Origin of the sequence: Candidatus Accumulibacter sp. ACC005 (assembly GCF_907163215.1) — a bacterium.
Taxonomy (GTDB): Bacteria; Pseudomonadota; Gammaproteobacteria; order Burkholderiales; family Rhodocyclaceae; genus Accumulibacter; species Accumulibacter regalis.
On the sequence record NZ_CAJQUB010000006.1, the window covers coordinates 287117 to 402459 of the forward strand.

89 protein-coding genes, 2 tRNA genes and 4 pseudogenes (2 of these 95 running past the window's edge) are annotated in these 115343 nt (G+C 65.2%); 43 read left to right on the plus strand and 52 right to left on the minus strand.

From position 1 onward, the window contains the following. The 3 genes from QZ613_RS08445 to QZ613_RS08455 form a co-directional block, all read left to right on the plus strand. A protein-coding gene (locus tag QZ613_RS08445) for a DEAD/DEAH box helicase (protein ID WP_291982019.1) crosses the window boundary here: on the plus strand, positions 1–454 show its final stretch. Its footprint begins 3155 nt before the window's first position; the window shows 454 of its 3609 coding nt (coding positions 3156–3609); its start codon lies off the left edge, out of view; its stop codon occupies positions 452–454. 102 nt (positions 455–556) lie between these two features. Then, the gene (sulP, locus tag QZ613_RS08450; protein WP_291982021.1) at positions 557–2230 is read left to right on the plus strand and encodes a sulfate permease; all 1674 of its coding nucleotides are present in this window, start codon (positions 557–559) and stop codon (positions 2228–2230) included. Further along, on the plus strand, positions 2230–3390 hold the full coding sequence (locus QZ613_RS08455; protein ID WP_291867718.1) for a toll/interleukin-1 receptor domain-containing protein: 1161 nt from the start codon (positions 2230–2232) through the stop codon (positions 3388–3390). Before sulP ends, QZ613_RS08455 begins: the two co-directional genes overlap by 1 nt. A 478-nt stretch (positions 3391–3868) precedes the next feature. Here the strand turns inward: QZ613_RS08455 and QZ613_RS08460 are convergent, their stop codons facing one another. The 3 genes from QZ613_RS08460 to QZ613_RS08470 form a co-directional block, all read right to left on the minus strand. Next, positions 3869–4156 (minus strand): addiction module antidote protein, encoded by a 288-nt coding sequence (locus tag QZ613_RS08460; protein ID WP_043570594.1) that lies wholly within the window; start codon positions 4154–4156, stop codon positions 3869–3871. Between the two features lie 2 nt (positions 4157–4158). Continuing rightward, positions 4159–4458 carry a type II toxin-antitoxin system RelE/ParE family toxin gene (locus QZ613_RS08465; protein WP_291867702.1) on the minus strand — a complete coding sequence of 100 codons (300 nt, stop codon included), beginning with the start codon at positions 4456–4458 and terminating at the stop codon, positions 4159–4161. A 295-nt stretch (positions 4459–4753) separates the two neighbouring features. Next, positions 4754–5710 carry a zinc-dependent alcohol dehydrogenase family protein gene (locus tag QZ613_RS08470; RefSeq protein ID WP_291982133.1) on the minus strand — a complete coding sequence of 319 codons (957 nt, stop codon included), beginning with the start codon at positions 5708–5710 and terminating at the stop codon, positions 4754–4756. Between QZ613_RS08470 and QZ613_RS08475 the strand changes: the two genes are divergently transcribed. From QZ613_RS08475 to QZ613_RS08490, 4 genes are all read left to right on the plus strand, one after another. Further along, positions 5619–6182 carry a substrate binding domain-containing protein gene (locus QZ613_RS08475; protein WP_291867705.1) on the plus strand — a complete coding sequence of 188 codons (564 nt, stop codon included), beginning with the start codon at positions 5619–5621 and terminating at the stop codon, positions 6180–6182. The two genes, QZ613_RS08470 and QZ613_RS08475, sit on opposite strands and share 92 nt — an antisense overlap. A gap of 544 nt (positions 6183–6726) precedes the next feature. After that, a complete protein-coding gene (locus tag QZ613_RS08480; protein ID WP_291922376.1) occupies positions 6727–12225 on the plus strand; it encodes a DUF4157 domain-containing protein in 5499 nt (1832 codons plus the stop codon). A gap of 78 nt (positions 12226–12303) precedes the next feature. Continuing rightward, entirely contained in the window at positions 12304–13203 is a 900-nt protein-coding gene (locus QZ613_RS08485) for a hypothetical protein (protein ID WP_291922374.1), read from the plus strand. A 122-nt stretch (positions 13204–13325) separates the two neighbouring features. Then, on the plus strand, positions 13326–13964 hold the full coding sequence (locus QZ613_RS08490) for a class I SAM-dependent methyltransferase (protein ID WP_043570931.1): 639 nt from the start codon (positions 13326–13328) through the stop codon (positions 13962–13964). A gap of 630 nt (positions 13965–14594) precedes the next feature. Here the strand turns inward: QZ613_RS08490 and QZ613_RS08495 are convergent. The 5 genes from QZ613_RS08495 to QZ613_RS08515 all read right to left on the minus strand — a co-directional run bounded on the left by QZ613_RS08495 (position 14595) and on the right by QZ613_RS08515 (position 18553). Continuing rightward, complete coding sequence (locus tag QZ613_RS08495; protein WP_291922372.1) at positions 14595–15317, minus strand: hypothetical protein; 723 nt, start codon at positions 15315–15317, stop codon at positions 14595–14597. An 86-nt stretch (positions 15318–15403) separates the two neighbouring features. After that, entirely contained in the window at positions 15404–16030 is a 627-nt protein-coding gene (locus QZ613_RS08500) for a hypothetical protein (RefSeq protein WP_291922370.1), read from the minus strand. A gap of 420 nt (positions 16031–16450) precedes the next feature. Beyond that, positions 16451–17140 (minus strand): hypothetical protein, encoded by a 690-nt coding sequence (locus tag QZ613_RS08505; RefSeq protein WP_291922369.1) that lies wholly within the window; start codon positions 17138–17140, stop codon positions 16451–16453. Between the two features lie 92 nt (positions 17141–17232). Then, positions 17233–17751, minus strand: a complete 519-nt coding sequence (locus QZ613_RS08510) for a hypothetical protein (protein WP_291982023.1) — start codon at positions 17749–17751, stop codon at positions 17233–17235. Between the two features lie 277 nt (positions 17752–18028). Next, the gene (locus QZ613_RS08515) at positions 18029–18553 is read right to left on the minus strand and encodes a hypothetical protein (RefSeq protein WP_291922365.1); all 525 of its coding nucleotides are present in this window, start codon (positions 18551–18553) and stop codon (positions 18029–18031) included. Between the two features lie 172 nt (positions 18554–18725). Between QZ613_RS08515 and QZ613_RS08520 the strand changes: the two are divergent. Next, positions 18726–20206: pseudogene (locus QZ613_RS08520) on the plus strand (IS3 family transposase). Between the two features lie 20 nt (positions 20207–20226). Here QZ613_RS08520 and QZ613_RS21105 read toward each other — a convergent pair. From QZ613_RS21105 to QZ613_RS08535, 4 genes are all read right to left on the minus strand, one after another. Next, positions 20227–20802, minus strand: a complete 576-nt coding sequence (locus tag QZ613_RS21105) for an HNH endonuclease (RefSeq protein WP_366144437.1) — start codon at positions 20800–20802, stop codon at positions 20227–20229. Positions 20803–21111: 309 nt separating this feature from the next. Next, positions 21112–22119: a catalase family peroxidase gene (locus tag QZ613_RS08525; protein ID WP_043567262.1), complete on the minus strand. Its 1008-nt coding sequence runs from the start codon at positions 22117–22119 to the stop codon at positions 21112–21114. Positions 22120–23392: 1273 nt separating this feature from the next. Beyond that, positions 23393–24646, minus strand: coding sequence for an ISL3 family transposase (locus QZ613_RS08530; RefSeq protein WP_291982026.1), 1254 nt, complete (start codon positions 24644–24646; stop codon positions 23393–23395). Then, positions 24639–25328, minus strand: coding sequence for a class I SAM-dependent methyltransferase (locus QZ613_RS08535; protein WP_291982029.1), 690 nt, complete (start codon positions 25326–25328; stop codon positions 24639–24641). Before QZ613_RS08535 ends, QZ613_RS08530 begins: the two co-directional genes overlap by 8 nt. Positions 25329–25806: 478 nt before the next feature. Here QZ613_RS08535 and QZ613_RS08540 point away from each other — a divergent pair, with 478 nt between their 5' ends. Further along, positions 25807–27759: a malonate decarboxylase subunit alpha gene (locus QZ613_RS08540; protein WP_043567257.1), complete on the plus strand. Its 1953-nt coding sequence runs from the start codon at positions 25807–25809 to the stop codon at positions 27757–27759. 109 nt (positions 27760–27868) lie between these two features. Then, entirely contained in the window at positions 27869–28354 is a 486-nt protein-coding gene (locus tag QZ613_RS08545) for a DUF2501 domain-containing protein (RefSeq protein WP_043567255.1), read from the plus strand. 42 nt (positions 28355–28396) lie between these two features. Here the strand turns inward: QZ613_RS08545 and QZ613_RS08550 are convergent, their stop codons facing one another. The 15 genes from QZ613_RS08550 to QZ613_RS08620 all read right to left on the minus strand — a co-directional run bounded on the left by QZ613_RS08550 (position 28397) and on the right by QZ613_RS08620 (position 47721). Then, positions 28397–30298 carry a diguanylate cyclase gene (locus QZ613_RS08550; RefSeq protein ID WP_291903879.1) on the minus strand — a complete coding sequence of 634 codons (1902 nt, stop codon included), beginning with the start codon at positions 30296–30298 and terminating at the stop codon, positions 28397–28399. Between the two features lie 132 nt (positions 30299–30430). Beyond that, positions 30431–31882 (minus strand): patatin-like phospholipase family protein, encoded by a 1452-nt coding sequence (locus QZ613_RS08555; protein WP_043567252.1) that lies wholly within the window; start codon positions 31880–31882, stop codon positions 30431–30433. A 101-nt stretch (positions 31883–31983) separates the two neighbouring features. After that, entirely contained in the window at positions 31984–32823 is an 840-nt protein-coding gene (locus QZ613_RS08560; RefSeq protein WP_291864218.1) for a transporter, read from the minus strand. Between the two features lie 173 nt (positions 32824–32996). Next, positions 32997–35759 (minus strand): mechanosensitive ion channel domain-containing protein, encoded by a 2763-nt coding sequence (locus tag QZ613_RS08565; protein ID WP_043567249.1) that lies wholly within the window; start codon positions 35757–35759, stop codon positions 32997–32999. After that, positions 35756–36343 carry a PqiC family protein gene (locus QZ613_RS08570; protein ID WP_043567248.1) on the minus strand — a complete coding sequence of 196 codons (588 nt, stop codon included), beginning with the start codon at positions 36341–36343 and terminating at the stop codon, positions 35756–35758. The genes QZ613_RS08565 and QZ613_RS08570 overlap by 4 nt, the downstream gene beginning before the upstream one ends. Before the next feature lie 18 nt (positions 36344–36361). Beyond that, positions 36362–38023 carry an MlaD family protein gene (locus QZ613_RS08575; RefSeq protein ID WP_043567247.1) on the minus strand — a complete coding sequence of 554 codons (1662 nt, stop codon included), beginning with the start codon at positions 38021–38023 and terminating at the stop codon, positions 36362–36364. Then, the gene (locus QZ613_RS08580; protein WP_043567245.1) at positions 38016–38669 is read right to left on the minus strand and encodes a paraquat-inducible protein A; all 654 of its coding nucleotides are present in this window, start codon (positions 38667–38669) and stop codon (positions 38016–38018) included. Before QZ613_RS08580 ends, QZ613_RS08575 begins: the two co-directional genes overlap by 8 nt. After that, on the minus strand, positions 38666–39361 hold the full coding sequence (locus tag QZ613_RS08585) for a paraquat-inducible protein A (RefSeq protein ID WP_291864205.1): 696 nt from the start codon (positions 39359–39361) through the stop codon (positions 38666–38668). Before QZ613_RS08585 ends, QZ613_RS08580 begins: the two co-directional genes overlap by 4 nt. Positions 39362–39428: 67 nt before the next feature. Then, positions 39429–40760, minus strand: coding sequence for an outer membrane protein transport protein (locus QZ613_RS08590; protein WP_291864202.1), 1332 nt, complete (start codon positions 40758–40760; stop codon positions 39429–39431). A 99-nt stretch (positions 40761–40859) separates the two neighbouring features. After that, entirely contained in the window at positions 40860–41369 is a 510-nt protein-coding gene (locus tag QZ613_RS08595) for a hypothetical protein (protein ID WP_291864231.1), read from the minus strand. Positions 41370–41497: 128 nt separating this feature from the next. Next, positions 41498–41902, minus strand: a complete 405-nt coding sequence (locus QZ613_RS08600; RefSeq protein WP_291864199.1) for an SHOCT domain-containing protein — start codon at positions 41900–41902, stop codon at positions 41498–41500. Between the two features lie 28 nt (positions 41903–41930). After that, entirely contained in the window at positions 41931–42557 is a 627-nt protein-coding gene (locus tag QZ613_RS08605) for a DUF1579 family protein (protein ID WP_291864196.1), read from the minus strand. A gap of 81 nt (positions 42558–42638) precedes the next feature. Then, positions 42639–43049 carry a hypothetical protein gene (locus tag QZ613_RS08610; protein WP_291903876.1) on the minus strand — a complete coding sequence of 137 codons (411 nt, stop codon included), beginning with the start codon at positions 43047–43049 and terminating at the stop codon, positions 42639–42641. Positions 43050–43139: 90 nt separating this feature from the next. After that, positions 43140–44780, minus strand: coding sequence for a hypothetical protein (locus QZ613_RS08615; protein WP_291903875.1), 1641 nt, complete (start codon positions 44778–44780; stop codon positions 43140–43142). Positions 44781–44889: 109 nt separating this feature from the next. Next, entirely contained in the window at positions 44890–47721 is a 2832-nt protein-coding gene (locus QZ613_RS08620) for a DUF1254 domain-containing protein (protein ID WP_291864187.1), read from the minus strand. A 173-nt stretch (positions 47722–47894) separates the two neighbouring features. Here QZ613_RS08620 and QZ613_RS08625 point away from each other — a divergent pair, with 173 nt between their 5' ends. From QZ613_RS08625 to QZ613_RS08635, 3 genes are read left to right on the plus strand one after another with little or no spacing between them, the layout of a single operon-like run. Further along, positions 47895–48965, plus strand: a complete 1071-nt coding sequence (locus tag QZ613_RS08625; RefSeq protein WP_291903869.1) for an AraC family transcriptional regulator — start codon at positions 47895–47897, stop codon at positions 48963–48965. Positions 48966–49024: 59 nt separating this feature from the next. Next, positions 49025–49834, plus strand: a complete 810-nt coding sequence (locus QZ613_RS08630; RefSeq protein WP_043565645.1) for a DUF2092 domain-containing protein — start codon at positions 49025–49027, stop codon at positions 49832–49834. Further along, positions 49831–50043, plus strand: coding sequence for a hypothetical protein (locus QZ613_RS08635; protein ID WP_043565644.1), 213 nt, complete (start codon positions 49831–49833; stop codon positions 50041–50043). The genes QZ613_RS08630 and QZ613_RS08635 overlap by 4 nt, the downstream gene beginning before the upstream one ends. Before the next feature lie 50 nt (positions 50044–50093). Here QZ613_RS08635 and QZ613_RS08640 read toward each other — a convergent pair whose 3' ends face one another. Next, on the minus strand, positions 50094–50600 hold the full coding sequence (locus tag QZ613_RS08640; protein WP_291982032.1) for a hypothetical protein: 507 nt from the start codon (positions 50598–50600) through the stop codon (positions 50094–50096). Between the two features lie 238 nt (positions 50601–50838). Between QZ613_RS08640 and QZ613_RS08645 the strand changes: the two genes are divergently transcribed. Further along, positions 50839–52539: a methyl-accepting chemotaxis protein gene (locus QZ613_RS08645; RefSeq protein WP_043565642.1), complete on the plus strand. Its 1701-nt coding sequence runs from the start codon at positions 50839–50841 to the stop codon at positions 52537–52539. A gap of 27 nt (positions 52540–52566) precedes the next feature. On the opposite strand, the gene QZ613_RS08650 is transcribed toward QZ613_RS08645, so the two are convergent. From QZ613_RS08650 to QZ613_RS08660, 3 genes are read right to left on the minus strand one after another with little or no spacing between them, the layout of a single operon-like run. After that, entirely contained in the window at positions 52567–53355 is a 789-nt protein-coding gene (locus QZ613_RS08650; protein WP_043565641.1) for an arginyltransferase, read from the minus strand. Between the two features lie 4 nt (positions 53356–53359). Beyond that, complete coding sequence (aat, locus tag QZ613_RS08655) at positions 53360–54067, minus strand: leucyl/phenylalanyl-tRNA--protein transferase (RefSeq protein WP_043565638.1); 708 nt, start codon at positions 54065–54067, stop codon at positions 53360–53362. Further along, positions 54064–55173 carry an ABC transporter ATP-binding protein gene (locus tag QZ613_RS08660; RefSeq protein WP_043565637.1) on the minus strand — a complete coding sequence of 370 codons (1110 nt, stop codon included), beginning with the start codon at positions 55171–55173 and terminating at the stop codon, positions 54064–54066. The genes aat and QZ613_RS08660 overlap by 4 nt, the downstream gene beginning before the upstream one ends. A gap of 127 nt (positions 55174–55300) precedes the next feature. Between QZ613_RS08660 and QZ613_RS08665 the strand changes: the two are divergent. After that, a pseudogene (locus QZ613_RS08665) lies at positions 55301–56936 on the plus strand (iron ABC transporter permease). 52 nt (positions 56937–56988) lie between these two features. Here QZ613_RS08665 and QZ613_RS08670 read toward each other — a convergent pair. Both QZ613_RS08670 and QZ613_RS08675 read right to left on the minus strand, forming a co-directional pair. After that, on the minus strand, positions 56989–57912 hold the full coding sequence (locus tag QZ613_RS08670) for an extracellular solute-binding protein (protein ID WP_291982034.1): 924 nt from the start codon (positions 57910–57912) through the stop codon (positions 56989–56991). 481 nt (positions 57913–58393) lie between these two features. Then, positions 58394–58690 (minus strand): annotated as a pseudogene (locus QZ613_RS08675) (NlpC/P60 family protein); the annotation flags it as partial. 357 nt (positions 58691–59047) lie between these two features. Between QZ613_RS08675 and QZ613_RS08680 the strand changes: the two are divergent. The 7 genes and pseudogenes from QZ613_RS08680 to QZ613_RS08710 all read left to right on the plus strand — a co-directional run bounded on the left by QZ613_RS08680 (position 59048) and on the right by QZ613_RS08710 (position 70625). Then, positions 59048–60044: pseudogene (locus QZ613_RS08680) on the plus strand (oxidoreductase). Between the two features lie 30 nt (positions 60045–60074). Further along, the gene (locus QZ613_RS08685; protein ID WP_291982036.1) at positions 60075–61199 is read left to right on the plus strand and encodes a diguanylate cyclase; all 1125 of its coding nucleotides are present in this window, start codon (positions 60075–60077) and stop codon (positions 61197–61199) included. Between the two features lie 67 nt (positions 61200–61266). After that, positions 61267–63168, plus strand: a complete 1902-nt coding sequence (locus QZ613_RS08690; RefSeq protein WP_291864162.1) for a propionate--CoA ligase — start codon at positions 61267–61269, stop codon at positions 63166–63168. Positions 63169–63361: 193 nt separating this feature from the next. Then, the gene (locus QZ613_RS08695) at positions 63362–65422 is read left to right on the plus strand and encodes a TonB-dependent receptor (RefSeq protein ID WP_291864159.1); all 2061 of its coding nucleotides are present in this window, start codon (positions 63362–63364) and stop codon (positions 65420–65422) included. A 22-nt stretch (positions 65423–65444) separates the two neighbouring features. Further along, positions 65445–66017: a YfiR family protein gene (locus QZ613_RS08700; protein WP_291864156.1), complete on the plus strand. Its 573-nt coding sequence runs from the start codon at positions 65445–65447 to the stop codon at positions 66015–66017. A gap of 1 nt (position 66018) precedes the next feature. Continuing rightward, positions 66019–68466, plus strand: a complete 2448-nt coding sequence (locus tag QZ613_RS08705) for a response regulator (RefSeq protein WP_291864152.1) — start codon at positions 66019–66021, stop codon at positions 68464–68466. Next, positions 68466–70625, plus strand: a complete 2160-nt coding sequence (locus QZ613_RS08710; protein WP_291864150.1) for an EAL domain-containing protein — start codon at positions 68466–68468, stop codon at positions 70623–70625. Before QZ613_RS08705 ends, QZ613_RS08710 begins: the two co-directional genes overlap by 1 nt. 74 nt (positions 70626–70699) lie before the next feature. On the opposite strand, the gene menD is transcribed toward QZ613_RS08710, so the two are convergent. The 3 genes from menD to QZ613_RS08725 are packed head-to-tail and all read right to left on the minus strand — an operon-like array spanning position 70700 to position 75329. Beyond that, positions 70700–72433 carry a 2-succinyl-5-enolpyruvyl-6-hydroxy-3-cyclohexene-1-carboxylic-acid synthase gene (gene menD / locus QZ613_RS08715; RefSeq protein ID WP_291864147.1) on the minus strand — a complete coding sequence of 578 codons (1734 nt, stop codon included), beginning with the start codon at positions 72431–72433 and terminating at the stop codon, positions 70700–70702. Next, positions 72430–73923: an isochorismate synthase gene (locus QZ613_RS08720; protein ID WP_291864144.1), complete on the minus strand. Its 1494-nt coding sequence runs from the start codon at positions 73921–73923 to the stop codon at positions 72430–72432. The genes menD and QZ613_RS08720 overlap by 4 nt, the downstream gene beginning before the upstream one ends. Then, positions 73920–75329, minus strand: a complete 1410-nt coding sequence (locus QZ613_RS08725; RefSeq protein ID WP_291903469.1) for a fatty acid--CoA ligase family protein — start codon at positions 75327–75329, stop codon at positions 73920–73922. Before QZ613_RS08725 ends, QZ613_RS08720 begins: the two co-directional genes overlap by 4 nt. Positions 75330–75620: 291 nt before the next feature. On the opposite strand from QZ613_RS08725, the gene QZ613_RS08730 reads away from it, so the two are divergent. The 3 genes from QZ613_RS08730 (at position 75621) to QZ613_RS08740 (ending at position 78746) form a co-directional block, all read left to right on the plus strand. Next, a complete protein-coding gene (locus QZ613_RS08730) occupies positions 75621–76307 on the plus strand; it encodes an SOS response-associated peptidase (protein WP_291864138.1) in 687 nt (228 codons plus the stop codon). Then, positions 76304–76660, plus strand: coding sequence for a cupin domain-containing protein (locus QZ613_RS08735; protein WP_291864135.1), 357 nt, complete (start codon positions 76304–76306; stop codon positions 76658–76660). Before QZ613_RS08730 ends, QZ613_RS08735 begins: the two co-directional genes overlap by 4 nt. A gap of 166 nt (positions 76661–76826) precedes the next feature. Then, positions 76827–78746, plus strand: a complete 1920-nt coding sequence (locus QZ613_RS08740) for a diguanylate cyclase (protein ID WP_291982038.1) — start codon at positions 76827–76829, stop codon at positions 78744–78746. 172 nt (positions 78747–78918) lie between these two features. On the opposite strand, the gene fghA is transcribed toward QZ613_RS08740, so the two are convergent. From fghA to QZ613_RS08785, 9 genes are all read right to left on the minus strand, one after another. Then, positions 78919–79773, minus strand: a complete 855-nt coding sequence (gene fghA / locus QZ613_RS08745) for an S-formylglutathione hydrolase (protein ID WP_291864127.1) — start codon at positions 79771–79773, stop codon at positions 78919–78921. Between the two features lie 8 nt (positions 79774–79781). Then, on the minus strand, positions 79782–80894 hold the full coding sequence (locus QZ613_RS08750) for an S-(hydroxymethyl)glutathione dehydrogenase/class III alcohol dehydrogenase (protein WP_291982040.1): 1113 nt from the start codon (positions 80892–80894) through the stop codon (positions 79782–79784). Between the two features lie 91 nt (positions 80895–80985). Further along, positions 80986–81465: a DUF1178 family protein gene (locus tag QZ613_RS08755; RefSeq protein ID WP_291864121.1), complete on the minus strand. Its 480-nt coding sequence runs from the start codon at positions 81463–81465 to the stop codon at positions 80986–80988. A 37-nt stretch (positions 81466–81502) separates the two neighbouring features. Next, positions 81503–81586: transfer RNA gene (locus QZ613_RS08760), tRNA-Leu, on the minus strand. A gap of 71 nt (positions 81587–81657) precedes the next feature. Beyond that, positions 81658–81733: transfer RNA gene (locus tag QZ613_RS08765), tRNA-Gly, on the minus strand. A gap of 157 nt (positions 81734–81890) precedes the next feature. Further along, entirely contained in the window at positions 81891–82265 is a 375-nt protein-coding gene (locus tag QZ613_RS08770) for a biopolymer transporter ExbD (protein ID WP_366144439.1), read from the minus strand. A 57-nt stretch (positions 82266–82322) separates the two neighbouring features. After that, on the minus strand, positions 82323–83057 hold the full coding sequence (locus QZ613_RS08775) for a MotA/TolQ/ExbB proton channel family protein (protein ID WP_291982045.1): 735 nt from the start codon (positions 83055–83057) through the stop codon (positions 82323–82325). A 14-nt stretch (positions 83058–83071) separates the two neighbouring features. Further along, a complete protein-coding gene (locus tag QZ613_RS08780) occupies positions 83072–83848 on the minus strand; it encodes an energy transducer TonB (protein WP_291922552.1) in 777 nt (258 codons plus the stop codon). Between the two features lie 197 nt (positions 83849–84045). After that, on the minus strand, positions 84046–84450 hold the full coding sequence (locus QZ613_RS08785) for a DUF4332 domain-containing protein (protein WP_291903489.1): 405 nt from the start codon (positions 84448–84450) through the stop codon (positions 84046–84048). A 390-nt stretch (positions 84451–84840) separates the two neighbouring features. Between QZ613_RS08785 and QZ613_RS08790 the strand changes: the two genes are divergently transcribed. Further along, positions 84841–88275, plus strand: a complete 3435-nt coding sequence (locus tag QZ613_RS08790; RefSeq protein ID WP_291982046.1) for a neutral/alkaline non-lysosomal ceramidase N-terminal domain-containing protein — start codon at positions 84841–84843, stop codon at positions 88273–88275. 19 nt (positions 88276–88294) lie between these two features. Here QZ613_RS08790 and QZ613_RS08795 read toward each other — a convergent pair whose 3' ends face one another. Both QZ613_RS08795 and QZ613_RS08800 read right to left on the minus strand, forming a co-directional pair. Next, positions 88295–91066, minus strand: coding sequence for a patatin-like phospholipase family protein (locus tag QZ613_RS08795; RefSeq protein ID WP_291864105.1), 2772 nt, complete (start codon positions 91064–91066; stop codon positions 88295–88297). A 130-nt stretch (positions 91067–91196) separates the two neighbouring features. After that, positions 91197–91895 (minus strand): aspartate/glutamate racemase family protein, encoded by a 699-nt coding sequence (locus tag QZ613_RS08800; RefSeq protein ID WP_291864102.1) that lies wholly within the window; start codon positions 91893–91895, stop codon positions 91197–91199. Positions 91896–92168: 273 nt separating this feature from the next. On the opposite strand from QZ613_RS08800, the gene QZ613_RS08805 reads away from it, so the two are divergent. The 3 genes from QZ613_RS08805 to QZ613_RS08815 all read left to right on the plus strand — a co-directional run bounded on the left by QZ613_RS08805 (position 92169) and on the right by QZ613_RS08815 (position 93838). Beyond that, positions 92169–92750 (plus strand): SCO family protein, encoded by a 582-nt coding sequence (locus QZ613_RS08805; protein ID WP_291864100.1) that lies wholly within the window; start codon positions 92169–92171, stop codon positions 92748–92750. A gap of 18 nt (positions 92751–92768) precedes the next feature. Further along, entirely contained in the window at positions 92769–93197 is a 429-nt protein-coding gene (locus QZ613_RS08810; RefSeq protein WP_043564529.1) for a DUF1318 domain-containing protein, read from the plus strand. A gap of 191 nt (positions 93198–93388) precedes the next feature. Beyond that, complete coding sequence (locus tag QZ613_RS08815; protein WP_043564528.1) at positions 93389–93838, plus strand: copper chaperone PCu(A)C; 450 nt, start codon at positions 93389–93391, stop codon at positions 93836–93838. A 22-nt stretch (positions 93839–93860) separates the two neighbouring features. Here the strand turns inward: QZ613_RS08815 and QZ613_RS08820 are convergent, their stop codons facing one another. Both QZ613_RS08820 and QZ613_RS08825 read right to left on the minus strand, forming a co-directional pair. Beyond that, a complete protein-coding gene (locus QZ613_RS08820; RefSeq protein WP_291864097.1) occupies positions 93861–94853 on the minus strand; it encodes a COX15/CtaA family protein in 993 nt (330 codons plus the stop codon). Next, on the minus strand, positions 94802–95851 hold the full coding sequence (locus tag QZ613_RS08825) for a heme A synthase (RefSeq protein ID WP_043564524.1): 1050 nt from the start codon (positions 95849–95851) through the stop codon (positions 94802–94804). The genes QZ613_RS08820 and QZ613_RS08825 overlap by 52 nt, the downstream gene beginning before the upstream one ends. 294 nt (positions 95852–96145) lie before the next feature. On the opposite strand from QZ613_RS08825, the gene QZ613_RS08830 reads away from it, so the two are divergent. From QZ613_RS08830 to QZ613_RS08880, 11 genes are all read left to right on the plus strand, one after another. Continuing rightward, on the plus strand, positions 96146–96295 hold the full coding sequence (locus QZ613_RS08830; RefSeq protein WP_291864094.1) for a hypothetical protein: 150 nt from the start codon (positions 96146–96148) through the stop codon (positions 96293–96295). A gap of 30 nt (positions 96296–96325) precedes the next feature. Beyond that, the gene (locus tag QZ613_RS08835) at positions 96326–96865 is read left to right on the plus strand and encodes a cytochrome c oxidase subunit II (RefSeq protein ID WP_043564523.1); all 540 of its coding nucleotides are present in this window, start codon (positions 96326–96328) and stop codon (positions 96863–96865) included. A gap of 14 nt (positions 96866–96879) precedes the next feature. Then, a complete protein-coding gene (locus tag QZ613_RS08840) occupies positions 96880–98574 on the plus strand; it encodes a cbb3-type cytochrome c oxidase subunit I (protein WP_291903503.1) in 1695 nt (564 codons plus the stop codon). A gap of 156 nt (positions 98575–98730) precedes the next feature. Then, positions 98731–99627: a heme o synthase gene (cyoE, locus tag QZ613_RS08845; protein WP_043564521.1), complete on the plus strand. Its 897-nt coding sequence runs from the start codon at positions 98731–98733 to the stop codon at positions 99625–99627. Positions 99628–99671: 44 nt separating this feature from the next. Beyond that, a complete protein-coding gene (locus QZ613_RS08850; protein ID WP_291864090.1) occupies positions 99672–100556 on the plus strand; it encodes an SCO family protein in 885 nt (294 codons plus the stop codon). Then, positions 100553–101017 carry a tRNA (cytidine(34)-2'-O)-methyltransferase gene (locus QZ613_RS08855; protein WP_043564519.1) on the plus strand — a complete coding sequence of 155 codons (465 nt, stop codon included), beginning with the start codon at positions 100553–100555 and terminating at the stop codon, positions 101015–101017. Before QZ613_RS08850 ends, QZ613_RS08855 begins: the two co-directional genes overlap by 4 nt. A gap of 187 nt (positions 101018–101204) precedes the next feature. Next, the gene (locus QZ613_RS08860) at positions 101205–102776 is read left to right on the plus strand and encodes a hydrogenase iron-sulfur subunit (protein WP_291864088.1); all 1572 of its coding nucleotides are present in this window, start codon (positions 101205–101207) and stop codon (positions 102774–102776) included. Next, the gene (locus QZ613_RS08865) at positions 102769–103266 is read left to right on the plus strand and encodes a hypothetical protein (RefSeq protein WP_043564518.1); all 498 of its coding nucleotides are present in this window, start codon (positions 102769–102771) and stop codon (positions 103264–103266) included. The genes QZ613_RS08860 and QZ613_RS08865 overlap by 8 nt, the downstream gene beginning before the upstream one ends. Positions 103267–103367: 101 nt before the next feature. Further along, positions 103368–105287, plus strand: coding sequence for an FAD-binding oxidoreductase (locus QZ613_RS08870; protein WP_043564516.1), 1920 nt, complete (start codon positions 103368–103370; stop codon positions 105285–105287). A gap of 183 nt (positions 105288–105470) precedes the next feature. After that, on the plus strand, positions 105471–105782 hold the full coding sequence (locus QZ613_RS08875) for a YdhR family protein (RefSeq protein ID WP_043564514.1): 312 nt from the start codon (positions 105471–105473) through the stop codon (positions 105780–105782). A 63-nt stretch (positions 105783–105845) separates the two neighbouring features. Then, positions 105846–106322, plus strand: coding sequence for a PaaI family thioesterase (locus QZ613_RS08880; protein WP_043564513.1), 477 nt, complete (start codon positions 105846–105848; stop codon positions 106320–106322). Positions 106323–106841: 519 nt separating this feature from the next. Here the strand turns inward: QZ613_RS08880 and QZ613_RS08885 are convergent. Continuing rightward, positions 106842–108011, minus strand: coding sequence for a Fic family protein (locus tag QZ613_RS08885; protein WP_291982049.1), 1170 nt, complete (start codon positions 108009–108011; stop codon positions 106842–106844). Between the two features lie 454 nt (positions 108012–108465). Further along, a complete protein-coding gene (locus QZ613_RS08890) occupies positions 108466–109311 on the minus strand; it encodes a SapC family protein (RefSeq protein WP_291864075.1) in 846 nt (281 codons plus the stop codon). A 344-nt stretch (positions 109312–109655) separates the two neighbouring features. Between QZ613_RS08890 and mutS the strand changes: the two genes are divergently transcribed. From mutS to QZ613_RS08905, 3 genes are all read left to right on the plus strand, one after another. Next, the gene (mutS, locus tag QZ613_RS08895) at positions 109656–112235 is read left to right on the plus strand and encodes a DNA mismatch repair protein MutS (protein WP_291982051.1); all 2580 of its coding nucleotides are present in this window, start codon (positions 109656–109658) and stop codon (positions 112233–112235) included. Next, positions 112232–113188: a metallophosphoesterase family protein gene (locus QZ613_RS08900; protein ID WP_291982053.1), complete on the plus strand. Its 957-nt coding sequence runs from the start codon at positions 112232–112234 to the stop codon at positions 113186–113188. The genes mutS and QZ613_RS08900 overlap by 4 nt, the downstream gene beginning before the upstream one ends. A gap of 86 nt (positions 113189–113274) precedes the next feature. Continuing rightward, the gene (locus tag QZ613_RS08905) at positions 113275–114417 is read left to right on the plus strand and encodes an ABC transporter substrate-binding protein (protein ID WP_043569423.1); all 1143 of its coding nucleotides are present in this window, start codon (positions 113275–113277) and stop codon (positions 114415–114417) included. 42 nt (positions 114418–114459) lie between these two features. Here the strand turns inward: QZ613_RS08905 and QZ613_RS08910 are convergent, their stop codons facing one another. Further along, positions 114460–115343 carry the 3' end of a FeoB small GTPase domain-containing protein gene (locus tag QZ613_RS08910; protein ID WP_291982055.1) on the minus strand. 1165 nt of this gene lie beyond the right edge of the window, so only the last 884 of its 2049 coding nucleotides appear in the window; its start codon lies beyond the right edge, outside the window; its stop codon occupies positions 114460–114462.

The following is a 115343-nucleotide window of genomic DNA, read 5'->3' on the forward strand; positions in this document are numbered from 1 at the left end:
CTTCACCCAGTTTCGCGAAATGGGCGAACTGCTCGCCGGCTGGCTGCGCCAACGCTACGCGCGCGAGCCGCTGTTCCTGCACGGGGGGCTGGCGCGCGGCCGCCGCGACGCGCTCGTCGAGCGTTTCCAGAACGATCGCACCGAGCAGGTCTTCCTGCTCTCGCTGAAGGCCGGCGGCACCGGTCTCAACCTCACCGCCGCGTCGAGCGTGATTCACTACGACCTGTGGTGGAACCCGGCCGTCGAGGCGCAGGCGACCGACCGCGCCTACCGCATCGGCCAGCAAAAGAACGTGCAGGTGCATCGCCTGATCACGCGGGCGACCTTCGAGGAACGCATCAACGACATGATCCGCGCCAAGCGCGAGCTCGCCGAGCTGACCGTCGGCAGCGGCGAACAGTGGATCGGCCATCTTGGCCGGGACGAGCTGGCGGCGCTGTTCACGCTGCACTGAGCAGCGGCGAGCGGCGGCGAGCGACGGCCCGCAGCGCAGCACACGCGGTAAGATGGGCGCAGCGCCCGCGGGCGCGTGGCGGACAAGGAGAAAACGGCAACGATGCTGATCTGGCTGCGGCACTATCGACGCGACATGCTCGCCGGCGATATCGGCGCCGGCGTCATCGTCACGCTGATGCTGATTCCGCAGAGCATGGCCTACGCGCTGGTCGCCGGCCTGCCGCCGGTCACCGGCCTTTACGCCAGCATCCTGCCACCGCTCGCCTACGCGCTGTTCGGCAGCAGCATGGTGCAGTCGGTGGGGCCGATGGCCATCACCTCGCTGATGATCGGAACATCGCTGGCAGGCCTGGCACCACCGGGATCGGCGCTGAGCATGGTTCTCGCCGGTCAGATGGCGCTGATCGCTGGCGCGATCCTCCTGCTGAGCGGCGTTTTCCGCCTCGGTTTCGTCGCCGGCTTCCTCAGCCGGCCAGTGATGAGCGGTTTTACCAGCGGCGCCGCGCTGCTCATCGCCAGCGGTCAGGTCGAATCGCTGCTCGGCGGGCCACTGGCGAGCATCCATCTGCCGAGTGCGAGCATCGGTCTGGCTTCGCTGCTCGCCCTGTGGCTGGCGAAGGTCTTTCTGGCACGCGCGCTGAAGGCCCTTGGCGCGTCGCCGAAAGCGGCGGAAATCCTCGCCAAGCTGGCGCCGGTGCTGGTCCTGGTCGCGGCCACGGCCGCCGTCGCCCTCCTCGACCTGGCGCAGGCCGGGGTCAGGGTCGTCGGCGAGATTCCCTCCGGACTGCCGGCGATCGCGCTGGCCGTGTCGGCCGAGCATTGGCAACCCCTGCTCAGGCCCGCGCTGCTGATCGCCTTCATGATCTTCCTGTCCAGCCAGTCGGCTGCGCAGTCGCTGGCGCACCGGCGCGGCGAAAGAATCATCAGCAACCGCGAGTTGCTCGGACTCGGCGCCGCCAACCTGGCCAGCGCGGTGTCCGGCGGCTTCGCGGTCACCGGCAGCATTTCGCGCTCGGCGGTCAACTACGCCGCCGGCGCCAACACGCCGCTGGCCAGCGTGATTTCCGCCGCCCTGATCGTCCTCGCGCTGCTCGTGCCGACGACCTGGATATCGTGGCTGCCCTTGCCGGCGCTGGCGGCGACGATCATTCTTGCCGTCCTCGGGATGATCGACCTGGCGACCTTGCGCGTCGCCTGGCGCCATGACCGCAGCGACGCCGCGGCGCTGCTGGCGACCGCCGCCGGCGTGCTGCTGCTGGGTGTCGAGGAAGGCGTCATTCTCGGCGTCGTCCTGTCGCTGGCGACGGTCATCTGGCGCGCCAGCCGGCCGCATATCGCGGTCATCGGCCGCATCCCCGGCAGCGAGCACTTTCGCAACGTCGAACGACACCGGGTCGAGACGCTGCCCGAGCTGCTCATGTTGCGTATCGACGCCGACCTCTTCTTCGGCAATGTCGATGCCATCGTCGACCACCTCGAACACCTGCTCAAGGAGCGCGCGGCAAAGGGGCAATCGACGCGCGACGTGCTGCTGGTGATGTCGGCGGTGAGCAGTATCGATACCACCGGCCTCTACGTCCTCAACGAGATCAACCGCAGCCTGCACGAACAGTCGATCAAGCTGCATCTGAGCGAAGTCAAGGGGCCGGTCATGGACCGCCTGCAACGCAGCGAGCTGCTCAAACGGCGACTCGGCGGGCGGGTGTTCCTGAGCACGGCCGAAGCCTTCAAGCACTTCAGCGAGCAGGCGGCGCGGGAGACCTGGTGCATTTGATGCCGGCCCACGTGACCGCTACGGCCCAGCCGACGAGCGGTCGTCAGCGGCCATCCGTCCTGGTCATCGGCACCGGCTGGACCAACGCCGCCAAACGCCGCGTCGCGCGCATGATCGGCGCGACGCTGGCCGACGCCGGCCTGGGGCTCGTCGCCGGGAATTCCACGGGCGTCGACCATTGGGTTGCCGACGCCTTCTGCGCAGCGCTCAGGGAACGCGGCGAAACGCCACAGGGTGCGTTCTGGCAGATCTCGCTGGGCTGGAGCCGGCTCTTCGAGCGCGGCGGTTTGCCGCTGCCGGGCTACGCCGCCGACGACGAATGCATCGTTGCCGTGGCCGACGTCGAGGCCTGGAAGCGCGAAGCGATCAGCCGCTGTTCTGCCGCCGTGATGGTCGGCGGCGGGCGTGGCGCGCTGGACATCGCGCGGCGCATCATCGATCAGGGAAAACCCGTCTTTCCCCTGCCCTTCATGGGCGGACTCACCGGCAACTCGGACTCCGTCTTCCAGGAAATCCTCAAGACCTGGGAAGGCCACCCGGTCCCCGGGGTGAGCCGCGCGCAGTTTCTCCAGCTCGCCGAGCCATGGGTGAGCGGCACCGGCCAGCTGGGCAATCTGCTGCGCGGCACCCTCGCCGCGACGCCCGACGTCTTCATTTCCTACCGCCGCAGCGATGCGCCGGCGGCGGCCGGACGCATTGCCAACGACCTCTCCGAGCATTTCGGCGGGCGGCGGGTTTTCCTCGACATCAGCGACATTGCGCCCAGCCATGCCTGGGATGACTCGATCGACGACGCGCTGCAGGCGTGCAAGGCCGGTGTCGTGGTCATCGGCCGATCGTGGCTGCTGGCCGGCGCCGACGGCCGCACGCCACGCCTGCACGAAACCGGCGACGTCGTCTGCAAGGAGATTGCGGACCTGATCAGGCAGGGCAAGGCCATCTTTCCGCTGCTCGTCGAGGGTGCCCGCCTGCCGGAGGCGGCGGAACTTCCGCAGGAGTTGCGCGCCCTCCTGCGCTTCCAGGCGACGACGATCGACAACCCCGGCTGGGGAACGACGATGCAGTTGCTGATCCGCGAGATCGAAGCGGTCGTTCGTCAGCAGCAGAACGCTGGCGGCCAGCCCGCGGGTCGAACAACGGGGTCAAGCGTGGACACCTGAAGACGCCCCACCCGCCCGCACGCCCGTCATTGCGAGGAGGCGACGCCGACGCGGCAATCCAGAGGTCTTGCTTTTTCGCCTGGCTGATGTGGCGGACAAGCAGTCAGAGAATGGAACTGGATTGCCGCGTCGGCTGCGCCTCCTCGCAATGACGGTGGCGGGGGGATGGTTGCCCGGACTTGGCGACACGGGCAGCGCTACGCCGCGGGCGAAATCGAGCCGCCGCAAACAAGGCCCTCGTCGAATGCCCTTCGATCAGTTGGCTTGCGTGTGCCCTGCGAGAGAAATGGCGAGGTCGGGCGCAGCGGAACGCAAAAAACCGCGTCAAGTCTGGATCGAGTGCCGATCTCGGTTTCCCCACCCGCCAAGCTCGCGAAAAGCGCTAGATCTTTCGATCAGGCGCGGCCGAGCGAAGCTAGGGAACCACAAGCGCAGCTTGTGGCTGTCCCCTGGCTCCGTAGCGTTCGGCGTCCGGAATTCATGGGTGAGCAGGCGAAGCAGAAAGCTTGACGCCGAGAGCATGCAGAAGCTTGAGCATGGTGTCGTAGCGTGGCTTGGCGCCCGGTGTGAGAGCCTTGTAAAGGCTCTCGCGGCCCAGGCCTGCATCTTTAGCCAGTTGGGTCATGCCCTTTGCTCGTGCGACGTCCCTCACTGCAGTGAGAAAAACATCGGGGTCCGGGTCTTCAAGCGCCGCAGTCAGGTACTCGGCGATGGTTTCTTCATCGTCGAGATAGTCAGCAGCATCGAAATGGGCGTACTTGGTCATGATTACTCCTTCTCAATGGCTCGCGCCATTTCAATCGCGCGCTTGATGTCGCGCTTTTGGGAGGATTTATTTCCTCCCAGCAAGAGCAGATAGAGCACATCGCCTCGACGAGCGAAGTACACGCGATAGCCCGGCCCGAAATGGACACGCATTTCGGAAACGCCTTCGCCGACAGGCTTACAGTCACCGAAGTTCCCGTGTTCCGCTGCGCGGATGCGGTGAATGATCCGGGCACGACCGATCTTGTCCTGTAGCGACGCGAGCCACGCGTCAAACTCATCCGAACGAAGAAAAGTATTCATCAGCTCAGTGTATCCGTATGGATACGCATGTCAACCTGGGCGGCTACTTGAAGGAAGACGTCGAACGTTAGAGGTAACGGGCTGCGGCGCAAACGCCTTCTTTGGGGTCACAGCACTTCGGCAGCCAGACCTTGCACGGTGGCTTCGCTGTCGGCGCGGTTCAGGCGCAGGTCGGCGCGGTTCAGGCGCAGGTCGGCGCGGTTCAGGCGCAGGTCGGCGCGGTTCAGGCGCAGGTCCGCGCGCGTTCTGGCGGCAGCAAAGCCCCCGCCAACGCTAGCCCAGACCTGCCGATCCGCTAGATTTCGACGACCACCTTGCCAATTGCCTCACCGCTGCTCAGGCGCGCGTAGGCCTTACCGACGGCGTCCAGGCCAAAGCGCGTTTCATCGAGCAAGGGCGTGAGTGCGCCCGTATCCACGATTTCAGCCAGCTTCGCTAGAATGGCGCCATGCTGCTCGCGCTGCTGGTTGTACAGCATCGGGATAAGCATGAAGACAACGTGCAGCGACAGCCCTTTGAAGTGAGCCGGCGTCAGATCCAGTTCCAGCAAGGAGACCGTCGTGGCGACCTGTCCATTCAATGCGGCGGCGGCAAAGGAAGCCGTCAAATTGGCCCCGCCAACGGAGTCGAAAACGACATCGAAACCGGTCCCGCCGGTATGCCTCGCCACATAATCGGCGACCTTGTCGGTGTGATAGTTAATGGCGGTGGCACCATAGCTGGCGATGATATTCATCTGCTTCTCGCCACTGCAGGTGGCATAGACGTCGGTGCCGAAGGGCTTGGCCAACTGCACGGCAACATGCCCCACGCCGCCGGCACCCCCGTGAACCAGAACTTTCTGCCCGCCCCGAGCGCCGGCCCTTTGCAAGCCTTCGTAGGCGGTAATGCCCACCAGTGGCAACGCTGCCGCCTCGCGCATCGAAATGTTTTTCGGATTGTAGGCAATCAGCCGCGCGTCGGCCAGCATCGTCTCGGCAAGCGCGCCTTGCAGATCGGCAAGCCCGCCGGCGCAACCGTACACTTCGTCGCCCGGCGCGAAACCGGTGACGCCCTCGCCGACCGCTTCAACGGTGCCGGCAAAGTCCATTCCAAGCACCGCCGGCAAGTCGGGCGACAGGGGCAGATCCTTGCCCATCTGCCGGATCATGGTGTCGACCGTGTTCACGCTCGTGGCGGCGACACGCACGAGCACATGCCCGGCTTTTGCGCAGGATCTGATCGAAGGAAGCTTCGACCTTGCCCTGCGCAGCGCGGCACTGGCCGACAGCAGTCTCAAGTGTCGAAAACTGGCTGATGACCGACGGGTTTTGTGTGCCTCGCCCGGCTACCTCGATCAGCGCGGCATACCCCTGCACCCGGATCACCTGGCTGGACATCAGTTGATCGGGTTCAGGGACGCCTCGCCGAAAGAGCTCATCGGTCGTGACGGGCAAACAGGACTGTTTCATCCGGGTCAGGCAGGGGGGCGACTGGTTCTGGATGACGGTTTGAGTCAGAAGGTCGCGACGCTTGCGGGGGCGGGAATTTCGATGAACTCGCTATGGAGCGTTTACCGCGAGCTTGCCGATGGCACGCTGGTTCGTGTCCTTCCGGAACATGAGATCAACGACCAGTCGTCCCTGTGGCTCGTCTATCCGAAATCAAATGTATTGACCGCAAAAGTCAGAATCCTTATCGACTTTTTGTTGGAGAAGATCGCCACATCTCCCGTCTGGGCCTAGTCTCCACGGTTTGGCGGAGTCTGCAGAGGTCTTTTTCCTCACCTCGGTGAGGTGGCGGACGGACCGTCAAGGAATGGAGCTGGATTGTCGCGTCGGCTTCGCCTCCTCGCAATGACGGTGGCGGCGATGCCGCCGTTCGACCGGGTTCGCGGAAAAGGTCTGCGCCGGCGACGCCGGGCGGGGGAAGCGTCGGCTGTCCCGGATTTCCCTCCGGGTTTCCTGCTCCGGGAGCATCGAGCCGTGCCCCGGGGTGCCATTGCGCAGGGCTCGCCTGCGCATGGTGACGCCTGCCGGCCCAAGATCGGCGATTGACGGCCGCAAGCGGCGTCAGCCATACTTCTCCGAGGCCGGTTGGATTCCCTGTCCCTTACGCGGCCACCGGGCCTGCGCAGACACCATGACGCCATGCCGCAGGGCGTTTGTCCGACAACGCCATGCGCGCCTCTCGCGAGAACGCCAAGAGGCGCGCCGGCCGCCAAATCGCCGCGCCGTGTTCTCTGGTCCGGTTCATGGCGGCGAGGCACCGACAGTGACGGGAGACGAAATGAGCAAGCTTGCTCTCTCTCGCAGGCGCGTCTCCGACGGAGTTGCCAGGTCGGCGCACGCCGCGCGCCCGGCGACGACGGCGACGACGCCGGGCATGCCGCGCTACCTGGAAGGTCCCCCTGACGCAGTGGCCCAACCGACCGACGCAAGCGCAGTGGCGAGCGCTGCGATCGCCGATCGCGTGATGTCGAATGCATCGTGCCCCGCGTGCGCGGCAGGTGTGCCATGCGCGGCTTGCGGCAAGGGGATCGAGCGCTCCGAAGGAAAGCCCGCGCCGCCGAGTGGCGGCCGTCGCCCTGAGAGCGGCGCTCCCGCGCCGGGCCTGGGGGCAGGCGCGCCTGCCTCGGCTTTTCCGCACGCCGGCGAATCCGCGCCGCCCCGCTCCCAAGGCAACGAGACGCGCGCGGCGGCGTTCGCGCTGCACGGCGTGCGGGCAAAGCTCAGCGTCAGTCGCCCGCACGATCCGGACGAGGAGGAAGCCGACCGCTGGGCGGACCGGGTCATGGGTATGCCGACCGCCGGGCCGCCCGCGACGTCTCCATTCGTACACACGACCGCCGCGCGGGCGTCGGCGAAGGCGCAGCGCGACACGCGAAGCCCTTCCCTATCGCGAAAGCCGACAGCGTCGGGCCCGGCACCCGCTGCCTCCTTCGCCGTCCCGAGCCGGAACGGCGGCCGGGCGTTGAACGCGAGCGCGCGTGACTTCTTCGAGCCACGCTTCGGTCGTGATCTCGGTGACGTCCGCATCCACGACGACGCGGCGGCCGCCGATTCGGCGCGCCGGATCGGCGCGCGTGCCTATGCCTACGGTGATCAGGTCGTCTTCGGCGCCGGCGAGTTCGCGCCCGACAGCGACGCCGGGCGCCACCTGCTCGCCCACGAGCTGACCCACGTCCTCCAGGCAAGCGGGGGTGAACAGCGTATCCGCCGCGCGCCCGAGGATGCCACGCGACTGAACCAGCTTCCCTTGTCGGCACACCGATCCCGGCCGCATTTCACCATCGCCTTCTACTCGGTGTACGCGGAGGCGACGGGAGATCTGCCGGATTTCAAGGCACGCATCAAGTCGGCCTGCGCCGAGAGCAGCGAGGGGCTGAATCTGGACGCGGGGAATCAGGGCTCGGTCAACGCGGCGGCGGACGAGATGGCAGAGTTGACCGACGGCCTTACCGTCGGTGGAGCCTACCAGTCCCTTGATCTCGCCGGGGCGGTGAAGAAGGTCTACGAACTGATGCCCTCGCTACCGGGCGACATCCAGGTCACCAGCTTCGGCTTCGAGTACATCTACGGGCGGCTGGTCTCGCATTCGGCGGATTTCGTGGCCCTGAGCCTGCAGGAGCACGCGCACGGCGCCGACATCGACGCCGACCCCGATCTCAGCGCGATGGCCGGCAGCAGCGACACAGCCTTCGTGCAACTCTCGCAGGACCTCGCGCGCATCGTCGCCGCGCTCAGCGACGGCAAGAGCCTGCTGATGCTGGAGCTCGAGGGTTTGGTCGCCACGCTCGTCGATCTCCGCAACCAGTTCGATCCGCGCGCAGCGCGAGACGAGCAAGCGGAGAACTACCGGATGCGCAGCGAGCTGGCGCGTCGGGCGCTGCTGGTCAACGACAAGCTGATGAAGATGACCGACGATCCGACGGCGCCCACAGCGCTGGACACCAGCGTGGAAAAGACGCTCTCGGAAATCCGCAAGACGGCGAGGAGCGAGGAAGACACGCGCACCGCGCTCGGTGACACGAAATCGCTGCTCGCGGCACAGCCGCTCAACATGGCCGCGCGGGTGGACGATCCCTTCTTCGCGGAAAGCGGGCTGAACGACGAGGCCGAAGCGGCGGAGATCAAGCCGCAAGTGGCGTTTCCGAAGACGACGGAGGGCTTCGCGGCCGCGGCGCAGCACGACCTCGCGGATCGGATCAACCGGCAAAGCGAGGGCCTGCAGGGGCAGCTGGCCAAGATCGTCCCGCCGCACGAGGAAGCGAAATACAACCTGCCCGAGTTTGCGAAAGTACACCAGCACTGGTTCAGCCTCTTCGGCATCGAGGCGGAGAAGACCGTGATCCAGCAGGCCGGCGCGCTGGACCTGTGGCACGGCATCCACCAGGCGACCGCCATCGGCACGCTCTCGGTAAGCGGCGACACGATGACGGCGTGGCTGCGCTACGAAACCATGAAGCAGACCATGGGCCTGCTCGGACTCTTCGTCGGCACCGGGGTCGAGCGCGAGTTTGGCAGCGTGATCGCGCAGCAGGCCATGCGCCGCAAACAGGTGCTTTCCGGAACCGGCGCCAGCGATGCGCAATACGAGTTCGCGGAGCTCTACGGCAGCGCGTCCTCCCTGACCGCGGCTGGCGAGGAGGCCTCCCGCAGCAAGGTCGCCGCAGAAGGCGCCGAGACCAGTTCGGCCCGGTTCTCGCGCGCCGCCAGCGTGCCGCCGTTCCTGCAGACGGAGGCTGCCCACCAGCAGGGGCTTACCCCGGCAGCGCTGCCGGTGCTGGGACTGCGCAAGGTCGAGGCCAAGGAAGGCTGGAGCTATCTGGTCGAAGTTCCCGATTACTTGTCGGGAAAAACCATCGCCTACGAGCAGAAGACGGCGACGCCCGAGGTGGCGGAATTCCTATTGGCGCAGCGCCAGCACGCCGCGACGCTCAAGACCACGCATTCGGCATTGGTGGCGGTGCCCTCCCCCGGCAAATTCAGCAATGCCAGGACACTGCGGCACGTGGGGCCGACACCCGCGCTGGAGGGCGCCCAGACCTCGCAGACTTCCAGCCTCGAGCGCGCCGACCGGGGCGCGCGCAAGGCCATCGGCATGCCCGGACGTGGCAGCAGCACGACGTCCCCGACGGGTACCGAACTGCTGCAAGGCGCGATGCTCGACTATCTCAACTTCTTCTTCAAGGAGGGCGATTCGGCGCTGCGCGTCGCGGCGATCATCCATGTGATGAATGTCGAGCACGGCATCGGCAAGGTGTTCGCCAAGATGCTCGAGCCAGCGGAAATCGCCAAGGTGCTGACAAAGGCTTTCGGCCTCGGCTTCGGGCTCGGCGTGCTGGGCAGCCTGGGGCCGATCGGCAGAATATTGTCCTTGGGGATCGGCAAGGCGATGAAAGTCGCCGGCGGAAGCGACATCACGGCCGCGCTCACCGTGGCGGCGTTCCTCAAGGAAGCGGCCGAAACCGGAGACTTCTTCACGGCGCGGATGATGGGCTATCTCGGCGTTCCCATCGTCGAGGACATCAAGCAGCTCTTCGAGTCGGTGATTTCCGCGCCGGCGGCGATGGCCGGCGCGAAGGCAGCGGATGCCAGCGTCAAGGCGGTGCTGGACAAGATCAACCAGAAGCCGCCGGCAAACATCGCCGAGGCGGCGGATCTCGCGCGCGAGCTGGCGAACGCCTCGCCGGAAGCGCGCGCGGACATGCTGGCCGCCATGGACAGCCATATCGCCGACATGGAAGCGCAGGGATTCGGCAAGACGCGGTCCAGCCAGGACTACGACTTCATGATCGCGTTCCGCAACGCCTTCCACCAGCAGAGCACGCGCAACCAGATGCTCGATCCGTTCACGACCAGGCTCGAAACCAAGGTGCCCGACGAGGCGAAGACGCCGTTCGGCGGCGAGCCGTTCCGCCTGAAGACTCCGGGTGAGCGCGCCAAGCTGCTGGCGGCGATGGGCGACCTCGCCGGCAAGGTGATGCTGTTCCAGGACCCGACGCTGCGTGGCGACGACGCGGCGACAGTGCAGGTCCATTACGACAACGGCAAGGTGCGGATCCATCACGGCAGCGAGGCGAGCGCACGCGACATCGAGCTGCACATGCCGACGGTGCGCACGCTGCGCAAGTACGAGGGCTTCAGCGGGTCGGTACGCAGCCTGCTCGCGCGCGCGATTTCCCTGCTCGGCTTTACGCAGACGCCGCAGTACGGCAGCAAGGGCTTCGAGGCCGAGCTGGAAATCAAGAAGCTGACCGAAATCCGCGACGATCTCTTCGCCCGGCAGGAAGCGATCGATCTCAACGCGCGGCGCCTGGTCGACAAGGAAATCGACAACGCGATCATCGACCGGCACATCGCCGACATCGACAAGCAGATCCTGCAGCACATGCGCGATCTCGACTCGCTGGAGGCCGGCCAGGGTTTCATCGCCGCCCGGAAGAAATCGGCTGGACTCGTGCGGGCAGAGACGCTCGGGCTGGACCAGGCGACTCCGACGGGGCACTACTGGCGAGAGCGCGAGGGGCAGCTCGAATTGGTGTGGCAAAACGAGAAGGCAGCGGGGTACTTCCTCAATCAGGATACCCTGCGAGCGGAGATCGCCAAGGGCAAGGCGGGCGATCCGAAGCTCGCCATTCGCCCGATCGCCGAGAACGCGTCCGCAGGTGCCCTGAAAGCGACTTCGATCGGTTTGGGAGATGCGCCGAAAGGACATCATTGGCGCGAGGACACGACCGGCGGGCTCAAGCTCGTACGCACGGACGAGAAGGCGCCGCACTTCTGGTTCGACCACGACGCCTACAGCAAGGCTGCCGACAAATCGAAACCCGCGAAATTCATCCGCCCGATCGCGGAGAAAGCTGACAGCGATTCGGCGTCATTCGACGCCAAGACCTGGGACGAAGCCTACGGCGAGCTCGGTGGCGGCGAGGCGAAGTCATCGTTCGGCAAGTTCACCAAAGCGATCGGCGAGCTCGGCGTCGACAAGGTCGCGATCATCGACAAGATGAAGCAGACGGAAGGCGGCGATTCGCGAGGCGATTCCCCGAACGGACTCACGATCAGAACGATTCGGCACACGACCAAGCAGCACTTCATCAATGAAGTCATCCTGCCCCACCTGACCGATCCCAAGTCCCTGGCGGATTCGCCGCGCTACCAGGCGTTGATCGATCAGGGCATTGATCCGCGCGAGGCCCAGATCGCCGCCAGCCACGAGCGTCTGCTCAGCATCACGCGCCAGCTCGACAGCGCCGACATCGGAAGCCTGGGCGAAAAGTGGCACACCCACTGGTTCGCACAAGCCGGCGACAAGACGCAGTTCAGCGTCAGCCAGAAGGATATCTCCGACCGCTACAAGGGCGCCGACCTCGGTCAGGATCGCAATCTCGACCTGCTCAAGCTCGTGGGCGACGAACAGGCCGATCTGGTGGAAATCAAGAACGTGTCCTCGCCGGTCGGCGAGCGCGAAAGGGGCGAACTCGACGCGCACCTCGCGCTGCAGGGCAAGGATGTCATGCTGCCGGGCGCGGCAGGGGCCAAGGCGACGCCGCGAACGATTCGCAAGGTCGTGTGGGTGATCCTTAATCCCGACTTCCTGACCTCGAATGCGAACGTCGTGTTCGTGACGGATCGGCTGAAGGAGAACGCGTCCCTGGAGTTCCGCATCTACGACGAGAACGGGAAGATGGTCCCGGTCACGGGCGCGAACTATAGGACGGTGCTGGCCGGGCTGACCGCCGCAGCGAAGAAGTCGAAGGCTGCGCGCGAGGCGGTGCCTTGAGCCGCCGCGAGCGAAGACCATGGTGCGCTTGGCAACAGCGCTTAAGATTGCTGCAGAATGGAGACGAGGGCGACAAACGTGATTGAACTGAGCTTGTCCGGAAAAGACATCAATGCGCTGGCAAGAAAAATCAGCGAGCAGTCGTACTTCCACGAGTCGCTGCCGGAAACGCTGGAAACCGATTACGCCGCGCAAGCGATCGCGCCCGGGTGGCCCGATCGGATCGGTGACGCCTCCAAGTGCTTCGAGGCGGTGTGGGACGAACAGCGGCGCCTCGCCGTCTACCCCGGCCTGACGGTGGAGGTCACGCTGCCGCTGCCGCCGGACCCCGAAACGATCATCGCTTGGCTGGGGGAGCTCGATTTCGAGCTCGCATCCTTCTCCACGCTGTATCGCGAGTGGCAAGCCATCGATCCCGATTACATCCCGCCGGGCTTCACCAACCGTCATCGCCTGCACGGCGCCTTTGCAGCGATCAAGGGCGCAGGCCACCGGCGGCTGGTATCGGATCGGTGGCTCGACTACTGCCCGATCAAGCTGACGCGCCGGGGCGATCTTTCCTTTGTCCAGTTTCACGACCTGAAGGCCGATGCCGCCACCAGCCTGCAGCAAGCCAAGCCCGGTCACATCGCGCTCAGCAGCGAACCACAGGGCGGCTTCATCAAGGATGGCTATCTGCTGCGGCATGACTTCAACGGGGTTCTCGAAGAACGCAGGGGCGTGCTGAAAGTCACCGTGCTCGGGCGTGCCGTCTCGCCGCGGGAAATGCTCGACGCCTGCGTGGTGCGCGGCGAGGTCAAGGGCAAAAGGGTCAACAATGTGGGCTTCGTCTTCCTTGACGAGACCGAGATCGGAGATCATCTTCACCAGTTGTGGTTGCGCGGGCTCGAATGCTGGACGATCCGCGACGGACGCGAGCTTCGCCTGGACGACGCCTATGCCCCGCCGCCGCCCACGCCGCCTGCCTGGGCGCGATAGGCGCAGGAACGAAAGGCGAGCGATGAACGGATCGAGCGTTCACTCACGCCCCGGCACGGCGGCGATGCCGCGCCCTTGCGGCCGCTCGCGATTGCACTTCGATGAGCAGGGAGGGATCGATCATGATGCAGCGTTCCTGGTTCTGGGATCGGCTGGCCAAGCGCTACGCGAGGATGCCGATTATCGATCAGGCGTCCTATGAAACCAAGATGGAGAAGACCCGGGCCCTGCTAAGGCCGGATAGCCGCATACTGGAGTTCGGTTGCGGCACGGGTTCGACGGCCATCTTGCATGCTCCGCATGTGGCGCATATCCTTGCCATCGACTATTCCGCCCGCATGCTCGACATCGCCCGCGAGAAGGCTCGGGCGGCCGGAGCGAGCAACGTGAGCTTTGCACAGGGCACCCTTGCCGAGCTTGAAAGCCCTGCGGGCAGCTGGGACGTGATCCTGGCGATGAACATCGTCCACCTCTTGCCCGATCGGGCGCAGACCCTGACCCGGGTGAAGGAATTGCTCAAGCCGGGCGGCCTGTTCATCTCCAGTACCATCTGCATCGGGGATGGCTCTTGGCAGATGCGTGCTGTGGCGGCGCTGTTTCGCGCATTGCCGTTGCTGCCCAGCGTTTTTTCGCTCACGCTGAGCCAGTTGACGGCGGAGCTGAAACACGCCGAACTCGAGATCGAGCATTGCTGGTCGCCAGGCGAAAACAAGGCCGTCTTCATCGTGGCGAGAAAGCGAGTCTCCGAGACATCGCCCTGAAGGTGGCACCGCCCCAAGGTTGGGGGCGCCGATATCGCGTTGAGGAGACGGGCAGGTCGATTCCATCGGTGTGGCGGGCGCGCGGGAAACCGCTCTCGAAAACCCCTGCCGCATTTTCGCCAGCGCCTCAGTGCTCCGGTTAGGCCGGTGTGCCCGAAGGTGTAGGCGCCACTTCCAAAATTCGTCAATCTCTGGCCGATCGTCGGCAGTTCGGCCGGATCTGCCAAGCCAGAAATCCAGAGAGCCGTTCCGATAGCAGTTTTGTGAGAAAGCGCGTAAAGGGTTGGATTGATTTGTACTCTAACGAGTAAGGTTTATCGGTCGCCCCGCGGGGGAGCGCTGGGCTCAATCGCTGGCCGCTCGCGGCAGATAAACCTTGTTGGGCTGAACCGCCGCGATGGCCGTCGCTATGGGGATTGTAAGGCTGCGGCCAAGCGGGGCAGACCACGGCTACCCTACGAGTAGTTGCCATCGCCATGGCCGCTTCGGCCGCTCGGCAATTGGTGCTATCGACCCAGAGCCGACCTTCGTCTTGCCCGGGAGCAGTCGTTCAACGCAGAGCTTCCCGGCGCTGCAAGGCCTTGTCGCGCAGCGTCAGGCGACCAAAATGGAGCGAGCCTGAGCGCCGCGTTAGGGGCCTTCTGGCGCGGACAGATTGAATGCATGTTCTATGAGGCAACCACTGTCGATGCCAAATTGAATGACGGCTGGGAATGAGACATTGTTCCGCAGATGTTCTGCAATCTGAACCCTGTGATTTTTGTGGTAGGTCATTGCGAAGTCGTCAAAATTTACGATGATAAATACTAACCCATTCTCCCCCTTGGCTTGAATTTGTTGTTGGCCATTCTTAACGGCGTGATCAAGCTTCTTGAAAAAAGTGGGATGCAAACTTAAGTACCTGGACGAATCTCGGAATTTCACATCGTGCCGGGCACGAAGTTCCACATCCGATGGTGCGATTGTCTTTACGTCGCAGTAGAGTTGCTTGCCGAAATGACGGAACTCAATGTCGGGACACTTTTGGCCTTTCTTTGGACTTGTTGGCTCTGGCATTATAGAAACCGCCGTGAAGCCACGACTGACAAGCCATTTGTAGGCAAATGCATCGTTGAGCTGATCAAAGAATGGTCCTTTGCCCTGGCGGGCGCGGGTTTCGTGCGCATGCCGGAGCGCTTTATCGGAAAGGCTTTTCCAAGAGAGAGCGTCAAGTTCCGCAAATGCACGTTCGTAGGCGTTGTAATAGTTTCGCTTAAGTGGGGAGATGGCGAGACTAGCTTCAAACTGGTCGAAGAAACTGTCACTCGGATGTCTCTCCCGGAACAAGCGAACGAGCTGACTAACGCGATCCATTTGAAGGCGACTAACGCTCGTCTTCAGCCGCGGGCTTGATAGCGGGACGCGGTGGTAAGGGCGTCGGCTGGAAGGTATGGTTCGATTTACTCCGCGACAATGCGCACACCCTTAATGGTCCGCAAACCGAGTGCCGCCAACAAGCGCACAAAAACTTGAGAATAAACAGCGTTGGCGACCGCGAGTGCCTGCTCTCCGTCCGGCGCTGTGGCCTGTTCGCCGCGATGTACAATGGCGTTTCTCAGCTTTTGCAGTGCCGCAATTTCCTCAAGCAAAGGTTTTGGCGCCCCTTCGCGACGCACCGAGGTTAGCTCAATGTCTGCCAAGTGCTTAAATAGCCCTGAAAGTAGCTTTTTATATCGCTCCATGCCGCCATTCTGATCTGTAACTATATCGACGATTAGAGTGGCCAACGATTCCACGTGTATCAGGCCGAAAACGACCGGACGTAGAAGGGCTGCCTTGAGAAACTGCTCAACTGACGTGGCTGCGAATACGACGCAAGCAGACGCGTGACCGTGCTCAAGCAGTGCGCTAGCCTCCTTGAAAGATAAAGCGCCTTTCACCGCGACATCTGGGTTTTGCAGGTAATATGACTGAAGACGCTCTGAGGTGAATTCCTCTATGGCTTGTGCGCGGTGCTCCGGATACAACTCCCGGTACATGGCCTCGTACCCCTCGTCCAACATTGCGTCATGGAGTGTGTAGCTCATCGTGAAAAGTAGATCCAACTTTGTTTTATGGCGACGGGTTTGCTCCGCAACATCGGAGCCTGCTCCGGAAATCAACGTCGCTCGGAACGCTGGAAGTGTTACCGCAGCAGGATCTGTGCCCTCTGTGTGTTGATTCTGTTGAGGACAAGAAATCCTGAAAAGCGGCTCTTCGCAGGCTAGGTCGGTAGCATACACCCAGGCTACTTCAATGGCCGCTTTCGGCAAACTTCTCCACCGTCTCTTAATCGCCGACTCCGGCCTGTCATCGTCGAATCGAGGCTAGTGGCCGCTCTCAGGAATTCCCATCGGCGGCAGCCGACCCATAGCCGACCACCGGCGCGAAGGAAAGCAGACGTTCAACGTTTGACATGAGGGGCACTTAGAGGCCGTAGGCCGGAAAGCGTCCCCTCGATGGAAGGATTAGGCGTCACGGAAGTAAGCAACGAGCCCCTCTTCGAATGCGGAGAAGAAGAGAGGCATGGTGAGCCTCGTGTGCACCGGCTTCTTCTGGCCGAAATGATACGTTGAACCAGATAGCTTCAGAACCAGTTCGGCTTCGTGAACGAACTTGCTCCGAGTGGTGTACAGGAACTCGGCAAGCTTCTTGATGTTCGCCACGGGCTGGCGCTCGATCTCGACTGCGCTGCACAGTTCGGCTTGTCTACCGGCAGACAAGCGGCTGAAGAAGCTCACGCACCTGCGAATTGAGCCGTACGTTGACTTGTACTGGTCGTGGAGCGCATTCAGAGCGGCAGGGTCAGGAATCGGGAAGGCGTTCCTAGGCTTCGCCTGTAGCCAGGAGTGAAAGTCTTGGTACGATTCGTCCGACAGCGACTCGATGATCGCGAAGATGCCAACGGCCTTATAGGAGTTGCTGAAGTAGTCAATGATCGGATTGCAGTCCGGAGCAGTGACAACCCAGTCACCTTGCTTGACCATGTAGTAGTAGAACGACGCAGCACGGAGAAATTGATTCTTTCGCTCCGGTGTCTCGATCCCTTCGTAGAACGCCTGCAAGTCTTCCGGCGAAAGAAACTGATTGGCCAACGCGATCTTGGCCACTGGAAGGTACGAAGTCTCGTTACGAACGTAGCGATAGTCAGCGATCATTGTGTGTGACACCTAACGTGCTAATTCAGCGTCCGCCAAAATGCGCAGTTTTTTGTCCGGACCGCCCCCGGTGGAACGTAAGGGTTTGGATTTCATTTCGCACTCTTGATGTAGGCGTTTAGTTGCATGACAGCCTCTCTCGCATTTGCGATGAGCAGCTTGTATTTCGCACTCGCCTGTTGGAGGAGAGATAGCTCCTCCCTCGAGTTGGGCGTTGGCATTGCGGCAAGTTGTGACAATAAGGAGGCACGTGATGAGAAGGTCTGGTTCAGGGTCAGGAAGGCGGGCTCCAAGACAAAGGAGCCGTTCTCGGCCTGTACATCGGCCACTAACTCCCGAACAGAAACAAGCGTGGCTTCAATATTGCGGATCACTTTTTCCCAGTCATCTTTAGTGGGATGACGTTCAGCAAGATATTGATCGAGGCTTTCCACAACTTGGATATTCTGAGTGACGATCAGATTGGTGGTTCTACGGCTCAGGTCTAACAAGCGATCACGTTCTCTTGTTGCTGCGACATAATTGTACGAGTCTTTTCCTGCGACCACCAAATCCTTGAAGCCAGCAGTTAGCTTTGATATTGCCTCTCCTGCAGCGCCAATCGCATTCACGAGATCCGTAAGGATTGCAATCCTCGCAGCCGCGCCCGCCTGCGCACGGGAAATGAGAGGCGATAGCAGAAGCGAGAGCAAGAAAAAACGTCTATGCACGAAATACCCCCTTGAATGACGCCAAACTTGTAAGTTAACGTCCTGACGATAACCATCGTGGGAAGCTATGTTGGCAATAGGGGGCTGACCCCTATTACCCCTATTACCTCAACGTAGAGGTGAGAGGCGAGGAGCGAGCGGAAACGCCGCTTGCGGCGCGTCCTTCTCGACCGTGATGTTAGACGGCATTCTTGCTGCCGAACAGGATTCTGAGTATCCGCTTATGCGCAGGCCCTGGTAATTGCGGATGGAGTTGAGACCAACGCCTTTGGTCAAATTTCCCAATCGCGTTGACGACTTGGCCTGAATTATTGACAGGCTGTTCATCTCCAAGAACTTTCCCCATACGATTGGCTACGAGGCGAAAACTGTCGAGAATTTGCTCTTGATCGAGTGCGCCATCGTTGTCGACCCTCATGCGCACATAGTCGATTCGAAGGATTTGCTTGGGCTTTCTGTTTTCTAGAGTGTAGATGACAGTCGCAACGTTAATTGCGCATCCAGCAAACCGTTGCAACGACGGTTTCTGTCTCAGATAGAAGTCGTTAAATGATCGCTGTGAGATTTGAATGATCGAGTTGTCTTCATCCACAACGAAAAAGCGGTAGCCCATATTCATGGCGAGGTTCCGGTGCTGTCTACTGTTCAAGCTCAGGGGCTCGGCGTTATTACGCAGCGTCCCTTGGAGCACAGTTTTAGCCATGTTTACGCTCCTTCTTCGTGAGCATTGTCTGAAGCTCTTCGATGCTGTAAGGCTCTCCCCCTGTGCCAATATGACCTGAGACACCTACCCCTGACAAATTAGAGTAGAAAGGTAGGTTCCCATCATGGCAAACGACACGAAGGATCTGATGAACGGACAAGCCGCACTGGCGATGGATGATGCGTTGGAAGGAGCCCGTAGGGCGACTGGAAACGCGTCATCCATCGCGCCGCCGGACCCCGAGGTGGTGGCGACGGCGCGCCGCCGCCAGTTCTCCAGTGCCGACAGGCTGCGCATCCTGACCCTCGCTGACCACTGCACCAAGACGGGTGAAATTGGCGCTCTGTTACGGCGGGAGGGCATCTATTCCTCCCTGCTCGCCACCTGGCGCAAAAGGCGCGCGAGCATCGAACGGGCCGCACTCGAACCGCAAAAGCGTGGGCGCAAGGCCGACCCGGCGCTGGCCGAAGCGCGGCGGCTGGAGCAGCTCACGCGGGAAAACGACCGCCTGCGTCGCCAACTCGCCCAGGCCCACACCATCATCGATGTCCAAAAAAAAGTTTGTATGCTGCTGGGGCAGCTGACGGACGACACGCCGGACGGGAGATCCTGATGCACGCCGTCAATGTCCTGGCGCCAGAGGTTGGGCTGGCACCCGCTTGCGCGGCCTTGCGGATCCCTCGCAGTACGGTCTATCGCGACGACGCGCGCCGGCGGCGCTTGAACGTTTCGCCGCTGACGTCATCGCTGCGACCGGCGCCACCGCTGGCCTTCAGCCCTGCTGAGCGGCAGGCGCTGCGCGACGTGCTGTGCAGCGAGCGCTTTGCCGACTGCGCGCCGCCGAGCATCTACGCCACCCTGCTCGACGAAGGCCGCTACCTGGGCTCGGTGCGCACCATGTACCGCCTGCTGGCCGCCGATGGTCAAGCACGCGAAAGGCGTAATCAGCTTACTCATCCTGCCTACTTCAAACCCGAACTGCTGGCCACCGGACCGAATCAGGTCTGGAGTTGGGACATCACGAAGCTCAAGGGGCCGCTCAAGTGGACTTGCTTCCAGCTGTACGTGATCCTCGACATCTTCAGCCGCTATGTCGTCGGCTGGTTGATCGCGCCGCGTGAGAGCGCCGAACTGGCCAGGCAGTTGATTGCCAAGACCGTCGCCAAACAGGGCGTTGAGCCACGAACGCTCACGGTCCATGCCGACCGCGGGACCAGCATGCGATCCAAGCTTGTGGCAGAACTCCTGGTGGACCTCGATGTGGCCAAGTCCCACAGCCGCCCCTACGTCTCCGACGACAACCCCTTCTCGGAGGCGCAGTTCAAGACCTTGAAGTACCGCCCTGACTTCCCCGAGCGCTTCGGCAGCATCGAAGAAGCCCGCGCTCACTGCCAGCGCTTCTTCCAGTGGTACAACGAACAGCATCGCCATTCCGGCATCGGCTTCATGACTCCGACCGCGGTCCACCATGGCCAGGCTGCACAGCTGTTCGAGCAACGGGCCGACACCCTGAACACTGCCTTCGCTGCTCACCCGAGGCGATTCAAGGGCCACTGCCCGCAACCTCCAACGCTGCCCAGCGCCGCCTGGATCAACCCACCCAAGCAGGAGAACTCGCCGACGAAAACAGACGATCATTGCTCACTAAATTAAGGTGCATCGGTGTCTCAAAGTCATTGACACGTTCCGTCTTGGCGTAGATGAGCGATCGTATGGCAATTGGGGCATAGGGGCCGAAGATCACGAATTGGGTCTAGCTCATACTCGCTTTTCACAGATGCTATTGGCGTGACATGGTGGACGTGGATGCAGTTAGCAGCGACAGTGCCATAAACATCGGACAACTTGATGCCGCAGGCGTGACACACACAACCGTAATGTGCAATGCACTTACTCCTAGCTGTTCGGTCTCGCTCGTACCTGTTGACCGTAACCGTTACGGCTGCGCCTTCAATGTGAGCCACATGTGGAAGCTTTTTCAATAGCTCCTCCGGCAGGCTAACGCGCCACGCGGAAAGCAATTGATACGTCGGAAGCGATGCTATTCGGTGAGGAACATTGGTGCGCTTGGCCACCTTAATTCCGAAGGATTGAAGATCGTTCTCGGAAGTAACGATGACGAATCCATTTTCGTCAAACAACACACAGGGGAAATCGGTGATCGCCCCGTAGAAATTGCCCCACGAACTGTAGAGAGCTTGCTTGCACTCAATTCCAAGTTCTTGCGCGAGATCAGCACCTTTGCTCATATGAAATGGCTAATGAATAGCATTTATCTTCCGCCCAGAAAGCGCCCGGCTCAACCGCTGGCCAAGACCTCCGAAGCTAAAGCGATAGCATACACCCGGACCGCTTCGATGACCGCTTTGGGCAGACTTCCTCACTGTCCGCTCTTGGCCGACAGCGGCTGTTCCGTCGTGATAACGCACAGCGGACATTGACAAACAGCCGCGCTTCTCGAACGGCGATCCGGATTGACCAAGCGACAAGAGATCGCCAATCCAGCGGCACACGATAGCGTGTCCCCCGCTCTGCCCCCTTGCGCGCGTACCGTGTTGCTATTTGCCGTTTAGCCGTTTGCTGAACGAAACCGCATAAGCGGGCGAGCGGAACAGGAGGACAGGATCAGTGGACGGCTCAATGCCGTCAGTCATCACCAGAGGATCGAAGTTGATGTTTTCACATTCCGCGCCTTTTTGCGGTGTTGCCGAAGAAATTGTCAAGGTCCCTATGCTGACCGCCTTCCGGTCGTCGGGCCACGGCAGGGTGGGGTTGTCTTCGTTATCTCCGGGGACCCCTATCGTAAGTACCATCTGCCAGCGCACCGGCCCACCTCTGGTGCGGTCGATCAGCTTCTCCTCTAGAAAGTCTTTCGGCGCGGACTTGAGCTCATCATCGGACAGTTGTTTCTCGCCATCTTCTGGAACGAAGCGCCAACGGACCAGCGTGGTCTTGTTGTCACGATTCACGAATTTGAAGGCGTGAATGCCGAAGTAACTGCTATTCACCCAGCTCGGTGGGGGGTTGTGTTTGGCCAGGAATTCGGCCTGCGGCAGGCTATCCGGATGGGAGGCCTTGAACGCCTTGATCTTCTCCGGATCAGGCTTGCCGGTCGCGGGGTCGGGCGTCTTGGCAACAATGTCATCGAGGAAGGTCTGCGGCGACGCCGCGCCAAACACCGGTGTGTTCAGCATGGTCATGTGCTGAAGACTGCCGTCGGGAAGCCTGAACTCCAAGGCCATCCCGCGCGGAATCCTGGCTGTATCTGGAACCTTGGGATTGCCGCCAGGCATGGAAAAGCGCGCGACTACCGGTACCGGCTTGCCGGAAAAAAGCGCCGAGCGCGAATACACGCGGGCATCCTGTGATCCGACAAACTCGCCGACTGCGCAGGTCCCCTTGGTGTGATTGCGGCGCTCTCCCTGGTGCACTCCAAAAGTCTTCTCCAAGGCGGAGACCACTTGATCTGCTGTCACGTCGTTATCACTCGCCAGGCAAGCGGGTGCGGCGAGAGTCAGCAGTCCGCTCAGCAGCCAGGTTGGGAAATAGTCGCTCTCTGTGCTCATATATCCTCCGTTTGACATTCTGATGTTTGGCAATGCACACGCTTTGTTATCTCAACACCGGGTTCTTGCACGTTTATTCACTCGCCCATTCCCCAACTCGTTGCGCTTCGGAGCGATGCGGCTTGCCCTCCAGCGAGTCTTTTGCGACAGCGACGGCCGCTGCACAGCCCCGGCTACTCGCGGTAACGCGCACTCGGCCAAGCTGGAGGGTAAGCATACACCGGGCGCAGCGGTTTTGCCGGCGTCGTGGGCGCGCTAAAGGGCGGGCGGAGTGCGGCGAAGCGAACCCTTCACGGCGTCAAAAGCGATAGTAAGCTGACGGGCTCGCCACTGGCCTCGACACCGTTGCACAGCAAGCGAGCACAACCCGAAGATGGAGGCGTGAACGGCGCGTGACGAGAACCTCCGCAGAGCTTGCGCGTTCCTGCCGCCCAGCCTACGATCGCCATATCCCTGCCTCACCCGTGGAGACACACTTGCCCGCTGCACAGGCGCGAATCGTCGCATTGAGCTTGGCCGTGAGCGTCGTCGTCGGTGCCTGGCTGCTTTTCGAGTATGGCGAAACGACAAACCAGCGTCAGGCGGCGAGCCCGTACCAAGGGCCGCACACGAGTGCGCCACCGCCGGCCGTCGCCCCGCGATCATCCGGCAGCCCACCACCCGAGGTGACTTCTCCTGCAGACGTTGTTGCACGACCTCCTGCTTCGTTGATCTACCAATGCAAGGGGCCCAACGGTACCGCATTCCGAGACCATCCCTGCGCGAACAATGAAACCGAAGTGCATGTCTCGCCTGCAGGTCCGATATCGAAACCAGGCTACAGTCTTGCGCAGAGCAAAGCGATCGCCGACGAAATGGAAGCCTCAAGGCTGCGCGGGGAGGCGCAACGAAGATGGCGTCTGAGTCAGCTTGAGAAGCCAGCGCAGAAGTCCACGAGAAGCGAGTGCGCAGCGATTGACCAGGCCATCGCTCGTGTCGATTCCCAACTCCGGGAGCTGCACTCCGCTTCGCAGGGTGATCTTTGGACCGCCGAACGCAGGGATCTCATGAATCGGCGCTATTCTCTCCGCTGTTGAGTGGTGAGAGGAGCGCTGCCAGGCAACCATCATCAGGCGCTGCGATCGTGCCGAATGTTTGCACTTCAAACGGTTTGCCGCCTTGGGACACGAGATTCCGTGATTCCAACTGAATGTAACCGCGAGTCTCAACAGAATCTTGAAGCCGAGTCGGCGACACCAAGTGCATCACTTCGCCTACAGGAGAAACCTTGGGTTTAGGTCGTTTCCTGTGGAACGGGCAAGAACGGGGCGAAGGGCGAGGCGGGCAAATGAGTGAGCTTTCCAGCAATAAGATAGGCCATGGCGATGAAGTTCTCGACGCGGCGATAGCCGCGTGCGCGAGCTCTGGCCTCCTGAAGCGCTCGATTCATCGCTTCGACACGGCCATTGTGCTTGCCGGGGTGAAAACCGTTGAGGACGCCAGGAAGATGCTTGCTGATGGTCCGGCCGAGGCGCTTGAAGGGTTCGAGTCGGCAGCGGCTGGCCCAACTGAGCCAGCGCTTGAGCAGGGGGTTGGCCTCGTCAGGTGTCGTGGCGGTGGCGTAGATGGAGCGCAGCGCCTGCTTGATCCGCCAGGCCCGTGCGGTCTTGAGGTTCGAGCGCTGCAACCAGTACATGGTGTCGGTTTGCTTGACGGTCCAGTCGGCGGGTTTCTTGTGCAGGCCCCAGCGGGTGCCTTTGAGTTCGGGCGCGGTCTTGACCTCGGCGCGGCGCACCTCGTCCAGCGCCGTGCTGCTCAGAGCAGCGACGTGAAAGCGATCAAAGCAGACCTCGGCTGCTGGAAAGTGCTCGGCGGCGCCGGCCTGAAACGAGCCGCTCATGTCCATGCTGACATGGGTGATCGCGCTGGGCTGGCCACCATGCTCGGTAAGGTCGCTGGCGAACTTCCCGAGCGTGGCCTTGTCTCGGCCCGGCGTGGCAAACAGCAGACGCTGCGCGTCGAGGTCATAAAAAACAGAGATATACGTCTGGCCGCGTTTACTGGCGGTCTCATCGACGCCGATCGCGCGAACCCTGCCATGACTTTCCTGGGCGCGCGCCCGGCCCACATGATGATTGATCACGCGCCACAGTCTGCGACTGCGCACGCGCAGCAGTCGGCCGGCGGCCAAGACCGACATGGTCGGTGCCAACATCAGCGTCAAGGCCTCGAACAGCAGCGTGAAGCGGCTCCCTTCACGCGCCCAGGGCACAGGAATCTGCGTGACCTTGCCGCAACCGGCACAGGCCACTCGCGGCACCTCGGCATGCAGGTGGGCTTCGTACTGAAAGAAATCCATATGGCGCCAGGAACGCGCCAAGCGGTCATGCAGCGGCTGCGCCGCCGCACCGCAAGCCGGGCAAGCATGAATGGCTGCGCCAAATCTCACCTGAAAGTCGATCCGTCCGGACTCTGGCTTGAAGATGACCTCAGCTACCTGCCAAGGAGCAACGAGACCCAGAGCCTGGGTGAACAGCGTTTCAATCATGAGGAACCGGTCGTGAGAGGAAAGGCCGCCATTGTCCTCCATGCCGAGGGCGGCAGACTGCCTTCCTCGGCCCGGAGCAAGCGTAAGCGAGCGGGCAGCGATGTAAAGGGTTCGGCTGCGCCCGGACTACGTCCGCCCTTGACATCACCGCCCCCTCAAACTGCCAAAACCAGCGCCCGTTCCACAGGAAACGACATAGAGCCGAAACCTTCTTGAACGGCGAAGGCGATACTTGCTGATGGCCGACGCTGGGCAGCTGCAATACCGTGACCATATGTCCACGCGGCGTAAGCATCGAGAGCATTTTCGCGACGACTGGATCGACATCGACGTACTCCAGAACAAGGCCAAGGAATATCAAGTCGACAGGTGAAAATAAAATCTCAGGACTTTGAATGTCACCCGCAATCAACTCCAGATGCTCGATCCGGTCTCTAAATCGAGCCTCAGTCTCGGCGACAAAAAGCGGGTTTAGATCGACCCCAACGACTCGTGAGACAGCGGGCGGAATTCTGTCAAATCCGTTTCCGCCAGCGCAACCAATAACAGCGACGGAGCACGGAGAAAACTTCGCAAGAGCATCCGCGAAGATGTCGGATAGCAATTGAGCTTGCTCGATTCCGGGCAACGCCATGTGTCCCTCGTAGTCAGCAAGTGGAACATCCAGCCAAGGATTTTTCATGACGCCCACCTTTGAATGAAACGACTTGGGTGACCATTGATGTGTGCCATGGCCATCAACGCTGCTCGAATATTCACCATTGTCATATGCTGACGGTTCAATTTTTGATCGCGACAGGAATCATTGCGCCCGCACGGAAAGTATCAATGACTTTGAGACACGGATGCACATTAATTTAGCGTGTATGGATCAGATATTTTTGTCGACTTGTTCTCCTGCTTGGATGGGTTGATCCAGGCGGCGCCAGCCTGCCTTCGCGCTGCCGCGATCGAAGTCCCGCATGAGTGGCCCCAAACGCCGCTGGAGCGACGATCGGGTAGCGTTCAGCCCTGAGACGCCCCACCCGCCCGCACGTCATTGCGAGCAGGACGCGTGCCGGGTAAAGCCACGATCTGCGCTATGATCGAGCAAGCGGCCGGCTCATCAGCCGGTCACGCCTTCGGCTGGACCTGAAGGACATCAGCGAGAGGAAATCAGCATGCGCAGCAAGATCGTCACTGCCGACGAAGCCATCGCCCTGATCCGCGACGGCGATACCCTGGCCAGCACCGGCTTCGTCCAGACCGGCTTCGCCGAAGCCTTGCTGTCGGCGCTGGAGCGCCGCTTCGTCGCCACCGGCTCGCCCAGGAACCTGACCCTGTTCGCCGCTGCCGGCCAGGGCGACGGCAAGACCCTGGGCCTCAACCACCTCGGCCATGCTGGCTTGCTGCGCCGGGTGGTCGCGGGTCACTGGGGGCGCATGCCGAAAGTGGCGCAGCTGGCGCTCGACAACCGCATCCAGGCCTACAACCTGCCGCAGGGCATCATCTGTCAGTTGTTCCGCGATCTCGCCGCCGGCAAGCCGGGGTCGTTTTCCAAGGTCGGCCTGCATACCTTCGTCGACCCCCGCTACGGTGGCAGCCGCATCAATGCCGCGACGACCAAGGACATCGTCAGCCTGGTCACCGTCGATGATGAGGAGTGGCTGTTCTACAAGGTCGGCGAGGTCAATGTCGCTTTCATACGCGGCACCACGTCCGACACCTTCGGCAACATCACCATGGAACGTGAAGCGCTGACGCTGAACAACCTGGCCATGGCCATGGCGGCCAAGAACAGCAACGGCATCGTCATTGCCCAGGTCGAACGCATCGCCGAACGCAGCGGGCTGCCGCCGCGCCAGGTCAAGATTCCGGGGATTCTGGTGGACTGCGTGGTCGTCGCCGAACCGGCCCAGCACATGCAGACGCTGGCCACGCAATACAACGCCGCCTATGCCGGCGAGTTTCGCGTCCCCGCGGCCAGCGTGGTGTCGACGCCGCTCTCCGAGCGCAAGATCATTGCCCGTCGGACGGCCTTCGAACTGCCGCCCAACGGGATCATCAATCTCGGCGTCGGCATGCCCGAAGGGGTCGCGGCGGTGGCCAACGAGGAGCGCATCTCGCACTTGCTGACGCTGACCGTGGAATCCGGCCTGATCGGCGGCATTCCCTCGAGCGGCGGCAACTTCGGCACCGGGGTCAACATGGACGCGGTGATCGACGAGAACCAGCAGTTCGACTTCTACGACGGCGGCGGTCTCGACATGGCGTGTCTCGGCATGGCCGAGTGCGACGCCGCCGGCAACGTCAACGTCAGCCGCTTCGGCGGCCGCCTGACCGGCGCCGGCGGCTTCATCAACATCAGCCAGAACGCGCGTCTGGTGGTCTTCGTCGGCACCTTCACCGGCAAGGGTCTCGAAATCGAGGTCACGGACGGCAAGTTGCGCATCGTCCAGGAGGGCGGGCAGCGGAAGTTCGTCAAGCAGGTCGAGCAGATCACCTTCAATGGCCAGTACGCCTACGATCGCGGCAAGCCGGTTTTCTACATCACCGAACGCTGTGTCTTCCGTCGGGTACGCGGCGGCCTGGCGCTGATCGAGGTGGCGCCGGGCATCGACGTCGATCGCGACATTCTTCCGAACATGGATTTCGAGCCGATCATCGGCGAATACGCGGTGATGGACGCGCGCATCTTCAATGCCAATCCGATGGGTCTGGAAGCCGAGCTGCTCAACCTGTCGCTGCCCGAACGGGTCATCTACGACCCCGAGCGCAACATCCTGTTCCTCAATTTCGAGGGCATGCACGTGCGCGTCGAGGAGGACGTGAAGGCGATCTGGGACATCTGCGAGCTGCGCTGCCGGGCAGCCGGCAAGCCGGTCGGCGTGATCATCAACTACGACCGTTTTCGCATCAACCAGGACATGTACGACGCCTACGCCGAAATGGATCGCTACTTCCTGGCCAATTATTTCAGTCAGATCACCCGCTACGCGACCAGCGCATTTCTGCGCGCCAAGCTCGGCGAGGCGTTCTCGGCACGCAGCATCGCGCCGCACGTCTTCGAGCGCCGGGAGGAAGCGCAAGCTTTCCTGGCCGGCCGCAACGGCGACGCCGGCCAGCCGGGCTGAACGCGAGCAGCGACGCGGCAGGCAAGCGCGAACGATTGGCAGAACGGCAGCAATGCACTACCGTAGAGCCATACACGCTTCCACAACCCGCGAATTGAGAGGCCCACCCATGAACGCACGCAACCGCCGCAGCACAGCCATCGCGGTCCTGATCGCCGCTTTCCTGCCTTTCCATGCCGCGCAGGCACAGCTTGGCGACCTGCTCAAACAGGGCGGCAGCAGCGCATCCGGGGCAACCGGCGGAGTCGGAGGACTCGGCGGAGTCAGCGGAGTCAGCGGCCTCGGTGATCTGGGCGGCGCGCTGTCGGGGCAGTCAGTCACCTCGGGCAGCGCCAGCAACGTCGCCGGTCTGCTCGAGTTCTGCATCAAGAACAATTATCTCGGCGGCGACAAGGCCGCTGCGGTCAAGGATTCCCTGACCAGCAAACTGCCGGGCGGCTCGTCCTCATCCGACGGTGGCTACAAGAGCGGCAAGAATGGCATTCTCAGCAGTGGCGACGGCAGCACCCTGGACCTGAGCGGCGGCGGCATGAAGAAGCAGGTCACCAAGCAGATCTGCGATAAGGTTCTCGATCAGGGCAAGTCGCTGTTGTAAGCGGGCGGCGGCCAAAACGCAACGCGCAGAACCGCCTCTCGCTCAGCGACAGAGGGACTTGCCGTTGGCAAAGAGGGCGACACGGTCCCGGCCCGCGCTCTTGGCCGCGTAAAGCGCCTTGTCCGCAGCGTTGAGCATGTCATCTTCCTTTTGCATGCCGTCTTCGATGCTCGCCACTCCGATGCTCACCGAGGTGTGGATGTCCACGTCGGCGACGCTGATGCGCAGAGCCTTGATCGTCCTGCGCAGACGCTCGGCAGCGAGCAGGGCCGTGCGCGCGTCGGCGTCGTGACAGACGAGCAGGAACTCCTCGCCGCCGATCCGGCTGACGCTATCGTCCTTGCGGGCGGCGCTCTGGATGGCCTTGGCCACGCACTGCAATACGCGATCGCCGACCGCGTGACCGTAGCGGTCGTTGATCGACTTGAAATGGTCGACGTCGATCATCAGCGCCGCCACCGCGCGACCGGTACGCCGGGAGGCGCTCCAGAAGCGGGCGAGCGCCTCCATGCCCGCGCGCCGGTTGGGTAACTCGGTGAGCATATCGGTCATTGCGGTATGTTCGAGGCGGCGGTTGCTGATCGCCAATTCGGCGGCAAACTGCTTGAGTTGCGCTCTGTCGTTCTCCCAGGCCTCGAGCAATTTCACGTAGTGCAGTGCCGCCCGCATGCGCGCACTCAAGGCGCGCACATGCACCGGCTTGGTCAGGTAATCGTCGACCCCGGCCTCGAAGGCCTCGATGATCTTCGCGTCGTCTTCCTCGCCGGTGAGCATGACCACATACATCGACTGGCCCCAGCCGGTCGCACGCAGTGCGCGGCAGAACTCGAGCCCATCCATCACCGGCATGCGCCAGTCGGTGATGACGATCTGCGGCATCACCTCCAGCGCCAGGGCCAGCGCTTCCTTGCCGTTCTCTGCGGTGTGGACCGTACAACCGGGCATGTGCGACAGCAGACCCTGGGTGACCAGGCGTCCGGTCGGGTCATCATCAACCAGCAGAACGACCTTGCGCGTGCGCGCCTCGTCGGCCTCTTCCTCGGGGCGCGGAACCGGCGCGGTGCTCATGGCGCTGAACGACGGCAGTTGACCGGCGGGCACCTTGAGAAGCTCGGCCCAGGAGTGCCATTGGCCGACGACCCGGTCGAAGACCTCTCCCAGGTCAGTCGCATCGAGCCCGATCTTGCCACCGAGCAGCATCAGTTCGGAGATGCTGGTCTGCCGCTCGGCCGCCGGCGAGCGGCCGAGATCGGCCATGCGCCGGGCCTGGAAGAGCAGATGGACCAGTTGGTAAGGCCGCGAACCTTCGGAAAAACCCGAATCGAGTGGAAACTCGTGATAGCAAACGGGTTCGGCCAGAGTCTTTGGGATGCCGCAATCGGCCATGATACCGGCCGTGAATTCAGTGTGATCGACGCCCAGACGCTGGCGCTCCAGTTCGAGAAGCGCCTGCCCTGCCCTCTGCTCGGCGAGCACGGCACCATAATCGGCGGGGTAGACGGTGGCCAGAGCCAGACAACCGATCTGCGCCATGAGACCGCAGGCAAACAGTTCCTCGGGTGGCGCCGCGCGCAACAGCCTGCCCAGTTCCTGGCTGGCCACGGCCATGAACAGGGAATGCGACCAGAAGCCCGGATAGTCGAAGGCCGGGCAGGCGCCATGCAGATACTGATCGACCAGGGAAAAGCCCATCGCCAGCTGGCGCACGGTGGCCATTCCCAGCTGCATCACCGCCTCCCTGATCGACGCCACCGGCCGGCCGCCGCTGGCCGCGGCATTGGCCAGGCGCAGCAGGCGACTCGACAGGGCTGGATCGCTCTGGACGACCTTGGCCACCTCTTCCAGAGTGGCATCGTCGCGCCGACTGATCTCCATGACCGCCAGGGCCACGCCCTTCGGGCTGGGAAGTTGACCACTGATGCGCAACTGATCGATCTTGCTCATGCTTGCCTGTACTTTCCTGCTGACGCTTACGGCGCTTGCCGCCGTCGCGGATGATGAAGAATAACTCACTCGGGGCAGCAGCGGCCAGCCGCCGCACGGCTTGTGTGGCCCGCGCCTCCGTACTCTGGCGACTCAGTGCGCAGCGCCGCCTGCGCCTCCTTGCTTCGCCGCTACGCCGCCACCCATTTCGCGCACTACCGACTGGTACTCGGGCGACTGACGCATCAGCTCCCCGGCAACGTCGCGCAGGCGGTCGATATCCTCTGCCGGGAGATAGAAGCTGGTCGGCAGATTCATGAAGTAGCGCTTGTCGTCGGGGTCACGGATCGCCGCGAAGCTGACGTCGATCACTTCCAGGGTCAGCTCCGGCAGACTCGCCTCGGCCTCGGCTTCGCTCGCCCCGGCGAGGCGCGCGCGGGCGACGTGCAGCTGACGCTGCCAGCCCATGATCGCGGCACGATCCTTCATCGTCTCGATCGTTTCGAACGAGTAATGATCGATGGGCACGCTGGTGGACTGCAGGAGTTGGACGGCCATCCCCGGCGCTTCCTCGCTGCGATCCCAGTGCGTGGTCGGCGAGGACTGGGAATTGACGACGAGCAGAACGATCCGGCGGATGCGGCCGAAACCAATCTCGCCGCGGAAAGCGGCGCTCGCCGCCTGCTCCTCGAGAAATTCCAGGACCCCGCGTACGCCGATGTTGTCGGCAACGCCGCCATCGACCAGGTGAATGAAGGGACGATCCTTGCTGTTCTGGAAACTCTCCATTTCCCGATAGCGCTGCACCGCGCGTGCCGACGGGCGAGCCCGGGTCTCGGGATTGGCGACATCGCGCACCCAGAGGGGGTACTCGAAGCCACAGGTACCGCCATAGTTGTTGAAGGTCACAGGCGAGAGCACCACCGGCACGGCCGACGAAGTGGCCGCCGCACGCGACAGCCGTACCTTGCTCAGATCGGAGCACAGCAGATCGAAATCATTCTGGAAGAAGGCCAGGCGCGAGCCACTCGAAAGGTCGGTGCCGGTGGCCAGGGCGACCGGCCCCTGCTTGTCGAGAAGATCGCCAAAGGTGGCGCCTTCGAAGAGAATTTCGTCGTAGTACTCGGCCGCCAGTTCCGAGCGCCCGGCGCTGCCGCCGACAAACTTCCACCAGTTGACGGGATTCAGCCCACGCGCGATCAGCGCCCCCTGCACGTCGCGCTTGAGGAAGCGCTCTTCGTACTCGGAGAACAGCCGGTCGCCATACAGGGCATACGAGAGTGCCGTGAAGCTGCCCCCCGAAACGCCGGTGATGACATCCACTTCGTCGATCAGGCGACGGCGCTGACCGTCGACCGTCACCTCGGTACGACGCAGTTCCTCGAGCACACCGTAGGAGAACGCCGCCGCACGTGTACCGCCGCCGGAAAACGAGAGCACGAACAAGGTCGATAGCTGATTGTTCTGGCGCTTCGGAATCAGCAGCTGGGGTCGATAGCCGGCCTGCGGATCGACGCGGGTAATCGGCTCGTTGATCGGCCGGTTGGCACAGCCGACGAGCAGCGCCGCGGCGAGAAGGAAAACGAAGATATGATCGCTACGCATTGCTCACCCCTTGAGTTCAGCGGCCGATGGCAGCCAGCGCGCGCGCGGCGAAAAAACACCGCGCCTGGGCACGACGAAGGTCAGGTCCAGCGCCCCGCGCGTCACAGTCCGGCGCCCCAGCGATACTGCCAGGCAATCCCCAGAAGGTCGAAGTTGTTGCCGGTGCGCGCCGAAACGCCGCTGCTGCCGTAGAGCTTGATCGAGTGGTGAATCGTCATCGGGAAAGCGAGTGTCGCACCAAAGCGCCAGTTCTGCTGCAGGTCGCTGCCCTGCGTGCCGTCAAGCGTCGTCCGGCCACCGGTAAAATAATTGGCGTCGAGCGAGCCCCAGATGCCGGCAGCGAAGCTGTAGATGACGTGCCCTTCCAGCGAATAGAGCGGATCCTGCGATCGTCTGTTGCCGTTGAAGAAATCCTTATTGTCGGTGAACAGGGTGGCTGCCGCCGTGCCCTCCAGCGTCCACCTCCCGAGCGCTTGCGAAATCCCCACTTCGGGCTTGAACGACCAGCGGTTGGCGCCGAGGTTGACCGCCTTGCGGTCATCGTACTGACCCAGCGGAGCCGACACGCGCAGGCTCGCGCCGACGATCAGGTCCTGCTCGTAGGCGGCAAATTCGCGCAGCGAGAGCGCCGGCGCGCCGTGAAGGTTGACCGACAACTTGAACACCGGGTCGGCGAAACCGGAGACGTCGCGACGGATCGCTTCCCCTGCGTAATCGGCACTCCCGCTCAGCTCGCTGTAGGGGACGATGATCGTGAGCTTGGCCGACTGGCCGAGAAAATCGAGTACCCGCCCATAGGCGAGAAGCGTACTTGACGTCGTCAGCTGCGGATTGGTCAGCGGCACCGAGCTGTCGAAAGCCAGGCCCCCGCGCGTCTCGCCGTAGCCGGCGACGAGAAAGTTCAGGCCTACCGGCGCGTTGGAATACGAGCGCGGTTCCATTTCCTGCGCGCGCGCGCGGGAAACGCCGACCAACAGCCCGCTGGCGACGAGGATCGAGGAGATTGCTCGGCCGAGTCGAGGGCGGTATCGTCGCCGGGATGGCGACGGTCCGCGCACGCGCATCGGTCGCCATGGCCAGCAAGGTATCTGCGCCGACGGCACGAGCAGCACCGCTACGCACTCGGCGACGCGGAGGGCATCGCCTGCGCCGGAGCCGTTGGCAAGCCGTCGCCCTGACCCTGGACGCTTTCCTGCAGGCCGACGAGCGCGGGCGCCGAGCGTACATGCAGATCGCGTTGCGGGAAGGGAATCTCGACGCCCTGCTCACGGAGCACGGCTTCCATGGCCACGTTCAATTCGTGCTGCACGCGCAGCCGCTTGTCGAACGAGCCGACGAAAGCGCGAATTTCGAAGTCCAGCGAGCTGTCGCCAAAGCCCATGAAGAAGACCGACGGCGACGGATCGGCAAGCACGTCGGCGTTGGCCCTCACCGCCTCCAGGAGCACCCGCTGGACGAGCGCAATGTCGCTCCCGTAGGCGACGCCGACCTTGAGCAACAGCCGCGTGGTCTGGTTGGAGAGCGTCCAGTTGACGACACTCCCGGTAATGAACGCCTTGTTCGGGATGATCACTTCCTTGCCGTCGAAGTCGACGACGGCAGTGGCGCGGGCACGGATGCGCGCGACGGTCCCGGTGACCTCGCCAACGGTCACGATGTCACCGATGCGGATCGGGCGTTCGGCAAGGACGATCAAGCCGGAGACAAAATTGGCAACGATCTCCTGCAGGCCGAAGCCAAGGCCGACCCCCATGGCCGCAATCAGCCAGTGAACGTCGGCCCAGCCGATGCCGACGATGCTTAAGGCGCTGACCATGCCGACGGCAGCGAGCACGTAGCGGGTGATGATCTTGATGGCGTAGGTGGCGTCGGCCTGCACCTCGAAGCGCTGCAGCAGCACGATGTCGAGCAGCGCACCGACATTGCGCACGGCGACCACGGTGACCACGCCGACCACGATGGCCATGAACAGATTGCCGACGGTCAGCGGCAGCGTCGTCGCCGTGCCGTCCACCGTGGCATGGTAGGTCCACAGGACATAGTCGCCGATCACCGACAGCGCCGGCAGGCCGCCCTTCCACACCTCCCAGATGCCGCCGAGCAGCAACAGGGTGATGAACAGATCGAGCAGCGAGCGTGTTTGCTCGCTGATCGCCGCGATGTCGAGCCGTGCGGGTGCCGGCTCGGCGACCTCGCTGCCGTCCTCGCCGGTCTCCGCGGCCGCCTCCCGGGCCTGGCGCAATGCCTCCCGTGCCTGATGACGGCGCAGGCGGCGGCGCTCGACCTGGACCCACAAGGCGATCAGTCCATAGAGGGCCACCGCACCCAGGATCAGGAACAGCGACATCAGCGTGTGACCAAAGAAATAGCCAGCGGCGACAAAGTAGCCCGCCGCGCTGAGGCCTGCAATTGCCAACGGTACCGCGACGGCAGCAGAAAACCACAGCGCGTACAGGCGAACCGCCCAACTGCGCGGCGCGCGCGCGTACAGGCGCTGAATCAGGGGACTCCGACGGCGCAGCAGTCGCACGAGGAAAGCGGCGAATACGAGCATCGCAAAGCTGAAGCTCATCCGGCCGATGCTTTCACGGTTGGCGAACGGCGCGTGGTCCAGTCCGTTCAGCGTCACCACCAGCAACAACGGTACGAAGAGCAGCGAAAAGCGGCGTAGCGCGTGCCTGGTGAAGCCGAGCAAGGACTCGTCCCAGCCGAAGTGGCCGCCGGCGACGCCACGCCGGTCGAGCAACCAGGCCAGGGCAGAGAGCGCCAGAAGCAGCTTGCCGGTTGCCGCCAGGGCAGCGCCGAGCGCCAATGCGAACGGCTCCGCGTCGAGTGACGCCGCCAGCAGCGTCGCCGCCGTCCACATCAGCAGCGGACCGGGAAGGGCCAGCGCAAGAGTGATCGCCAGCGCGGTCACCGTGTAGCCGATCCAGTAGCGATCGGAATTCGCATCCGCCGGCGCGAGCACGACCAACTGCGCCTGCAGGCGGGCGCGGGCAAACAACAGAGTGACCGCCAGCAGCAGCGCCAGCACGGGCCAGAACGGCCGCGACGCCAGCTCCTCGGCAAGCGAGACAGCAGCGGCGCGCCAGTTGGCGAGCGACGTCATCCAGGCCCACGAACGCGAGAATTCGCCGACGGTCTGCAGGCTTGGCCGTGCGGGCACCCAGAACAACAGCCGGGTCAGTTCCGCACGCACCGCCTGGGTTCGCTGCGCCAGCTCGAGAGCAGCAGCGTCGCTCGCCTGCAGCGCTTGCAACAACTGCCCCTGCTGCTCGTCAAGACCGGTGAGCAGGGTCCGCTGCTCACCGAGTAGCGGCCGCGCCGCCGCCTCGAACTGAGGCCACAGGGCATCGGGGAGCGGCGGCTTCGACGCCGCAAAGCGCATCACGGTGGCCGTTTCCATGTCCGCGAGTTCGTCCAGCGCACGCTCGGCACGCAGAGTGGCGTCGCTCGCCGCCTCCAGCCGGTCGAGGCGTTGGCGACGGTCGTTTTCGAAACCCTCGCTGCTGGGCAGGCGGCTCAGTTGCTCGATAACCGCCTGCGCAAACAGCTGGCCCAAGGCGTTCACCTGCGCGTGCCGCTCGATGCGTTGCATGCGTTGGTCGAGTTCGCTCCGACGACTGCGCAGCTGTCTGAGGTCACTGCGCGCCTGCTCGAGTGCAGCCGTCCCGGCGGCAATCTCACGAACCAGGCGAGCGTTCTCCGCGACGATGGCGCGCGTCAGATCGGGCTGCGGGGCGACTTCTGCCCGCACCGGCAGGGCGAGCAGCAAGGCGAGGAAGAAGCGGAACGACACGGCAAATGCCAGGCGCTTGATGCTCTCCCCGAAGCGGCGCTCAGACGCGCCGCGTCGAGCCAGGCAAGGCTCGGTCATGGGGATTCTAGAGCTGAGGCTATATCCCTGCTGACCTGCGCCAACGCTCGGCTGTGTGCCGCAACCAGGGCCTCGACGTCCTTGCCCGCAGTCGCCTCGCGAACCAGCGAGCGGCCGTTCTCCGGAGCACCTCCGGCGACGCGGCGGACCGACCACAGCGCTTCGATGAGCACGCCGTCGCCGAGGGTGGAGACGAATTGCTGGATATCGATGCGCACCTGGTAGTCGGGGGTCGAGCGCGTACCCTGCGCGTACGGCCAGACGCGCGCCGCAGGCAACGCCTGCGCCAGGTTCTTGGCGATCACGCGCGCAATATCTTCGCCGAGTGGCGCCGCCCAGCGGTTGAATTCGTCGAACTGGACCTGGTTGGCACTGGTGCTGACGACGATCTGCGGACGATCGACCAACGCCGGCACCGAGACCGGGCCGACGGCCACCGCAATTCCGGAACGGCTCGCGGCGGCCTCCTCGAGCGGCGCGACCGAGCCGCTCAAGGCGTAGAAGCGGGCGGGCGGTGACGCGCAGGCGCCAAGCATGGCGGCAAGCAGAACGCCAGCCGGTAACAGAGTTTTCAGATCAGGCATCAGCTTTGCTCCTCGATCTCAGTTCTTGCCACGAACCAACGCTTCGGGATGGCGTTCGAGATAATCGGTCAGCACGCGCAGCGAGCGCGCCGCGCGGGCCACTTCACGCAGCGCTTCGCGCAGGTCCTGCTGACCCGGCGCGTCCGGGCCAAGAAGGGTGGCATCGGTATCCCGGATCATCTGGTCGGCGGAAACGGTCGCCCGGCGGAAGTCCTCGAGCGCCTTCTTCAACTCTGGCGTGACATCGGCGTCGATGCGTCTGACCGCCCGATCGGTGTCCTTGAGCAGGCGCTTGAGCGCCACCATCGACTGCCTGAGTTCGTCGCCGATCGCTTCCAGCGGCATGGCGTCGATCTTGGCCATGATGCTGGTGACTCTCTGCTCAAGGTGCGGCAGGGTGCTCGGCGCCACCGGCAGTTCGACCGGATCGCCGCGCCAGTTGACCTTCACCCTGGCCGCTTTCGGAAAGTACTCGAAAGCCACGTAGAGCTGTCCGGTAAGCAGGCTGCCACTGCGCAGCTGGGCGCGCAGGCCGCGCTCCTCGATCATCCGCCGAATCAGCTCCTGTCGCCTGCTCCCGTCCGTGGCAACCGCCTCGTTGGCGACCTTCTGCGCTGCGCTCAGACTGGCGATGAGACGCTCGGGATAGGCCACCACTTCGACGCGACCGCGAAGTTCCAGCGTCTTCGGATCGAGGTCGAGACCGACGTCGGTCACCGAGCCCCCTTCGAGGCCAAGAAGGGTGACCGGCGCGCCGACCGACAGACCGCGCAGCGATTCCTTGAAATAGAGGACGTAACGCGTGGCGACCGATTCCGCCTGCGCCATCGCGGCGAGCTGATCGCCGTAGAGCGTGAACTCGGTATGGGCCGCGGCCGGTTCGGCCTGGGGTGCAAAATGCGGCGTTTCGAAGGCCACACCGCCCGCGATCAGTGCCGCCATCGACTGCGTCCGCACGTCCACTCCGCCGGCACCGATCGAGACGTCCAGACCGCTCGCGTTCCAGAAGCGCGTCCCCGGGCTGACGTATTTGTCGTAGGGCGCATTCACGAAGACCTTGATCTCGACGGCGTTGCCGTCGTCCGACAGGTTGTAGCCGACGACCTGCCCGGCCTGTAAACGACGATAGTAGACCGGCGAACCGATTCCCAGCGAGCCAAGGTGCGGCGCCTTGAGGACGAACGGGCGCCCGAGTTGATCCCGGGTAATGATCGGCGCCACGGCAAGTCCGGTAAAGCTGCGCTCGGAGCTACCCGACTTGCCGGCTTCGAAAGCGATATAGTTTCCCGAGAGCAGGGTGCCAAGGCCGGACACACCGCTCAAGCTTACGCGCGGCTCGACGACCCAGAACTTGGCGTCCTCGACCATCAGGCCAGCCGCGCTCTTGGCGATTTTTGCGGTGACCATGACCCGCGAGTAGTCGTCGGCGAGTTGCACCGCGGTCACCTGGCCGATGTTCACGTCCTTGTACTTGATGAAGGTCTTGCCGGCTTCGATACCTACCGCAGTCTTGAAGACGATGCTGATCGTCGGCCCTTCGCTGAGGTACTGCTGGATGGCGATGCCCACGGCGACGACCGCCGCCAGAATGGGGATGATCCACACCACGGAGATTCTTGTCCGTTTCTTGCGTACGACGCTGGCCTGCGGCAACGCATCGTGGTCGTTGCGGTCAGTCATCTTCATTCTCCAGATTAGCGGCCGAATCCCAGATCAATCGGGGATCAAAGGTCTCGGCCGCGATCATCGTCAGCACCACCACCACCGCGAAAAACAGCACCGCCGGTCCCGGCTGCACGGCCATCAGTGGTTGCAGTTGCACCAGCGCGACGATGAAGGTGACGACGAAGACATCGAGCATCGACCAGCGGCCGATCAGCTCGACCATTCGGTAAAGGCGCGCACGCTGGTGGCACGCACCGGGCATGCCACGCTGCACGCTGAGCAGCAGGTAGATCAGCGCGATCAACTTGCCGAGCGGCACCATCACGCTGGCCACCAGGACGATCAGGGCCAGCGGCCACGACCCCGAGGCAAAAAGGTATACCACCCCACCCATGATGGTATCGGCATGCGATGAGGCGAAGGTCGTGGTGGCCATCATCGGCAGCATGTTGGCCGGTATATAGCAGACCGCCGCGGCGATAACCAGCGCCCAGGTGCGTTGCAGCGAACGACGGCGGCGAAACTCGAGTTCCCCGCCGCAACGCGGACAGTGCCCGGGATCTTCGGGGTGTGCTGGCCGCGCGAGAAGTTTGCACGTCTCGCAGGAGATCAGGCCGCACTGCGCAGCGGTGATTGCCCGCACTGGCTTGAGCGCGCTCATCGCCCGCTGGCGAGAAAATCCGCCTCCTCGACAGCACGCGCCGAGGCCGTGGCCTTGTTCTCGCAGGGCACCAGCTTCCAGATCTCGCGAGCGTCGAAGCTGACCATGATTGCCGGCAGGAGGACCGCCAGAACACCCATCGCGTAGAGCGCAATGCCGGCGTCAACGCTGGCCAGCTGGGCAACCTTGATCAGCGCCACCAGAATCCCCAGCGACATGACGTCGTACATCGACCACGGCTGCATGTGCAGACACCAGCGCAGCACTTCCCCGCCCCAGTGCGGAACCGGCGCCCGCTTCGCCAGCAGCAGCACGGTGAGCATCAGGACAATGAAAAACCCCGGCGCGATGACGGCGCAGAACATGACAATGGCCGCGGTGATCGTCTCGCCCTCCTGCCACAGCTGCCAGGCACCGCCGATGATCGTCGTGCTCGCGTGCCGGCCGACCGCCGACAGCCCGAGCAGCGAAGTGGTGATGGCGACGACGAAGACGATCGCCGCGGTGATCGTCAACGCCAGGGGAATCTGCAGCGGATCGGAAGGCCGCGCGGCGAGCGAGTGCCCACAGCGCGCGCAATGCGCCTCACCGCGAATCGGGAGTGGCGGAATGCGCTGCAGCAGGTCACATTCCTGGCAGGCCATCAGCGGCTGCGAGGAAGCGCCCGGCGCAGCGCCAAGCGGATCAGTCATCGGCCCGAACGGCGCGGGCGCGAGAAATTTGCGGCGCGTTCAGCGCCGTCCCGTGTCCCGGCATCCGCTAGAACTTCCAGTTGTAGTAGGCGGCAACGTAGATCACGCCGGTATTTTCGTAGGAGCCGACGACATCGCCGCGCCCGCCAACCCCCGCTGGCACCGTGCTGTGCAACTTGGTGTCGAGCGTGCCACCGTAGAGGTACTCTCCGGCGATTCCCCAGGAGGCAGACTTGCTCAGCTGCTGCTCGCCGCCGACACCGAAACGCCAGGCCGAGTTGACCGGCAGCAGTGGCGAGACGTCGCCGGATTGCATCGCGGAGTCGTAGGCGACGCCGAAGTTGAGCAGCCAGGGTTCGCTGATGCGGTGCTGGGCGCCCAGCGCGACGTGCCAGGTGTCCTTGAACTTCAGGTTCTGCGTCACGCTGACGGGATTGGCGGTGTCTTCGATACCCAACTGCACCTGTCCGAATTTCGACCACTGCTGCCAGCCAACGCTGCCCAGCAAGGCCCAGCGATCATTCACCTGCGTGAAGATACTGGCCATCGCCTGCTGCGGGACATTGATCCCGACCTTGATGTCCGCGTCGAGCGTGCCACGGTTGCGCAGCACGGTGTTCAGCACGGGAGCGAGATTCGAGAACTTGGCCGAGGACTTGAAGTCCAGATCGATCTGCGAATTCCAGGTCAGCCCCAGGCGCGTGCCCGGGTCGATCTCGTAGAGCAGGCCCAGATTGAGTCCCCAGCCCCAGGTATTGTCGTCGATCTTCAGTCGACCGTCGCCGAAGCCCGGCGCGACGTTGTTGATCGCCACCTGCGTGCTGTAAATCCCGTACATGGCATTGACGCTCGCACCGAGCGAGAGCTGGTTGTTCACCTTATAGGCGATCGACGGCAACAAGGAGATTCCGAGCAGCGTCGTGTCCTGCACGTAGTAGCGCCCGACCCAGTCGTTGTCGTAGCTCAGGGGAGCACCAAAATTGCCGGTCGCCGCGAAACCGAGCTTGAGATCGGGCGAGACACTGTAGCTCAGGAAGCCGCCACCGCCCGGGAACCAGCCGTTCGAACCGACCGCATAGCCACCATTGTCGCTGCCCAGCCCACGGAAATCGGTCCCCGATCCAGCCGAGAACTTGGTGTTGCCCCAGAGCAGCTGCCCCGCCGCCAGGAATTGCGTCCCCTCCAGCCGCGTCATGCCGGCTGGATTGGTGAGCACCGTTGAAGCGTCCTGCGCACGCGCGCCATAACCCGCCGAAGCGAGGCCGACGTCGGCGGTTCCCACCTCGTAGGCGAGCAGTCCACCGGCGCTCGCCTGCCCGGCTGCCAGGGCGCCAGCGCAGACCGCCACCTTCGCCGCGGTACGGCAGCATTCAGCCATCGAAACTTGCCACTTCGTCATCTCACCATCCCTCGTTGAATAGTCGTCAATGTCGCCGGGACGCCAGCTGGTGCCGATTGCTGGTCACTCCCAGGCGGCATGCCCGGGCTCGCCAGGCGCCTACCGCCAGCCGACTCCACGACGCCCGACACCGACGCCGTGGAAGCCGACGCCCACACCGCCGCCGGGACCGATCCAGTCGATGAACAGGGAAGTCGGGCCACCTGCAGTCGGCATCTTTCCTTCGATCAGCTTGTAACTGTACACCAGGTCCTTGCCTTCGACGACCGGCTTGCTGATCTCGATCACGGTCAGCGTGTTGGCCGCCTGCCCCGGTTCGTAGACGGACAGCGTGGCGTTCGGCGGATCCTTGCTGAAATTGTTCGGCCCGGCGGCTGCAGTCCACTCTTCGAGATACGCCGGCAGGGTGATGTGCCCGGCGACGCGCACCGGGCGATCCGAGAAGTAGATCGTCTGTGGCGAGACGTTGACCAGGCGCAGCGTCTTGCCATCCGCTTTCAGGCTGTCGGCGCTTTGCACGAACATCAACTGAACCTTGTCCTCCGCCGCACTCGCCGGATTGAGCAATGCGCCAAGCGGGAGCGCAGCGGCCAAGGCCGCGGCGGCCATGAATTTTCGTCTTGCTTTCATCTTCTTTCCTTTCGTGCGCAGTGAATGAGGTGGAACCTGCCGTCACCCGCGCCTGCAGGCGCGATCGACGAGCTGCCGCGTCAGCGCAGCGGCCACAGCCACCGGCCTTACTGCGTCAGCTGGTTGAGAATTTTCTTCTTCGCCGCCTCGTAGTCGCTGGCGCTGATCAGGCCCTGGTCGTAAAGCGACTGCAGTTCCTTGAGCCGTTGCTGCGGCGTCTTGGTCTGGCTCGCGTTCGCCGCGGCCTGATCGGCGGCCGCCGCCGCCTGCTGCGCCGATGCCGCGGACGCATTGGCGGCCGCCTGCGCCGACGCCGCGGCCGCTGCCTCCTGCGAAGCAGCCGCGCTTTCGCTGGCCACCGCAGCCGTGGTCGCCGCGCCGGCAACGATCACCGTCCGCCTGGCAGCGCGCCGCCAGACGCCAAAGATCGCCCAGGCCGGTTGCGTACAAACCAGCAGCGCCAGACCGCCCAGCAGGCTGCGCCGTGAAATACCCTTGCCCGTTTGCTTCATTTCTTCTCTCCTTTTCCCGTCGGCCCGACTACTTGCTGCGCGTGTAACGCAATTCCATCATCTTGAACATCTTCTTGCCCAGGCCATGGCCCCAGAGCTCCGTGACGTGGCCACCGTCGTCGTTCATCTTCACGCGCAACTCGACGGGCGTCGGCTTACCGGTCAGAGCATCGGGGACCGAGCCCTTCATCGTCGCCGACTTGCCGCTCGCGTCGAAGCCGCCCTTGTACCAGGTCATGCCGGTGCTGCCGCTGTCCATCCACGTGGACTGGTACTGCTTGCCGACGTTGTCGAAACCGATATAGCCGATGCCGTTGAACGGCTGGCCCTGCAGGTCGCCAGCAAGCATCATCTGCACGTAGCGCTCACCGAGGACCCAGGCGCCGACACTGGTTGCCGACGATTCGATCGGCGGCTGCGACGGGTCGACCCAGGTGCGGATGGCGACGTTGAAAGTCCCAATCATCGCCGCGAGCCGTTTCTGACCCTCGCCCGGGGTCATGGCGCTGTCGAGCGCCCTGGCCTGCGCCGAATCCTTCGTCGATTCCTTCGTCGATGCGCTCGCCGCCGCCGTGCCGGCGTCCTTGGCAAATACCGGGTTGGTCAGACAGACGATGGCCGCCAGCAGCCCCCCGACGCGATAGGACATTTTCATTTTTCAAGCCTCCTTTTCGAACAATAATCGGCACCACGAAATCACTTGCCGCACATTTTGGCAGAAGTGGACAACACCGTCTCAGCGATAAGGCCGCGCGCGCCGATTCCCGGCGGCACCAGGGTGGTTGACGCCCGGGTCCCGCCCGACGTTGCCGGCAGCTCCTGGCTGATTGACGCCGGGGTCCCGCCCGGCATTGCCGACGGCCCCGGGCTGGTTGACTCCCGGATCCCGTCCGACGTTACCCACTGCCCCGGGCTGATTGACGCCCGGGTCCCGCCCGACGTTGCCGGCCGCTCCTGGCTGATTGACTCCGGGATCGTGCCCGACGTTGCCGGCTGCACCGGGCTGATTGAATCCGCGATCACGCGCGCTCAGCGTCGCCGGCACGGCGACGATCAGGGCGCCGATGAGCAGCGCCGGCAGCCACGTTGTTCTGCCGCCGAGCGGCGGTTCGCCGGCCTCTTCCTGCACTGTCATTGATGTTTTCATCGTTTTCTCCAAAAGAAATGCAACGGCTCCAGCGCACCTCGAGGCAGGCCTTGTCGCGGCCGACGAGCGCGCCGCACACCCGCCAAACGGCTACTTGCCACCCGGCGACCCGGCCTTCGGCGCCACCTGTAGCACGTAGAAGCCCTTGCCGACCGCCGTCGGGAAGTATACGCGCCCACCGAAGCCCGGCGGCGTCAGCGAGTTGATCGTCAGCGGCTCGAAAAAGTCCGACTCGGCGATGATCTTGCCGGTGGCAGCGTCACGCCAGGTCAGCTGTTCCTTGTAGTTGGCCGTGAACAGCGCGGCCTTCAGCGGCTCCTTTTCGACGTTGCGCTTCATGTTCGTCAGCACCAGCACACGCTCGTCGGGTGGCCCGAAAAGCGGCTGAAAGGTGGTGGTCGTGTCGTCGAGCACGAATACCACTTTCAGTTCACCGCTGACCGGGTCGAGCTTGATGCCGGCGACCTTGCCAACGCCCATGTCGGCCGAATAGATCATGTTGTTCTCGGGGTCGGCGCCGCACTTCGGCGGCGCGAAGCTCCACTCGCCCTTCTTCAGCTCGCCGAAGGGGAAGATGATCTGCTTCCTGCTGGCGTCCTTCAGGTTGGCGACGACGATACTCGATGCCACCTTCTCGCTGCCGGCGCCATTCAACTGGAAGGCGATCCAGTCGCCGACCAGACTGGGGGCGGTGGCGGTTGTCTGGCCTTCCTGCATGGGATAGATGACCCAGGAATCGTCGGCCGAGAGCTTTTTCGTCTCCGCATCCCAGAAGTAACGCCGCGCGCTCTTGTCCATGCCAATGTAGATCGCGATCCGGCCTTCGTACATGCTCACGATGTGCGGCGACGACGCCGGTTCGGGAAGTTGGATGTCATCCAGCACCTCGAGTGTATCGGGGTTGACCGCCACCAGCTGCGAGTTCGGCTGCTTCATGCCTTCCCCGGCCGCGCACTTGATGATCGCCATCGTGCCCTGCAGTGTGCAGCCCTTGGGCCGTGTCTGGTCCTTCATGATCAGCGTGCCATCGGGCGCGATTGTCATGTGCTTGAAGTTGGTGTCCATGGCTGGCGCGTCGCCACTGGGCAGGGTGTTATGCTTGAGAATCGCGCCGGTATCGGCGTCGAGCAGCACGATCTGGTTCGACCAGGAAAAGGCGATCTTGCCGTTGGCCAGGATGTTCAGGTTGGCGTTGCCGATCCAGCGGCCCGACGCGTTCAGGTTGTCCAGATAGGTGCGCCAAAGCTGCTTGCCGGTCGTGGCGTCGGCCTTGGCGACGAAGGGCCCGGCCATGTTCGGGTCTTCGAGCGTCGGGTATTCGCCGCCAACGATATACAGTTCGCCTGGCTTGCGGTTGTTGATGTATGAGATGCCCGGGTAGTCGTCAGCGCTGCGCCAGGCGTAGACCGTGTTCGCGCCGTCGCGCGCGCCGAGGAAGCTGGCGCAGGGGAAGAGGCCGCTGCGTTGGGCATCGGAGATTTCCGCGCCGTTGAGCGACGAATAGTAGCCCGGCGTCGGGATCTTCTGCTGGCATTCCATTTCCTTCGCGTACAGGCCGATATCCCCCGGCAGCGGTCCGTTGGCGGCAATCTGGTTCGGCGTCAGGCCGATCTTGGCGACCCGCTGGTCGATCTTCGGCTCGATTACCGACCAGCCCAGGCGGTAGGCGGCGTAGCCCAGCGCCACCACGACGATCAAGCCGATCAGCTTCAGCAATGTCGATGCCTTCAAGATGTTCTCTCCTCTGGTTGGTCGCGATGCGGATGGCACACATCGAACGGCAGCGCAGCACGTGCTGCCACAGCTTGCGGCCGTGTCCGCGGCATGGCGAGACAGACGCTCAGCGCTTCGGCCCGCGGGCCTCAAACTCGGCCTTCGTCATGTATTCGCCGCGCGGGTAGTACGCGCCCATCACCTGCTCCTCCATGCCGGGCTTGGTGATGTTGTCGGGGCGCTCCGTCCAGCTCGGGTTGGTCGCCATGATGCGCAGCATCAGCATGCCGAAGTCGCGCCGGTTCTTCGCCCCGTCGACGCCTTCGCCACGCGGGCTCCACTCGATCCAGGCCACGCCGTTCTCCGCCGTCGCGTTGGCCGGCCGGTCTTCCTTGCGGCTGTAGACGATGGTGTAGTTGCGTTCGCCGTCCAGCGGCACCTGCATGTCGGTCAGGCCATCGACGATCTGCCCCGAGGGCATCGCCTCGCAGCTGACCAGCGACCAGTACTGCGTCTGCGCCTCGGGCATCACCTCGAGGCCCTTGCCGCCGGCGCCGGCGTAGGTGTTGGGGAAGGTCGGCATCTTGCCACGCATGACGTACACCGGGCCGAACCTGCGCGACAACTGCACGAACATGTACTCGGTGGCCGGGTCGCCGCCACCATCGATCGGTCCGGCGAAGGGGATCTTCGCGCGCTCCTCGGGCGTCTTGAACGAACCGAGGATCGAGTAGCGGATGTTCCAGTATTTCTCCCACACCGGCAGCCTGCGCGCAGGCGCGGTGGCCGGGTCGAGCGCCGGGTCGTTGCCCTTGGCGTGCACCAGCTGCTCCCATTGCTCGTCACTTAGCGGCTGTTTGGTCGCGCCGGGGAAGGGACGGCCGAAGCGCTTGACGGTCTCCTCCGCCGACAGCGTCGTGCCGTCGGCCAGCATGCCGGTATAGGTGGGCATGTGGAAGCCGCCGCTGGGTGTGTCGGCCGGGCCCCAGCCGGTGCCGTCGCTGCCCTGGTCGGAAAGATAGATGCGGTTGACGAACTGCAGCTCGCGGCCGCCGGTCCCGGCATAGAGCACGTTGCGCTCGCGCTGTTGCGGATCCTTCGGCGCCTCCCTGGCGACGACGCGCAGCGTGAAGTTGCGCGGTTCGGCGAGGCGCTGGGCACCAACGAGGAAAGGGTTGCTCGAAGCCGCGTCAGGTTCGATCTCGCGCGCATCGACGGCCTCGCCGATGGAGACGAAGCTGCCGCCCTCATCACGGTACAGCGCGAACTGGAAGTAGCGCGCATGCGGGTAACGGTACTTGAAGCTGACGCTGGCGCCGTCGGGGATGGCCATCCGGCCGATGAAATAGGTCGACTGCCAGTCGGGCCACAGGTTGGGGTTCTGGATCGGGCGCGGGTATTCGAGATGGTTCCAGTAGCCCCAGCCGCGTGGACCCTGGAACAGCGGGTCGTTGCCGTAGCGCGTGTCGGTGCGCACGATGTTCTCGACCGACTTGTCGCCGAAGCGCCGCACGCCCAGCGCGTTGAGGTTTTGCACCGGCACCAGGGCCGGCGGCTTCCAGCGGCCCTCACCCAGCGGATACACCGACGGCGCCTCGGTCGTCGGCCAGTACAGGCGCATGACGATGAACATCGGTCCGGCGGGCGCGGGCAGCCAGTTCGCTTCCTTGTCCTTGCCCGGCGAATCCTTCTGAACATACACCGTGATCGAGCCGTCGGCATTCTTCTTGAGCGCCGGCAACATCGGCGAGTTGATCAGGTAGCGCTTGATCGGGTTGGCGATCAGCAGTTGCGTGCGCCCGTCGTACATGGTGATCGACCAGAAGGCGTTCACCGGTGGCAGTTGCCCGGGCGCGAAGGTCATCTGGTAGGTGTGCCGTGAGCCGTCGGCGACGATGCCGTTGGCGTCGTGCCGGGTGAACGGGTAGACCGCCTCGGCCTCGCTGTTGCCGTAGATACCGAGCTTGGCGGCGGCTGCGCGCAACGCCCAATTGCCGTTATAGAAGTCGCGGCTGCCGGCAGCGGCACCGATATGCCAGCCGTTGACGTCCTTGCCGATGCTCTCTGCAGTCTGCCCGATCTTGTGCAGCGCGGCCTTGATCGCCGCGCCCGTTGCCTCCTTGAGCGCCGCTGTCATGGGTTCAGCCGAAGGCTTGACTCCAGCGCCAATTCCGACCTTGGCAAAGCGCTCGCGCATCGGCTTCTCCACCTCGGCTGAGCCGCTAGGCGGGCAGAACTGGAGCAGGAAGTTCAGGTAGGTGACAAACTCGGTCGTGAAGGCGTCGGGCTTGACGGCCGGCCACTGGATGGCCGGCGCCGCCGGCGGCTTGGCGCCGCCGGTGAAGGCGGACAGCGACTTGACCTGGTAGCCGGCCTGGACCTTCTTGACGTTCGGCATGTCCGCCGCGTTGAACAGCTGGGTGCGGTAGATGGCCAGGCTGAACTGTGTCTCGCTGCGGAAGGTCCTGGCCACCGTGGCAGGCGCCGTGCCCTTCCAGTCGGGCCCGGCGACCAGGTAGCAGCCAGCGTCATTGCCGGTGGCGCGGCTGCCGATATACGCATAGTTGTCGGTGTACAGGTCTACCAGCTGCACATCGTAGTAGCGTGCCGGCTCGACCTTCGGCATGCATAGCACCATCGGCTCGGCGCGCAGATCGAGCATGACCATCGAGTAGGGCGTGTCGCTGTTCGGCGTGCTGATCGCCGTGTCCTTGGGCGTGTAGACCCGCGCTTCGTTGTGCAGGGTGTTCACCGGCGCCTTGAACTGGCCCGAGTCGCGGTCGATGAAGTAGTCGTACTGCACCTTGTAGCCGACGATCATCGGCAAGCCGTAGAGGTAGGCTTCCTCGACGACCGCTTTGACCTCGGCGAGCTCACTGGCCTCCTGCGCCGCCAGACTTGCGCTTCCCATGCAACTGAGCGTGGCCATCACCACCAGCCCGGAGATGAACTTGCGCATGTGCAGCTCCTTTCAATAAGAACGAGGCAACCGAAGAACGCGGGCAGGACAGGCGGCGATCGCCAAGCCGACGAAAGGGGGCGATTGTCGACGCTTCCGTACCGACTTGCTTGATAATTTGCGACAGCTTCGCGTGTTGCCTGCGAACACTCACCACCAGGGATGGCCAGGAAATGGAACAATTCAAGAAAGCCTACGGCGATGTTCCCGAAGGTTTCATGCGCGTCGGCCCGCTGACGCAGATTGCGCAGGCGATCGAGCACCATGCCGTCGACGCCGACGCCTTGTTCGCCAGCGTCGGCGTGGCGAGGGATCTGTTTACCGACCCCAACAACATCATCTCGCCGCACAGCGCGGGCGAACTGCTCGAACGCTGCGCCGCGCTGACCGGCTGCCCGCATTTCGCCCTGCTTCTCGGCCGCGCGCAAGGGGCATCGTCACTCGGCATGGTCGGCGAGTTGCTGCCGCACTGCGCGGATGTCGGCACGGCACTGGCCCACCTGCAGAATCTGCTGCACCTGCACGACCGTGCGGGGATCGCCACACGAACGATCGATGGCGATACCGCCACCCTTGGCTACACCCTGTTCGCCGGACCGATCGCCGGTGTCGACCAGATCTACGACGGCACACTGGTCATCGCCCAGAACATCATGCGCCTGCTCTGCGGAGCGCAGTGGAGGGCGCGCGCGGTACTGCTCTCACGCCGCCGCCCGGAGAACCTGCGGCCGTATCAGCAGGTTTTTCAGTGCCCGATCGAATTCGACGCCGAGAGCTCGTCGCTGGTCTTTGCCGCCAGCAATCTCAGCCTGCCGGTCGCCGGTGCCGACCCCGGGCGCTTCAAGGTACTGCAGGAGCAGCTGGCAAGCATCCACGACCGGAACGACCTTGACTTCGTCGCGCAGACCCGTCGCGTGGTGCAGGCGATGGTCGTCCTGCGCCGCTGTTCGCTCGCTCGCGTCGCCGCCGAGCTGTCGATGAACCCGCGCCGACTCAACCGCCTGCTCGAACGCGAGGGAAGCACCTACCGGGAATTGCTCGACGAAGCGCGCTGCAGTCTCGCCTTGCGCCTGATCTGCCATACCGATCTGCCCCTTGGACACATCGCGGCGGTACTCGACTATTCGGGCGCCAGTGCCTTCACCCATGCCTTCAAGCGCTGGATGCGCGTCTCGCCACTGGCGTGGCGCCTGAGCAACGGGCAAGCAATCACTGCCGCCGCAATGCCGCTCGATTCACGCTAGACTAAGCCACCCGTTACACTTCCGGACGCGGGATCAGTTATTCAGAAAGGTAGCCGCCAATGAATCAAGATGTACGAAAACCGTTCAGTTTCTCCGTGCGCAGCTTTTCCGTTCTTGCCCTTTCCGTGGCGCTCGGAATTGGGCTATCGACCAGCGCGCGCGCCGACGAAGCGGATGCCAAGCGCCTGCTCAAGGCGATGTCCGATTACCTGGCCGGGCAACAGGCGCTGTCGTTCAGCTACGACGCCACCCTCGAGGTGGTCACCCCGGAAGACCAGATTCTCGGGCTCGCGAGTTCGGGCAAGGTCGTCGTCAAGCGGCCCGACAAGATTCACGCGACGCGCGCCGGCGGCTTCGCCGATGTCGCCATGTCGTTCGACGGAAAAACGCTGACCATTCTCGGCAAGAACCTGAACGCCTATACGCAGGTCGAGATACCGGGGTCGATCGATCATCTGATTGACGTGATGCGGGAAAAATACGACCGCCCCCTCCCCGCGGCAGACCTCCTGCTGACGAATTCGTACGCGATGCTGATGGAGGGTGTCGAAGACATCAAGGATCTCGGCAGTGGCGTGATCGGCGGCGTCGAATGTGATTCGCTGGCTTTTCGCAGCAAGGACGTCGATTGGCAGATCTGGATCGCGCAGGGCGAAAAGCCGTATCCCTGCCGTTATGTGATCACATCCAAGAGCATGCCGAATGGCCCGGCTTACAGTATCCAGTTCAGCAACTGGAAGGACGGGAAGGCGGTCAAGGCCAGTGGTTTCGAGTTCAGGAATACGAGCAAGGCGAGCAAGGTCGAGCTTGAGGATCTCAAAGGCACGGCTGACCTGCCCGAACACTTCACCAAAGGAGCAAGCAAATGAGCAGGCTGAGACCAGTTGCAATTTTCGTGATCGCCACGGCCATCGTTGTTCTCGGATCTGAAGTGGGCGAACAGCTCGCGATTCCGGGGATTCACAGCGTCGTCCCGAGCGCCGAAGCCGTCGTCGGCCGGCCGCTCACCCCGGTAAGCTACGCCGGTGTCGCACGTCGCACCGTGCGCCGTTGCGCGGCAGGGGTCTATCGCTGCTAGTCTGTACTCGCTGCGCGAAGGGTGCAGAAAGTGCGCCCTTCGGCGCAGTTTCAGCTGCCGCCTGTTGGCGCCGAGGGCTCGCTCGGCGAAGGCCGGTCAGCGCTGTGGACGATGCCGAAGTCGCGAAGTCCGGCGATGAAGGCGTCGGCAGCGCTGCCGTGGCCTTTGGCGTGCGCCACGTCGAGTAACTCCGACGCCAGGCCGGAAAGCTCTTCGCGACTTCGCGCCGAATCGATACTGGCCGCAAAGTAATCCGCGTCCGGACCGAGAGTGGCGAGCATGCTGTTCAGCATGAACTGCTTTGCCGCGCGCAACGCATCGGCCGATGCGCCGCCGCCAGCCGGCGCAGCCACTTCGATGAAACCACAGGCGAGCAGGCCGGAAATGCCCGCGGCAGCCTGGGCGGGCGACGAGAAGCGGCGCACCAGCGCCGCCGCGGTGGCCTTTCCGTCGATGGTAATCAGGAGCGCTCGCAAGCGCGCCGGCAGCTTGTGTCGGCGCCACTTGATCTCGTCGAGCCCCCTGGCCGTCTTGGTGTAAACGACGTCCGGATCCATCGCCACTCCTCTGCTCACAGGCGACGAATATAACACCATTCATTCTGCCCGGCGCCGGCCGCCGGGGCACCGCCAGGCGAGGCCGCAGACGGGCGTGAAGCGCTGCTGACCGTCATGCTTTCGACACAACCGCTGCCTACAATCTGCCCGTCGCGTGCGCCAAAGGCGTCGTCGCGGACGACGCGCTCACCGGCTGACCGGGGCCGCTACGGGTCCGTACCCAGCAAAGGAGACAGACGTGGACAAGTGGTTCAGCAAACTGCGCATCGGTGAAAAGATCGGCCTCGCCTTTGCCCTCGTCGGCCTGCTCTTTATCGGCGTCGTCTGGCACTACCATCAGACCTTGGCTACGGTGCTCGGCGACTACCGCCAACTACAGGTTTTCGAAGTGCGAAAATCCCTGGCGCTGGAAATCGAGATCGAGCTGGCCGCCGTGCGTGACGCCGAGAAAGGCTTCCTTATCGAGCATCAGGAAGTCTTTGCCGAAGAAACCGACCAGCGCTTGCAGGCGCTGAACGACAAGGTGGCGGCGCTGGCCGCGGTCGACCAGGATTCCCGGCAGACTGCCACGGCGCTGCAAAGCCTGCTCACCACCTATCAGGAACGTTTCCACGCCGTCGCCAACGCCTGGCGGGTCATGGGACTGGACGAGAACTCCGGCCTGCAGGGAGCCTTCCGCGACAAGGTGCATCGCCTCCACGAACTTGCCGCCAACTACAACGTGGACCGACTGTATACCCTGCTCCTGCAGATTCGCCGCAGCGAGAAGGATCTGGCCTTGCGCCAGGACGCTGCCTACCGCGAACGGGTGCGCACGCTGATCGCCGAGTTCCGCGAGCAGGTGGAGACGTCCGGCCTCAACGACGCGATCCGCGCGAAACTGCTGGCCGAACTGACGGCCTACGCAACGAGCTTCGAGCCCTACGCCGACAGCGCCCTCAAGGCCGGCAACGTCGCCGGCGGCAAGGGGCCGTTCCGTGACGCCGCACACCGCATCGAGGCGATGCTGAACGCCTATCATGTGCCCAAGCTGGAAGCCAGCGTCCTGCAACTCAGGCGACGCGAAAAGGACTTCCTGCTACGCGGCGATGAAACATACCCGCCAATGGTCGTCGAAATCGCCGACGCGATACGCGCGCAGATTGCCCGCTCGCTGATCGCCGATGCCGACAAGGCGCTGCTCACCGGACTGCTGCAGGACTATCAGCGGGACTTCCTGGCGCTGGTCGCCCAGAGTGGCAGCATCGGCACGCTGAGCCGCGAGATGAGCGCCGCCGCCGGCCTTGTCGCGCCGCTGGTGAAACGGAACGTGGACCAGGCCAATCAGACGATGGCCCGCCGCGTCGCCGAAATCACTGCATCGTCGCAAGCCAGTGCGCGGCTCAGCCTGATCGTCGTCGCCTGCGCCGTCGCTCTCGGTGTGCTCTTCGCCGTCCTGATCACCCTGCGTATCGTGCGTCGCGTTCGGCTGATGGCCGGACTGCTCGACGACCTGGCCTACGGCAGCCCCACCCGCCGCGTTCCGACGGTCAGCAACGGCCGCGACGAAATCAACGCCATGGGCGAATCGCTGAACGCGCTGGTCGACCACCGGGCGACGTTCATGGGATGGTGGAAGGAGGCGATGGCCGAGGTGAACGCGCGGCGCGAACTCGCTGCCGCAAACAGCGACGAGGAAAAAGACCAGGCGATGCACGACCTGCGCAGCGCGGGAATCGCCAAACTGCACCTGCTCAACGCCATCCGCGGCCGCCTGCTACAGCACGGCGAGCGCGTTCTCGACATCGCGCAGCGCATCCAGAGCGCTCCCGGCAAAGTCAGCGAGCAGGACGGCAAGGCGCTTGAGCACGCGGCCAAGGGCATGGCCACCCTGTTCGAGGTGCTGAACAACGACAGCGAAGCGCCCGCCAGCCTGCAACGAGGGCACGCGCAGCGCTGAGACCATACCCCGCTCGATGCGCAGTCGTCAGTCGTCGGCAGGAGCGCTCGCCGCCGGGGCTGGCCGGTCAGGCGGCTCCGCCAGGCGCGCGTGCAGATCGACCCACTGGCGGTCAAACAAGCCCTCGATGGACTTGAAGTTGGCCTTGTAGGACATCTTCCTGCTGGCGCGGATCCAGTAGCCGAGGTACAGGTACGGAAGCTTGTTGGCCGCACACTGGCTGATCTGCCAGACGATGTTGTAGGTGCCGAAACTGGCCGGAGCAACGTCCGGATCGTAAAACGTGTAGACCGACGACAGACCGTCGTTGAGCACGTCCAGGATGCTCACCATGCGCAGGACGCCGTTTTCGGTGAATTCGACCAGGCGGGTGTCGACGCGACTCTGCAGCAGGAAATGCGCGTACTGGTCGTGGCTGTCCTCGTCCATGCCGCCGCCCGCGTGCCGCGCCGACTGGTAACGCAGGTAGAGCCGATAGTGCTGCTCATTGAAGGCCAGCGGCAATTCACGCGCCTGCAGCCGGGCGTGCATGCGCACACTGCGCCGCTGGCTGCGGTTGGGCTGAAAGAGCTGCACCGGGATACGTACCGGAATGCAGGCCTGGCAGTGGTCGCACTTCGGCCGATAGGTGAACATGCCGCTGCGCCGAAAGCCGCTGCGCACCAGTTCGGCGTAGACCTCGCTGGTGATCAGGTGGCTGGGCGCGGCGACCTGCGATCGCGCACGCTCACCGGCCAGATAGCTGCAGCTGTAAGGGGCTGTGGCGTAGAACTGCAGCAGCGAGAAGGGCAGGTCGGAGTCATTGAGTCGCGCCATGCAGCTAGCTCCAGGGTTGGCTGGCGCCGTCGACCGGCCATCGGCCGGGCTGCCAGGGCACGGCGACCAGCGCGCGCAAGCGGGCCATGAACTCGGCACGGGGAATTTCACGCGCGCCCAGAGACGCCAGGTGAGCGGTCTTCATCTGGCAATCTATCATGCCGTAGCCCTCCCCCTCAAGGAAGCGGGCGAGGTGCGCGGCGGCGATCTTGGAGGCATCGGTCGCCTGCGAAAACATCGATTCGCCGTAGAACATGCGCCCGATGGCGATTCCGTAGAGTCCTCCCACCAGCCGCCCGTCGATCCACGTCTCGACCGAATGCGCGAAGCCGAGCTGCGCCAGCTCGCCGTAGGCGTGCTGCATCGCGCGCGAGATCCAGCTCCCGTCCTGACCGGCGCGCGGCACTTCGGCGCAGGCGCGGATGACCGCCGCAAAGTCTCGGTCCAGCGTCACCTGGTAGCGGCCGGCACGCAGGCAGCGGCGCAGCGAGCGCGAAATGCGGAAGGCGGCAGGGTCGAGCACCATGCGTGGATCCGGACTCCACCAGAGGATCGGCTCGCCGCTCGCGTACCAGGGAAAGATGCCGTGCTGGTAGGCGTTGAGCAGGCGTTGCGGCGACAGGTCACCGCCCGCACAGAGCAGGCCGTTGGGCTCGAGCAGCGCCGATTCCAGCGCCGGGAACGGAGCCTTGCCCTCGAGCCAGGGAATCATCGATGGAATTGAATGCCCAGCGCGACGGGCGCCAGGCTGTGGATCGGCGTCTTGAAGGCGACGACGTGATCGACGTCGAGGCGGATACCAATTTGCTCGCCAATGGCGTGGTTGTGATGCGAGGGCACCAGCGACAGGACTTCGACGCCACTCGCCAGCTGCAGGGTGTAGAGGATTTCCGCACCGCGAAAAGCCTTGAGGCGGACTTCGGCAAGCAGTTCGCTGCGGTCGTCGTGAACAATGTCGTCCGGACGCAGCAGGACTTCGACACCGCAACCCTTGCCACAGGCTCCGCAGCCCTGGCTGCATTCGAGCGGCAGACGCGATTCGAGAACGCCAAGTTCGACCTGCACGCGCCGTTCGTCGATGACCGTGCCGGCCATGAAGACGCCCTGCCCGACGAAATCGGCGACAAAGCGATTGACCGGCTGGTGGTAGAGACGATACGGACTGTCCCATTGCTGAATGATGCCAGCGGCCATGACGCCCACCTCGTCGGCCATGGCAAAGGCTTCGTGCTGATCGTGGGTAACCAGCACGGCGGTAATGTTCTGACTCTTGAGAATGTCGCGCACCTCGAGTGACAGGCGCTCGCGCAGGCCGACGTCGAGATTGGAGAACGGTTCGTCGAGCAGCAGCAGTTGCGGCTGCGGCGCCAGCGCGCGGGCCAGCGCGACGCGCTGCTGTTGCCCTCCCGAGAGTTCATGCGGGTACTTGCCACCCTGACCGTCAAGACCAACGGTCGCCAGCAGTTCGGCGACGCGATCCCGACGCTGCCCGGCGGCCAGTCCGGAAAGCCCAAAACCGACGTTGGCGGCGACGCTCAGATGGGGAAAAAGCGCGTAGTCCTGGAAAACCATGCCGATCTCGCGCTTCTCGGGCGGCAGTCGCCAACCAGAGCGGCTGACGGCCCGGCCCTGAACGCGAATCTCGCCCGCGGCGATCGCTTCAAAGCCGGCGATGCAGCGCAGCAGGGTCGTCTTGCCGCAACCCGACGGGCCGAGCAAACAGGCGATGGTGCCGGTTTCAACGCTGAAGCCGACGCCATCGACGACGGTGTGCGAGCCGTAGCGCTGGACGATTCCTTCGAGTTCGAGATGGGCCATCGCCGCCTGGGGAAGAGTGGAGAGTGGGTTCTTGCCGCGTGCCGACGCCTTGCTCTGCGTGAAGCGGCCAGGAGCCGGCCGAAAGCGGGTGCTGGTCAATTATAATTCTCATTTACGCGCTTGAATCATGATCCGCTCACCGCTCAACCCCCTGCTCGTCGTTTCGGCCACCGTCGCCGCCCTGGTCGCCCTGCCGGTGGCCAGCGTGCTGACCAATATCCTCAGCGGCGGCACCGGCGCGACCTGGTCGCATCTGGCGACGACCGTCCTGCCGGATTACATCGCCAACACCCTGGTCCTGTGCCTGACCGTCGGGGTGGGCGTCGTTGTCGTCGGCGTCGGCACGGCCTGGCTGACGACCATGCATTCGTTTCCCGGTCGGCGCGTCTTCGAATGGGCACTGGTCTTGCCGCTGGCCATGCCGGCCTACGTTCTGGCCTACGTATACACGGACTTCCTGCAGTTCGTCGGTCCCCTGCAGACTTTCCTGCGCGAGTCTTTCGGCTGGAGCAAGGCCGACTACTGGTTTCCGGAAGTGCGCAGCCTTGGCGGCGCAGTCGGCATGTTCGTCTTCGTCCTTTATCCCTACGTCTATCTGCTTACCCGTACGGCCTTCATCGAGCGTGCCAGCGGCATGCTCGAAGCGTCACGGACACTCGGTCTCGGACCCTGGCGCAGCTTCTTTCGTGTCTCGCTGCCGCTGGCCCGGCCGGCAGTCGCCGCCGGCGCGGCGCTGGCGCTGATGGAAACGCTCGCCGATTACGGAACGGTCTCCTATTTCGGCGTCCAGACTTTCACCACCGGCATCTATCGCGCCTGGTTCTCGCTTGGCGATCGCATTGCCGCAGCACAACTGGCAGCGGCGCTGCTCGGCTTCGTGACGCTGCTGTTATTGATCGAACGCATCTCGCGCGGCCGTTCGCGTTTCTACAACACCACCGCACGCAACCGCCCGCGCTCCGGCCAGCGCCTGCTCGGCTGGCGCGCCTGGCTGGCAAGCACGCTGTGCGCACTGCCGCTGGCCATCGGCTTCGTGCTGCCGGCCGGCCTCCTGCTGCGACTGGCGCTGGCCAACGGCGACGCGCGCTTTGGCGAGCATTTCTTCGTCATGGTGCGCAACAGTTTCGTTCTCGCCGGGCTGACCGCCGCCATCGCCGTCTCGCTGGCCGTGCTGCTCGCCTACGGCGCACGCCTGGCGAAAGGCCTGCCGGCCCGCGCACTCAACCGCCTGGTCAGCCTCGGCTACGCCGTTCCGGGTTCGGTGATCGCCGTCGGCGTCCTTATCCCGGTCAGCCGGCTGGACATCTGGCTCGCCGGCCAGTGGCAAGACTGGTTCGGCAGCAACCCCGGCCTGCTGCTCACCGGCGGGATCGCGGCGCTGATCTACGCCTACCTGGTACGCTTCCTGGCCGTCGCCTTGCAGGCAGTGAGCACCAGCCTGGCGAAGATCACGCCGAACATGGACGATGCGGCACGCAGGTCTGGGACTCGGGCAAGGGGCGACGCTGCGCCGCGTGCACCTGCCGATCCTGCGCAGCAGCCTGTTCACGGCAGGCTTGCTGGTCTTCGTCGACGTCATGAAGGAACTGCCGGCGACGCTGGTGATGCGCCCTTTCGATTTCGACACCCTGGCGACCCAGGCCTACACCCTCGCTTCGGACGAGCGTCTCGCGGAAGCGGCCAGCGCGTCGCTGGCCATCGTCGTCGTTGGACTTCTGCCGCTGATCGCGCTGTCGCGCCAGATCTCACGCAGCCACCGCTGAACCGGCGACGACGGCCTTCGCCTCAAGCTGGCGGGCAGCGCGAGCGCGTCGCTCAGCGATAGCCGACCTGATCGAAAATGATCTGGGCCTTGGCGCGATACATGGCCAGCGAGCCGACCGGCAGCGGGTCGGCCTTGAACTTGCCGAGCGCAGCCAGCGCCGGATTGTCGATCTTGATCCCGACCACCACCGGCCACTCGTTGTTGCCGTCGGCGAAATAGCGCTGCGCCTGGTCGCTGGCCAGGTACTCGAGAAACTTGAGCGCCGCTTCCTTGTGCGGCGCGTGCTTGAGCACACCGCCACCGGAAACGTTGATATGGGCGCCGTAGCTCTGCTGGTCAGGCCAGACGACGCCGATCTTTTCCATCGTCTGGCGATCCTCGGGCTTGTCCGAGCGCATCAACCGCGCCAGATAGTAGGTATTCGAGACCGCCACCGCGCATTCGCCAGCGGCCACCGCCCGGATCTGATCGGTATCCCCGCCTTTGGGCGCGCGCGCGAAGTTGGCCACCACCCCCTTCGCCCATTGCTCGGCCTTGCTCTCGCCCTGGTGCGCGATGATCGACGCCATCAGTGACAGATTGTAGGGATGTGATCCCGAACGCGAGCAGACCTGTCCCTTCAGGCGTGGATTGGCCAGATCGTCGTAGGTCTGCACCTGCTCGGGCTTGACGACGCCTTTGGCATAGACAATGACGCGCGCCCGGGTCGAAAACGAGAACCAATCGACGGTGCGCAGGTTGGCCGGAATGCGCGCCTCGAGCGTCGGCGACTGGACGGCGGCGAACAGCCCGAGTTCGTGCGCGGCGGACAGACGGGCGGCGTCGACGGTGAGCAGGACGTCTGCCGGACTGTACGCGCCCTCGTTCCTGATCCGCTCGAGCAGCTCGTCTTCCTTGGGCGAAATTAAATTTAGTTTTTGGTTTGGACCGGGGCGGGGGGAATAAAAAAAAATAGGGCCAGGGGGCGCAAACACAACGGGGGCCAGGTGTAAAAATGCGGAAACAACTCGTTCTTGGCATTTTGTTTTTTTTTAAAAAGTACCGGGGAAAAACAAAGGGGGGGCGTCGTTCACAAGCGGGGGGTTTTTTGGGACTCACGCAAGCTTTCGGTATAAAAAGCGGAAGGGGGGGGTGCCCCAAGGGGGCAGGGGGCGGCGGCGGCTCCGTTTTATAAAACGCGGTTGGGGGAATTTCCAGGTGCTCTGGGGGCCCGGGCATAAAATCTCGGGATTTGCCCCCCGTAGGCCACTTTCGGGGGGGGGGGCCCACCGGGGCCCCGGGGCCCACGCCGGGTTGGGCGTGGCAGTGGGAAAAGCAGAACAGCCGGGGTTTTGTCGGGGCCGAGGGGGGAAGGGCCCCCGATAGATACCGACATGCGAGAAGGTGCGGCGCATGGTGTTGAAGAAAACCAGGATCACCGGCTTTCAGTTCCTGGCGATCAATCACCGACCCTACCTCGCTTTGCTCCCGCGCCGTGCGCGGCAGCAGGATGCCGATGGCCTCCTTGAAAACGAGTTGCACCAGACCGCTGCAGTCAAGACCGAGATCGGGATTGGTACCGCCCATGCGGTAGTTGATGCCGATCAGTTCCAGTCCCTTGAGAATCAGATCCTGAGCACTGTTGGTGTAGCGCTCGAAGAACGACGCATCTTCCGCAAGCCTGTGCAGTTCGTTGGCGTGGACCGAACCGACACCCGGGAGAGCGATCAGCGCGGCGGCGAAAAGGGGGGCGAGGAGGTGTTTTCTGAGCATAGGGACGGAATTTATGTGAAAAAAGTCACACTGTAAACCCCCTATCGATCAACAACTATTCGGGAAAGTGATCGAGGAAAGCACCGCAAACGGTTAAATTAACAGATATATCGTCGAAAAATCAGTCTCCTGGCTTTGCTGCACTGCACACGTGGGCAGGGGAACAAACGCGGTATATTGCTTGTCTCGTCGGCGCCACTCACAGCACGCCCGATGCCGGCCGCGGTGAGGGCGTCGGCGTTCGTTCGAGGGCGCTCGGCTTTGTGTTTATAATCGCCGGCTGTCCCTGGCGCTGCCCCGGCGTTGTGCGCAACGGGTCGTGCCCAACGCAGTCCTTCCCCAACGCGTGGAACACTCATGAGTCCATTCAAAGCCTACTTGATCGATGAGCACGAAGGTGTCACCAGAAGCGACTTCGTGAGCATGGACGACGCACAACTAGACGCCGGCGAGGTGACCATCAAGGTCGCCCTACTCGAGCGTCAACTTCAAGGACGCCCTGGCCGCGACCGGTGCCGGCCGCATCATCCGTCGCTACCCGTGCGTCGGCGGCATCGACCTCTCGGGAACCGTCGCCGCGAGCAGCGACCCGCGCTTCGAGATCGGCGATGCGGTCATTGCCACCAGCTTCGACATCGGGGTCGCACACCACGGTGGCTACGCCGAATACGCCCGGGTGCCGGCGCAATGGGTCGTTCCCCTGCCCGCCGGGCTATCGCTGTACGAAGCGATGGCCCTGGGTACGGCGGGCTTCACCGCGGCACTGGGAATCGTGCGCATGGAAGAAAACGGCCTGGCGCCGAGCAAGGGTCCGGTGATCGTCACCGGCGCCAGCGGAGGGGTCGGCAGTCTGGCCGTGGACATGCTCGCCCGGCGCGGCTATTCGGTCACCGCACTGACCGGCAAGGAAAGCGAAGCCGACTATCTCAAGAGCCTGGGTGCGACAGAAGTGATGTTCCGTTCGGCGCTCGACCTGTCGCGCATCCGCCCACTCGACAAGGCGCTCTGGGCGGGAGCCGTCGACAACCTCGGTGGCGACGTGCTCGCCTGGATCGTCAGCGCCATGAGGCAGGGCGGAACGATCGCCAGCATCGGTCTGGCGGCAAGCCCGTCGTTGCCGACGACGGTGATGCCGTTCATCCTGCGCGGCGCCTGCCTGCTGGGGATCGATTCCGGCTACATCGGCGAGCCTTACCGCAGCGGCGTCTGGCAGCGTCTGGCCAGCGACCTGCGCCCGCAGCATCTGCACGCAATGACGCGCAGCATCGCCTTCGACGAGCTGCCCAATGTCTTTGACGACTTCCTCAAGGGTCGCGCACATGGCCGGGTAGTGGTCAATGTGGGCGAGAACTGAGGCGCTGATCTGGACATCAGGCGCACCTCGATGGACACCCCGAAGCAACGGCCTCGCATCCTGATCGTCGATGAATCGCGGATCGTCCGGACGCAGTTCATCCAGCTCATTCGCGACCATTACGACTTCCGCGAGGAGGTCGACGGCGAAGGGGGCTGGCAGGCGCTGGTCATCGACCCTTCGATCCAGCTGGTGATCAGCGCCTTGTCGATGTCCATGCCGGTACTCGATGGCGACGGTCTGCTGGCGCGTTTGCGCTCGTCGCGTCTGGCCCGCCTGCGTCAGATCCCGGTGCTGATGATTGCCGGCGACGACGAGGCGGCCAATGCGCGTGCGCGCGCGCTCGGCGCATCCGACTTCATCGCCGGCGGCATCGGCGCCAGCGAGCTGCTGGCGCGCATCGACTCGGTGCTGCGCCTGGCCCAGGCGCAGAACGAACTGCGCGAGAACCCCGAACGCGATGCCCAGCATCCCGATACCGGACTACCGACCCGCCAGCGCGTCGAAGTACAGGCGGCGCAGGCGATGTCCTATGCCCTGCGACACGAAAGTCCGGTGAGCATTCTGATCATGGGCTTCGACCGCTTCGACGCGCTGCGCAACGAGCACGGCGAAGATCTGGTCAAGGAGTTGCACAAGCGTTTCGCGAGTATGCTGGCCACCAAGGTGCGCAAGGAGGACAGCCTCGGCCATTACTCGGGCAGCGACCTGGCGGTGGTTTCGCCAGGCACCCCCTACCCGGCCTGCGAAGCCTTTGCCAATCGCCTTCGCGAGGCCTTCGCAGTGGCCAATATCGCGGTGCACGGCAAGCGCCTGAACCTGTCGGTCAGCGTCGGGGTGGCAAATACCCCGGTCGATCGTCTAAACTCGGCGTCGTCCTTGCTCACCCTGGCCGCTCAACGCCTCAAGACGGCGCAAGAGGCGGGTGGCAATCGCGTCGTCGCCTGCGGTGACAGGTCGTCCAGCCGACAGCCCGCACCGCGGCTGGGCCACGCCATCGACCTGATCAAGGCCGGACACGAGAGCGCGGTGATCCCGCATCTCCTGCAGTTGGGCAACGAAGTACTGCCCTTTCTGGAGCTACTGGAAAGGGAATTGAAGTTGGGTCTGCCTTTGGCAGAGCTCCGAAAAAGGACGCGTGACCGGGAGCACTAGGTCCAAGACACCCGGCAGGCGTAGTTTCCATTGATGCACTGGTATGAATTTTGGACGAGGGAGTCTCATGACGACAATCCAAGAGTTTCACAAGAAATCAATCGACAATCCAGACGCCTTCTGGGGAGAAGAAGCCAAACTCGTTGACTGGCACAAGCCGTTCAGTCAGGTACTCGACTTTTCCCGGCCGCCGTTCGCCAAGTGGTTCGTCGGCGGCGAGACCAATCTTTGCTACAACGCCGTCGATCGCCACGCCGAAAAGCGGCCGAACGACCGCGCGCTGGTCTTCATCTCGACGGAAACCGACCAGGAAGTGGTCTATACCTTCGCCGAACTGAAGGCTGAAGTGGTGCGCATGGCGGCAATCATGCAGAACCTCGGCGTCAGCAAGGGCGACCGCGTCCTGCTGTACATGCCGATGGTTGCCGAAGCCGCTTTCGCGATGCTCGCCTGCGCACGCATCGGCGCCATCCACTCGGTCGTTTTCGGTGGCTTCGCCTCCGGGTCGCTGGCCACGCGCATCGACGACGCCGAACCGGTTCTCATCGTCTCTTCGGACGCCGGCATGCGCGGTGGCAAGGCAGTGCCCTACAAGGGTCTGCTCGACGAAGCGATTTCTCTGGCGGAGAAGAAGCCGGCGAAAGTGCTGATGGTCGATCGCGGCATCGACAAGGGCTTCAACAAGGTTGCCGGTCGCGACGTGGACTACGCGAGCGAACGCGCCAAGGTCATGGACGCCGACGTGCCGGTCACCTGGCTGGAATCGTCCGATCCTTCCTACATCCTGTACACCTCCGGCACCACCGGCAAGCCGAAGGGCGTGCAGCGCGATACCGGCGGCTACGCCGTCGCGCTCACCTCGTCGATCAAGCACATCTTCTGCGGCGAAGCCGGCGAGACCTTCTTCGCCACCTCCGACATCGGCTGGGTTGTCGGCCACTCCTACATCGTCTACGGTCCGCTGCTCGCCGGCATGGCCACGATCATGTACGAAGGCACGCCGCTGCGCCCGGATCCGGGCATCTGGTGGCAGATCGTCGAGAAGTACAAGGTCAGCGTCATGTTCTCGGCGCCGACTGCCGCGCGCGTACTCAAGAAGCACGACACCGAGTACATGCACAAGTACGACCTGTCGTCGCTCAGGCACCTGTTCCTGGCTGGCGAACCTCTCGACCAGCCGACGCACGAATGGTTGATGGGCGAACTCGGCTTGCCGGTGATCGACAACTACTGGCAGACCGAGACCGGCTGGCCGATGCTGTCGGCGATGCCCGGCGTCGAAAAGACGGAAATCCGCTTCGGAACGCCAAGCTTCCCGGTCTATGGCTACAACCTCAAGATCTTCCGTGAGGACGGCACCATCTGCGATCCGGACGAGAAAGGCATCGTCGGCATCCTGCCGCCGCTGCCACCGGGCTGCCTGTCGACCGTCTGGGGCGACGACGACCGCTTCGTGTCCACCTACTTCACGCTCTTCAACGAGCCGCAGGTGTACTCCTCCTTTGACTGGGGAATCGCCGACAAGGACGGTTATCACTACATCCTCGGCCGCACCGACGACGTGATCAACGTTGCCGGCCACCGCCTCGGCACGCGCGAGATCGAGGAGGCGATCCAGGGGCATGCGGCGATCGCCGAAGTCGCCGTCGTCGGTGTCGCCGACAAGCTCAAGGGTCAGATGCCGATGGCTTTCGCCGTGGTCAAGAACGCCGACAGCATCGCCACTCCGGAGCTGGCAGCGGCGCTGGAGAAGGAAGTGATGAAGAAGGTGGACTCGAGCCTCGGCGCGATCGCCCGCCCGAGCCACGTGCACTTCATCAGCGTCTTGCCGAAGACCCGTTCTGGCAAGCTGCTGCGGCGCACGATCCAGGCGCTCGCCGAAGGTCGCGACCCGGGCGATCTGACGACCATCGAGGATCCGAAGGCCCTCGAGCAACTGCAGAAGGCACTCAGCGCCGCCCAGGGTTGAGGCCAGGGCCGCCGCCTGGCGGCCAACGCTTGCGCATCCAACTGCCGCCCGCGAGGGCGGCAGTTTTTTTTTGCCCGCTGCCGCAATGACGGCCACGGCGCCGGCAGTCCGCAAGAAAGTCCTAAAGCTTGACTGGTCTTGTCCGTTAACTAGGTGTCAGTCGCTGATGCCCGACCAGAGAGGATTCCCAACCATGCCCGCCAAGCCCGCCGCCTTGACCCCTGCCCTCGCGCTCGCGCTCGCCGCCGCTTTCGGCCTCGTGGCCCAGGCCACAGCCCAGTCCCTGCCGCCGGAAGAGCTCGACATCAGCCTCGAAGACCTGCTGCGCGTCGAAGTGACCAGCGCTTCGCGCAAGAGCGAGCGCCTGCACGACGTGGCCGCGGCGGTCTATGTGATCAGTCGCGAAGACATCGAACGCTCGGGAGCGACGAGCATTCCCGAAGCGCTGCGCATGGCCCCGGGGGTCGAGGTGGCGCGCCTGGCCAACAACCGCTGGGCGGTCAGCGTGCGCGGCTTCAACAACCGCTTCGGCAACAAGCTGCTGGTACTCATGGACGGGCGCAGCATCTACTCGCCGCTCTTTTCCGGCGTCCTCTGGGAGAACGAGGACACGCTCCTCGAAGACATCGAACGCATCGAGGTCATCCGCGGGCCGGGGGCGGCGATGTGGGGCGCCAACGCGGTCAACGGGGTGATCAACATCATCACCCGCCGGCCGCGTGACACGCAGGGCAATCTGCTGGTTGCCGGCGCGGGCAACGAGGAACGCGGCTTCGCCTCGTTCCGCCACGGCGGCGAGGCCGGCGATGGCCACTACCGCGTCTGGGGCAAGGCCTTCGATCGCGACACGGCGGTCAGCGGCGACGGTCGCTCGGGCAACGACTACTGGCGCTCCGGGCGCGTCGGCTTTCGTGGCGACTGGTCCGTCGCCAGCGGCCAGCGCGTGATGCTCAGCGGCCAGGCCTATTCGAACGATACCGGCGATCGCTGGCAGGTGCCCGACGTCACTGCCCGGCAGGGCGTGCGACTCACCGACATGCAGCAGACCGGCAAGGGAGCGCACCTGCTCGGGCGCAGCGAATGGACCCTGAACGATGGTTCCGAAGCCGCGCTGCAGGCCTATGTCGACTACAGCCAGATCGACGTACCCGGCGCTTTCAAGGAGGACCGGACCACGATCGACATGGATTTCCAGCATCGCCTGCTCGTCGGCGAACGCCACGATGTGCTCTGGGGCCTCGGCTACCGCTACTCGGGTGACCGCATCGCCTCGGCGGGAATCATTTCCTTCCAGCCCGACCATCGCAGCTTCAATCTGGCCAGTGCCTTCGTCCACGACGACATCACCCTGCTCCCGAATACGCTGCGCATGATCCTCGGCGTGCGCTTCGAAACCAACAACTTCACCGGCTACCAGCCGCTGCCGAACGCCCGCCTGATGTGGACGCCAAGCGACACCCAGTCGGTATGGGGCTCGGTCGCCCGCGCCGTGCGCACCCCCTCGCGCGGCGAACTCGACGCCAACATCGATCTCTCGGTGCAGCCGCCCGGTACGCCGGGCAATCCGTCGCCCTTGCCGATCCTGACGCGCAACGTCCAGGACGATCACGAGCTGAAAACGGAGACCGTCGTCGCCTATGAACTCGGCTACCGGCAGCGCCTGGCGACCAATCTGGCGCTCGACGTCGCCACCTTCTACAACCAGTACGGCGACCTGCGCTCGGCGGTGCTCGGCGCGCGCAGTTTCGAATTCTCGCCGCCGCCACCGCATATCGTGCAGACGATCACTCCCGACAACAGCATCAAGGCGCATACCCATGGCGTCGAGGTCTCCGTCGACTGGTCGCCGCTGCCCTGGTGGCGGCTGCAGCCGATCTACAGCTATCTCTCGCTGAGCACCTCGTCAACCAGTGGCGACGCGGTCTCCGTCGCCAACGCGCAGATCTTCAACAGCAGCGACCCGCAGCATCAATGGTCGCTGCGTTCGTCGATGTCCTTGACCGACCGGCAGCAGTTCGATCTCTGGCTGCGCTATGTGAGCAAGCTCGGCGGCAGGAGTGTGCCGTTCTCGATTCCCGCCTACACGACCCTCGACCTGCGCTACGCGTGGCGACCAACGCGCGACCTGGAACTGTCGCTGGTCGGCCAGAACCTGCTCGACAACCAGCACCCGGAGTTCGTCCCCAGCCTGCTGCCCGGGCAGGCGCTGGAAATCGAGCGCGGCGTCTACGTCAAGGCAAGTTGGCAGTTCTGAGAGCTCCGAGAGTGACAACTCGATGGCCGCACGCGTGAACTCCTTGCTGCTGCGCCGGCTCGCCCGGCTGCTGGCACTGGCCACGATCGTCGCTGCCGGCGGCGCTCGCGCCCAGACCACGCTCACCGAAGCGCAGGCCAAGGCGGCGTTCGTGATCAATTTCGCGCGCTACGTCGAATGGCCGGAGCGCGTCTTCGCGAACCGCACGGCACCGCTGCTGATCTGCGCCCTCGGGCGCAGCGCGGTCGGCAACGCGCTGGAAGCCCACGAAGGCCGCCAGGTACAGGGACGCCCGGTCGCCGTGCGCCAGCTGCTGGGCATCGACGAGGCGCGCCCCTGCCAGGTCCTGTTCATCGCCGATTCGGAAGAACGTCGGATGAGCCAGTTGCTGCGCGCGCTCAGCGGACAGCCGATACTGACGGTCAGCGACGCCGAGGCGTTCATCGATGGCGGCGGCGCCATCGGCCTGGTGCGCGCCGATCAACGCCTGCAGTTCGAAGTCAATCGCCAGGCGTTGGAGCAGGCACAGCTGAGGGCCAGCTCCAACCTCCTCAAGCTCGCCCGCAACCTGTCCGATTTCAGGGGGAAAAACTGAGATGCGTTTCCGCGATCTGCCGCTGAAGAACAAAATGATGCTGATCATCGGCCTCACCGCCGGTGCCGGGTTGCTGATCAGCACCCTGCTCTTTGCCGGCTCGGAGATCGACGACAACCGCGAGGCCGAACTCGCCAAGCTCACGGGCATGGCCGAGATTCTGGCCGCGAGCAGCACCGCGGCGATCGCCTTCGCCGACGCGCCCGCGGCCAGCGAAACGCTGGCCGGCCTGCGCGCCCGCCCCGAGGTCATCGGCGGTTCGATCACCCTGCGCGACGGAACGGTTTTCGCGCACTACCCCGCCGAGCGGGCAGCGCTAGCGGCCACGCGTCCCGGCGCCAGCGTCGCGCTCGTCGCCGGCGACTACTGGAGTAACTCGCTGAAGATCGAGTACCCGATCCGCCAGGGCCGGGAAGTCATCGCCACGCTGAGCATCGAATCGGACCTCGAGCCGATGTGGCAGGACATCACCCGGCGCATGCTGGTCGTCCTGGCCGGCGCGCTGATCGCCTTCGCCGTCGCCCTGCTCCTCGCCGCACGCCTGCAGCGTTCGGTTTCGATGCCGATCCTGGCGCTCAGGCAGGCGATGCGCCTGGTCGCCACCGACAAGGATTATTCCCAGCGGGTGTTGATCGACCAGCACGATGAAGTCGGCGACCTGATCGCCGGCTTCAACGTCATGCTCAGTGAAGTCCAGTTGCGCGACCATGAACTTGCCGCGCACCGGGCGACACTCGAGGATCAGGTCGAACTACGCACCGCGCAGCTGCGGCTGGCCAAGGAACAGGCGGAAAGCGCCAACGTCGCCAAGTCACGCTTCCTGGCCAACATGAGTCACGAAATCAGGACACCGATGAACGGCGTCATCGGCATGGCCGACCTGCTCATCGAGACGTCGCTGTCGCCGCAGCAAAGGCGCTACACCGAGACGCTGCGCGTTTCCGCGGAGTCGCTGCTGCACCTGCTGAACAACGTTCTCGACCTGTCGAAAATCGAGTCCGGGCGGCTGGAAATCGAGCTCATCGCCTTCAGTCCGCGGCAACTCGTCGAGGAGGTCGTGCAACCTTTTCGCGAGATGGCCTCGGCCAAGGGCGTGCTGCTCAGCGCACTGATCGGGCCGGACGTTCCCGCGGCCGTCCTTGGCGATCCCTACCGCATCAAGCAGATCGTCAGCAACCTGCTCAGCAACGCCGTGAAGTTCACTGAACGCGGCTCGATCGTCGTCTCGCTGACCTGTGAATGCCGAGCCGAGCTCGCCGCCGGCGGCGGCGATTCGCCGAACGTCGATGGCGGGCACTGCCTGCTGTGCTACGCGGTCATCGACACCGGCGTCGGCATCGCGCCGGAAAGCGGCGAGAAGCTCTTCGCCCCCTTCTCGCAGGCCGACAATTCGACGACGCGCAAGTTCGGCGGCACCGGTCTCGGGCTGGTGATCATTCGCGAACTGGCGCACCGCATGGCCGGCGAGGTCGGTTTCGAAAGCGAGCCCGGGCACGGTTCGACGTTCTGGTTCCGGCAGCGCGTGCAGCGGCACGCGCAAGCGCTGCCGCAGGCCGCGCCGCTTGCACGGCAAGCGCGCCGGCTCGGCGGCCACGTGCTGCTCGTCGAGGACAACGAGGTCAATCGCGAGATCGCCGGCGCCATCCTGGCCAACCTGGGATGCCAGGTGGACCGTGCTCACGACGGCGCGCAAGCAGTGCTTGCGGCACACGCCGGGAACTACGACCTGATCCTGATGGATTGCCAGATGCCGGTCATGGACGGCTTCCAGGCGACTCGCCAGATCCGCGCCGACGAGCGTCAGGCAGGCCGTGCGCCGTGCCCGATCGTGGCCCTGACCGCCAATGCTCTGGCCGGTGACCGCGAACAGTGCCTGGCCGCGGGAATGAACGACTACCTGGCAAAACCGATCAATCGGGCGCAACTCGCCGCCGCACTGGAGCGCAACCTGCCCGCGCTGCCGGCGACGGCGGAAGTCGCGGCAGCGCCTGGCGCGAGCGGTCAGGCGGCAGCGAGCGCAACGGTCACCGTCAGCGACGCCAGCGAAGAGGCTCGGCCGCACACGCCACCCGCTTTCGACCCGGCTATCGTGCAGGCGCTGCCGATGGTCGCCGACGGCAGCAACCCGGCCTTCGCCGAGCGCGTGCTCGACCTGTTCACCAGCAATGCCAGCGAGCTCCTGGCGGCCATCGAACGGGCCAGCGAGCGCGGCGACATCACCACCCTGCAGCGCTGCGCGCATACGCTCAAGTCGTCGAGCGCAACGGTCGGCGCGCTGGCCCTGTCGGAGCAGGCCAGGCAGCTCGAGATGTTGCTGCGCGCCGGCAGCTCGCCAGCCAGCGACTGGCCATCCAGGCTCGGCGACAGCTACGGCGAATTCGCCGCCAGCCTGGCACAATATCGCACCACCACGGCGGCACCGAAGGCAACCGCGAAAGAGAACGCCTGATGGACGACACTGCACGAACCGGCCGCCTGCTGCTCGTCGACGACGACGGGATGCTGCGCATGCTGGCCGCCGAATCGCTGCGTCACGCCGGCTTCGAGGTCAGCGAAGCGGACTGCGGCGAGGCCGCTTTGCACGCCTGCGAAGAAGACCAATTCGACCTCATCCTGCTCGACGTGATGATGCCCGGCATCGACGGCTACACGGTCTGCGCAGCGCTGCGCCGCGACGCGCGTGCCAGGTGGCTGCCGATCGTCATGCTCACCGGGCTCGACGACACCGATTCCATCGAACGCGCCTATGCCGCCGGCGCCACCGACTTCGTCACCAAGCCGATCAACTGGGCGCTATTGATCCACCGCGTACGCTACGCCCTGCGCGCCAGCCGTGCCCTTGCCGAAGTGAGACGCAGCCAGGCCAGCCTGGCGCAGGCCCAGCGCCAGGCGCGGATGGGTAATTGGCAATGGTCGTTGAATGACGCGCGTTTTACCTGCTCCGACGAACTGCGCCGTATTTTTGGCGACCTCGAACTCGCCGGGAGCGGCACCCCGGAACGTTTCCTGAGCCGTGTGCGGGCCAGCGACAAGACAATGGTCGATGCCGCACGGAAGGCGCTCTTGCACGATGGCACGGCCTACCGGCTGAGCTACGCGATGGAAAGTCTCGACGGCCGGATGGTCGAGGTCCTCGAACAGGCGCAGGCGGTCAGGGACGCCGCCGGCCGGATGGTCAGGATCGAGGGCATCACCCAGGACATCAGCGAGCGGGTACAGGCCAAACGCCGCATCGAGCATCTGGCGATGCACGACAGCCTGACCGGACTGGCCAACCGGCGCTTCTTCACCGAACTGGTCACCGTCGAACTGGCGCGCACGCGCCGCGCACGGGGCAGCTGCGCACTCCTGCATCTCGATCTTGATCATTTCAAGAGCGTCAACGACGCCTTCGGCGACGCCGCTGGCGATCGTTTTCTCTGCCAGATTGCCGATCGCCTGAAACTCTCGGTCCGGGAAAGCGACCTGCTGGCGCTCAATCCGCCGATGCGCCCCGCCGAAATGGTCGCCCGTATCGATGGCGACGCATTCACCCTGCTGCTCATCGACGTGCGTGTCGCCAGCGATGCCGCGCTGGTCGCCGAACGCCTGCTGCACAGCGTTTCCCGACCGCTGCTGTTGGATGGCCGCGAACTGGTGCTCACCGCGTGCATTGGCATCGCCGTCTTCCCGCGCGACGCGGATTCGGTCGAAAACCTGTGGCGCCACGCCGAGCAGGCGCTGTACGCCGCCAAGGGCGCCGGTCCGGCGCACTGCCGCTTCTTCGACGACGAGATGAACAGCGCCGCCAGCGCCAAGCTGCAGCTGGAAAACGAACTGCGCCGAGCCATCGGCGACGGCGAGCTGCGCCTGCATTTTCAGCCGAAGGTCGACGCCGCCAGTGGCCGCATGAGCGGCGCCGAGGCACTGGTGCGCTGGCAGCATCCGCGCCTCGGCCTGCTCGCGCCGGGCCAGTTCATCGGACTGGCCGAGGAATGCGGGCTGATCGTCGCCCTAGGCGACTGGGTGGTGGCCGCTGCCGCACGCCACCTCAAACAGTGGTCCAACGCCGGACTCGACCCGGTACGCGTCTCGGTCAATCTGGCCAGCCCCAGTTTCCAGCAGGACGACATCGCCGAGAAACTCGCCGACGCGGTACGCCGCGTCGGCATTTCACCCCGGCAACTGGTCCTTGAACTGACCGAGTCGCTGCTGATGGTCGACGCCGAACGCACCATCATGCGGCTGCACAGCCTGCGCGAGCGGGGCTTCAGCCTGTCGCTCGACGATTTCGGAACCGGCTATTCGTCGTTGAGCTATCTCAAGCGCTTCCCGATCGATGAACTGAAGATCGACCGCGCCTTCGTCACCGACGTCGCCCGCGGCGGCAAGGACGCCGCCATCGCCCTGTCGATCATCGAACTCGGCAAGCAGTTCGGCATGCGCGTCGTCGCCGAAGGTATCGAGACCCGCGAACAGGCTGATTTTCTCCTCGCCCACGGCTGCAGCATCCAGCAAGGCTTCCTGTTCTCGCGACCGCTGCCACTCGACCGTTTCGAAGCCGTTCTGGCTGCCGGCGGCCGCTTCGACGTCGGGCTGTCGACAGCAACGAACAGCGTCGGCGGCTGACCCGACCGCAAGCCACCTCCGAGCAGAAACGCGGCGCGGCTGCGCCTCCTCGCAATGACGGGGGCAGGGGAATACTACAGCAGCGCCTCGGTCACCTGCCGCGAGAACTCGCGGCGCGCGGCGACACTCGCCCGGCGGTCGATCGGCACTTCGATCAGCGTCGCACCACCGCGCCGCAGCGCGCGCTCGACGCTGGCGGTGAGCTCGGCCAGCGACCACACTCGCTCGCCGACGACGCCGAAACTGTGCGCGGCGGCGACCAGGTCGACCGTCTGCGGGGTCAGCCAGCCGCGCTCGAACTCGGGCAAGGCGGCCACCGGCAGGTAATCGAAGATGCCGCCCCCGCCGTTGTTGAGCACCACCACGATGATGTCGCGGCCCTTGGCAGCGGCCAGGGCGGTCAAGTCGTGTTGCGCGGTCAAGTCACCGACCAGCGCCAGGCACGCCCCCGAGCTCGCGATCCCGAGGGCCGTCGACAGATTGCCGTCGATGCCGCTGGCCCCGCGATTGCCGAAGAAGCGCAGCGGCTTGTCGCCGCTGCCCGAAAAGGCGTCGAGGTCGCGGATCGCCAGCGAGTTGCCGCAGAAGACGTGATGGCCCGCCGGCAGGCGTTCGAGCAGCGCCGGAATCAGCGTGCCTTCGCAGGGCGCCAGCCGCCCGGCGGCACCCGCGCAGTGGGCTCGTGCCACGGCTTCTGCAGCCGCCTCGGCGCGGGCAAAAAGGCCTCGCCAGCTGGCCGGCGCGGGCTGGCCGCCGGCCAGCAGGGCTCGGCAAGCCGCGACCGGATCGGCCTGCAGCAGCCTGCCGGCGGCGTGCTGCGGGTCCGGCCAGCGGCTGTCCGGGGTGACCACCACCTGCAGCGCCGACGCCGCCGCGCGCAGCCACTCCTGCAGCGTGCGGGTGACCGGAAAGGCGCCGAAGCGCAGCAGCCATTCGGGGCGTGCCGTGGCCAGCGGCGACGGCGGGCGCAGGAAACTTTCGTAACGCACGCACAGCCGGCTGCGATCGTAGGCCGCGAAACGCAGGTTCGACAGCGGTTCGGCGAGGATCGGGCAGTCGAGCTGCGCGGCAAGCGCGCTGACCGCCGCGGCGAATTGCGGCGGATAATCGGCGCCGCCGCAGACGATCGCCCCTGGGCGGCCGCTGATCTCGGCGAGCGTGGCGGCGATCGCCTGCGGCCTGGGCAGGAGCAGCGGCGCGGCGACGCTGACCGCCGGCGAGCACGCCGCGGCAGCGTGGGTCGCGAGAAGCTCGCCGGCAGGCAGCAGCGGTTCGCGGAAAGCCAGATTGAGATGCACCGGTCCCGGCAACGGCCACCCGCTGTCGGCGATCGCCCGCGCCGCCAGGCGCTGCAGATAGGCCGGCGAGAAGTCGGCGGCGGGCAGCGGCGGAGCGTAGAAGGAACGTACGTGCCGGCCGAAGAGGTGCTGCTGGTCGATGGTCTGGTTGGCTCCCCAGCCGAGCAACTCGGGCGGGCGGTCGGCCGTGAGCAGGAGCAGCGGCACGGCGCCGAGATCGGCTTCGATGAGCGCCGGAAACCAGTTCGCCGGCGCCGAACCCGAGGTGCACAGCAGCGCCACCGGCTGCCGCGTGGCCTTGGCCATGCCCAGCGCAACGAAGGCCGCACTGCGCTCATCGACGATGACCTGGCAGCGAACCGCCGTCTGGCGCAGGAAGGCCAGCGCCAGCGGAGTCGAACGCGAGCCCGGCGAAAGCACCGCTGCGCGCAGCCCGGCAGCGGCCAGGGCATCGACCAGCGTCTGCGCCCAGCGCAGGTTGAGGAGGCCGTTATCGGCCGCGTCGCTCATGCGCTCCGGCTCTCCGGGCGGTGCACGGCAGGCAGCGCCTGGCGCAGGGCTTCGGCGATCACCGCCAGCTTGGCTTCGGTCTCGGCGAGTTCCTGTGCCGGGTCCGAGCCGGCGACGATACCCGCACCCGCGAACAGCTCGGCGCCGCAGCCCTTGATGCGCGCGCAGCGCAGGGCGACGACCACTTCGCCATCGCCATCACGGTCGATCCAGCCGACGCCGCCGGAGTACCACGCACCACGGCGATCGCCGTGGCTGCGCAGCCACTGGCGTGCGGCGCCGGCAGGCGTACCGCCGACGGCGGGCGTCGGATGCAGGCGGGCGACAACATCGAAAAGGCCGACCCCGGGGTGCAGGCGACCACGCACCCGGGTGCGCAGGTGCTGCAGCTCGCGCAACTGCAGCACCTCGGCCGGCGTCGGCGCCGCCAGCGCAACGCAGAGCGGCGCCAGCGCGGTGCGAACGGCATCGACCACCAGTTGCTGCTCGCGCGTGTTCTTGTCGTCCTGCAGGGTCAGCGAGCGCCCTTCTCCGGCTGCCGACACGGCAGCCAGCCACGCCGTCCCGGCAAGCGCGTCGGCCTCGACCACGCCGCGCCGAAGCGCGACCAGGCGCTCGGGCGTCGCACCCAGGAAGAACTGGCCGCGCTCGCCGACCCCGAAAATGGCGCACTCCGGATGGCGATCGGCAAGCGCGGCCAGCAATGGCGCCAGGGCAATCGGGCGATCGCCGTCAAAGCGAACGCTGCGCGCCAGAACCAGCTTGGCGAGGCGACCGCCAGCAATCTCGGCCAGCGCGGCGCGCGCCCGCGCCAGGAACGCCCGCTCGGCGAGCACTTCGCTGCGCCGTCGCACGACGCTCGCCGGCGGCGCAGCAGCTGCGGTCCAATCGGGCGGCTGGACGGCACGCAGGGCGTCGCGCCAGCGGTCGATGGCGCCCTCGCCTTCGCCCACCGCACAGCTGAAAGTTGCGCTGCAGCGGCCAGCGCGATTGGCCAGCAAAACGGCCGGCACGAGCAGGCGTGCGTTCGGCAGCTCGTCCGCAGTCGACGCGCCATTCCCCGCGTCCTCGTCAAAGGCAAAACCGATGTGCGCCAGCGGAACGAATCCGGTCTGCTGCCAGTCGTCGTGCTCCCAGACCGGTGCAAGACCCGAAAAAGCAGCCTGCAAGGCCGCAAAACGCGCCGCACCCGTGCTCGTGAAGCTCATCGCGCTGCCGACGGCAAGGCGATAGTCGCCGTGCGCGCCACTGCGCTGGACAGCTTCCCGGCCATCGCCAGCGGCGACATCCGGAGCGGCGCCTGCCGGCCGCGCCCACCAGTTGAGCTGCGCTCGCGCCAGGTCGCCGTCCAGCCAGCGCTGCTCACCGCCCGCGCCGAGATCGAGGGTGACGCTGAGCAGGCCCCGCGCCGCCGCGCGCGGCAGGCGCGCGCGCAGGCGCCGGCGCAGGAGCGCGCGGCGCGGGCCGTCGAGCAGCTCGGCGAGGTTCATCTGCTCACCCCACCCGGCCCCCCGCCGCCCTGCGCGAGCACGCGCAGGGCGCGCCGCTCGATCTTGCCGAGCGCATTGCGTGGCAGCGCGTCCAGGCGCAGCACCCGACGCGGGCGTTTGGCGGCCACCAGATGCTGCCGGATCCAGTCATGCAGCAGCGCGGGTTCGGCCGGACCAACGACCAGGGCGACCAGCAAGTCGCCCCACACCGGGTCGGCAACGGCAGTCACCGCGACGTCGCTGACGCCGGGGCAGGCGGCCAGACAGGACTCGATTTCGAGCGGGTGCACGTTGACCCCGGCGCTGATCAGCAGGTCGTCGGCGCGACCGAGAATGCGCAAGCGAGCGTCGGCGTCGATCGTCCCCAGGTCGCCGGTCGCCAGCCAGCCGTCGCCGTCGAGACCGTCGCCACGGCGCCAGGCGGGGTTCAGGTAACCGGCCATCACCTGTGCGCCGCGCAGATGCAGGCGCCCGTCGGCGGCAACGCGGGCGTGCAGACCGGCCAACAGGTGACCCACGTCGCCGACCTGCCAGTCGCCGTCCGGACGCAGCAGCGTCGCTGCCTGTGCCGTCGACTCGCTCATTCCCCAACTCGGGTGGATCGGCCAGCCGCTGGCCAGGGCGCGCTCGAACAGCGGTCGCGACAGCGCCGCACCACCGATCAGGACGTGGCGCAGACTGCCTGGCGGCGGCGCACCCTGCGCCACATCGAGCAATCGCGCCAGCATCGCCGGGACCAGCGACAGGTGACTGACCCGCCGCGTGCGCAGATCGTCCCACACGGCGGTGGGCGAAAATCCGTCGTGCAGGAGCAGCGTCGCCGCCGCGCGCAGGCAACGGCCAAGGATGGCCATGCCGCCGATGTGATGCAGCGGCAGGCAGGCCAGCCAGACGTCGCCGACGTGGAGCGGCAGGCGCTCGTTCGCGGCCCCTGCGGCGGCCTCGATATTGGCTTCACTGAGCATCACCACCTTCGGCGCGCCCTCGCTGCCGCTGGTCGCGATGAGGAGCGCGAGATCCGTGGCCGCGTCGCTCGTCACCTGCCCGGCGACGAGCGGGCCAGGCGCTGCGGGCAAGCGATGCAAGCCTTCGGACAACGGCGAAAGGCGCTGCAGGCGACCACCGGCGAGCGCCTGCAGGCCTGGCCAGGCGGCCTCGGCGAACAGCGGATCGAGCGGCAGAAAAAGCACTTTCGCCGCCGAGCACGCCAGCGCCGCCAGCGCCAGGTCGCTGGCGCCGGCGGCGCTGGCCACGGCGTCGCCAGCCACCAGTCCCTGTGCGCGCAGAAAGCTGCCCGCGCGCTCGGCCCACGCCGCCAGCTCTTCGTTGCGCCACTCGCCACGCGCGCTGCACAAGGCGACGGCCGAAGGGTACTGGTGCGCGTTCGCCTGCAGCCAGCGAACCAACGGACTGCGCGACCCGGGAGAAGGCGCAGAGCCTTCGGCTGGCAGACGGAACGACGAGGCGTCGGTCACAACGAACGGCGGGACATGGCGGATGGGCACGCTGAGCGGGAAGGAGGTGAACCGGTCGCCAGCGACGACAAGCGTCGCCGGCCAGGCTTAGGGCGAAGATTATACGCAGCGACCCGGGCCCGCGCCCTTGCCGCCGATCAAGAAAAACACCGCGAGCAGCGTTCGCGCGCCCGGGCGCCGCTGCCTCTTCGCCGCATCGGTCGACGCTGCTACACTCCGCCCATGTGTGGACGCTATGCCCTCGATGCCCCTCGCTCGCGGCTCTCGCGACACTTCGCCCTCGACCAATGCGTCGAGCTTGCGGCGCGCTACAACATCGCCCCGGCGACCGATGTTGCGGTCATTCGCCAGTCGCCAGGCGGGCAACGCGTGGCCCACCTGCTGCGCTGGGGTCTCCTGCCGCACTGGGCGAAAGACCCGGCGCTTGCCGCGCGTCTGATCAACGCCCGCGGCGAGTCGCTGAGCGAAAAACCTGCCTTTCGCGACGCGTTCCGCAAACGCCGCTGCCTGATTCCGGCGAGTGGCTTTTACGAGTGGCAGGCAATCGCCGCGCCTGCCGGGCCAGCGCGCAAGCAGCCCTTCTACAGCTCCTTGCAATCCGGTGAAGTGATGGCCTTCGGCGGACTGTGGGAAGCGTGGACCGCGCCGGGCGGCGAGGTCGTACGCAGCTGCTGCATCGTCACCACCGCCGCCAACGAAGGCTTGCGCGCGATTCACCCGCGCATGCCGCTGATTGTCGCTCGCCAACACTGGCAGGCCTGGCTGAGCGCTCCGGCCGATGAGGCTGGAGACTTGATCCGCCCGTGCCCGGACGGCGACCTGCAGAGCTGGCCGGTCAGCCCCCGCGTCGGCAAGGTCAGCGAGGACGATCCGGCGCTGATCACCGCCCTGCGGGAAAAGGAAACATGAAGACCAGTCGCCGCGAGATCACCGCCTACGTCACCCGTGACGGCTCCGAAATCCGCGAGTTGATGCATCCCGACGTGCATGGCAACCGCCAGCAGAGTCTCGCCGAGGCGATCATCCAGCCGGGTCAGCAGACGCGTCTGCATCGCCACCGGCTCAGCGAGGAGCTCTATCACGTGACGCACGGCACGGGAATCATGACCCTGGCCGGCGAAACGCTGGCCATTGGCGTCGGCGACACCGTGCTCATCAGGCCGGGAACGGCGCACAGCGTCACCGCCAGCGGCGGCGAAGCGCTGCACCTGCTCTGCTGCTGCAGCCCGCCCTACCGGCACGACGACACCGAGCTGCTGTGAAGAAACGGCAGGCCGCGGCCGGGCGCGCGGCGGCGGCGTGCCGATCAGCGATCGGCTTTCGCCGCCTGCCAGCGCAGGGGCGGTGGCGCCAGAGTCGCGTCATCCGGCCGCCGATGATCCGTGTTTTGTAGCATAATCGCCCGCAAATGCCGGAACCCAGACTTCCTTGATCAGCTTCGTCGACCCCGAACGCTACCGCTTGATGAAGGCGACCGGCAAATTGCCGTCGCCCAAAGGCGTTGCCTTCGCGATCATCACGCTTCTGCAGCGCGACGATTTCCGGGTCCTGGAACTGGTGCGCCTGGTCCAGTCGGACCCGGCGATTGCGGGGCGCCTGCTCAAGTTCGCCAACGCCGCCGCCTTTGGCCGCACGCGGCCGATTGTCTCCCTGCAGCGGGCAATCGTTGCCCTCGGATCGTTCAAGGTACGCGACCTGGTCATCGGCCTCTCGGTGATGCACAGCCACAAGACAGGCCAGTGCGCCGAGTTCGACTACACGTCTTTCTGGAGCCATTCGCTGGCCACGGGTATCGCTTGCCAGGAGCTCGCCCGTTTCGCGCAGATTTCCAGTGAAGACATCTTCACCATCGGCCTGCTGACCCGGGTCGGCGAACTGGCGATGGCCTCGCTCTACCCCGACGAGTACGCCGCGGTACTGATCGCGGCAAGGGAACTGCAGCAGGATCTGGCGACTCTGGAACGCGAACGCTTCGACCTGGACCACCGCCAGCTCGGTGCCAGCATGCTCGCCGAGTGGGGATTGCCGGACATGCTGATCCAGGCCGCCTACCATCAGGAGCAGCCCGATGTCGCCGGCTTTCCCGACGGCTCGCGCTTGCAGACGCTGACCCACTCGCTCAACTTTGCCTGCTCGCTGGCCGAAATCTGCATGGCCGACGAGGAAGCCCGCTGGAGCCTGCTGCCGGGTCTGCTGACGCGGGCTGCGCGCCTGGGAGTCGGCGGTGACGCGCTCAACGACATGGTCGACCGGATGTCTCGGCGCTGGCGCGAATGGGGGGCGACGCTGCAGGTGCGTACGCAGGAACTGCCCCCGTTCGCCGAAATACTCGCCGCCAGCCCGCCCAGCCTGAGGGTCAGCGCCGCCAACGCCGAGCAAACGGGCAAGGCGGCCGGGCAGCGCCTGCAGGTACAGGTGCTCGGCGTTCCAGCCGCCGAGCTACCCACGCTGATGGAACAGATCGAACAGCTCGGACATCTGCCGGTGCTGCTCGACAGCACCCCGGAAGGACTGAAGCAGGCGCTGCGCCAGCCGGCGCAAATCGTTATTGCCGACATGTCGATGCCCGGACTCAAGGCGGCCGTCTTCTGCCGCATCCTGCGCCAGACGAGTGCCGGCAAGGAGACCTACGCCCTGCTCCTGGCTTCGCCGGAAAGCGAGGGCCACATCGTCGAGGCCATCGACGCCGGCGCCGACGACGTGCTGGTCAAGCCGCTGACCGTACAGACCTTGCGCGTGCGGCTGAATACCGCGACGCGAATGATTCTGCTGCGCGCGGAGATTCAACGCGAGCGCCGGGGCATCATGCGTTCGACAGGCGAGTTCGCCGTCGCCCACAAGCGCCTGCTGCAGGACGCGCTGACCGATACGCTGACGCAGCTCCCGAACCGGCGCCACGGCCTCGACTTTCTGGCCTCGGAATGGGCATTCTCGCAGTCCAACGCGCTGCCCATGGCCTTTCTGCTGCTCGACATCGACCACTTCAAGCGCATCAACGACAGCCACGGGCACCCCGCCGGCGACGCCGTCCTGCGCCAGCTCGCCGACCTGCTCAAGCGGACCTCGCGCGGCGAGGATCTGGTTTTTCGCTACGGTGGCGAGGAGTTCGCCGCGGTGCTGCCGAACGCCAACGCGCGCGCCGCGGCGCAGATCGCCGAACGCATCCGGGCGATGGTCGAGAAATACGATTTCGTGTGGGAACATCAGGCGCTGCCGGTCAGCGTGAGTATCGGCGTAGCGCCGGCCAGTGGTTCCGAAAAGGACAGCCAGGCGCTCATCCAGGCCGCCGACGCAGCGCTCTACCAGGCGAAGAACGAGGGTCGCAACCGGGTAATCGTCGCCAGCTGAGAAAGCCGGGCGGCGGCTGGATTTCGCCCGCCCCACACCGCTCCCCCGCGGCGCCGAATCCGGGCCAGCATTCCCCATCACCCACTCCCCGTCATTGCCAGGAGCGTAGCGACGCGCAATGACGAGCGGGCGCGTGTGGCGGCGGGCAGACCGCCGGCAGCGACCGACCCGCTCAGCGAGCGAGCAGGGCCGCGGCGTGGTGGCGCAGGTGGTCGTCGATGAAGCTGGCGATGAAGTAGTAGCTGTGATCGTACGCGGGGTGCACACGCAGGCGCAGCGGATGACCGACCGCGGCACAGGCCTGGCGCAGCTTCTCGGGCTGCAGTTGGGCGAGCAGGAAACCGTCCGCCTCGCCCTGGTCGACGAGCAGGGGCAGGCGTTCGCCGGCGCTGGCGACCAGCTCGCAGGCATCCCACTCCTTCCACGCGCTACGCTCTGCGCCGAGATAGCGGGCGAAGGCTTTCTGCCCCCACGGGCTGTCGATGGCGTGGCTGATCGGGGCAAAGGCCGACACTGCCCGGTAACGGCCGGGGTTGCGCAAGGCGCAGACCAGCGCGCCGTGGCCGCCCATCGAATGGCCGCTGATGGCGCGCCGCGAGTCGATCGGCAACTGCGCTTCGATCAGCGCCGGCAGTTCCCGGACGACGTAGTCGTGCATCCGGTAATTCTCGGCCCACGGCTGCTGCGTGGCGTCGAGGTAGAAACCGGCGCCATGCCCGAAGTCCCAGGCGCCTTCCGGATCACCCGGCACATGCGCGCCGCGTGGACTGGTATCGGGGGCGACGATGGCCACGCCGAGCTCGGCAGCCAGGCGCTGTGCACCGGCCTTGTGCATGAAATTCTCGTCGCTGCAGGTCAGCCCGGACAGCCAGTACAGCGCCGGCACCTTGCCGCTCTCGGCCTGCGGCGGCAGGTAGACGGAAAACACCATCGCGCAGCGCAGGGTCGCCGACGAGTGCCGGTAACGTCGCTGCCAGCCCCCGAAACAGCGGTTGGCGGCGACTTCTTCGAGCGCGGCAGTGGTCATCGGCAGGCTCAGAAGCGGATCACCGAGCGGATGCTCCTGCCTTCGTGCATCAGCTCGAAGGCGTGGTTGATGTCCTCCAGCCCCATGGTATGGGTAATGAAGGTGTCGAGCGGAATCTCGCCACTCTGCGCGCGTGCCACGTAGCCCGGCAGCTCGCTGCGGCCACGCACGCCACCAAAGGCCGAACCGCGCCAGACGCGGCCGGTGACCAGCTGGAACGGTCGCGTCGAGATTTCCTCGCCAGCGCCGGCGACGCCGATGATCACCGATTCACCCCAACCCTTGTGGCAGCATTCGAGCGCCGCGCGCATCACCTTCACGTTGCCGATGCATTCGAAAGAGTAATCGACGCCACCGTCGGTGAGGTCGACGATCACTTCCTGGATCGGGCGATCGTGATCGGCCGGATCGACGCAGTCGGTCGCGCCGAGTTGCCGGGCAATGGCAAACTTCGCCGGGTTGGTATCGATGGCGATGATCCGCGACGCCCTGGCCATCACCGCACCGATCACCGCCGACAGGCCGATACCGCCGAGTCCGAAGATGGCCACCGTTGCCCCGGGCTCGACCTTGGCGGTATTGACCACCGCACCTATGCCGGTGGTCACGCCGCAGCCGAGCAGGCAGACCTTCTCCAGCGGCGCATCCTTGGCGATCCTGGCCAGCGAGATCTCCGGCAGCACGGTGTATTCGCTGAACGTCGAGGTGCCCATGTAATGGAAGATCGGCTTGCCCCGGCGCGAGAAGCGACTGCTGCCGTCGGGCATCAGGCCCTTGCCCTGGGTGGCGCGAATGGCCTGGCAGAGGTTGGTCTTGCCCGAGGTGCAGAAGCTGCACTTGCCGCATTCGGGCGTGTACAACGGAATGACGTGGTCGCCAACGACCACCGAAGTGACGCCCGGCCCGACGGCCTCGACGATACCGCCGCCCTCATGACCGAGAATGCAGGGGAACAGTCCTTCGGGATCGGCGCCGGAAAGCGTGAACGCATCGGTATGGCAAACACCGGTGGCGACGATGCGCACCAGCACCTCGCCGCTGCGCGGCGCCTCGACGTCGACTTCGGTGACTTCAAGAGGCTGTCCTGCAGCCCAGGCCACGGCAGCGCGTGCTTTGATCATCGACAACTCTCCTTGATGGTTGGGGTGACCGGCGCCGGCACGCACCCGTGGCTGGCCATACCCGGCGCAGCAGGCTGCCGTCGGCCGTGCATCAGTGCAGGTCTTTCACTTTCAGGTGTGGCAAGCGGAGCACCTCGACCCCCTCCTCACGCAGCGCTTCGTATTCCTCGTTGCTCGCCTGGCCGCGAATCGAGCGTTCCGGCGCCTCCAGGTAGTGGATCCTTCTCGCCTCTTCGGCGAAGCGGTCGCCGACATCCTCGCAATTGGCCAGCAATATCGTCGTCAGTTGGCGCAGGGTCGACCGCGCGCCGGCACGCGGATCGATGGCCGGCGGTTGCCCAGACGCCACGGGCGCGACTGGTACGGCCGCGACGGATGCTGGCGCTGCGTCTTCCGCGATCTTCGCCTGACCACCGACATGGAGCGCCGACGGTACGCGACGAACCTGCAGCGAACCGCAGTCCGGGCAGCTGATCAGGGAACGCGACGACTGGCTGTCGAAATCCTCGCGCGACTGGAACCAGCCTTCGAAGCGATGCTCGTGCTGACAGGAAAGGTCGAAAATGATCATCGGAAACCAGGGCAGAGGGCCGGCGGTGAAAGGGTCGTGCCCGGAGCCGGGATCGAACCGGCACAGCCGCAAGGCCGAGAGATTTTAAGTCTCTTGTGTCTACCTATTCCACCATCCGGGCGCGGCGGCCAATTATACCTGCCCCGAAATGAAAGAAAGGGAAAGTGCGTGGCGCACTTTCCCTTCGATGTCTGGAGCGGGAGAAGAGTCTCGAACTCTCGACCTATACCTTGGCAAGGTATCGCTCTACCAACTGAGCTACTCCCGCTTGGAAGCATTTCTGGCGCCGCGCAGTGCGTCCGGGAGACCCGGCGCGAAGTGCAGGATTCGCGACAACCAGCGCCGCGCATTATCCGCATGCCTGCTGGCGCTGTCAACCCGTATCGTGCGGCACTGCGGTACACGGCGGGCGCTGCGGCGGCCGGCTACGGCAGCGGTTCGGTGACGAAGGCTATTTTCACCAGGCCGGCGCGCTGGGCGTCGGCGAGAACCTCGGCGACGCGCTCGTAGCGCGTTCCGCGGTCGGCGCGCAGATGCAGCTCGACCTGCCCGTCGCCGGCGCTGATGGCGAGCAAACGCGCGGCCATCTCGCTGCGCTCGACGGGCTGGCCGTCGATGAAGACGTCGCCGGCGGCATCGATGGCCACCGACAACACCCGCGGTGGATCATCGAGCCTGCTGGCATCGACGCGCGGCAACTCGATCGGCACCGCGTCGTGAAAGAGTGGCGCGGTGATGATGAAGATCACCAGCAGCACGAGCATCACGTCGACCAGCGGCGTGGTATTGATTTCCGCCATCGGCTGGCTGCTGCCAGTGTTTTCGAACGAACCAAAGGCCATTGTGCCCTCCCTTGCTCAGCCGCTGCGCCCGCCACGAACGACGCCCAGATCGACCAGCTTGTCGCCCGGCCGCCCACGCAGACCGGTGGTCAGGTAGGCGTGCAGGTCGTGCGCAAAGCCGTCCAGCCGAGCCAGCGTCAGGCGATTGCCGCGGGTGAAGGCGTTGTACGCAAGCACCGCCGGAATGGCCACGAAGAGGCCGCCGGCGGTCATGATCAGCGCCTCGCCGACGGGACCGGCGACCTTGTCGAGGACCACCTGCGTGGCCCCGGAAAGGCCCACCAGCGCGTGGTAGATTCCCCACACGGTCCCGAACAGGCCGATGAACGGTGCCGTCGACCCTACCGAGGCGAGAAAGGTGAGCCCGGATTCGATACTCGCCTGCGCGTCGACGATCTGGCTGCGCAGCGAGCGGGTGACGAACTCGCTGACGCTGACTCCGGCGCCGATGCCGCGATCCGAGTGCTCGCGATGCAGACCCGCGGCGTTGGCGCCGGCGACCGCCATGCTGGTGAAAATGCCGGTCCTGTCGTGACCGCGGATCGCCTCGATCGCCGCCGGCAGGCTCGGCGCCCCCCAGAACGACGCCAGCGCGCGTGCATGACAACGCTTGGCCTGCCAGACGGCGTGCGCCTTGACGGCGATCACGTACCAGCTGACCACCGACAGGAGGACCAGCAGTATGGCCACTGAATGCGTCACCAGATCGCCCTGCGCCCAGAACTGCGCCAACCCCAACTCCATTCGCATAATGCCTTCCTGTCCTAATCCTGCAGATTGAATTGTAACGGCACCAGCACCGACGACTCGATTGCCGCGCTCCCACGGCGGGCGGGAACGAATCGCCAGCGTTCGACGGCGTCCATGGCCGCCTCGTCCAGGCGCCGAAATCCGCTCGCCTGTTTGATCTCGACGCTCACCGGCAGGCCCTCGGCACTGACTACGACGCGCAGAACGACGCGCCCCTCCTCGCCCAGGCGGCGCGACGCCGCCGGATAGAGCGGACGCGGATTGCGCAGATAGTCGGCGTCGAAACGAGCGCCGACCACCGCGGCAACCGGCGCCGGCGCCGGAGCCGGTGCAGCTTCCACTCCTGGCGACGGCGCCTGCGGCGCGGCGGCGACAGAAGTCGTCGCCGGCGCCGTCGCGGCCGCCGTGAGCAGCGGCGGCGAGATTCTTCTTGCCGGCGCCGCCAGAACCGGTGCCGGCTTCGGCCGAGCGGGCTTTCTTACTGGTTTGGCAGCCTTCGGCGCAGGGGCCGCCACCGGCGGTTGCACGTTTTCTGCCGGCGCCGCGATCCTGGTCGGCTCGGCAACCCGCAGCGGCGGCGGGCGAAGTTCCAGCACGCGAACGCTCAGCGCCGGCAAGGCCGCCGCAGGGCTCTGCCGGCTGACCACGCCAAAAGCGACAAACAGCCCGGCCAGGTGTACGCCCAGCACGACGACGACGAACACGGCCAGACGCCAGGCGGAAGGCCGCCGTTCTGGCGGCAGTTCGAAGTACGCGGAGGGGGAATGCGTCGGGCGCGGAATTTCGCTCAAAGTCGGTCGGCTTTCAGCGTGAACCGAAAGGTGAGGTGAAGGGCGACATTCTATGCCGACGCGCCCGTATCCGGCTGCGGCATTTGGTCCCAGCGCCTTGCTCGGCGACCGGTGAAGCCCGGCGAACGACCCTGGTCGGCGATCAGGCGGCAGGCGACGGCGAACCCTGCTCGCCTGCCGGGCGGCTCATGGCCAGCCTAATGCGTGATGACCCGCGGCAGGTCCTTGGCCTGCCCCACCCAGTCCTCAACCTGCGCCAGGCCTGGCACCTGGCGAACGAGCTTCTTTTCCTCGTTCACCTCAGCCATTCTTGCGTGCAGGTTGGCCGCGTTGCGCTGCGCGAGCTCGGGAACCGTATCGACGCCGGCGCATTCGAGAAGGTCGGCATACTGGGTGCTGACGCCCTTGATTCTCGACAGGTCGGCGCGATTGGCCCAGCCGAGCAGGAGTTTTTCGCTGATCCCCGTTTTCTCCGCAGTTTCCTTGCGCCCGCTTTTTTGGCTGCATGTCGTCAACAGGCTCTCCAGCGAAGCGATTCCCGCCTCGGCAAGCTTGGCCGCGTAGGCCTCGCCAATTCCTTCGATTTCAGTCAGTTTTGCCACGTCCTTGTCTCCTTGGATGGTTGATTGATGACCTGCGCGGTCCCTGCCGCCTGCCTTAAATCGACTTGCTCGAGCGCTGCGCTGGTGATCGAGAAGTGCAAGGCGAAGTGGTGGCGGCGAACGCCGCGCTTGCAGCGACACGATAGACGGTGCCGAGGGCATTGTAAGGCCGGGCCAACGCTTGTCAAAAAACTGCAGCGCGCCGACGGCCAGAAAGCGGCTCGCGCAGGGTCAGGAAACGCGTCACAGGCGACGACCCATTGCAGTCCGTGCACGATCTGTCAAGATCGAACTGCCCGCCTGTCATTGGGCACGCGCCGTCGATGCGCAAGCCTTGCGTTGCCCCTTCAAGCAGCCGCTTTTCGTTCCCCACTCGCGCGGAGACGACCCATGCCCACCCCCGTCATGCCCACCGATCTGAAACTGGCCGTCAACGCCTTCATGGCCGACCACCGCGCGCAGCTCGCCCTCGCCGAGAGCAAGGCGCAGCTGAGCGAACTCGGCGCCTTCGGCCGCAGTCTGCGGCTGTCCGGTAATGCCCAGGCCCCGCTTGCCGAGCAACAGCAGGGGGCCAGGACGGCGCTGGAGTGGATGATGAAGGTCCCCGAAGCGCTGCTCGACAATGACGCCGCGCCCCTGGTCAAACCCGCGTCGCTGAACCTGAAAGCCGCCCACCTGGCCGTGCAGGATGGGCTGCAGGTGCTGACCCTGGGCGTAAAGGCCCTGCTTGGCGCCGGCACGCCACCCGCCGGCAAGGCGCCGCAAGCACTCCTGCAGCTGGCCTTCGGTGCGGATGCGGCGTCGATCGCCCTGCGCAGGCCTCTGCTCGACCGCAAGGCACCGGGTTTGCCGCCCGCACCGGGGCTCGACCACCCCGGCCTGGCGGGACTTCCCGACATCGACCGGCTGGTACGCGAGGGGACGCTGCGCGAGCTGGTACGCACCTTCGCCGAGTGCGGCTACGCCGCGCAAATGGAGAGTGACTGGGTCGACCATGTGCTTCCCTTCGCTCGAGTGACCCGGTTGAAGGCCGATCCGCCGTGTGCCGGTGGCCAGCTGCATATCAGCTACGAGCGCTTCGGGCTGCAGCCGCCCGCCATCGACCAGGTGGCCGACATCGTGGTCGCGTTGCCCACACGCAACGGCTGCACCCATGTCAGCCTGCGGCAACTCGATCCCGACTTCTTCGACCCCCGGCGCTGGCGCGACGCAGGCACCCTCGCCTTGCCTCTGCCGGCGGACGTGGTCGGTGGTGCAGTGGGATTCTTTTCACTGCCACCGCCCTTCGCCAGTGGTGGTCCGTGCACCGGCGGCAGCCTGGCCACGGCGGCGGGCATGTTCCAGAGCGTCATGGCCAAGCACGCGGGAGACGCCTATGCGCTGCAATTCGCTCAGCAGGTGGTGGACCTGGCCAACCGCGCCGAGGCCGGTCGCCACCGGCCGCTGCCCTGTGCCGTGCTGCAGCGCGACAGGCTGAACCTGCTGAGCGCCGGCGCAGCGATCATCAACGGCTTCGTCGTTGTCGAGCGGGGCAACGTCCACCCGCGCGGAAGCGTCACTCTCGAGTGGTCCACTTTCAATGCCCAGCGCGTGGAGATTTTTGCGCGCGACGTGGCCGGCTCGGAAAACGAGCACCAGTTACCGCCTGTCGGCGCGCTGCTGGCCCCGCACGGGCGTATCGTGCTGCCGGTGCCATGCACCCGGCGCTGGGAGGCCGAGTACGTGCTGCTGGCCAGCAACGACAACGGCTGCACGGCACAGCCGGCGCAGGCCACGGTCAGACTGCAGAGCGGCTTCAGCGACTACCGCGTCGGCTGCGCCCGGGCGAGCGTCACCGACCGCCGCAAGGGCCTGGGCATGGCCGGCTTCGCCTACAAGCGCCAGACGACATCCGGTGACGTGCTCAGCGAGCAGTTCGCACGCGCCTTCGTGGTCGAGGAAAACAGTGCCGCTCCGAATCGGCAGCGCCTGATCATGGTCGTGGCCGACATCTGGACGTGCACCCAGATCGTCAAGCGCGAAGTGATCCGGCGCGTCAACGAGCGTTTCAACCGGCCGGCCAACGACCCGGTAGTGAGCATGGACAACCTCCTGATCGCCGGCACGCACACCCACGCCGGACCGGGTGGCTATTCGGAATACCTGCTCTACAACCTCACGGTCGGCGGCTTCGAGCAGGGGGTCTTCGAGACCATCGTCACCGGCATCAGCGATGCGGTGACGCATGCGCTGACGGTCACCGCCCCCGGGCGCATCTACATCAACGCCGCCGAACTGCCCGACGTCGGCGCCAACCGCTCGTTTGCCGCCTACCAGCGCAACCCCGAGTACGCCGCGGGCGCCGGACCCGAGCAGTGGACCGACCGCGAGATGCTGCTCCTGAAGTTCGTCGTTGACGAGAACAACCGTGGCCGGCAGCGGCCGATAGGGGCGCTCAACTGGCATGCCGTCCATCCCACCAGCCTGGGCCAGTTCAACCGGCGAATCTCGGGGGACAGCAAGGGGCACGCCGAGCTGGCCTTCGAAGCCGATATCCAGAACCGGCCCGACTGGCGTGGCGGCAGCTTCGTCGCCGCCTTCGGCAACGGCTGCGCTGGCGACGTGTCGGGCAACCTGGAACTCGATGCGCAGGGCAACGAAACCTCGTTCAAGCCGCTGGGCGGCGAGTTGGTGCTGCTCGACGTGCTGCCGCCAATGCTCGGCAAGGAACCACCGGACGGTGGCGTGTTCCCGCCTCTGTTGCGCGCACCCGACGCCTGGACGCGCGACCAGGAGCGCATGCGCCTGCTCGGCGATCGCCAGTACCAGCACGCCATCAAACTGTTCGACAAGGCGACGACCGAACTCACCGGCCCGCTTGCCTGCACCAGCCTGTTCCTCGACATGGCCCGCGGCATACCGATCATCGGGCTGCCCGGCGAGCGCACCTGGGCGGCTGCACTGGGCGTTTCCTTCGGCGCGGGCAGCACCGCCGACAGCATTGCCTACGCCACGGTCGGCCCGCTGGACATCGACGCGGCGATCGTCGAAGGCATGACCCGCGCCGAGTTCACTAGCGGCGGCATCCAGGCCTGGAGCACGGGGCTGTTCCTGCTCGGCACGCAGGCCCCGGCGCTGGCGCTGGCGCTCTCGTCGGGAATCGTGCCGGCGGGACCGGCACTCAGCGTTCTGCTGCAGGCCATCGCCCTGATGCCGGGGATGCCTCTGGCACGCTCGTATTTCTTTGCCAGTCTGGCCCCGCTGCTGCTGCCCGGAGAGGCCAACGCGCAACGCCCGGTCGTGCCTGGCAAGGTGACCGAATGGGAGATGCCGATGCCGGACAGCCTGGACGCCGCCTTCGTGACCGGTCACGGCGACAAGCCGGTGATGTTTCCGGTCGGGCTGAGCAAGCTGCGCTCGCGTCCCGAGGCGGGCGGCGCGTGGACCAGCGTGGACTGCCCGATGGTCCCCAACGTGGTGCCCCTGCAATTGCTGCGCATCGGCAGCCTGGCCGTGGCCGCGGTGCCGGCGGAGTTCACCGCCACGTCCGGGCGACGGCTCAAGCAGCGACTGCACCAGGCCTTCGCCGGCAAGCTCAGCCACGTCGCGGTGTCCAACTACAGCAACGGCTACTCCGGCTACGTGGCGACCAGGGAGGAGTACGGCGCCCAGCACTACGAAGGCGCGTCCACCCTGTACGGCCCGCACACGCTGGACGCCTACCTGCAGACTTTCGCGGCCCTGGCTGTTCGCCTGCAGGGCGGCAACGTGCCCATCTTCGGCGCCAGCGCGCCCTTTGTCGCGCCGGCGATCTACCGCAAGCAGGGCGCGGCCAACACGCCCTGAGTCAACGGCCGCCGGCGCCTCAAAGCGCCGCCGGCGGCGTCGCCGCGGCCACCTGGCGGACCACCGAGCTGACCATCTCGGCCCAGGGGTTGAGGTTGCGCGGCAGGTAGTCGCAGGGGCCCCAGGCCTGCCAGCTCCTTTCGATTCCCGGCGGCAGGCACTGGCGCCGATTCTGGCACAGCTGCAGGCGCTGGGCCATCAGCTCGCGTTGCCGCTGCAACTCGATACGCACCAACTCGAGAGCCTCCGGGCTGGCGGCGAACTGGATTTCAACCAGTCCCACGTCGGGCGGGCAGGCGCCGTTGGCGAGGAACGACTGGCGCCAGCTGATCAGCCGCGAGCGCACCCACTGGCTGCTGTTGTCGCGCAGATAGCGGCGCAGGGAAGCGTCTTCCTGCAGCTCTTCGTAGGCGCGCAGGTAACCATAGTCGCGGTTTATCTGCACCAGGCCCGCCTCGATCTGGAAGGTGCTGCACACCTCGATCAGCGGCTCGATCACGCGCACCGGCACACCCCAGCCGGCATAGGGTGCGAGCTGGCGCCGTTCGCCGGAGTCGAACAACAACTCGAAGCTGCGCGCGCCGATATCCTTGAGCACCGCCCGGTCGAAATTCTCCACCGCCGGCCTTGGACTGGCAAGGATGGCGATCACTTCGTCGGCGCCGGCCTGGAGCGCGGCCTCGATGGGGATGTTCTCGGTCACCCCGCCGTCGCTGTAGTGCGCGCCGTCGCCAAGGCGCACCGGCGCAAAGGCCACCGGGATCGACGCCGATGCCTGCAGGGCGCTGATCAGGTCGTTGTATGCGCGGCCGCTGGCAAAGGCACCGGTTTCGGTGACGTATTCGGTCGCCCCGGTATCCAGGCTGGTGACGGCGACGCGCAGCTTGATTCCCGAGCTGGCAATCCGCGCCGGCTTGACCGAGGCCTGCAGCTTGCCCAGCACCGGGTCGAGGAGGAGCAGCGAGCGACTGTTCACCAAGGCCTGTGTGGCCTGGATGATCTTGCCCACGGTCAAGCCGATACGCAAGGCTTCATTGACGATGTTGCTGACGGTAAACACCACCCCCGCACCGCCCATGTTGCCCAGCTGCGACGCCACGCCGTTGAAGGCCGAAGCGACCATGTCCAGGGTTTGCGCCGTCGGTGACGGCGTCGGATGCCAGGCCAGCATGCGCTCCAGGTTGACGTTGTCGAGCAGCCGCAGGCCTTCGCTGCCGAGGTTGCGCAGCAGGCTGCGCAAGGGTCCGCTGAGAGAGAAGAAATCGGCCGGCGTACGCAGGCTGGCCCACAAGGCTTCGAGCTCGGCGAGTCCGTTGGCACCCTCGGCGATCTTGGCGGCGTTGAGCGCGCCCACCGAGGCACCGCTGACGATGTCCGGGCGCAGCCCGTAGGCGTCGACCAGGCAGCGCATGGCGCCGACCTCGAAAGCGCCTTTGGCGCCGCCGCCGCCCAGCGCCCAGGCGCTGCGGCTGCGCATCTCGACGGCCAGCTCGGCGCTGACGCTGCCACAGGAGTTGCTGGCGGTAAGGATGTAGCGTCCGCTCCACGCCCCGCTGCCGCGCAAGGGGGCAAAACGGTGCGCCCCCTGTTCGGCAAGCGTTCCCGGCACCGTCGGCAGTTGCCGCGGACCCGCCTTGCGGATGCTCACCGTGTCGGCGTTGACCACGTGCCAGTCCAGCACCAGCTCGCTGCTTGGACGCAGCAACACGGGATTGCTCTGGTTGCCCGTAAAGGCCACCACGTACGGCTTGCCACCGCGAAACCAGTTGCCCTGCGTCGGCGTGATGGCCGCGCTGTGGAACGAATCCAGGGCCTGCATCAGGTCTTGCATGCCTGCCGCCGCCTTGGGCCCCAGGCAGTGGGCGACCTCTCCCGCAAAGGCCTGCGCTGCCGGCCCCACCAGTTCACCGGCCTCGGCATTGCCGTCGACAAAACCCACCGCCCCGACGCCGACCTGCGCCGGGGCGGTGGCGCGAATCAGCGTATCGCTCCAGTCGCTGGCCGGCACGCTCACGACGACGTTGCCGGAGCTGCTGGGGAACACCAGCGAACGACCCGCCGGCTGCGGCTGGCCAAAACCGTGCCCGTGGATTTCGACCCGCGTACCCGGGCAGCCACGCGCTGGCGACAGGCGCTCGATCACCGCCCCGCCCGCTTCGCGCGGCGCACTGCTCAGCGCCGCGCCGAGCTGGTGCATGGCTTTGTACACCCCGACCAGGCAGGTGTTGCCGAGCAGCTTCTGGTAAGGGATCAAGGGCATCTCCGGCGTCCCCAGCTTGGGCAGCCCGGGCATCGGAAAGGCAAGCCGGCCGAGCAGGCCCTTGCGCAGCTCCTGGCGCAGCGGGTCAACCCCCAGGGCGAGCTGGAAGCTGGCGTCGCTGCGCTGATCGTCCCAATCCCCGCTCGCCGCACCGAGCAGGCAACTGGCCAGGGTCAGTGCGGCGTTGACCGCGTAGGCCTCGGCGGCGTCCGCGTACTCGCCTTCCTTCTGGCCGAGCAGCGCCGGCGCGGCCAGGGCCGGCTCGGGCAGCAGGTCCTCCAGGGGGTGCGACCAGGCGGCCATGTCGCCCAGTTGGGCCATGGCCGCCACGCCACCCCAGCGCGGCACTGCCAATACCCGCCCCGCACTGAGCAAGCCATCAATGCTGCCCAGGCCCAGTTTGTCCACACGGGCGCGCTCATCGTCGGGCAGATCGAGGGTCGCGATGGCCAGCGGGCGCAGTGATGGCCGCTGCACGGCATCGAGAGTGGTGGGCAGGAGCTTCAGGCTGGACTGCAGGTCATAGGGCACGGAACGCTCCTCGGCAAGATTGATGATTTTTCGACTTTATATCCCGGCGCGAGCGCTTTTCGCAAACGGAAAAAGAGCGCCTCCCGGCCGGCCGACGAATGGACTCGGCGCCCGGCCGCACGGCCCCGAGTCAGCTGTCGGCGAGCGCGCGTTCGGCTGCCGCCCGGGCATGGATTCGCGTCGTGTCGAAAAGCGGAACGGCGGCGTCGCCGGCAGTGATGAGCAGCGAGATTTCGGTGCACCCGAGGACCACTGCCTGCGCGCCGCTGGCCACCAGCCCCCCGATGATGCGCCGGTACTCGGCACGCGACGAGGGACGCAGCTGACCGACGCAAAGCTCCTCGTAGATCACGCGATGGACGATTTCACGGTCGGCCGCGGCGGGAACCACGACGTCGATCCCCCGTCGGCGCTGCAGCCGTTCACGATAGAAGGTCTGTTCCATCGTGAAGCGCGTGCCGAGCAGGCCGACCCGGGAAAAACCGGCGCCGTCGATTTCGTCGCCCGTCGCGTCGGCGATATGCAGCAAGGGCAGCGCGACGGCGGCGTCGATCGCCGACGCGACACGGTGCATGGTATTGGTGCACAAGACCAGGAAGTCGGCCCCACCCGCGGCGAGCGAACGCGCGGCTTGCGCCATCTGCTCGCCCGCCGCGTTCCAGTCACCGCGGCGCTGGAGGTCCTCCAGCGGCTGGAAATCGACGCTGTGGAGCAGCAGCCGCGCCGAATGCAGGCCGCCGAGTCGCGCCTGCACGGTTTCATTGATGATGCGGTAATAGGGAATCGTCGACTGCCAGCTCATGCCACCGATCAGACCAATCGTTTTCACGCCAAGCCCTCCTGCCTCGCCATCCAGCCTTGCTCTCCACTGCGCGCGCCCGGCCCCTGGCCATCGTCGTCGCCAAGGCCGCCATCAGCCAGCCGACTGGCCGCCCGTGCCGGCGGCTCCGCGGCCTGGCGGAAGATATCCGGTATCCTTGGGTGATCGCTGCAGAATGACCGACAATGGTTAACCTGAATCAAGGCGCCCGGGCTGCGCAGCCAGGAGAATACCGCCCTCCTCGTTGTGCGCAGCAGACTTTCGCAACCCGCAAAGACGACCATGAAAATCCTTTCGACGCTGATCCTGTCCATCACCCTGCTGCTCGCGGCGTGTTCGCAACCGGTTTCCTTCAAGTCCAGCGACATCACCGGCGTCGATTGGGGAAAGACCCTGAGCCTGACCGACCACAACGGCAAGCCGCGCCAGCTGGCTGATTTCAAGGGCAAGGCGATCGTCCTCTTCTTCGGTTACACGCAGTGTCCCGACGTCTGCCCGACGACGCTGCTGGCCATGCGTGACGTGCTCAAGCGCCTCGGCGACGACGCCAGCCGCGTGCAGGTCCTTTTCGTCACCCTCGATCCGCAGCGGGACAGCGCGCAACTGCTGTCCGGTTACGTCACCGCTTTCGATCCGGGCTTCATCGGCCTGCGTGGCGACGACGCCGCCACTGCCGCCGCCGCCAAGGAGTTCAAGGTCTTCTACGCCAAGCAGGCCGGCAGCGCGCCAGACACCTACGCCATGGACCACAGTACCGGCAGCTACGTGTTTGACCCGCAGGGCAGGCTACGCCTTCTGGTCCGCCACGGAGAACCCGCCGACAGCGTCGCCGCCGACATCAAGCTGCTGCTCGCTGGCAAATGATCCTTCAGGAACCCTGATATGAAACGCTTCTTCCCGCTGCTGCTCCTGGCCTTCCTTTCGCTGCCGCTTTCTGCAGCGCCGCCGAGTGACGAGATCAATCTCGATATCGGCACCCCGCCGGTGATCATCGTCAAGCATAGCCTGGCGCAGCGCAGCTCGCGCCTGGTCTATTTTTACGACCCCGGGATCATCGGCCTGGGTTACGACGGCATGATCAAGATGCGTGACGACAGCAGGCTCAACCTGCCGCAACGCCAGATCGCCGGAAAACTCATCGACCAGGAAAACCCGGACCGCAATTCGCTGATCTACGCGATTGCCGAAGGCCACGGCGGCCAGCAGTTCGAGCCAGCCGTTCGCGCGGCGCAGATCAAGCGCTGGAAAGCGCAGTTTCACTCCGGCTGGTGGATCGAGGATGCCCAGGGCAACTGGAGCCAGAAGCCCTGACCCCTGCGCCGGCAGGGGCGCGGCCCGTGCTGCGGCGTGTGCCGCGAAGTGCGACGTCTGCGCCGTCTGCGCCGTCTGCGCCGTCTGCGGCATCTTGTCGCACCGGGCGACGCGGGCCCGCCGTTTATAATCGGCGGCTTTTGACGATCATGAAGGAGTACGGCTTGAAAGCGACACGAACCCCACTGGCGATGGCCCTCCTGTTCAGCCTGGCCACGACGGCAGCGCTGGCCGCCGATGTCGAGGTCAGGGATGCCTGGGTGCGCGGGACGGTGACCGGCCAGCAGGCGACCGGCGCTTTCCTGGAAATCACCAGCAAGTCGGGCGCAGCGCTCGTCGGCGCCACCAGCCCGGCCGCCGCAATCAGTGAAATCCACGAAATGAAGATGGACGGCGGGGTCATGAAAATGCGCCCCGTCGCACGCCTTGAACTGCCGGCCGGGCAGCCGGTGCAGCTCGCCCCTGGCGGCTACCACGTGATGCTTATGAAGCTGAAGCAGCCGCTGAAGAAGGGTGATTCTGTGCCTCTGACGCTGCACATCGAGGGCCCCGACAAGACCATGCAGGCCGTCGAAGTACAGGCCGCCGTGCGCGACCTGACCGCCAGCGGGTCATCGGCCGGCGAGCACGGCAAACACTGAGCGTTGGCCCGCGTCGGGGAGGTCAGCGGCGCAGCAGGCTGGCGAGGGCGGCGAGCAGCGCAGCGGCACACACGCCATGCGCGATCGCCAGCCACAGACTGAAGCCGCTGATCACGGTCAGCGCCCCGAGCGCCAGCTGTACGGCCAGGAGCACCAGCAGCGCCACCGCCGCCTTGCGCGTCGCAGCGTCGGCGAGCGCCTGCCAGGCCGCGCTGCCGAGCAAGACCAGCGCGAGCAGCGCGCTCCAGCGATGCAGCAGATGCAGGCTCAGCCCCCCGGCCTCACCCGCCGGCGGCACGCCAGCCAGGCTCGCCAATGGCTGCACCGCCGCCCAGCCGGCCGCCGTCGGCCACCAGGCACCCGTACAGTCGGGGAACGAAGGGCAGGCCAGGACGGTGTAACGGGCGCCGACCAGTGCGCCGACGACAACCGTCGCCGACAGCGCGGCAGCGCCCAGACGCAGCGCCAGTCGCGGCGGGCGCGGGGAATGGGAAGACCGCTGCCCTGCAAACGACGTTGCCGGACTGCTCGCGAGCACCACTCGCCACGAACAGGTGACCAGGGCAAGACCGCCGAGGATATTCAGGAAGGTCACTGCCACCAGGCGCGGATCCGAACTCCACAAACCGAGCACGGCCAGCGCCAGCACCAGCAGGACCAGCACCCCCGCCGGACGTGCCGGCTCCGGCAGCGACGGACGGCGCCAGCACAGCCAGGCCAGATGGCAAGCCAGGAGCAGCGCCAGCGAGGCCGCAGCGCGATGCAGCAGACGCAGCGGGCCGAAAGTCTGCGCCGGCGGCTCGCCGCCCAGCAGCGCCGCGTAGCAGGCCGGCCAGTCGGCACAACCCAGGCCTGCCGCAGCAAGCCGCAGCCAGGCGCTGAGCAGCACCAGCAGCAGCGACAGCGCGGTCAGCAGACAGGCCGCCTGGCGGATTTTCCGCAGTCGCAAGCCCTGGCCGGCAATCAAACGCTGCGGCCCACCGCCGACGGCACGCGCAGTTCGTGATTCAACCATAGCAGCAGGCCGAGAACGACCATCGCCCCGCCCTGGTGTGCCGCGCCGAGACCGACCGGAACGGCGAGCAGCAAGGTCGAGATACCCAGTACGATCTGCACGAAGACGGCTGCCAGCACGAAGATTGCCGCCAGGCGAGCGCGGCGCGAAACCGCCGCCGCCCTGATCTTCCACCATAACCAGGGAACCAGAAAGGCCAGCAACCATGCGCCCAGGCGGTGATCGAACTGCACCAGCGCCATGTTGTTGAAGAAATTGAGATACCAGGGATCGATGATGAAGCTCTCGGGCGGCAGGAAATGCCCGTTCATCAGCGGAAAGCTGTTGTAGGCCTTGCCGGCCCGAATTCCGGCGACCAGGCCACCGCTGACGACCATGTAGCCAACCAGGATCGCCAGCCAGAAGGCGAAGCGCTGCAAACCCTTCAGCGTCGCATCCGCGGTCACGCGCACCCGCTCCTCGAGCAGGCCGAGCGCCAGCCACGTCATGGCGACGAAAATCAGGAAGGCCAGCGACAGGTGCGCCGTCAGGCGATAGTGACTGACGCGCGGATCGTCGATCAGGCCGCTCTTGACCATGTACCAGCCCATCGCCCCCTGCAGGCCACCAAGAACGAAGATCCCCAGCAGCTTGGGCATCAGCGGCGGAGCAATTTTTCGTCGCCAGCAGAAATAGACGAAAGGCAAGAGGAAGGCGACGCCGATCAGTCGCCCTAACACACGGTGCCAGTACTCCCAGAAGAAGATGCCCTTGAACTCGTCGAGCCCCATGCGGTGGTTGACCTTCTGGTACTCGGGCGTCTGCTTGTACTTCTCGAAGGTCTCGTCCCATTCGGCCTGATTGAGCGGCGGAACGATACCGACGATCGGCTTCCACTCGACGATCGAAAGACCGGAATGGGTCAGGCGGGTGACGCCGCCGACGACGAGAATTGCAAAGACCATGGCGCTGCAGACGAACAACCACAGCGCGACCTGCCGGCGAGCGACTTTATCCATACCGAAAACCCGGGAAAGAGAGGAAAGCGAAGCGCGAATTATAGGCTCTTTGCCGGCCCTCTTGAGTGCTCCCGGCGCTGCGACCGACGGTCGCAGCGCCATGCCTGCAGGGCTGATGATTGCTGGCTTTGCCGCCAGTCGGCGTCTTTCCGGGTTCTTGACGTGAATCAAATCAAAGGCGGGGCAAGTGCAGGTATTCTTCGCCCAATTGTGCCCGGAAAGCTCAAGAAATTTTTACGTTATCGGCAACTTACCAAGCGCCACAAGCGCCAATCAGCGATGGAGGATTCACCCATGGTCGACGACAAAGACGACGACATCCCGTTCATGCAGAAGCTGCTCGACAACCACTTCCTGCTCCTGTTTCTCGGTGTGGCGTCACCGGGGCTGCTCTACATCCTGTGGGGCATCATCGACATCATGAACACGCCGGTCGCCAAATAAGCCAGCCAGTCACCTCAGGGAGAAACAAATATGAGTGCAATTCTGCCGCCGTCAGATCGGCTCTGGTGGAAGCAACCCATCGACAAGGTCGAATGGGCGTGGATAGCGATCGCCTTCGTGTGGGGGATGATCATGTTCGGCATGATGATCTACTGGCACATATACGGTAAGCAGAACCTGTCCAACGAGGCCTACAAGACCACCCCCGAACTGTTCGCCGCCAAGGCCGAGAAGTTCATCGCCGAGAACACCATCCGCACCGAGACCGACCAGGACATCCCGGTGGTCAGGGTGCCACCGGGTGGCGACGGCTACCTGATCGCCCGCCTCTGGGCCTGGTACCCGATCCTCGAACTCGAGGAAGGTCAAACCTACAAGATTCACCTCTCGTCGATGGACTACAACCACGGCTTCTCGCTGCAACCGGTCAATATCAACATCCAGGTAATCCCCGGTTACGAGCACGTGGTGAAGATGACACCCACCAAGAAGGGCACCTATGCCATCGTCTGCAACGAATTCTGCGGCATCGGCCATTCCTGGATGCTCGGCCGTATCTACGTGAAATAAGGGGGAGTAAATAGATGGCAACCACGTACCGCACCTGTCCAATATCGGGAATGCAGTTTGAGGACCAGGCCGAGAAACTGATGCGCTGGAACGCCGTCGCCGGCGTCCTCTGGCTGCTCGTCGGCGGCATCACCGCCCTGCTGGTGATCCTTACCCGCTGGCCGGCGATCAAGCTGCTGCCAGCCGACCAGTTCTACCTGATTCTCACCGCCCACGGCATCGACATGCTGATCCTGTGGATCCTGTTCTTCGAAATGGCCGTTCTCTACTTCGCCTCATCGGTGCTGCTGAGGTGCCGAATAGCGACACCGAAGATCGCCTGGCTCGGCTTCTGGCTGATGGTCGTCGGCGGCATCATCACCAACGTCGCCATCTTCCAGGGTGAATCGAGCGTCATGTTCACCTCCTACGTGCCGATGCAGGCGCAGCCGCACTTCTACCTGGGCATCATCCTGGTGGCGGTTGGCGCGCTGCTCGGGACCTGCGTCTTCTTCGGCACGCTGGTCGTCGCCAAGAAGGACAAGACCTATGAGGGCTCGCTGCCGCTGGTGACCTTCGGCGCGCTGACCGCCGCGATCATCGCCACCTTCACCATCCTTTCCGGCGCCGGCATCCTGATCCCGACCTTCTTCTGGTCGATGGGCTGGATCAAGGAAATCGACGCCCAGCTGTACCGCATGGTCTGGTGGGGCCTGGGGCACTCGTCGCAGCAGATCAACGTTGCCGCGCACGTCTCGGTCTGGTACCTGACCGCCGCCGTGCTCTTCAACGCCAAGCCGCTGTCCGAGAAAGTCTCGCGCTTTGCCTTCCTGCTCTACATCCTCTTCCTGCAACTGGCCAGTGCGCACCACCTGCTGTCCGACCCGGGCATGAGTGCCGAGTGGAAAGTGCTGAACACCTCGTACTTCATGTACTTCGCGGTGATGGCGTCGATGATCCACGGCTTCACGGTCCCGGGCGCAATCGAAGCGGCGCAACGGCGCAGAGGTTTCACCAACGGCATGTTCGAATGGCTGCGCAAGGCGCCGTGGGGTAACCCGGTGTTCTCGGGCATGTTCATCTCGCTGGTCAGCTTCGGCTTCCTCGGCGGCATCTCCGGTGTCGTCCTCGGCACCGAGCAGATCAACATGCTGATGCACAACACCTTCTACGTCCCCGGCCACTTCCATACCACGGTGGTCAGCGGCACGACCCTGGCCTTCATGTCGATCACCTTCCTGCTCGTCCCGGTGCTCTTCCGGCGCGAACTGATCCTGCCCAAGCTGTGCCAGATCCAGCCCTACCTGTACGGCATCAGCATGGGCGTTCTCGGCCTGGTGATGATGGGCGCCGGTACGCTGGGCGTTTCCCGCCGGCACTGGGACATGGCCTTCTCGGGCGCACCGTTCCAGTATGAATGGCCGGGTGCTGCCTACCTGATGATGGGCCTGACCGGCATCTTCGGGGTCATCGCCGTCATCGGTGGTGGCCTGTGGATCCTGCTCATCGTCGGCTCGCTGCTCTTCGGCAAGAAACTCGACGGCGGCAATGTCTCCGACAAGCCGACCCCGATCCCGAGTAACACGCAAGCGGCCTCGGCCGTCGCGCACGGCAGCGACCACGTCCCGGTCCCCGGTACCGTCGTCCTGGCCTTGCTGCTCTTCGTGTCCTTCGTGCTCTACTACTTCGTCAACTGGAAGTACCTGTCCGAAGTCTGGCTGCTCAGCTGATCGAGCGCTCCCCCACGCCCCTGGGCGTGGGGGCCTGCCTCAATCGGGCCTGGGGAATGGCTCCAGGCCCGATTCAAGCAGGTCCGACGCCCGCCCCCGCGGGGCGATTTCCACGCTAACTCCCGACCTCTTCCCTTCGCCGCGCCACCGAGACTCATGCAATCCACGCTCCCACCGAACAGCACTTCCGGCTTTCCCTTCCGTGCCATTCTGGGCGTCTTCAAATTGCGTATCGGCGTGGTCATCACCTTTACCGCCCTGGCCGGCCTGGCGGTCGGCGCCGGGCCCAGCCTGAGCCCGCTGCAACTGCTGGTACTGACCCTTTCGGTACTCGTTTCATCGGCCAGCGCCGGCGCCTTCAACCAGTATTACGAACACGATAGCGACCACCTCATGGCGCGCACCAGCAAGCGTCCCTTCGTCACCGGCGAGCTGCGCCACGGGCCGCTCTGGCTGCTGCTGATCGGCGCGCTGATGGTCCTCTCGGTCGGCGCCGCCTGGATCGCGCTCAATGCCTGGTCGGCGCTCTTCGTCTTCCTCGGCGCGTTCTTCTACGCCATCGTCTATACCGTCTGGCTCAAGCGCCGCACCTGGCTGAACATCGTCTTCGGCGGCCTCGCCGGCAGCTGGGCGGTCCTTGCTGGCGCAACCGCCGCCGACCCCCACCTCGGCGCCGTGCCGCTGGCGCTGGCGCTGGTCCTCTTCCTGTGGACACCGCCGCACTTCTGGAGCCTGGCCATCGCCTTCCGCGACGACTACGCCGCCGCCGGCGTACCGATGCTGCCGGTGGTCGTCGGTGACCGGCGGGCCGCGCAGACGATCTTCTACAGCACCCTGGCACTGGTTGCCGCGTCCTTCGTACCGCTGGCTTTCGGCCTCGGCGTCGTTTACTTCGTCGGCGCTGCCACCGGTGGCTTCCTGTTCATCCACAAAGCGTGGCTGCTGACCCGCGACACCCAGCGCAAAACGGCGATGGTCTGTTTCCATGCCTCCCTGATCCAGTTGACACTGGTGCTGCTGGCCGCCATCGTGGACAGTCAATTCGCGTCCTGACGCTCGGACGCCCTGGCGTTCCGATCCACCGCTGGCATGCTCCGATGATTGCTCGTTGTTTTCACGCCCTCCTTGCGGCGCTTCTCTACCTTGCAGCCGCCTCGCTCATGGCCGCCGAAACGGATGCCGACAAGCCCAAGCTCACCGCTCGCCCACAGGGCGTGTTGCGCGGCGACCTGACGCTGACCGCGCTCGACGAGAAAGCCGCCTTCGCCTTCTCGCAAGCCGCCATCGGCCGACCGCTGGGCGACTTCGTTCTTCTCGATCGTGACGGAAAACCCGTCGAGTTGTCGCGTTATCTGGGCAAGCCGCTGCTGGTCAACTTCATCTACACCGCCTGTTTCCAGGTCTGCCCGACGACCACCCGCAACCTGCAGAAAGCGCTCGAGAACACGGTCAGCGTCATGGGTGCCGACCGCTTCAACGTCATCAGCATCGGCTTCAACCAGCCCTTCGACTCACCGGCGGCGTTGAAGGACTTTTCCCGGCAGTACGGCATCGACCTGCCGAACTGGAATTTTCTCAGCCCGGCTGCCGCGATCGTCGACCCACTGACGGCTCATTTCGGCTTCCGCTTCGTCGCCACCGCGGCCGGCTTCGACCACCTCAACCAGGTGACCATGGTCAACGCCCAAGGCACGATCGTCCGCCAGGTCTATGGCGAGAAATTCACCGCGGAAGACCTCGCCGAACCGCTCAAGCTGCTGATCACCGGTTCGGCCATCCCGCCCGAGATGGGGACCCTGCGCGAGATCATGGAACGGGTGCGCATCATCTGCTCGGTCTACGACCCGCAGACCGGGCGCTATCGCACCGACTACTCGCTGTACTTCATGTTCGCCGGCTTCCTCACCTTCACCGGCTTCATGATCTACCTGTCGATCAACTTCTGGAGAAACCGGCGGCGCGACGCGCCCAAGACGCCGTGACCGCCGTCGTCCTCTTCCGGCCCGAAATCCCGCCGAATACCGGCAACGTCATCCGTCTGTGCGCCAACACCGGTTGCGAACTGCACCTCGTCGAACCGCTCGGCTTCCGCTGGGAAGACCGCTCGCTGAAACGCGCCGGCCTCGATTATCACGAGTTCGCGCGCGTTTTCCGCCACCCCGACTGGGAAGCCTGCAAGCAGGCGCTGGCCGGGCGGCGGCGCTTCGCGATCACCACCCGCGGCGCACGGCGCTTCGACGACCCGGTGTTTGCCGCCGACGACGTCTTCGTCTTCGGCCAGGAAACCAGCGGCCTGCCGGCCGAGGTGATGGCCGAGTTTGCCGACGGGCAGCGCCTGCGCCTGCCGATGCTCGACGGGCAACGCAGCCTCAACCTCTCCAACGCGGTCGCGGTGATGGTCTTCGAGGCCTGGCGGCAACTGGGTTTCGCCGCGGGCGTCTAAGCCGCCAACGGCCGCGCCGGCAGCCTTCCCGGCCGGCAGACACCGACGGCAAGCGACGCGCTCCTGCCCGGTTGGCGTTGTGCGGGCTTGTTTTCGATTTGACTCGTGTCAAGTCGCCTCCTGCCCGCAATCTATATAATCAGCGGCTAATAATTATTCTCAACCAAGCTTCAGAGGCCCCAGCCACGTGAGCTTCCACGCAGCACTACGCAACGGCACGAAGAGCATTTTCCTGCGCGTGGAAGAAGCTTTCGATGCGCCCTTCGGCGGCCAGGACAACCCCCTGCGTCACCTTGGCGCGATGGGCCTCTATCTGCTCTGGATCGTCGTCGGCAGCGGTCTGTACCTGTACACCGTCCTCGACACCGGCATCGACGCCGTCTACAACTCGATCGGCTACCTCTCGCACGAGCAGTGGTACCTCGGCGGCGTCCTGCGCAGCCTGCATCGCTATGCTTCCGACGGTTTCATGCTGGTGATGATGCTGCACCTCGTTCGCGAGTGGTCGTATGGCCGCTATTACGGCTTCCGCCTCTATTCGTGGATGACCGGCATCCCGCTGATCTGGCTGGCGTATATCGCCGGAATCGGCGGCTACTGGATCGTCTGGGACCAGCTCGCACAGGTGTCGGCCACCGCGACCACCGAACTGCTCGACTGGCTGCCGATCTTCAGCGAACCGTCGGCGCGCAATTTCATTTCCCCGGGCGCGATCAACGACCGCTTCTTCACCGTCCTGATCTTCATCCATCTCGGTGTACCGCTGCTCCTGATCCTCGGCCTGTGGGCGCACGTTCATCGCGTCGCCCACCTCGATTACCTGCCGACCCGACGCGTCATGCTGGCCACGGCAGCGGCCTTGACGCTGCTCGCGCTGTTCCGGCCCGCGCTCAGCAACCCGCCGGCCGATCTGGCCATCGTTCCCGGCAAACTCGCTTTCGACTGGTTCATCCTCTTCATCCACCCGCTCACCGACCTGACCTCGCCAGCCCTCGTGTGGACCCTGCTTTTCGCGCTGACCGCGCTCCTCTTTGCCTTGCCGCTGCTGCCGCACGCCAAGGCGCAGCCGGTCGCCGTCGTCGACCCGGCCAACTGCACCGGCTGCGACCGCTGCCACGTCGACTGCCCCTACGCGGCGATCTCGATGGCGCCGCACCCGGACCGACCCGGCTACCAGCTCGCCGTCGTCGACGCCGACCTCTGCGCCAGCTGCGGCATCTGTGCCGGCTCGTGCCCGTCGTCGACCCCCTTCCGCCGCCGCGAGACGCTGATCACCGGCATCGACATGCCGCAACTGCCGGTCAACGCCCTGCGCCAGCAACTCGAACAGGCACTGGCACAACTCGCCGGGCGCACGCGCATCGTCGTCTTCTCCTGCGCACGCGGCGCCCGGGCTACCCCCCTGGGCGGAGCAGACACCGCGGTCATCGACCTGATATGCACCGGCATGCTGCCGCCGGCTTTCGTGGAATATGCGCTGCGTGGCGGCGCCGACGGGGTCTTGGTGACCGCCTGCCGCAGCGGCGGCTGCGATTTCCGCCTCGGCGAGAGGTGGACCGGCGAGCGCCTGCTCGGCGAGCGCGAACCGCATCTGCGCCACAGCGTGCCGGGCTCGCGACTGCAACTGTGGCTCGGCTCGGCGAGCGACAGCAGCACACTGGCCGCTGCGCTGGCCGAATTCCGAGCCCGGATCGAAACCCTCGGGGTTGCGAACGATCGACTTCCATCCTATTTGCGGAGAGCTTCACATCATGCTTAAACCCGCCGCCATCGTCGGCCAGGTGATTCTCTACGGCGCCTTTGCCGCCTTCATCGGCTACTTTGCCACCTCGCCGACCTACCACCAGATTCCCGACGACGTCGCCTTGATCAAGCTTTCGATCAGCCACCTCGGCGCCCGCGAATGCCGCAAACGGACACCCGAAGAGCTGGCAAAGATGCCGCCGAACATGCGCGCGCCGATGGACTGTCCGCGTGAGCGCTCGGACATCCAGCTCGAAGTCGACCTCGATGGCAAGGACGTTTTTCGCACCGTGCTGCACCCGACCGGCCTGTACAAGGACGGCGTGTCGACGGTCTACAAGCGCTTCGAGGTCAAGGCCGGCAGCCACCAATTGACGGTGCGCATGGACGACAACCTCGTCAAGCCCGGATTCGACTACGTCAAGGACGAGCCGATCACCCTCGCGCCGCGCCAGGTGATGGTCATCGACTTCAATCCCGACCAGGGCGGGCTGTTCTTCAAGTGATCGCCGCCGCTGCCCAGCCGCGCAGGCCGCGCCGACACCGGCGCCGCACGGCTGGCCAACGCGACACATACGCCTCATCAATCTTCTGAGCTGACATACAAATGGTCAAAATCATTCAACAGGTCATCCGCTGGCTGTTCATGCGTATCGAGAACGTGTTCAACGTCGCCTTCGGCGACAAGATGAACCCCTTCTACCACCTCGGCACGATCAGCTTCTGGCAATTCTGGTTGCTGCTCATCTCCGGTCTCTACCTCTACATCTTCGCCGACACCGGCGTCCACCACGCCTTCGATTCGGTGGAGAGCATCACCCACGACCAGTGGTGGCTGGGCGGCATCCTGCGCAGCGTGCACCGCTACGCCACCGACGGCATGATCCTGACCATGCTGCTGCACATGCTGCGCCACTTCGCCTACGACCGCTATCGCGGCTTCCGCTCGTTTTCCTGGCTCACCGGCGTCGCCCTCCTGTGGCTGATCTACGTCGCCGGCGTGAACGGCTTCATGCTCGTCTGGGACAAGCTGGCGCAGTTCGTCGTCATCGCCACCGCCGAGTGGTTCGACGTCCTGCCGATGTTCAACGGCACGCTGATCCGCAACTTCCTGACCCTGGAAAGTGTCAATAGCCGCCTGTTCACGCTCATCGCCTTCATGCACATCGGCGTCCCGCTGATCATTGCCATCATCATGTGGGTGCACGTGCAGCGCATCCCGCGCGCGCACATCAATCCGCCGCGCCCGATCGCCATCGCCGTGACGCTGATGTTCCTCGCCCTGTCGCTGGTCAAGCCGATCCTCAGCCAGGGCGGCGAAGCCGACATGTCGGTGGTGCCCACCGGCATCGCCTTCGACTGGTTCGAGCTGCCGGTGCTGGCGCTGGTCTACGTCACCGACCCGCTGCATCTCTGGTTCTGGGTGCTCGGCCTCACCGGCCTGCTCTTCCTCGTTCCCTGGCTGCCGCCGAAACGCCTCGGCTCGGCCAAGGCACTGACCTCGATCACCTTCCAGCCCGACGACAAGGCGGTCAGCGCGCGCTTTGGCGAAACCCTGCTCGACGCCGGCCTGCGCCAGGACATCAACCTGCCCTACGAATGCCGCAACGGCGGCTGTGGCGTCTGCAAATGCACCGTCCTGCAGGGCAAGGTCGACCCCGGCCTCTACCAGCCGAACGCGCTGTCCGACGCCGAGCTGGCGCAGGGCAAGGTATTGTCGTGCTGCGCCACCGCACTCGACGACGTGATCATCGAGTACCAGGCGAGCGCCGCCACCAGCCGCATCCCGGAATATACGGCCCGTGTGGTCCGGATGGAAAAGCTCACCCACGACGTGATGCGCGTCCTGCTCAAGCTGCCCGAAGGCCAGCAGATCCGCTTCAAGGCCGGCCAGTACGTGAACATCATCCTCGACGACGGCCAGCGGCGCGCCTTCTCCTTCGCCAATCCGCCGCACGAACCCGACTTCGTCGAGCTGCAAATCCGCCTGATGCCCGGCGGCAAGTTCACGACGCACGTCTTCGAGGCGATGAAGGTCGGTGACGAAGTCCGCTTCGAAGGCCCGATCGGCGACTTCAGCCTGCGCGAATCCGAGCGCCCGATCGTCTTTGTCGCCGGCGCCACCGGCTTCGCGCCGGTCAAGAGCATGGTCGAGGACGCCTTCCAGCGCGGCCTCAAGCGCCAGATCCACCTCTACTGGGGCGTCAAGACGCTGCAGGACCTCTACCTGCCCGAACTGCCGACGCGCTGGGCGCAGGAGCACGACAACTTCCACTTCATCCCGGTGCTCTCGGAGCCCGAGTCGGAAACCGCCTGGAGCGGCCGCACCGGCCTGGTCCACGAAGCCATCCTGGAGGACTTCCCCGAGCTCAAGGAACACGAGATCTACGCCTGCGGCTCGGTGCGCATGGTCGAAGCCATCTTCCCCTTCCTCAAGCAGCACGGAGCGGAAGACGGCGCGTGTTTCTCGGATGCCTTCAGTGTCTCGGCCAGGTCGATGGCGTTTCAACCCAGGCAGGGGTCGTAGAGCCGGCCTGGCTGCCCAGGGCATGCCAAATGTTTAGTCGCCTATCAGCGTGGTGAGCGACCGAGCAGCTTTTATCGCCCGATAAATCGGGCTCCTACGGAGGCAGGCGAGGCATTATCTGTAGGAGCCCGATTCATCGGGCGATGTGTCGCTGGAGTAAACTCACCACGCCAGGAGAAACCCATGATCACCGTCATCGTCGAATTCAAGCTCCCTCAGACCCTGTCGAGGGAGCAGGCCCAGGCCACCTTCCAGGGCACGGCGGCAAAATACCAGGGCATGCCGGGCCTGATTCGCAAGTACTACTTTCTTTCCGCAGACGGCAACCGGGCCGGCGGCATCTATCTCTGGAATTCACGCGCCGACGCCGACCGGGTCTACACGGAGGAATGGAAAGCCTTCGTGCGCGGCAAATACGCCAGCGAACCGTCGCTGACCTACCTCGAATGCCCGCTGGTCGTCGACAACCTCACGCACGAAATCATTGCCGACTAACCCGTCCGAATCACGACGAGGCCGGCGCGCCGGCCGCGCGACAAAGGAAGAAAGGAAGCAAACATGCCCAGCACGGCTTTTCAGGATTGTTATCCCGATGATTTCGCGCATTGTTACGGATGCGGCAAGAACAACGAACACGGCCACCATTTGAAGAGCTACTGGGACGGCGATACGACCGTTGCACGCTTCACACCCCAGCCCTACCACACCGGCGGCGTTCCCGGAAACGTCTATGGCGGCCTCATCGCCTCGCTGCTCGATTGTCACGGCGCAGGTTCCGCCGCCGCCGCCGCGTGCAAAGCAGAAGGCCGCGAAATGGGCAGCGCCCCACCCATGCGCTTTGTCACCGCCTCACTCAAGGTCGATTACCTCCGCCCGACGCCGATAGACGGCGAACTGGAAGTCCGAGGCGAAATCGTCGAGGTCAAGCCGCGCAAGGTCACCGTTAGCCTGTCGTTGAGCGCCCACGGCGAGGTCTGCGCGCGCGGGCACATGATCGCCGTGCGGCTGCCCGATTCCGCGGCAGGACAGCAATAGGCCGCCAGCGAAAAGTGACGCCGCGGGGATTTCCCCGGCACGCCCACCCGTCACTGCGAGGAGCGCAGCGACGCGGCAGTCCAGGGCCTGCCACGGCTGCTGCAGGAACACCTCGAATTCCCGCCGGTCCGCCGCCAACTCTGACGAGGAAGCGAGGAGAAGCCTGTTCTTGTCGGTCATCTTGGCAGTCCCGGAAGGCGATTGGCGAGACAGTATAGCCAAGCGACCGCGAGAGAGAACGCCAAACTCATGGTTCTGGCCGCGAAGACGGGGCTCGCCATGCGCAAACCGATGCTCCCCCGTGGAAGTCACATCCGGGATGCGTGAATTGCGGGCGAAGCTCTCAAGCAGTCAGAAGGTGGCGCTGGACTGCCGCGTCGCTGCGCTCCTCGCAGTGACGGGGTGGCGAGCGCGGGGCTTGGCGCCAACGCGAACGTCATCGTGGCGGCGCCGCCTGCCAACAGCCATGGAGAAGCATGGGAGTTTGCCTCACTCCACCTCGTTGTGCCGACGGTCGTTCTACGCGCGCGGCGGAGGCAGCCCGGCGTTCAGCAGCTCGACATAACGCGGATAGCTGAACACCCGCCCGCGCTGGCGTTGGGTCAGCTCGGTGACGATACCGAGCGCGCTCAAGTGAGCGAGCGACTTGTTCACCGTCGCCGCGCTCAGCCCGGCGGCCCTTGCCAGCGTGGCCGCGGTGGTCAGTGGCTGGCGCTGCAGCTCCTGATGCACCGCCAGCGCAGACTGCGCCGCACGTCCCAGCGCCGCGATTCGATCTCGGTCGTCATTCGCCAGTGCAAGCAGCGCCTGCGCCGTGACCACCGCCTGCGCCGCGCTGACCTGCACGCCCTCGGCGAAGAAATCGAGCCAGCGCTCCCAGTCGCCGTGCAGGCGAACCGCGTTCAACAGCTCGTAATACAGTGGGCGATGGGTCTTGAAGAACAGACTGGGGTACAGCAGCGGCTCGCGCAGGACGCCGTCGGCGACCAGTTGCAGGACGATCAGCAGCCGCCCGATGCGCCCGTTGCCGTCGAGGAAGGGGTGGATGGTCTCGAACTGCACGTGCGCCAGCGCCACCTTGAGCAGCCGCGGAGTCGCCTCCGGCTGGTCGTTGAGAAAACGCTCGAAAGCGGCGAGGCACGCGGGGAGCGCGTCTGCCGGCGGCGGAACGAAGGCCGCGTTGCCCGGCCGCGTACCGCCGATCCATACCGCCGAACGGCGGAACTCGCCCGGCGCCTTGCCACGCCCGCGCGGATGGTCGAGCAGCACCGCATGCACTTCGCTGAGCAGCCGACCGCACAGCGGCAGCCCGCCACGCAGCAGCGCCAGCCCGCGCTCCAGCGCGGCGACGTAGCGGCTGACCTCACGTGCGTCGTCGAGCGGCACGCCGGGCTGCTCGTCGATCTCGAAAAGCAACAGGTCGGCCAGCGACGACTGCGAGCCCTCGATCTGCGACGACAGAACCGCCTCCTTGCGAACGAAGCCGTAGACGAGCAGCGCGGCGTTCGGCAGCAGCGCGCTGACCGCGTCCAGCCGCCCGAGCGCGACCAGCGCGTCGTCGAAGCGCCGCCGCAGCGCCGGCGTCCACGCCAGCGGCGGCTGCGGCGGCAGCGGCGCCGGGACGAAGGCCTGGTAGGGCCCTTCGGCCGTCGAGACGGTGACGTACTGGCCGGGCGGTGGTCGGTGCATGTGCGCGAACCTGAAATAAGCGTTGCCGTTATTTTAGGATGTAGGGGAAAAATAAAACAGGGTGATGTCTGCTTGCGGCTGACAGATCTCCGCCGAAAGCTCGCTGCGCACGGTCGAAGCCATCTTCCCCTTCATAAAACAGAGAGGCGGCGAAGCCGGAGCGTGTTTGCGGATGCCTTCAATGTGTCGGCGAGGGCGATGGCGTTTCAGCCATGGCCGGGGTCGTAACCCGTCACTGCGAGGAGCGCAGCGACGCGGCAGTCCAGGGCGTGCCCGGGCTGCCGCAGGAAAGCCAACGCGCTCACCGCAGCAAGGCGTTGCCATAGCCGCGCGGATGAAGTGAAAAGCAACGCGGCGGCGGAAAAGTCCTCCCCCGCGCGCCCTCGAGAGTCAGCGCAGCGCAGATCCAGAGTCCGGATGATCGGGATACGGCGTGAAACCCGGGCCGGGCAGCTCAGTTGAGCTGGCTGCTCGCGCCAGCGCGGGGGCGCTGTTGCGCGGCCGGATCGTCGGCGCCGTCGGCTTTCCCGGCTCTGCCTGCCTCGTCGCCTTTTCCGGCGGCCGGGCTGGCCGCTTCGCTGCCCGGCGCGAGGCGGTCCTTGAGCGCGTTGAAGTTGCGCATCGACTGCAGGTGCAGGTAGATGAGCTCGAGCTCGTCGCTGGCCGCCAGCTCGTGCAGCTTGTCGGCCGGCAAGGCCTTGAGGCGCTTGCGATCGACGGCCAGGAAGCCGCTCAGCGAGATCTTTTCGCCGCTGGGGAGCGTGAACTGCGCCTGCATGGGCTCCAGCAGGTCAAGCTCCTGGAGCTTCTTGCAGAAGGCCTCCGTTCGCACGAACTGCAGACGATACTCCTGGAGAAACTTGAGCACCTGGTCGACGTATTCGCTCGGCTTGCCCTCGGCGGTGAACAGCGCCTGACCGCGGCCTTCGCGATTCAGGCCCGGGAAGGCCTCGTCGACGCACAGCGTGAACGTCTGACCGTCTTCGCCGGGTGAAAAGACAAAGGGGTAGCGGCGGATGAAGGCGGGCAGGTAGCTGGCGCGCCAGCTATCGTCGCCGGCGAGATAGAGGTTTTCGTTCTGGCGGGCGCCGAGAATCACCGCCGGGAGCACCTGGTCGGCGCCTTGCGCAAAGACCACCGGATACTCGGGCGCAGCCTGCGGGAACTCGATGGCCATCAGGGGAACGGAGTTGACGTTGCGCGTAAACGCAAAGCCCTTGCCGACTTCGACCGAGCACGTGCCGTGCCTGGCATTGGAGACCGGGACTGCGGTTTCGTAGATAAGCAACTGGGTGGCCATGCGAAAAATCCCCTTTGGAAGGTTCCTGTGTTGGAAGGCAGGCGCGGCAGACGGGTGCGGGCCTGTGGCGCGACATCGGCCTGAACGGACGCTGGACCTGGCTGGTTCCGGCCCGGCAATGGTCAGCCCGTGGAACCCGAAAATAGAGCTTTCCTGCCGGCCCGTCAATGAAAGCACGGTCAGCGCTGGACTTCAGCGACATTCGTCACGGGAAAGCGGCCGCCACGCACCACTGCTTCCGATGGCGCGCAGGAACAGCCGGCGAGCAGGAACGCGCTTTGCGGTACACTTTGCGGCACGCGCAAGTTGCCGAAAAAAAACACCCAGAGAAGTAGCCGATTTCAATGAGCCAAGAAGACCTGTCCGGCCACACCCCGATGATGCAGCAGTACCTGAGCATCAAGGCGCAGCATCCGGGGCTGCTGGTCTTCTACCGCATGGGCGACTTCTACGAACTATTCTTCGACGACGCGGAAAAAGCCGCGCGACTGCTGGACATCACGCTGACGACGCGCGGGCAGTCGGCTGGGCAGCCGATCAGGATGGCCGGCGTGCCGTATCACGCGGTCGAACAGTATCTCGGCAAACTGGTGCGGCTGGGTGAATCGGTGGTCATCTGCGAGCAGATCGGCGACCCGGCGACGAGCAAGGGCCCGGTCGAACGCGCAGTGGCGCGCATCGTCACGCCGGGGACGCTGACCGACGCAGCGCTGCTCGACGAGAAGCGCGACACGCTGCTGCTTGCCGTGTCGATGACCCGACAGCTTGCCGGACTGGCGTGGATCAATCTGGCGAGTGGCGAGTTTCGCGTCTGCGAGGTCGCGCCGCCGAAACTGGCCGCGACGCTGGAACGTATTCGCCCGGCCGAGATCGTCGTCGCCGAGAGCCTGGCAGCAGACTTCGCCGCCGACGTCGCGCTCACCCGCCGGCCCGACTGGCACTTCGACGTCGAGGCGGCGAATCGCGAGCTGCGCACCCATTTCGGCACCACGTCGCTCGCCGGCTTCGGCACCGACGGCCTGCGGCCGGCGATTGCTGCCGCCGGCGCGCTGCTGCGCTACGCGCAGGCGACGCAGGCGCGCGCGCTGCCGCACGTGCAGGCGCTGATCGTCGAACGCGACGCCACGTATCTGGGCCTGGATACGGCCACCCGGCGCAACCTCGAACTCACCGAGACCCTGCGCGGCCAGCCGGCGCCGACGCTGTGCAGCCTGCTCGACAACTGCAGCAGCGCGATGGGCTCGCGGCTGCTGCGCCATGCCCTGCATCACCCGCTGCGCGATCCGGCAATCCCCAGCGCCCGGCACGCGGCGATCGCCATGCTCCTAGACGCGGGTGAGTCGCCGCTGCGCGCGCTGCGCCAGAGCTTGCGCTGCCTTGCCGACATCGAACGCATCGCCGGGCGCATCGCGCTGTGCAGCGCGCGCCCGCGTGACCTGTCTAGCCTGCGCGACAGCCTGCAGCTACTCGAGGAACTGCGCGCGCCGCTGACCGACAGCGCCGCGCCGCTGCTCGCCGAACTGCACGCACAACTGGCCACGCCGCATGCGGCGCTCGATCTGCTACAGCGGGCGATCCTGCCCGAGCCGGCGAGCCTCGTCCGCGACGGCGGCGTCATGGCCAGCGGCTTCGACGCCGAGCTCGACGAGCTGCGCGCGCTCAACGACAACTGCGGCGCTTTCCTGCTCGAACTCGAAGCCCGCGAACGCGAGCGCACGGGAATCGCCAACCTGAAGGTCGAATACAACCGAGTGCATGGCTTCTTCATCGAAGTGAGCAACGCGCAGGCGACCAAGGTGCCCGACGACTACCGGCGCCGGCAGACGCTGAAGAACGCCGAGCGCTACCTGACGCCCGAGCTGAAGGCTTTCGAGGACAAGGCGCTGTCGGCCAAGGAGCGCTCGCTGGCGCGCGAGAAGCTGCTCTACGACAGGGTGCTGGCCGAACTGCAGCCCGAACTTCCGCGGCTGCAGCAGATCGCGCACGCGGTTGCCCACGTCGATCTGCTCGCCGGCTTCGCCGACACCGCGCAGCGCCGCAACTATTGCCGGCCGCTGTTTTCGTCCGAGCCGGGCCTGTCGATCGAGGGCGGCCGTCACCCGGTCGTCGAGGACCAGCTGCCGGGCGGCGCCAGTTTCATCGCCAACGACACGCGTCTTGGCGACGGACGCCGGCTATTGCTGATCACCGGCCCGAACATGGGCGGCAAGTCGACCTACATGCGACAGACGGCGCTGATCGCCCTGCTCGCCCACGTCGGCAGCTACGTGCCGGCGAACAAGGCCGTTCTCGGGCCGCTCGACCAGATTTTCACGCGCATCGGCGCCGCCGACGACCTCGCCGCGGGGCGCTCGACGTTCATGGTCGAGATGACCGAGTCCGCCGCCATCCTGCATCATGCGAGCGAGCGCAGCCTGGTGCTGATGGACGAGGTCGGGCGCGGCACCTCGACTTTCGACGGCATGGCGCTGGCGTTCGCGATCTGTCGCCACCTGCTCGAGAAGAACCGCTGCCTGACGCTGTTCGCCACCCATTACTTCGAGCTGACGCTGCTCGCCAACGAATACGGCGAACTGGCGAATGTGCATCTCGGCGCCGTCGAACACGGGGCCGGCATCGTCTTCCTGCACGCGGTCGAGGAAGGTCCGGCCAATCAGAGCTACGGTATCCAGGTCGCCGCGCTGGCCGGCATTCCGGCGTCGGTGCTCAGGGCGGCGCGCCGGCAGTTGCGCGAGTTCGAGCAGCGCGCGTCGATCAACCCGCTGCAACCGGACCTCTTCGCCAGCGCACTGGCCAGCGCCGCCGAAGCCGGCGAGCCGGCCATCGATCCGGCCCTCGAACACCTGCGCAGCGTCGACCCCGACCAACTGACCCCGCGGCAAGCGCTCGACGTGCTTTACGCCTTGAAGGCGCGGCTGCAATGAACTCACCTGCGACGACAATGCGCAGTCTGCTCGGCGGCCTCGGCCTGCTGCTCGCCGTCGGCCTGCACGCCGAAACCTGGCGCTTCGCGGTCATCGGCGACACGCCGTACAGCAGCTACGAAGAACGCCAGCTACCGGCAATGCTCGACGACATCGCCGCGGAAAACCCGCAGTTCGTCGTTCACGCCGGCGACTTCAAGTCGAGTTCGAAGCCCTGCAGCGACGCGCTGTTCAGCGACCGCAGGGCGCTCTTCGACGCTTCGCGCGTACCGCTGATCTACGTCCCCGGCGACAACGAATGGACCGACTGCTACCTGCAGAGCGCCGGTCACTTCGACCCGCTGGAGCGGCTGCAAAAGCTGCGCCAGCTGTTCTTCGCCGCGCCACGCTCGCTGGGCCAGCAGACGCTGGCGGTCGAACAGCAGGCGGGCGCCTATCCGGAACAACTGCGCTGGCGGCTGGGACCGGTGCTCTTCGTCTCGCTCAACGTACCGGGGTCGAACAACAACTTCGGCAATCGCGAGACGCCCAGCCGGGAATACCTTGCCCGCAACCCGGCGGTCATCGAATGGCTCGAGCAGAGCTTCGCCACGGCGCGGCGCGAAAATGCCGCCGGGCTGGTGATCGTGATGCAGGCCAACCCCGGCTTCAAGCACGCCGCCGCCGGCCTGACGCACTCCGGCTACCGGCAGTTGCTGGCCACGCTGCGCCGCGAGACGCTCGCCTTCCCCGGACAGGTGCTGCTGATCCACGGCGACACGCATTGGCAGCGTATCGACCGGCCACTGCGCGATCCGACCAGCACCACCGACAAGCCAGGCAATCGGCCGATCGCCAACTTCACTCGCCTGGAGACCTTTGGCTACCCGCTGATGGGTTGGGTCAAGGTGATCATCGATAGCGAGCTCCCGCAGCTCTTCCGCTTCGAGGTGCACCCGCACCGCGGGCGCTGATTCCGCGCCCCGGAAAGGCCCTGCACAAGTGCGTCGACAGCCGTGCCGGCAGGCCCTAGACTTGCAGAGACATTCAAGCGGAGTGGATGATGAAGCTGATCTCTTTTCCGGGCAGCGTCCTGGCGACTGTCCTCATCGGGCTGGCATCGTTCAGCGCCCATGCCGCCGATATCGTCGTCGGCCAGGTAGCCGCGTTCAGCGGCCCGCTGGCGCCGACCGGAACACACATGCGCGCCGGCGCGCAGCTCTATTTCGACGCCGTTAACGCCGCCGGCGGGATTCACGGCGCCAAGATCCGCCTGCTCTCCAAAGACGACGGCTACAAGACCGAGGAGACGATTCGCCTGGCCCGCGAATTGCTCAAGGAGGCGCAACCGGTGGCCTTTTTCGGCTTTGTCGGCACCGGCAACGTCGAGGCGATTCTCGAAAACAAGGTGCTCAGCGAGGCGGGGATTCCGCTCGTTGCCGTGCGCACGGGCGCGGCATCGGTCGTGCAACGCAACGACCCGCTGCTGTTCATGACCCGTGCCAGCTACGCGGCGGAAGTGCAGAAGATCGTCGATCAGTACGCCACCACCGGCTACAGCAGCTTTGCCATCCTCTATCAGGACGACGCCTTCGGACGCGACGTGCTGGGTAGCGCCGAAGCGGCCATCAAGGAAGCCGGCGGCAGGCTGGTGGCCACCGGCTCGTACGCCAAGAACACCACCGACGTCGGCGCGGCGGTGAAGACCATCGCCGCCGCCAAGCCGCAAGCGGTGATCATGATCGCCAACACGGCGGCCAGTTCGGAGTTCCTGAAACAGTCACGCGAAGACGGCAACTTCGCGCAGTACGTCGCCCTCTCGGTCACCGACGCCGCACAGGTGGTCAAGCGCATCGGTGCCGACAAGGCGGCGGGACTGGTACTCACCCAGGTGGTTCCGGACCCGAACAGCCCGACGGTTCCCCTGATCAAGGAAATCCAGCACAACTTCGCGAAGTTCAAACCGAAGGACGTCACTGCCAATCACACCTTCGTCGAAGGCTATCTCGGCGCCAAGGTGCTCGCTGAAGCATTGCGCCGTGCCGGCCCGAACCCGACCCGCCAGAAAGTGCGCGAGGCCCTCGAATCGATGAAGAACTATGACGCTGGCGAAGTATTCATCAGTTTCTCGGCCAACCGGCACACCGGTTCGCGCTACGTCGACATCACCATCCTCAATCAGGCCGGCAAGCTGCTGCGCTAGGCGACGCAGGCACGCGTTCCTGGCACGCGTTGCGCGGCTCTACTATGGTGCAAAACTGCGCCAGGCTTCCAGCAGCAGGCGCACGACGCCGCTGACAAGCAGGGCGACGCCGACCGAAAGGCCGATCGAGAAGCACGCCTGACGCCAGCCAATGTTCCTCAGCATCACGGCGAAGGTCGATACGCAGGGCACGTAGAAAGTGAGAAAGACCAGAAAAGTGGCGATCTGCAGCCAATCGAGCAGCGGCACGATGTCCATCGTCCCCAGCGCCTGGTAAACCATGAGCAAGGACAGTTCCTTGCGCAGGACGCCAAACAGGATCGGCACGCCGAGCAGGGCCGGCAAGCCCAGCCACCAGCTGGTGATCGGCAGGAGCAGGATATTGATCACCTGGTCGGCGCCGAAATGCGTGAGCAGCGCCAGCAGCACGCTACCGGCGACGAGCAAGGGCGTGACGATGGTCACGATGTCGCGGGTCCGCTGCCAGGTCTTGGCCAGCACCGCGTTCCAGCGTGGCAGGGCATACGGCGGGATCTCCTGGATCATGCCTACCGCGACTTCCTTGTAGAGACTGGCGAGGAGCCGACCCAGCAGCGCCAGGACGACGAGGGTCAGCGCGAAGATCGCCAACACGCCGAGGCCGCCGAGATACTTGCCCCCCATGGCCAGGATGATCGCCGAGCGTGCCGAACAGGGAACGAAGGCCATGAGCAGGGTGGCGACGAGGCGATCCTTGCCGGCGGTGGTCGCGGCGACCATCGAGATCGCCGGAACGTTGCAGCCCAGACCAACCAGGAAAGGCGCCGCTACGGCGCCGTGCAGGCCGATGCGGTGAAAGCCCCGGTCGACGACGAAGGCCACCCGGTGCATGATCCCCGACTCTTCGAGGGCGACCAGCAGCAGGACGAGCGGCAACATGTAGGGGA

What these genes read in the sequence shown, in the direction of transcription:
- sulP (WP_291982021.1), top strand. Translation starts at nt 557, where the DNA reads ATGCTGATCTGGCTGCGGCACTATCGACGCGACATGCTCGCCGGCGAT.
- QZ613_RS08455 (WP_291867718.1), top strand. Translation starts at nt 2,230, where the DNA reads ATGCCGGCCCACGTGACCGCTACGGCCCAGCCGACGAGCGGTCGTCAG.
- QZ613_RS08460 (WP_043570594.1), bottom strand. Translation starts at nt 4,156, where the DNA reads ATGACCAAGTACGCCCATTTCGATGCTGCTGACTATCTCGACGATGAA.
- QZ613_RS08465 (WP_291867702.1), bottom strand. Translation starts at nt 4,458, where the DNA reads ATGAATACTTTTCTTCGTTCGGATGAGTTTGACGCGTGGCTCGCGTCG.
- QZ613_RS08480 (WP_291922376.1), top strand. Translation starts at nt 6,727, where the DNA reads ATGAGCAAGCTTGCTCTCTCTCGCAGGCGCGTCTCCGACGGAGTTGCC.
- QZ613_RS08490 (WP_043570931.1), top strand. Translation starts at nt 13,326, where the DNA reads ATGATGCAGCGTTCCTGGTTCTGGGATCGGCTGGCCAAGCGCTACGCG.
- QZ613_RS08495 (WP_291922372.1), bottom strand. Translation starts at nt 15,317, where the DNA reads ATGGATCGCGTTAGTCAGCTCGTTCGCTTGTTCCGGGAGAGACATCCG.
- QZ613_RS08500 (WP_291922370.1), bottom strand. Translation starts at nt 16,030, where the DNA reads ATGAGCTACACACTCCATGACGCAATGTTGGACGAGGGGTACGAGGCC.
- QZ613_RS08505 (WP_291922369.1), bottom strand. Translation starts at nt 17,140, where the DNA reads ATGATCGCTGACTATCGCTACGTTCGTAACGAGACTTCGTACCTTCCA.
- QZ613_RS08515 (WP_291922365.1), bottom strand. Translation starts at nt 18,553, where the DNA reads ATGGCTAAAACTGTGCTCCAAGGGACGCTGCGTAATAACGCCGAGCCC.
- QZ613_RS21105 (WP_366144437.1), bottom strand. Translation starts at nt 20,802, where the DNA reads ATGAGCAAAGGTGCTGATCTCGCGCAAGAACTTGGAATTGAGTGCAAG.
- QZ613_RS08525 (WP_043567262.1), bottom strand. Translation starts at nt 22,119, where the DNA reads ATGAGCACAGAGAGCGACTATTTCCCAACCTGGCTGCTGAGCGGACTG.
- QZ613_RS08530 (WP_291982026.1), bottom strand. Translation starts at nt 24,646, where the DNA reads ATGATTGAAACGCTGTTCACCCAGGCTCTGGGTCTCGTTGCTCCTTGG.
- QZ613_RS08535 (WP_291982029.1), bottom strand. Translation starts at nt 25,328, where the DNA reads ATGAAAAATCCTTGGCTGGATGTTCCACTTGCTGACTACGAGGGACAC.
- QZ613_RS08540 (WP_043567257.1), top strand. Translation starts at nt 25,807, where the DNA reads ATGCGCAGCAAGATCGTCACTGCCGACGAAGCCATCGCCCTGATCCGC.
- QZ613_RS08545 (WP_043567255.1), top strand. Translation starts at nt 27,869, where the DNA reads ATGAACGCACGCAACCGCCGCAGCACAGCCATCGCGGTCCTGATCGCC.
- QZ613_RS08550 (WP_291903879.1), bottom strand. Translation starts at nt 30,298, where the DNA reads ATGAGCAAGATCGATCAGTTGCGCATCAGTGGTCAACTTCCCAGCCCG.
- QZ613_RS08555 (WP_043567252.1), bottom strand. Translation starts at nt 31,882, where the DNA reads ATGCGTAGCGATCATATCTTCGTTTTCCTTCTCGCCGCGGCGCTGCTC.
- QZ613_RS08560 (WP_291864218.1), bottom strand. Translation starts at nt 32,823, where the DNA reads ATGGAACCGCGCTCGTATTCCAACGCGCCGGTAGGCCTGAACTTTCTC.
- QZ613_RS08565 (WP_043567249.1), bottom strand. Translation starts at nt 35,759, where the DNA reads ATGACCGAGCCTTGCCTGGCTCGACGCGGCGCGTCTGAGCGCCGCTTC.
- QZ613_RS08570 (WP_043567248.1), bottom strand. Translation starts at nt 36,343, where the DNA reads ATGCCTGATCTGAAAACTCTGTTACCGGCTGGCGTTCTGCTTGCCGCC.
- QZ613_RS08575 (WP_043567247.1), bottom strand. Translation starts at nt 38,023, where the DNA reads ATGACTGACCGCAACGACCACGATGCGTTGCCGCAGGCCAGCGTCGTA.
- QZ613_RS08580 (WP_043567245.1), bottom strand. Translation starts at nt 38,669, where the DNA reads ATGAGCGCGCTCAAGCCAGTGCGGGCAATCACCGCTGCGCAGTGCGGC.
- QZ613_RS08585 (WP_291864205.1), bottom strand. Translation starts at nt 39,361, where the DNA reads ATGACTGATCCGCTTGGCGCTGCGCCGGGCGCTTCCTCGCAGCCGCTG.
- QZ613_RS08590 (WP_291864202.1), bottom strand. Translation starts at nt 40,760, where the DNA reads ATGACGAAGTGGCAAGTTTCGATGGCTGAATGCTGCCGTACCGCGGCG.
- QZ613_RS08595 (WP_291864231.1), bottom strand. Translation starts at nt 41,369, where the DNA reads ATGGCCGCCGCGGCCTTGGCCGCTGCGCTCCCGCTTGGCGCATTGCTC.
- QZ613_RS08600 (WP_291864199.1), bottom strand. Translation starts at nt 41,902, where the DNA reads ATGAAGCAAACGGGCAAGGGTATTTCACGGCGCAGCCTGCTGGGCGGT.
- QZ613_RS08605 (WP_291864196.1), bottom strand. Translation starts at nt 42,557, where the DNA reads ATGAAAATGTCCTATCGCGTCGGGGGGCTGCTGGCGGCCATCGTCTGT.
- QZ613_RS08610 (WP_291903876.1), bottom strand. Translation starts at nt 43,049, where the DNA reads ATGAAAACATCAATGACAGTGCAGGAAGAGGCCGGCGAACCGCCGCTC.
- QZ613_RS08620 (WP_291864187.1), bottom strand. Translation starts at nt 47,721, where the DNA reads ATGCGCAAGTTCATCTCCGGGCTGGTGGTGATGGCCACGCTCAGTTGC.
- QZ613_RS08625 (WP_291903869.1), top strand. Translation starts at nt 47,895, where the DNA reads ATGGAACAATTCAAGAAAGCCTACGGCGATGTTCCCGAAGGTTTCATG.
- QZ613_RS08630 (WP_043565645.1), top strand. Translation starts at nt 49,025, where the DNA reads ATGAATCAAGATGTACGAAAACCGTTCAGTTTCTCCGTGCGCAGCTTT.
- QZ613_RS08635 (WP_043565644.1), top strand. Translation starts at nt 49,831, where the DNA reads ATGAGCAGGCTGAGACCAGTTGCAATTTTCGTGATCGCCACGGCCATC.
- QZ613_RS08640 (WP_291982032.1), bottom strand. Translation starts at nt 50,600, where the DNA reads ATGGATCCGGACGTCGTTTACACCAAGACGGCCAGGGGGCTCGACGAG.
- QZ613_RS08650 (WP_043565641.1), bottom strand. Translation starts at nt 53,355, where the DNA reads ATGGCGCGACTCAATGACTCCGACCTGCCCTTCTCGCTGCTGCAGTTC.
- aat (WP_043565638.1), bottom strand. Translation starts at nt 54,067, where the DNA reads ATGATTCCCTGGCTCGAGGGCAAGGCTCCGTTCCCGGCGCTGGAATCG.
- QZ613_RS08660 (WP_043565637.1), bottom strand. Translation starts at nt 55,173, where the DNA reads ATGGCCCATCTCGAACTCGAAGGAATCGTCCAGCGCTACGGCTCGCAC.
- QZ613_RS08685 (WP_291982036.1), top strand. Translation starts at nt 60,075, where the DNA reads ATGGACACCCCGAAGCAACGGCCTCGCATCCTGATCGTCGATGAATCG.
- QZ613_RS08690 (WP_291864162.1), top strand. Translation starts at nt 61,267, where the DNA reads ATGACGACAATCCAAGAGTTTCACAAGAAATCAATCGACAATCCAGAC.
- QZ613_RS08695 (WP_291864159.1), top strand. Translation starts at nt 63,362, where the DNA reads ATGCCCGCCAAGCCCGCCGCCTTGACCCCTGCCCTCGCGCTCGCGCTC.
- QZ613_RS08700 (WP_291864156.1), top strand. Translation starts at nt 65,445, where the DNA reads ATGGCCGCACGCGTGAACTCCTTGCTGCTGCGCCGGCTCGCCCGGCTG.
- QZ613_RS08705 (WP_291864152.1), top strand. Translation starts at nt 66,019, where the DNA reads ATGCGTTTCCGCGATCTGCCGCTGAAGAACAAAATGATGCTGATCATC.
- QZ613_RS08710 (WP_291864150.1), top strand. Translation starts at nt 68,466, where the DNA reads ATGGACGACACTGCACGAACCGGCCGCCTGCTGCTCGTCGACGACGAC.
- menD (WP_291864147.1), bottom strand. Translation starts at nt 72,433, where the DNA reads ATGAGCGACGCGGCCGATAACGGCCTCCTCAACCTGCGCTGGGCGCAG.
- QZ613_RS08720 (WP_291864144.1), bottom strand. Translation starts at nt 73,923, where the DNA reads ATGAACCTCGCCGAGCTGCTCGACGGCCCGCGCCGCGCGCTCCTGCGC.
- QZ613_RS08730 (WP_291864138.1), top strand. Translation starts at nt 75,621, where the DNA reads ATGTGTGGACGCTATGCCCTCGATGCCCCTCGCTCGCGGCTCTCGCGA.
- QZ613_RS08735 (WP_291864135.1), top strand. Translation starts at nt 76,304, where the DNA reads ATGAAGACCAGTCGCCGCGAGATCACCGCCTACGTCACCCGTGACGGC.
- fghA (WP_291864127.1), bottom strand. Translation starts at nt 79,773, where the DNA reads ATGACCACTGCCGCGCTCGAAGAAGTCGCCGCCAACCGCTGTTTCGGG.
- QZ613_RS08750 (WP_291982040.1), bottom strand. Translation starts at nt 80,894, where the DNA reads ATGATCAAAGCACGCGCTGCCGTGGCCTGGGCTGCAGGACAGCCTCTT.
- QZ613_RS08755 (WP_291864121.1), bottom strand. Translation starts at nt 81,465, where the DNA reads ATGATCATTTTCGACCTTTCCTGTCAGCACGAGCATCGCTTCGAAGGC.
- QZ613_RS08770 (WP_366144439.1), bottom strand. Translation starts at nt 82,265, where the DNA reads ATGGCGGAAATCAATACCACGCCGCTGGTCGACGTGATGCTCGTGCTG.
- QZ613_RS08775 (WP_291982045.1), bottom strand. Translation starts at nt 83,057, where the DNA reads ATGCGAATGGAGTTGGGGTTGGCGCAGTTCTGGGCGCAGGGCGATCTG.
- QZ613_RS08790 (WP_291982046.1), top strand. Translation starts at nt 84,841, where the DNA reads ATGCCCACCCCCGTCATGCCCACCGATCTGAAACTGGCCGTCAACGCC.
- QZ613_RS08805 (WP_291864100.1), top strand. Translation starts at nt 92,169, where the DNA reads ATGAAAATCCTTTCGACGCTGATCCTGTCCATCACCCTGCTGCTCGCG.
- QZ613_RS08810 (WP_043564529.1), top strand. Translation starts at nt 92,769, where the DNA reads ATGAAACGCTTCTTCCCGCTGCTGCTCCTGGCCTTCCTTTCGCTGCCG.
- QZ613_RS08815 (WP_043564528.1), top strand. Translation starts at nt 93,389, where the DNA reads ATGGCCCTCCTGTTCAGCCTGGCCACGACGGCAGCGCTGGCCGCCGAT.
- QZ613_RS08820 (WP_291864097.1), bottom strand. Translation starts at nt 94,853, where the DNA reads ATGGTTGAATCACGAACTGCGCGTGCCGTCGGCGGTGGGCCGCAGCGT.
- QZ613_RS08825 (WP_043564524.1), bottom strand. Translation starts at nt 95,851, where the DNA reads ATGGATAAAGTCGCTCGCCGGCAGGTCGCGCTGTGGTTGTTCGTCTGC.
- QZ613_RS08830 (WP_291864094.1), top strand. Translation starts at nt 96,146, where the DNA reads ATGGTCGACGACAAAGACGACGACATCCCGTTCATGCAGAAGCTGCTC.
- QZ613_RS08835 (WP_043564523.1), top strand. Translation starts at nt 96,326, where the DNA reads ATGAGTGCAATTCTGCCGCCGTCAGATCGGCTCTGGTGGAAGCAACCC.
- QZ613_RS08840 (WP_291903503.1), top strand. Translation starts at nt 96,880, where the DNA reads ATGGCAACCACGTACCGCACCTGTCCAATATCGGGAATGCAGTTTGAG.
- cyoE (WP_043564521.1), top strand. Translation starts at nt 98,731, where the DNA reads ATGCAATCCACGCTCCCACCGAACAGCACTTCCGGCTTTCCCTTCCGT.
- QZ613_RS08850 (WP_291864090.1), top strand. Translation starts at nt 99,672, where the DNA reads ATGATTGCTCGTTGTTTTCACGCCCTCCTTGCGGCGCTTCTCTACCTT.
- QZ613_RS08865 (WP_043564518.1), top strand. Translation starts at nt 102,769, where the DNA reads ATGCTTAAACCCGCCGCCATCGTCGGCCAGGTGATTCTCTACGGCGCC.
- QZ613_RS08870 (WP_043564516.1), top strand. Translation starts at nt 103,368, where the DNA reads ATGGTCAAAATCATTCAACAGGTCATCCGCTGGCTGTTCATGCGTATC.
- QZ613_RS08875 (WP_043564514.1), top strand. Translation starts at nt 105,471, where the DNA reads ATGATCACCGTCATCGTCGAATTCAAGCTCCCTCAGACCCTGTCGAGG.
- QZ613_RS08880 (WP_043564513.1), top strand. Translation starts at nt 105,846, where the DNA reads ATGCCCAGCACGGCTTTTCAGGATTGTTATCCCGATGATTTCGCGCAT.
- QZ613_RS08885 (WP_291982049.1), bottom strand. Translation starts at nt 108,011, where the DNA reads ATGCACCGACCACCGCCCGGCCAGTACGTCACCGTCTCGACGGCCGAA.
- QZ613_RS08890 (WP_291864075.1), bottom strand. Translation starts at nt 109,311, where the DNA reads ATGGCCACCCAGTTGCTTATCTACGAAACCGCAGTCCCGGTCTCCAAT.
- mutS (WP_291982051.1), top strand. Translation starts at nt 109,656, where the DNA reads ATGAGCCAAGAAGACCTGTCCGGCCACACCCCGATGATGCAGCAGTAC.
- QZ613_RS08900 (WP_291982053.1), top strand. Translation starts at nt 112,232, where the DNA reads ATGAACTCACCTGCGACGACAATGCGCAGTCTGCTCGGCGGCCTCGGC.
- QZ613_RS08905 (WP_043569423.1), top strand. Translation starts at nt 113,275, where the DNA reads ATGATGAAGCTGATCTCTTTTCCGGGCAGCGTCCTGGCGACTGTCCTC.